Source organism: Ochrobactrum sp. BTU1 (assembly GCA_018798825.1).
Taxonomy (GTDB): Bacteria; Pseudomonadota; Alphaproteobacteria; order Rhizobiales; family Rhizobiaceae; genus Brucella.
In genome coordinates, this window is the sequence record CP076354.1 from 1,872,672 (window position 1) to 1,988,014 (window position 115,343).

The following is a 115,343-nucleotide window of genomic DNA, read 5'->3' on the forward strand; positions in this document are numbered from 1 at the left end:
GCTTCACGCCATTCATCGGGAATACGGCGGGGATGACCTTCCTTGGTGATCATCACCGCCTCGACCTTGGCTTCTGACAGCAATCGTCCATCACAGGTGATCTTCTGCGCCATAATGACCCGTGCCCCACGAATTTCGCTGACACGGGTTTCGATCAGGATGAGGTCGTCCATCTTTGCAGGCGATTTATAGTCGATCTCCATGCGGCGAACGACCCAGACCATTTCCTCACCAAGCGAACCTTCAGCAAGCTCGATATGGTGAACATCCTGAAGACGCAGGAAATCGGTGCGACCGCGCTCGTAAAATTCGAGATAGCGACCGTGATAAACGAAGCCCGAGAAATCCGTATCGGCATAATAGATGCGGGCATAGAGATGATGGGTCCCGTCTTTCAGTTCGCCCGCAACCTGCGCATGATCCATAACTATTCGTCTTCCATGAAAAGGCCGAACTGCGACTGTTGTGTCACCTCAGCAGGCGCGGCCAGTCCCATATGTTGCCAGGCAAGTGCCGTCAAAACACGTCCTCGTGGGGTACGCTGCAAAAAGCCTTGCTGGATCATATAGGGCTCGATGATGTCTTCGATTGCGTCTCGCGGTTCAGACAATCCCGCTGCAATTGTTTCGATACCGACCGGACCACCGCCAAAATTGCGTGCGATCATTTCGAGATAACGCCGGTCAAGCTGATCAAACCCGCGATTATCAACCTCAAGCCGCGAAAGCGCTTCATCGGCGATCTTGCGATCGATCACATCGGCACCTGCGACCAGCGCGAAATCGCGCACCCGGCGCAACAAACGGCCTGCAATACGTGGTGTGCCGCGAGAACGACGCGCGACTTCCAGCGCACCATCTGGCGAAATGCCCATCTGCATGATGCGCGCGCCACGGCGCACGATATATTCAAGCTCTTCGACCGTATAGAAATTGAGCCTGACCGGAATACCGAAGCGATCCCGCAATGGCGTGGTCAGCAGCCCAAGACGGGTGGTCGCTGCAACCAGCGTAAATTTCGCAAGATCAATCTTCACCGAACGCGCCGCCGGACCTTCACCAATGATGAGATCGAGCTGAAAATCTTCCATCGCCGGATAGAGAATTTCTTCGACAGCCGGGCTCAAACGGTGAATTTCATCGATGAACAGAACATCGCGATCTTCGAGATTGGTCAGAAGTGCTGCGAGATCACCAGCCTTGGCGATCACCGGACCAGAGGTCGAGCGGAAATTAACGCCAAGTTCTTTGGCCATGATCTGCGCAAGCGTGGTTTTTCCCAGTCCCGGAGGCCCGACAAACAGCACATGGTCCAGTGCTTCGCCACGTACTTTGGCGGCTTCAATAAAGACTTTTAGATTAGCGCGCGCAGCCGCCTGCCCCACAAAATCATTAAGCGTTTGCGGGCGTAGGGTGCTATCGGCGTCTTCAGCGCTGATATCAGCATCAATAAGAGGGTTGCGGTCGCTCATGCCAGTCCTCTCGCATGAACATTAACCTGAGACAAGTATCTCACCGCGACAGCTCCTTCAAACCAAGGCGAATGAGCTTGGCCGAATCTGCATCTTCTCCGGCTTCTCTAAGTGCTGCGGCCACCGCATTGGCCGCCTGATCGCGTGAATAGCCCAGATTGGATAGCGCTGAAACCGCATCGCTCACTGGTGCAGAAGCCGCACCCGCGCCGATTTCCTGCTTAAGCCCGATCGTGCCGCTGGCTTCTCCCGCAAAGGCCGGTGCCTTGTTCTTCAACTCGGTAACTATACGTTCGGCCACCTTCTTGCCAACGCCCGGTGCACGCGACACCATATTGATATCACGCAAAGCAATCGCATTGGCGAGTTCCGGCACCGTCAATGTACCCAGAACGGCAAGTGCCACCTTGGCACCAACGCCCTGCACATTCTGCAACAGGCGGAACCATTCGCGCTCAAGCTGCGATGCGAAACCATAAAGGCGGATCATGTCCTCGCGCACATAGGTCTCGATAAACAGAACAGCCGCTTCACCTGCCCCGCCCAGATTACCAAGTGTACGGGCCGAACAAAAAGCAACATAGCCAACGCCATGCACGTCGATGACAGCATGATCCTCAGCGATTTCATCGATCACGCCCTTGAGCTTGCCGATCATTTGATACCTATCCTGCTAAAAGCACATCCCGAAAAATATGTAACGGTTTTCGGAACAAGATGCGCGTTAACTTAGAAGCGCCTGCAATCTGCGTGCGCTGACAATGCTCTGACGGTGATGTGCATGGCAAATGGCAATGGCGAGCGCATCGGCAGCATCGCTCGTATCGAACGTTGCGCGCGGCATCAGAACCTTCACCATCATATGAATTTGCTGCTTTTCACCATGGCCGACACCAATGACCGCCTTCTTGACGGCGTTGGGCGCATATTCTGCAACAGGAAGCCCCGCCTGAGCAGGCGCCAGAAGTGCAATACCGCGCGCCTGACCGAGCTTGAGCGTAGCAGTTGCATCCTTGTTGACGAATGTATGTTCGACGGCGGCTTCATGCGGCATGAAGTCATGCAGAACTTTTGCGAGCCCCTCATGCAACTGGCAAAGCCGTGAAGCGAGATCCATCTCGGCATTCGACGTCACCGTGCCGGAGCCGATAAAATGCAGGGAATTTCCAAGCGATTCGACGATGCCCCAGCCGGTACGGCGGAGCCCCGGATCAATACCAATGATGCGAATCGTTTCTTTCATAAGTGAACCCTATCCTCAGACAGGTTCACTTGACAGCATAAATGTGAACAAAAGAGAAACATGCGCGCCGGGAAGCGCACATCAAAAAAATATCAGGAAGCGCCGAAAGCCGTCTTGAGCAGCACAATCTGATCCGACACCGGATTGCCGCGTGGTGTGGTCTGCAGCGAAACGACTTCGCCATAGACATTGCGATCCATGCGGCGCACGCGTGCCTGAAGTCGGATCGAACGCTCGATAAGTTCAACGAAGGCGAAAGGAAGTTCATTCCAGCCTGCCGCTACATCGCCTGCCGATGGCGTATCAAGACGAACCTTGGCCTTTTCGGATTCAACCTGCTGGCGGGACATTTCGCCATTGCGGGCAGCGCGCTGTAGCAGAAGCCATGAAGCAACCTGCATTAGGCGGGTGGTCAGGCGCATCGATTCGGCAGCATAAAGGGTTGCGGCAACTCGCGAGAGAGTGCGCGCTTCTTCACGGCCTTCTCCATCGAGGTAGCTGGCCGCTTCCTCAACCATATCCATGCCTTCACTGTAAATCGGCTTAAACGAATCCGAGAAAACCATGCGCTCAGCGAGGCTGATCATATTGCCCGGCATCTGTCCCTGTTCGCTAATCACTGCTCTGCCACCTTACATGAACGCATCAGCGTCCATTTTGTTGCTCGCACACCGTCAAATGCGTGCGAATGAATTTCTTGAACCGCTGTTCGATCATGGGGAGAGCGAAGACGGAACAGCCGCTTTTAATGAGTCCACGACAAACTGCACCTTCATGCACTGTCGCGCAAGAATATGTTTAATGAAGAGTTAATATTTTTGGGAGGATTTTCAATGATGGTAAACGACTAAAGCCAGTCGCGGAAAGACCGGAGCTGGCTTTCCGATAACGATATGCGCGAAAACAAAGAGATAAGCGTGCAGCGGGCGCAATCAAACGCGTGACGCTCTGAAAACTCTGCCCGCAAGAAGAGCATAAAAAAAGAGCCGCAAAGGCGGCTCTCAGGAGTTTAACAGGGAGGCGTCAAACAGAGTGGCTAAACCACTCGGTAAGAATCCAGCCGAACTGGATGTAAACCATTTAACGCCGTTAAGATTAATGAAGCGTTAATTTTGGGCTCAAGCTGTGGAAGTTTCCGCGCCCTGTCAGCAAGCCCAAATAAAAAAGCCGCCCGAAGGCGGCTTTTAAAAATCACTCGATCATACCCGTTGCAAAGCAGGTTTCGGGTTTGAAGTGGCCGGAACCTTGGTGCCTTCGGCCGTTGCAGGCTTTGCCGCTGGCTTCTTGCCCCAACCGATCGTTGGCAGCCACTCAAGATAATAAGCCAGTGCGAACTGCATCACCACACCCGTTGCAATCAACAGCGTATCATATGGCAGACCACCCGGATTAACGAGCTTCATCACCTGCGCGACCATTGCCAGCAACGTACCCGCAATGAAGACCGGGAGCGAATGCTTACCCAGAATGGCAAGCGGATTATCAGAAGACGTGCGCGCAATACTGTTCAACGACGGCACAACCGCGATCAGATAAGCCATCGCCAGCACATGCAGTAGACGCGGAGCCGAAAGGAAGGTTTTGTCAAAGCCAGTCAGGACCGCAGGCATTCCCATCGAGGCATCAATGCCCCAGAGCGGAATGCGAACCCAGGCCAGCGACAGAACCAGATAACCGACAGCAGCTGCAATCAGCGCAGGATGTGCCGGGATTTTATCACCGCGACGCACATACATGACACCGGCAATACCGATCGCAAACAGGAACTGCCAGGACAGTGGGTTCAAGAACCAGACGCCGCCAGTCGGGTAGTTGATCGGTGCAACACCATAAAGTCCCGACAGAAGCCAGACTGTACCCGACACAGCAACCATCAGCGAAAGGCTGATGCGTGCAAGCAGCAGCAGCAATGGCGTCATCAGAAGCATGACGGCATACATCGACAGAATATTGTTGTAGCCGAGCTGATGTCCAAGCGTGACGAGACCAAGCAGAGCTTCAACCGGCTGCTTGACCAGCGGGCCGATATTGATCTGCGTGAGCAGCTCACGATGCTTGAGGAAAATGGCGGCGGCGGCAAAAATACCAATCGTCGCAAGCGTCGTCATGATGTGCGCAGTATAAAGCACACAGGCGCGACGCCACATTTTCAAGGTCAGCACGAGACGATTACCCGGCGCAAACTTGCCGCCATAGGCCAAAGCCACCGCCATGCCTGAAATCAGAACAAAAGCTTCAGCGGAATCAGAGAAGCCGAGATTCTTGTGCGTGAAGTGCTCGAAAATCGTTCCGGGTACATGATTGATGAAAATCGTAAGCAGTGCCAGCGCGCGGAACACGTCGATACGTGTATCGCGAACCTTTGGCACTATTTTCGCCGTTTCACTCGTCATTTCACCTGCCTGCCGTTTGTTTTCCGTCTGCAATAGCGCAGCACTCATTGCCGCCTATATAGCTGGTAATTCGGGCGGAACCCGGTTGGTTCCAATCAACTTTCGTTCCAGTGGATAACATAATGCCAGAACACGACCGTCCGGCCCTTCAACAAAGGCGCGCTAATGCAAAAGGACTGTTCAACGAAGTCCTCTTACTTTATGCCCGAATTCCATCAACATCTTTCGCTAGGTTTGGTTTATGAACACGCCCAATACTTCACAGGAAAATGAACGCTGCCGCCTTTTGCTGGTCGCACCACCGCTTGCCGATGGTGATGCGCTGGCAAAGCTTTTGTCTGCAGCGCTCTCAGGTGGCGATGTAGCGAGCGTGATTCTCGACGGTGGCGATCTGGATGAAGCCGCTTTTCAGGCATCAGCCCAGAAAGCCGTTTCCGTCATTCAGGAAAATGGTGTGGCGGCTATCATTCTCAATGATACCCGCATTGCAGGTCGCGTCGGTGCCGACGGCATACATATCGAAGGCAAAGCCAGTGAACTTGCTGAAGCCATCGAAAAGCACACGCCAAAATTTATCGTTGGCACGGGCAATCTTCGTGATCGTCACGGCGCGATGGAGATCGGCGAACTGCAGCCCGATTATGTTTTCTTTGGCAAAATTGGTGCAGACAATAAGCCCGATGCTCATCCTCGCAATCTTGCGCTGGCTGAATGGTGGGCTGAAATGGTCGAAATTCCAAGTATTGCACAGGCCGGCAATACGATTGAAAGTGTTGTTGAAGCAGCACAAACCGGCGCTGATTTCGTGGCCCTCGGCCGTGCAGTCTTTGAGGCCGAAGATCCTGCAAAGGCTGTCGCTGAAGCCAACAGGCTTCTCGATGAAAATGCACCCCGCTTTGAAAATTAAATCCGCCAAGGTTTTGTACGCCCCCATGAAGAGCAGAATTCTTCTCGCTACGGCTTTGATCTTTGTTGCATCTGCCCCCGCTGCAATGGCTGCGGGTGAACCGACAGGCGCACAAACAAACCATGACAGCAGGGGCGACAAGCCTGCGGAAAAGCCCAAAATGCTGCCGCAACCGGCATCAACCAGAACGCTTCCGGCGATCGATCCAAGCCGGTTTGGCGACAAGCCTGCGGATGAGGCTTTCGGTGCGTATCAGCGTGGGCTTTACCTGACTGCATTCAACCTCGCAAAACCGCAGGCTGAAAAAGGCGACCCGGCATCACAAACGCTGATTGCAGAGATTTATGCGCGTGGTCTCGGTGTACCTGCCGATCAGAAGCAAGCCGCTGAATGGTATGCGAAAGCAGCTGCGCAAGGCGTTAATGAAGCGCAGTTCCGTTATGCGGCCTTGCTTCTTCAGGGCAAATACATTGCGAAGAATACAGCCAAGGCCACAGAGCTGATGCAGAAGGCTGCCGAAGGCGGCAATGCCATGGCGCAGTTCAATTATGGGCAAATGCTGCTCATGAAAACACCGGGTAAAGCTGGTCTTGATCAGGCATTCCCGTGGTTTGAAAAAGCGGCTGATGCCAAGCTTGCCGATGGCGAATATGCGATCAGCCAGATTTACGCCAATGGCACCGACAAGATTGCACGCGACGAACCAAAAGCGCGTGAATATCTGCTGCGCGCCGCGCGCAAAGGCTATGATACAGCGCAATTCGATCTTGGCCGCTGGCTGATCGAAGGGCGTGGTGGCGACCGCAATTACGAGCAGGGCTTTGGCTGGATGCAGATTGCTGCGCAACGTGGAATGGTGATGGCGCAGGCATGGCTTGCCCGCCTTTATCGCGATGGCATTGGAACAGATGGCGATCTTGTTAAGTCAGCCGCCTGGTACATCATTGCCCAGAGAGCGGGTTTCCGCTCGCCGGATTTGAATGACATGATGGATGGTCTTGCAGACGATCAGCTCAAACAAGCAATCCAGACAGCAAACGACCTGCGGGTTCGTTAATAACAGCCTTCAACAAAGCCTATTAATCCAAAAGCGCGCACCTATAGCATAAAGTGTTGAGCGGCCTTTGGGCGTCTAAGAGGGCGCACAGCGCTCTAAATGTGCCGCTGTTTATTTGCGGCTTTGGCCGGAGCCTTATACAAAAACTCCATGAGTATGGCTCATGGAGTTTTGGTTAAGCCCGAGGGCGATTGAACTTTTTTCAAGGCGTGATGCGTTAGAATCTTGAGCCGCCACGGTATTACTGGCTTTCGTAAGCCTTTTTGCTCGCATCATAAACATAGGTCGTCGCATCATCAGCGCCGAGCTCACGCGTCTCGCCCGGAGCAGAGATCGTCGTACCCGTAAAATTTACCACCAGCTTGGGCATATCCGACTTTTCATCCGGAGCAAAAGCCACCTCTCCCTGGCTCGAAACACAGGGCATGACTTCGCCGTCGGAGCAGGCAGCGCCATTATCTTCACCCGCCAACAGATAGCCGACATGGGTCCATGATTTGTTGAAGGCGAATATGTCAAAGCCATTGTAGGACGAACCGTTATCGAAACCGGCAATAGGAACGGCCAACACAATTTTCCCTGACGGCGTGCGATATTCTGCAACCTTGCGGTTCGTATCGACTTCGTCGGGTTTCTCGTAAGAGCCCATCGAACCGATATCACGCGCAGCATGGGCAAGCGTCCATGATCCATCCACCAGCACAAAGGTTGCTTCCGAGAGACTGACCTGAGCCTCCGGGCCGGCCTCTCCGCCCTCAGCCCCCTCTTTTTGCACGGGCGTTTCCCATGCAAAGCCGGTGAAATATTGCTTTCCTTCCAGCTCAAACTGATGACCCAGCCAATAGGTCGCCGTTACTCCTTTTCCAACATCGTAGGAATCAGAGCCGTTACCATCTACCTTGTAGATTGCTTGCAGAACTGCCCCCGCATCAGGTGCGGCGGCGGCGGCATCATGCTGGTGAGCATTAACAGCTGGAGATGCGGCTGAAGCGATGGTTGGAACACAAACAGCTGCGATAGTCGAGAGCAGCAGGCCTGCTGCGGCTAGGTGGAAAAACTTTTGACGGATGCCGGGGATTGCCTTCGCTGCGGTTTTCATAACTCTCTCCAGAAATTCTTGAGCATTATCGAACCGGAAGAAAACACGGAGCGATAAGATTGCGCCTCGGGTATAAAATCGTGAACATACTCGAATGAGAGGTCTCACACAGAAAATCCTAGAGCGTCCTGCGCCCTTTTCGGCGCACAAAGATCGCTCTAACACTCTATACGTTCAGCATAATTCTACCTTAAACGAATTCAAGCTTGAGGAATTGTGCTGTAGTCGGACATAGGGCAGATTTTTCTGTCAGACCACAAGAAATTGCGATTAAGCTGAGCTGGCTCTGCAAAGCAGTTTCCGATGTTCCGCATCTTCAGACAGAAAAATTTATGCCTGAGATGATGCCTTACACGCCAAATTTCGCATTCAATGATACCGAGAATGAGCTCTCAGGCTTGCACAAAGCGCCATTTTATGGTCTTGGAAACCCGATTATCGTGGTTCGAGTTAAAAGATGGACGCAATCCCCCAATTTAACGTGGGCGATTGCCTTTCTGTCGTGATGCGCCGGGCCGCAACAGTTTTCACTTTTTATTCCCGGATTAAGCTCATGAAGATCAATGGTAACGAAATCCGCCCAGGCAATGTCATCGAGCATGATGGCGGTCTGTGGGCTGCGGTTAAGACCAATGCGGTCAAGCCAGGTAAAGGCGGCGCCTACAATCAGGTCGAACTGAAGAACCTCATCACCGGCACCAAGCTCAACGAACGTTTCCGCGCTGCAGAAACCGTTGAACGCGTTCGTCTGGAGCAGAAGGACTTCTCGTTCCTCTATGAACAGGGTGAAGCTCTGGTATTCATGGATACAGAATCCTACGAACAGCTCGAACTGCTCAAGGATTTCGTTGGCGACCGCGCAGCCTTCCTTCAGGACGGCATGATGGTCACGGTCGAACTTTACGAAGAAAAGCCAATCGGCATCCGTCTTCCAGAACAGGTTACGCTTGCAATCGTTGAAGCTGACCCGGTCGTCAAGGGCCAGACCGCTGCTTCTTCCTACAAGCCAGCGATCCTCGAAAACGGCATCCGCATCCTCGTTCCACCATTCATTGAATCGGGTGAACGCGTGATCGTTGATACCAGCGAACTGACCTACATCAGCCGCGCATAATCCACTTATCCAAAATTCAGCGGCGCCTGCTTGTCTGGCGCCGCAGTCCGGCCTCTCCATGAGACCGTGACAGTTCTTTCTCAGATTGCTCAGTTTTGAGTGCCATTCGATCTGATCCGATCAGATCGGCGCTCTCAGGTTTATAAACGCGCATCTTTTCCGAAAACCGGCTCACAGGTTTCGGGATGCGCTTCTAAAAAGGATGATCAGATGGCGCGTTCAGCCCTTCTCAATGTAATGGTTCAGGCCGCTATGAAGGCCGGACGTGGCCTTGCGCGCGATTTCGGCGAAGTGCAGAACCTTCAGGTCTCTCTCAAAGGTCCAGGCGATTACGTCAGCCAGGCCGACCGCAAAGCGGAAAAAGTCATCTACACCGAACTGAGCCGCGCCCGCCCGGATTTTGGCTTCCTGATGGAAGAATCGGGTGAGGTTGAATCCAAGGATGGACAGCATCGCTGGCTGGTCGATCCACTGGATGGCACCACCAACTTCCTCCATGGTATTCCAGTTTTTGCAGTCTCCATCGCTCTTGAGCGTCAAGGACAGATCGTTGCTGGCGTTATCTACAACCCGGCAATGGACGAACTTTATACCGCTGAACGTGGCGGTGGCGCATTCCTCAATGATCGCCGTCTGCGCGTCGCAGCCCGTAACAAACTCGTCGATTGCGTTATCGGCACCGGCATCCCGCATCTGGGTCGCCCCGGCCACGGCCATTACCTCGTCGAACTGCGCAACGTCATGGGTGAAACCGCTGGTATTCGCCGTATGGGTGCGGTTGCTCTCGATCTCGCGTATGTTGCTGCTGGTCGTCTCGACGGCTTCTGGGAAGACGGTATGCACCCTTGGGATCTCGGCGCAGGCATGTTGATGATCCGCGAAGCCGGTGGCTTTGTATCCGACAAAAAGGGCGGCCAGGACATTTTCGGCACCAAGACCATCGTTGCTGGCAATGAAATCATTCAGAAGGCATTGCTCAAGACGGTCAACAAGCCGATTTAAGAAGCTTCGTAACGCTGTTGATCCGGTTTTATTTGCATCTGGGTCAACTTTTGAAGAATCGACGAGAAGGCCGATCCAGTGATGGACCGGCCTTCTTTATTTAATTTAAAGCTTTAGTATCAATAAAGCGATTACCACTGACCGAGAAATTTACCCACAGCCTCAAGTATATTTCCAAGAATATTCCACCAATGCATGGCAGTCCCCTCAAATAAAGTTGAATTTACAATTTAAAATTATCAAATTTCTGAAATATAAAAATAACAATATTTAAAATAATTCATATTAACAATTATAAACAATAAAATCAGCCGATCCTAAAATAGGATATGACAGCGAGAACAAATAATACCGCTCATTTACGAGTTTATGCTCTGTCGCAGTTCAGGCAATAATCTTCATAAAGCTGTGCAATTTTCTCGTTTCAGGTGATTCCGCTTCGCTAACGAATGAAGTAGGATTCTGTCCGAACACCCGACCATGGAGCAGGACGCATGAGCGATTTGAGACTTTCACGGGAACGCCTTGACGATGCACGGGACTATGATCCCTACCGCCTGAGCAGCCCGAGAATTGTCATTCTCTCCATGGTAATCTTTCTCATCATCGTCGCATTTCTGGCGGCAGTCCTGATGCGGCAGATCCATACATTCTTCGTCACCAATCCGGGTCTTAACGGCCTGATCTTCGGTGTGCTGCTCGTCGGCATCCTGCTTGCCTTCGGGCAGGTGCTGCGGCTGCTTCCGGAAATCCGCTGGGTCAATTCGTTCCGCGATGGCGAACGCGACGGCACCACCCGCCCGCCCGTGCTCCTTGCACCCATGCGAGCCTTGATCGGTCGCAGACAGTCGATGGCACTAACGACGACATCGACCCGATCCATTCTCGATTCGATTGCCACGCGCCTTGATGAAAGCCGCGATATTTCGCGCTATCTCATCGGCCTTCTGGTCTTTCTCGGCCTGCTTGGCACCTTCTGGGGCTTGCTTGAAACGGTTGGCTCCATCGGAGAGACAATCCAGTCGCTCGATCCAAGCTCGGGCAGCACAACAGATGTGCTCGATTCGCTCAAAGCAGGGCTTCAGGCACCGCTTTCGGGTATGGGCACGGCCTTCTCCTCCTCGCTGTTTGGTCTTTCCGGATCGCTGATTCTCGGCTTCCTCGATCTTCAGGCTGGCCGCGCGCAAAACCGCTTCTATACCGAGCTTGAAAACTGGCTTTCCTCGGTCACAGACCTCGGCTCCGATCTTAGCACCGACGAAAGTCTCAATGGTGTCCGCAACCTCGCCGAGCGCGTACAGAACCTGCAAGGCGGTGACGCATCGAGCCAGCGCACATCAGCTGCTCTCGCCAACCTCGCCGAAGGCATTCAGGGGCTGGTTAAGAGTATGCGCAGCGAACAGCAGATGATGCGCGACTGGGTCGAGAAACAGGCAGATGAGCAGAAAGCCATCCGCGAAACGCTCGACCGTCTGAACAAGGCGATTGGCGCAAAATCCTCTGGCGAACGTCCGAACGACCGCACACGGCCGGAGTAAGCACAATGGCTCTAGCCCGCAACCGCCGCCCGCAGCGTCATGTCGATTACTGGCCCGGCTTCGTCGATGCACTGACGACATTGCTGCTCGCCATCATGTTTCTGCTCACAGTCTTTGTGCTGGGGCAGTTTCTGCTGAGCCGCGATGTCGACACCAAAGACAGCGCTCTGGCACGTCTCAACAGCCAGATACAGGAACTCACACAGCTTCTATCGCTTGAGAAAAGCAATTCGCAGGACATGCAGGACACGATTGCCAATCTGCAAGCCTCGTTGTCAGGAGCGGAGAGCGAACGCTCGCGCTTGCAAGCCCTTCTCAATGAAGGCAGCGGCGCGGGTGCTGCCGCCGAAAAACGCGCAGGTGAACTGAGCCAGAGCCTTGATGCCGAAAAGCAGGTCAGTGCGCAGGCGCTCTCGCAGGTCGAATTGCTGAACCAGCAGATTTCAGCGCTGCGCCGCCAGATTGCAGCTCTTGAAGATGCGCTCAATGCCTCCGAATCGCGTGATCGCGAATCGAATGCCAAGATCGCTGACCTCGGTCGTCGTCTTAATGTGGCGCTCGCACAGCGGGTGCAGGAACTCAACCGCTACCGTTCCGACTTCTTTGGCCGCCTGCGTGCGATCCTGTCCGACAAGGAAAATATCCGCATTGTCGGCGACCGTTTCGTGTTCCAGTCGGAAGTTCTTTTCCCAACGGGCTCTTCCGATCTCAATCCTGCCGGTCAGGAAGAGATGAAGAAACTCGCTGATGCGGTCATCACGCTCAACCAGGAAATTCCGGATGACATCAACTGGGTTCTGCGGGTGGATGGACATACCGACAATGTGCCGCTGGCAGGCACGGGTCGCTTCCGCGACAACTGGGAGCTTTCTTCAGCACGCGCAACGGCAGTGGTCAAATATCTCATCGCCAATGGCGTACCAGCTAACCGTCTGGTTGCAGCAGGTTTTGGCGAGTATCAGCCGCTCGATAGTTCCGATGCACCCGATGCCCGCGCAAGAAACCGCCGCATCGAGCTGAAGCTGACGGAGAGATAAACTAAAATTATAGCATTTCCAGCAAAAGTGCGAAGCGGTTTTGCGTCGGATAATGCGTAAAAACAAGCAGTTACAGCGGTTCCAACGATTCTTTCTTAACTGGAGCCGCTGTAAGGGGGGCCATGAGCCCCCATTTTTATTTACCGAAAACGCCTGCGCCTGCTTCAAATTGCAGCTTGGCGAGGCGGGCATAAATGCCGCCCTTCTCAACCAGCGTCTGATGCGTACCCTCTTCAACAATCTGGCCTTTGTCGAGAACCAGAATGCGGTCGGCTTTCAGAACCGTTGCCAAGCGATGCGCCACAACGAGCGTCGTGCGATTATCCATGAGGCTATCAAGCGCCTTCTGCACCAGCATTTCACTTTCTGCATCAAGCGCCGAGGTGGCTTCATCCAGCAGCAGAACGGGTGCCGCACGCAGGATCGCACGCGCAATGGCAATGCGCTGGCGCTGACCGCCTGAAAGCGTAACGCCGCGTTCGCCGACTTCGGTGTTATAGCCCTTGTCCAGCGCCATAATGAAGTCATGCGCGAGTGCTGCCCTTGCTGCGGCCTCGATTTCAGCATCGCTTGCACCGGGTTTACCGAAGCCGATATTCTCGCGAATGCTGGTGGCAAAGATCGCGACATCCTGCGGCACCACTGCAATGCGTTCACGCACCTTGGCAGGATCGGCTTCAGGCAAGGCCACACCATCCATCAGCACACGGCCGGATTGCGGATCGTAATAGCGCATCACCAGCGAGAAGATCGTGCTTTTGCCGGCACCGGATGGGCCGACAATAGCCACCGTCTCACCGGGCTTTACAGTGAAGCTGACACCATTCAGCGACGGCGCGTCCGGACGCGTTGGATAGGAGAAATGCACCTGATCGAAGCTGATCTCGCCACGCGGCGGTTGTGGCAAGGCAATGGGATTTACAGGGGCGGAAATGCCCGGATTTTCATCGAGAATTTCTGCAAGCCGTTCAGTGGCACCCGCGGCCTGCGCAAGTTCACCGCCCACTTCAGAAAGCGCGCCAAAAGCACTGGCGGCAAAGACTGCATAAAGGACGAACTGGCCCAGCGTTCCTGCTGTCATTGTGCCAGAAAGCACATCACGCGAGCCGAACCAGAGGACAGCAACCACGCTGGAGAAGATCAGGAAAATCGCAAAGCCTGTCAGAATGGCGCGTGCTTTGATCGATGAGCGTGCCGCTTGGTAGGCCTTCTCGACAGCATTTGCAAAGCGCCCTACCACCATATTCTCGTTGGTGAAGGCCTGCAGCGTGCGCATCGCCCCGATCTGCTCACTGGCATAGGCATTGGCATGTGCCAGCATATCCTGCGTCATGCGTGAGCGACGACGCACAGAACGACCAAAAGCGATCAACGGAATCACGATCAGCGGAATAGCCGCAATCACAAGTGCGGAAAGCTTGGGGCTGGTGACAACCATCATGATGAGCGCGCCAATACCCAGAATCATATTGCGCAGCGCTACAGAGGCCGTAGCCCCTACAACCGACTTGATCTGCGTGGTATCGACCGAAAGACGCGAGACGATCTCGCCCGACTGCGACCGATCGAAGAATTCCGGCGACAGGCTGGTCACATGGGAGAAGACAGCATTGCGCAGATCTGCCACCACGCGCTCGCCCAGTGATATGACGAAGAAATAGCGCAGGCCCGATGCGAGCGCCAGAACCAGCGCCAGCGCCACCAGCATACCGAAATAATTATTGACGAAGACCGCATTGGCACCGGTGAAGCCATGATCGATCATACGGCGTACAGCAACCGGGACAGCAAGAGTCGTGACAGCAGCAAGAACCAGTGAGAAAAGCGCTCCAATAACCAGAGGCTTGTAGCGCGAGAGGAAAGGAAGCATCCGCCTCAGTGGCTTCAATGAACGGCGCTTACGCCCTTCCTTAGCACCCTCCCCAGCTCCCTCTTGGGCATTCAATTCTGGATTCATGCGAATTTGACTGTCTCTGCTGGCCATTCTTGAGATTGCGCCCTTGTTATTAGCGTGCGCCTGATGTATAGGCTCGCCAACCCTTTTGGAAGCCGTTGCCTTCGGTAACGGGTCTTCATATCTGCCATTGGGCGAAAGTGCCGCAGTTTTAAACAAGAAACTGGGATTTTCACCCCAGACTTTCAGGATTGAGAAGATGAAAGCCAGCATCCATCCCGACTACCACACCATCAAGGTCGTGATGACCGATGGCACTGAATACATGACCCGCTCGACCTGGGGCAAGGAAGGCGATACGATGAACCTCGATATCGATCCTACCACGCACCCAGCTTGGACCGGTGGTTCGCAGACCCTGCTCGATCGCGGCGGTCGCGTAACGAAGTTCAAGAACCGTTTCGGCAATCTCGGTATCTAATACTGACATTGATGAACTTACGAAAAACCTCGCTTCGGCGGGGTTTTTTGTTGCCTGCCTCTCTGCGCAAAAGGGCGCTATAATCGCGCTCTGCAGCTTGCCATCCAAAAAATGGAAACCAATTTTGGGCAACGACATGCGTAAAAAAACAGATAGAGCGGCTCCAACGATTCGGTCTTAACTGGAACCGCTCTAAATGCGAAATGCTCTAATACCAAAACTCCATGAGTATGACTCATGGAGTTTTGGTTAAGCCCGAGTGGCTATTGAACTTTTTCAAGGCGTGATGCGTCAGCATCTTCACGCCTTGGTATAACGGCTGGAGGTCGGCACAATGGAGCGAGCAATGTCTGGCATATTGATCGCCGGGAGTTCGCATGTCGGGAAATCCACATTCGCCGCGCGACTGACAAAAGCCCTCGGGTGGAGCCTGATTTCAACGGATAGTCTTGCCCGGCACCCCGGGCGCCCCTGGCCTACCGTCCGCCCCGCCGTCGCCGAGTTTTATTCAAGCCTTTCACCTGAAACCATTCATTGGTTTCTAAAGGTGCATCATGAAAACATATGGCCTCTCATTCGAGAGAAAATCGAGGGGCACATCCATGATGGGCGACAATTCATCTGCGAAGGATCAGCCTTGCGTCCAGAATATCTGACGACATTGAACACCGCTTCAACCGAATGCGTCTGCCTTTATGCCGACGATGATTTTTTGCTCAGCAGAATGCGCAACGAGGCAGGTTACGATCACGTTGATAGCAGCCTTCGGTACATCATCGATAAGTTTATCGAGCGCTCTCTCCGGGACAATTCAGAACTGAAGGCATCTGCGCTAAGCAATCACATAAGACTGGTGAATGCGGCAGATATGGTTGAAGTGAACCAGTCCTACGAGCAGTTATTGCAACAGGCATCCAATAACTCCGAGAAATAAAAAACTCCCGGACAAGCCGGGAGTTTTCGTATTCGGAACTGAAGCCTAAACTTAGGCGCTCAGCTTTTCCATCACTTCGTCGCTGACTTCGAAGTTCGAATAGACGTTCTGAACGTCATCATCGTCTTCAAGAACATTGAGAAGCTTGAGCACGGAGCGTGCCTTTTCTTCATCGAGTTCCGTGTTGGTCTGTGGCTTCCAGATCGTCTTGATCGATTCGGCTTCACCGAGCGCCGTTTCCAACGCCTTCGATACTTCACCAATGTCTTCAAAGGCGCAGAGGATCACATGCTCTTCTTCGCCCGACTGGACGTCGTCGGCACCAGCTTCAATAGCCGCTTCCATGACCTTGTCGGCATCGCCAACAGAAATCTTGTAAACGATTTCGCCAACGCGATCGAACATGAAGGCTGCAGAACCGGTTTCACCCAGAGCGCCACCCGACTTGGTGAAAGCTGCACGCACATTGGATGCTGTACGGTTGCGGTTATCGGTCAGCGCTTCAACGATGACCATCACGCCGCCCGGGCCGCGGCCCTCGTAGCGCACTTCATCATAGTTTTCACCGTCGTTGCCAGCAGCCTTCTTGATGGCGCGCTCGATGTTATCTTTCGGCATCGACTGCGCCTTGGCGTTCTGGATGGCCAGACGCAGGCGCGGGTTCATCAACGGGTCAGGCAGACCCTGCTTTGCAGCCACGGTGATTTCTCGACCAAGCTTGGAAAACATTTTCGACCGCACGGCATCCTGACGGCCTTTGCGGTGCATGATATTCTTAAACTGTGAATGGCCAGCCATGGCACCCCTGTTCTGTTCATATGATGCGCACGGAGAAAGCGTCACATAAGAATGGGTCTGGCCGCAGACAGGTCGGCCACCGCGCTTTCCGTGCTGAATGGCCGCGTTATAAGGAATTGAGCCGCATTCGTCCAGCAAAAGCGCGATCACGCAATCACTTGTCGATAAAGTTGACAGGCCTCGACGCGGACCACCAAACAATATTATCTATAAAACCATGAATCAGCGCTCAAATGACACTCCCGGCGAAACCATTGCCGCCCGCATCAGCCGTATTCTCGCCGACCGTATTATTGCGGGCGAGATCGAGCCGGGCATCAAACTCCGTCAGGATCATATCGCCGAAGAGTTCGAAACAAGCCATGTGCCCGTGCGCGAAGCCTTTCGCCGATTGGAAGCGCAAGGACTTGTGGTTTCCGAACCCCGTCGTGGCGTGCGCGTTGCGTCCTTCGATATCAGCGAAATCCGCGAAGTGGCGGAAATGCGCGCAGCACTTGAAGTGCTGGCCCTGCGTCATGCAGCGCCCCATATCAGCCGCGCCACGCTGGACGCTGCCGAACAGGCAACCCTCGAAGGCGACAAGTCACGCGATGTGCGAAGCTGGGAAGACGCCAATCGTCGCTTTCATCGATTGATTCTGGAGCCATGCAACATGCCGCGCCTGCTGGCGGCTATTGATGATCTTCATGCAGCAAGCGCGCGCTTTCTGTTTGCCACCTGGCGTTCGGAATGGGAAACCCGTACCGATCACGATCACCGCGCGATTCTGACCGCACTCCGTCAGGACGACATTGAGACGGCGACCACCATCCTTGCGCGCCATGTGCAGTGGATCGGCCATCGCCCCGTCAAAACCGCATCAGGCAAGACCCGCGATTCTTTCGCCATCGTCGGCTAAGCAGTAACCCAAACCTTCCAGTTCTTAAGATGACCATGCGAGCTGCCGCACATGCAGCTCGCGTGCTTGCGGCTGCTTTGATTTTAAAGCATTTCCAGCAAAAGTGGGAACCGCCTCCGCAGGGAAATCAGTTCGCCGGACTGATTTCTTTTCCTGCTGCGATGCGTCGGATAATGCGTAAAAACAAATAGTTTCAGCGGTTCCAACGATTCAGCCTTAACTGGAGCCACTGTAAGCCTCTCCCAATTTTTATATATTTTATCTATTTCTCACTTGCCAAACACCATCAATCCGATGATTTTAAATAGATCGAATCGTAATTTTATCTATAATTTGAGGAAGCCATGGCTTACATCACCCAGAAGCGTGTATCTTTCAGCCCACTTGATCTCGAATCCCGCTCACCAGCCCTACGCATTGCTGCGGTAGCCTTCGGTACTCTGGTATTGGCAATCTCATCGCAGATTGCAGTCCCTATGATACCGGTTCCGATCACACTTCAGACACTCGTTGTGCCGCTGATCGGCGCACTCTATGGCTGGCGACTTGGCTTCATCACCGTGCTTGCCTGGCTAGGCGAAGCCATAATTGGCCTGCCGGTTCTCGCTGGCGGCGCAGGTGGGATCCAGCATTTTGCCGGACCAACCGCTGGATATCTCGTCTCGTTTCCAATTATCGCAGCACTCACCGGCTATCTCGCGGAACGCGGCTGGAACGGCAAAAACCTGGTGCTTGCTTTTGTATCGTTCGGCGTAGCCAACCTGCTTTGCCTCGCCCTTGGTGCAATTTGGCTTTCAGCGCTGATCGGCGTTGAAAAAGCAGTAACCTTCGGTGTGACACCATTCCTCATCGGCGCTCTGATCAAGTCGGCACTCGGCGCTGCAATTCTCAAAGCAGCAGCGCGATAAACGATTGATGACAGTTCGCCTGCGCGGTCATCATCTTCTTTGTATGCTGACCTATATCGGCAAGGGCTACAGCCCGGCTTTCGTGGAAAATTACGACGCGATTGCCGGGCATTTGTCGAATGGTGAAGACATCGAGATCGTCGATGGTCCAGACGACATCTGCCAGCCGCTGCTCTGTGAAAGTGATTGCCACTGTTTTAATGCAACAAGCGTAGCTGTTCGGGACAGATTGGCTATGGAAGCCATATCGAGGCTGTTTGACCTGGTGATCTCGGCTGGATCACGATTGTCGCTCGATGCCATGCAGCTTGGCCGGATGCGGGCCGCTTTTGCCGATGGCAGCATCCGCAAAGCGTGCAAATCTTGCGAATGGTCAGAGCTTTGCACCCGCATCGCCGTCAAAGACGATTATGCGGGCGTTCAGATAAATTTATAAAGGCCTATCGCCAGAATGCAGGGATAGTTTCTTCCAGCCGTGCGCCAATGCGCAAAGGCGCAGCCTTTTCAGCAAGGCCGGTACGATCAGAAATCTCGATCCCCACGCCACAAATGGTTGCCGGACCACTGGCAGCCTCAAAGCGACCCTTTGGCACTTTCGACAGGAAGCGGTTCAAAGGCTCTTCCTTGTCCATGCCAAGCGAAGAATCATAGTCGCCGCACATGCCGGCATCCGACATATAGGCTGTGCCATTGCGCAAAATCTGGCAATCGGCGGTCGGCACATGCGTATGCGTTCCCACGACAGCACTGGCGCGACCATCGACAAAATGGCCAAAGCACTGCTTTTCGCTGGTAGCTTCCGCATGGAAATCGAAGAACACGGCATCTGCCTGCTCGCCAAGCGGGCAAGCTTCGAGAATTTTCTCGGCCGCAATGAACGGGTCATCCAGATCCGGGTGCATGAACACGCGGCCCATCACATTGGATACCAGCACGCGGGCACCATTCTTGGCGATGTAAAGCCCCTCGCCCTTGCCTGCCGTTCCTTTCGGAAAATTTGCAGGACGCAGGAAACGGTCTTCGCGCTTGGAGAAATCCAGCGCCTCGCGTTGATCCCATACGTGATTGCCGGTTGTCACCACATCCGCGCCCGCGCGGATTGTGTCGTGAAAAATCTCTTCGGTAATACCAAAGCCGCCAGCGGCGTTCTCGCCGTTGACGATCACGAAATCCAGCTTCAAATCAGAAATCAGCCCCGGCAGCTTTTCATAAACCGCCGTGCGCCCCGACCGGCCCACCATGTCACCAAGAAAAAGTAATCTCATAAATGCGTCTTTATCAGCCCTGATCGAATAAGTGCAAGCCGGTCTCGGTCAGTATCTGGTGAAGAGCAATGTCGTGCGGCTCATTGGGCACATGTGGCACTTCCTGACAATCAAATGCCATGCCGATCAACAGCGGCTCCAGACCGCGCCCGGCAAAGCGCGCCAGCGCCCGATCATAATGACCGGCACCATAACCCAGACGATGACCGCGCTTGTCGAAACCGGCAAGCGGCATAAACAGGATGGCAGGATCAACCAGCGGTGCGGTCTTGTCCGGCCCCATAGTGCCGAAACCCGTCTGAACCAGTTCCGCATCCGGCAGAAATTCACGAAATGCGATTGTTTCCTTATCGAGAACCACCGGCAGGCATAGACGCGCACCCTTGTCGCGCATGGCTGACAGAAGCGGACGTGGATCAATCTCCGAGCGGATCGGCCAATAGCCTGCGACCATCGTTTCCTTGGGAATCAATATCGCGGTTTCAGCCTTTTTTGCTGCAGCCAATGACGCCTCAAACCGAAAGCGCGGATCAAGTGCATCGCGACGCGAAAGCACCTCTCGCCTCAATGCCTGCTTGTCATCGCCTCGCGGCTGTCCATTGTCATTCATCAAACGCCTCCACCAATTGCTGCTAGTGGACCCGGAATGGCGGCATCCGTCAAGAAGCAGCTGCAATCCGTTGCGAACGATCACGAATGACTTTCAGCACAACGCCATGGAAATCATTCAGGAAAACCTTGCCCCACAGATCGCAGTAGAAATTGATCGGCGTTGCAATCCGGTAGCGTGTGGTGAGCGTGAGACGTGTATGACCATTTGGCAGCGCTTCGAGGTGATAATCACCATTCGTGAGCTTCAGGTAAGAGCTGTCCACATTGATATGGGCTTCGACGGCCGCGGGGATGGAATCGGTGCCAAACCGAAAATCCCAGGCCAGCAGCCGGTTTTCTTCCCAGCGTGTCACAATCTCCTGAAATTTGACGCCGCGTGTCCATTCAAGCTGGCGTACAGCGCCGACACCCTCGCCCTCAAGGCGTGCATCGACAGGCTGTGGCACACCGACAATCCCGTGACTGAATGTCCATGACAGTTCATCCGGAAGAACATGGCGGATTTCTGCGGTCTGCTGCCAGACGACTTCAGGCGAGGCTGCAATATCAATAACGGTCGTAACCGCTCCTTCATGCGGCTCATATTGCAGCAGCGGTTCAAACGGATAAAACATCAATGGCAGTGCGATCACCAGCATTGTGGAGCGTGGCGTGCGGAAGCGGCGGATCAGCGAAAGCGTCAGCCAGGAGCCCACTGCGGAGAAAACGCCGAAAAACGGCGCAGCCATGATCACGCAGATGCCGCCCTCCCGGAACAAAGCCATGCTCACAACAATGAGACCGCCGATAATCATCCAGCTCATTCTCACATGGCGCCAGAGCCCCTTTTCGGCGCGCGGGTCGCTTAGGCTCGAAGCAAGGCTCGATATCGCCATAGGCAAAAGCATAAGCCCCGCGATAAACGGCATCCATTCCCGCGCCGAGTTCACCCAGATAAGGACATAGAGCGTAAGCCCGTAAGCCACAGCCACTGGAACTGCGACACGTAAACGTTCGGAAAAGCCAGGAGAATTCGGGGGAGAGGATGTCATTTAAAACGCACATATCTTTGAAGGATAAGGCGTTTTAGAACATTTTTGTCTTAAATAACAAATAGCTTTGCTTAGTTTATAGCAAGAGCTTGAAAAGTGGCGACCACGACGACCGATGGTAGTGTTTGATCCCGGGAACCTACAACGTAGGTGGGCGCCATATGCGAAAGCCCACAGGCCTTCACAGGGACAGCTCCCTTAGAGATCAATAAGGCCCCGGGGATGCTGTTACACCTGTCGGGAAGCGCAGTACGCCGAGAACCTATATAGGCGCAGTCAGACCTTAGCGCCAGAGGCGTCAGCCCGAGATACAGAAATCTTTTCGTAGATCAGACAGCGCCCGGACGGGGAGCGATACGCTTTGCAATCTGCTCAATGCGTTCGGCCAAATCAGAAAGCACACCAGTAAGGGCAGCATCATTCTGATCGGCACTGGTCAGCGCTTCATCGCGAGAGCGGCGCAGGGTCTCGATCTCGTTTTCATGTCCCTTGATGCGCTTTTGCGTTTCCGCAAGCTCATCCATCACCATGATACCGGCCATCACTGTGAGGCGCAGATCGCCTATTTCGCCGAAAGATGATTTGAGATGGGTGACATATTGGTCAAAGCGATCGGCAAGCCCGGAAAGATGTTCTTCCTGCCCTTCGTCGCACGCCATGCGATATGCTTTGCCATCAATGGTAACGGTTACAGTCGCCATAGATCCCTTCTCCTATCGATCCAGCACGGCGCGAATGGTTTCCATCGCCGTCACCAGACGTCGCGAAACTTCGCGGTTTGCGGCTTCGAGCCGCTCGGCACGGGCTTCTGACTGGTCGAGTTCCTGGGCTAGACGGCTGCGGTCAGCATTCATGCGCTGTACCTCTTCCTCGGCTTCGGCGAAATCGCCTTCCTTGTCCAGCCGCAGGTCCACCGCTTGTTCAAGCGTACTGAGTGCCTTTTCCAGCCGTTCGAGGACCTGCCTGAGGGTCGTTTCGGGTGCCATCCATATCCTTTCCAATGCCAGATCACAGACATCGAATCGCGCCTGCCGGACGGGCATCTTTGAAAAGACTGTAATAATCGACCGCCCGATAAGCAACAAATGACGAGCCAGACTGGCCGTTCATGCACCGTTATCAGCGCAAAAAAGGCTTTTCAGTGATTGTCAGCCCATAAATTGCCCGCATTACCCAATCAATCGCAGACTGTTTATTGCCGATAAGCCATCGTTTTGTTGACTCCTCGGTAGCAGGTGCTATGTGTCCCAAAGCCTTCTGTCGCGCGAGCATCTACAGAATTTAATCGGTTTAAATTGATTAAATCGTTTAGTATAAGGAGCTCGTGCTTCAGTCCCGAGGCATCGCCGCAACCCCGTTAAAACCACTCTGGAAAGACGGCTGAGACAATGACGAATTCCGACAAGCAAAACCAGCTGGCCAACGCCATCCGCTTTCTCTCGATCGATGCGGTCGAGAAGGCTAATTCAGGCCACCCAGGCCTGCCTATGGGCGCAGCCGACATAGCAACGACTCTTTACACCCGTTTCCTGTCGCACGACCCGCAGAATCCGCATTGGCCGGATCGCGACCGTTTCGTGCTTTCTGCAGGTCACGGCTCGATGCTTCTTTATTCGCTGCTCTTCCTCTCGGGCTACGAAGACATCACCCTTGATGAAATCAAGAATTTCCGCCAGCTCGGCGCACGCACCGCAGGTCATCCTGAATACGGTCATGCCGCTGGTATCGAAACCACAACTGGTCCGCTTGGACAGGGCATTGCCAATGCTGTTGGCATGGCGCTTTCCGAGCGCGTACTGAATGCACAGTTCGGCGACAGCCTCGTTGACCACTACACCTATGCGATCGTTGGTGACGGCTGCCTCATGGAAGGCATCAGCCAGGAAGCCCTGTCGCTGGCAGGTCACCTGAAGCTCAATAAGCTGATCGTTCTTTGGGATGACAACAACATCTCCATCGACGGCCCGATCTCGCTGTCCGACAACACCGACCAGCCTGCACGTTTCGCCGCTTCCGGCTGGAACACGCTTGCTGTTGACGGTCATGATCAGGACGCGATTGCCAAGGCAATTGAACTTGCCAAGGTTTCAGACAAGCCGACCTTCATCGCCTGCAAGACCACCATTGGTTTTGGTTCGCCAAACCGCGCTGGCACCAACAAAGTCCACGGTTCGCCACTCGGTGCAGAAGAAATCGCTGCAACGCGCAAGGCACTCGGCTGGACTTCTGAACCTTTCGTCGTTCCTGCTGAAGTTCTCGACGCATGGCGCGTTGCTGGCCTCAATGCTGCGAAGAAGCGTCTGGAATGGGAAAAGCGTCTTGCTGCGGCTAACGCAGAAACCCGCGCTGAATTCGAACGTCGTATGCGTGGCGACCTGCCTGCAAACTTCGATGACGCGATCAACGAATACAAGAAGAAGCTTTCCGCAGAAAAGCCAAAGGTTGCGACCCGTAAGTCGTCCGAAATGGCTCTGGAAGTGATCAACGGCGTTGTGCCTGAAACCCTGGGCGGCTCTGCCGACCTGACCGGTTCCAACAACACCAAGACCAGCCAGACCAAGGCTGTTACGCCGGAAAACTACGGTGGTCGTTACATCCACTACGGTATCCGTGAACACGGCATGGCTGCTGCCATGAACGGCATCACGCTGCATGGCGGTCTGATCCCTTACTCGGGCACTTTCATGTGCTTCTCGGATTATTGCCGTCCGGCCATGCGTCTGTCGTCGCTGATGGGCATCCGCGTTGTTTACGTCATGACCCATGATTCGATTGGTCTTGGCGAAGACGGCCCAACCCACCAGCCGGTTGAACATCTTGCAGCTCTGCGCGCCATTCCAAACCACAATGTCTTCCGTCCGGCAGACGCTGTGGAAGTTGCAGAATGCTGGCAGATTGCACTGCATTCGAAGGGCACTCCTTCGACGCTCGCTCTGACCCGTCAGAACCTGCCAGTTGTGCGTACCGAACATCGCGAAGAAAACCTCTCCGCATTCGGCGCATACGAACTGGCCGCAGCAAGTGGCGATGCAAAGGTTTCGATCTTCGCAACCGGTTCGGAAGTGGAAATCGCGCTCAAGGCTCGTGACCTTCTCGAAGCCAAGGGCATTGCCACCCGCGTTGTTTCCGTTCCTTGCTTTGAACTCTTCGAAGAGCAGAGCGATGCTTACAAGCAGGCAACGCTCGGCGATGCACCGGTCAAGGTTGCAATCGAAGCAGCTCTTGCACTCGGCTGGGAACGCTTCATCGGCGAAAACGGCATCTTTATCGGCATGAAGGGCTTCGGCGCTTCGGGCGAGATCAACGATCTCTACAAGCATTTCGGCATTACTGCTGAACATGCTGCTGAAGCCGCGGAAAAGAAACTCAACGCCGCCGCATAATAATCAAACGCCGGCGTTAAACACGCCGGCGTTTACCTTTCCAGTTGTGGGCGTTCCCAAACGCGTTCAACTGTTTTATCAAGCCACTGCATATGCAGAACCCTTTCGGGAGATTTAGAGAAAATGGCAGTTCGCGTCGCAATTAACGGTTTTGGCCGCATCGGCCGTAATGTCCTCCGCGCTATCGTCGAGTCGGGCCGCACCGACATTCAGGTCGTTGCGATCAACGATCTCGGCCCAGTGGAAACAAACGCGCATCTTCTGCGCTATGACAGCGTTCATGGTCGTTTTCCAAAGGAAGTGAAAGTCGCTGGCGACACCATCGACGTCGGCTACGGACCGATCAAGGTTCACGCTGTTCGCAACCCGGCTGAACTGCCGTGGAAGGAAGAAGGCGTCGATATCGCTCTGGAATGCACCGGCATCTTCACCGCACGCGACAAGGCAGCTCTTCATCTTGAAGCTGGCGCAAAGCGCGTTATCGTTTCGGCTCCTGCCGATGGCGCTGACCTTACCGTTGTCTATGGCGTCAACCACGACAAGCTGACGAAGGACCATCAGGTCATTTCCAACGCTTCTTGCACCACCAACTGCCTTGCGCCAGTGGCTCAGGTTCTCAACGATGCAATCGGCATCGAAAAGGGCTTCATGACCACGATCCACTCCTACACGGGCGACCAGCCGACGCTGGACACCATGCACAAGGATCTCTACCGCGCACGCGCAGCAGCTCTTTCCATGATCCCGACTTCGACGGGTGCTGCAAAGGCTGTTGGTCTGGTTCTGCCAGAACTCAAGGGCAAGCTCGACGGCGTTGCAATCCGCGTTCCAACCCCGAACGTATCGGTTGTTGACCTGACCTTCGTTGCCAAGCGCTCGACCACTGTTGAAGAAATCAACAATGCGATCCGCGAAGCTGCCAATGGCCGCCTCAAGGGCATCCTCGGCTACACCGATGAGCCGCTCGTTTCGCACGACTTCAACCACGATTCGCATTCGTCGATCTTCCACACCGACCAGACCAAGGTCATGGACGGCACCATGGTGCGCATCCTGTCGTGGTACGACAATGAATGGGGCTTCTCGAGCCGCATGAGCGACACTGCAGTCGCTTTCGGCAAGCTGATCTAAGCAGCTTCAATGTTTCGCTCCCTTCTCCCCACCGTTGCGCGCTGGCGTTCGCTGGAAGGAGAAGGGCTCGAACATCTCAATATCACGCCCGCCGGTAACACTTTCAACGCCACTGGCGTTATCATCGGCGAGCGTGGCGATGTTCCCTACGGTGTACGTTATAGCATCGATTGCGCGAGCGACTGGCGCGTATTCCATTTCCTCATCGAAACGACATCCGGCTTAATGCTCGAACTCAAATCCGATGGAAATGGGCACTGGACGACCATGGCCGGAGACGCATTACCTGAGTTTGATGGTTGCATGGACATTGATCTGGCAGGGACACCCTTCACCAATAGCCTGCCGATCCGCCGTCTGGGTCTGACGCCCGAAAGCGGCACGGTACAGCTCGACATGCTTTATGTACCGTTCAATAGTTTCCGCCCGCTGCGAGACAGCCAACGATATACTTGTCTTAAGGAAGGCAAGCTTTACCGTTACACTGCCGCTGATCGCACGTTCACCGCTGAATTGCCTGTCGATGAAGACGGGCTTGTCACTGATTACCCAACCCTGTTCCAGCGCCTGCCTGTCTGAAAGACGAAAACCTGCAGGCCGCCGGAAAAAGCCCCGGGAGAAATATCATGAGTTTCCGTACCCTCGATGATGTCGACGTCAAATCCAAGCGCGTTCTGGTTCGTGTTGATCTCAACGTGCCGATGGCAAACGGCGAAGTAACCGACCTCACCCGTATCGAACGTATTGTTCCAACCATTGCGGAACTGTCGAAAAAGGGTGCCAAGGTCATCCTGCTCGCTCATTTCGGTCGTCCAAAAGGCGTTGCGTCCGATGAAAACTCGTTGAAGCATGTCGTAAAGCCGCTTTCGAAAGTGCTCAGCCATGGCGTACATTTCGCTGAAGACAGCATTGGCGACAAGGCGAAGGCGGCAGTTGATGCGCTGAAAGAAGGCGACGTTCTGCTTCTCGAAAACACGCGCTTCCACAAGGGCGAAGAAAAGAACGATCCGGAATTCGTGGCAGCACTCGCAGCCAATGGCGACATCTATGTCAATGACGCCTTCTCGGCGGCACACCGCGCGCACGCTTCGACTGAAGGTCTGGCGCATGTGCTGCCAGCCTATGCAGGCCGCGCCATGCAGGCAGAACTTGAAGCGCTTGAAAAGGGCCTCGGACAGCCAGCCCGTCCCGTTGTAGCAATCGTTGGCGGCGCCAAGGTTTCGACCAAGCTCGACCTTCTGTCGAACCTGATTGAAAAGGTCGATGCACTGGTGATCGGCGGCGGCATGGCCAACACTTTCCTCGCAGCCCAAGGTCACGATGTCGGCAAGTCGCTTTGCGAGCATGACCTTGCTCATACCGCACGCGAAATCATGGCCAAGGCTGAAAAGACCAAATGTGCCATCATCCTGCCGGTTGATGCGGTCGTGGGCTGGCACTTTGCTGCCGATACACCAAACCAGACCTATGGCGTGGAATCGGTGCCAAGCGACGGCATGATTCTGGACGCAGGTGCGCTTTCGACTGACCTGATTGCATCGGCCATCGATGATGCCGCAACGCTCGTCTGGAACGGCCCGCTCGGCGCATTTGAGCTGCGTCCGTTCGATACAGCAACAGTCAAGACCGCCAAGCATGTTGCCGCCCGCACCAAGGCTGGCAAACTTGTATCGGTCGGCGGCGGCGGCGACACCGTTGCAGCGCTTAACCATGCGGGCGTTGCAGACGACTTCACCTATATCTCGACCGCTGGCGGCGCTTTCCTTGAATGGATGGAAGGCAAACCACTTCCCGGCGTTGACGTGCTGAAGAAGTAAGAAAACAAAAAAGCCCGGGGTTTCCTCCGGGCTTTTGCTTTATGATTTCGGTGTCAGCTTTAGAAGACGCCCGGGATTGTCATCCTCGATCACCCAGATCGCACCATCTGGCCCGACGGCTACGTCACGCATACGATTTTCCATCGCAAAACGTTCGGCTTCATTCGGCTGACCATCGCTGTTGATCATCACACGGATCAGCGCCATTGACGAAAGGCCGGCGATCAGCGCAGAACCATTCCAGTCGGCAAACATCTTTCCCTTGTAGAATGCCAGACCGCCCGGCGAGATCACCGGCGTCCAGAACAGCATAGGCGCTTCAAACTCAGGCCGCGTGCTGTGGCGCGGGATCGGACGGCCACTATAATTGTCGCCATTGGAAACAACCGGCCAGCCGTAATTGAGACCCGGCTTGATGAGATTGAACTCATCGCCGCCGCGCGGTCCCATTTCATGCTCCCACAGCTTGCCGTCCGGCGCGAATGCCAGACCATAGGGATTGCGATGCCCCGTCGTCCAGGTCAACGCTTTGATGCCACCTTCCTCAGCCTTCGGATTGTCCTTTGGGGTTGAACCATCGAGGTTCATACGCAGGATCTTGCCCATCGGCGCATTGTCATCCTGTGCGGTTGCGGGCGACATGCGATCGCCAACCGACAGGAACAAATGCTTCTTATCAGGCGCAAACGCGATCTTGCCACCGGGTTGCCCGCCCTTGGCAGGTGTCGCCTGCTGCCAGATTGCCTTTAGATCCTTAAGCTCGGCCTTGCCCTTGCCTTCAGACAGCGTTGCACGCGCCAATATGAGCGCGCCGCCACCATCTTCCGGCATGACATAGGTGAAATAGATCGCCTTGCTCTTGGCAAAATCAGGCGCAGGAACAACATCCAATAGACCGTGCTGGCCGCTGAACAAAACCTCCGGCACGCCTGAAACTTCCGTCTTCTCACCCTTTTCTGTTACGACAAAAATCTTGCCGCCCTTCTCGGTGAGGATCAGTTTGCCGCCCGGCAGAAATGCAATCGCCCATGGTGTGTCAAATTCCGCCACTGCTGCCACATTGAAAGGCAATTCAGTGGTGGCTTCCCTGCTTCCTGCATTGATGCTCTCCGCAAAGGCGGTCTGAGCCGGAAGGGCGATCATCGATGCAGCCAGAATGAACGGCAGGCTTAGTAGGGCACTTCGCATCTCTCCTCCTTATAATTGATATCCTTTAGATGGGATTCTCAGGCGTCATGTCAAAACCAAATGGGGTTTAAATCGCATATTCGTCTGTCGAATCTGGAATATTAGTTCTGCACGCCAATTAGAGCAGAGTTCTGACAGCCGGTAAGAAAACTTTTCCCGGCTAAATCGTTTGAAAAAATTTCAATCGTTTCAACCACTTGTGCTGCCATTTTGTTGGCCTAACTCTTCTGCTATCGAAAATGAATATGTGTCTTGAGAGCGGCTGAGGCTCTTTGCCCAGCTTCCCAATATTGCCCCTTGCGGGGCCTTAAGGAGCTAACACATGACCGAACGTCTTGAAGATATTGCAATTGCACTCGTCGCAAACGGCAAAGGAATTCTGGCTGCGGACGAAAGCTCCGGCACCATTGCAAAGCGTTTTGAAAGCATCGGCCTCGCCTCGACCGAGGATTCACGCCGCGATTATCGCGAAATGCTGTTCCGCTCTGACGAAGCGATGAAGAACTACATTTCCGGCGTCATTCTTTACGATGAAACCATCCGCCAGAAAGCCAAGGACGGCACGCCGCTTGTCGATCTCATTCGCAAGGCAGGTGCGGTGCCGGGCATCAAGGTGGATGCCGGTGCCAAGCCACTTGCAGGCTTTGAGGGCGAAACCATCACCGAAGGTCTCGACGGTCTGCGTGAGCGCCTCAACGAATATTATGGTTTCGGTGCCCGCTTTGCGAAATGGCGTGCCGTAATCTCGATTTCTGATGGACTTCCGACATGGGGAGCGGTCAAGCAAAACGCGCAGGCCCTCGCCCGTTACGCAGCACTCTGCCAGGAAGCAGGCATTGTGCCGATCGTTGAGCCGGAAGTGCTGATGGATGGCAAGCCGGGCGATCATTCCATCGACCGTTGCTACGAAGTCACCGAATGGGTGCTCAAGACCGTCTTCACCGAGCTTTACGACGCACGCGTCAGGCTTGAAGGCATGATCCTGAAACCGAACATGGTTATCGACGGCAAGAAGGCGCGCAAAGCCTCTGTCGAAGAAGTGGCCGAAAAGACTGTTCGCTGCTTCCGCAACACTGTCCCTGCCGAGGTGCCGGGCATTGCCTTCCTTTCCGGAGGTCAGACCGGCGAAGAAGCAACCGCGCATTTGTCGGCAATGAATGCCAGCTTCGATATGCCGTGGAAAATGACCTTCTCCTATGGCCGTGCGCTGCAGGCAGCCTCTCTGGAAGCCTGGGGCGGCAAGGATGAGAATGTTGCCGCTGGCCAGCGTGCCTTTGCGCATCGCGCCAAGATGAACGGCCTTGCTGCAACTGGCGGCTGGAAGAAAGACCTCGAACAAGCAGCCTGAACGATACTGCATGATAAAAGGCCCGGTTTAGCGCATGAGCCGACCGGGCTTTTTAGTTTTCAGTAAAATGAAACCCGACCGCCATCGCCATGGCAAAGATCGCAAACGCCGCGATCTTCCAAAAATCGCCACGCTTCTTCAATCCCGGCCAGCCAAGTGGCTTGATGATGTGCAAGCCCATCAGGGCCATAAGCAGCACAGGCAGGACTTTGAACACAAAACACCTCTCACGCACCCTTTTGGCCCAGCAATCAGCATCCTGCAAGCCTCATCAATTTATGCTGTGGTTGTGATACACTTATTCATCTTAAGTTTCATGGACGAAGCTTTGATCTTGGGCGTAGACTTAACCCCGGAGGAGATGAAAAGCGCGTGGAGGAGACCAGGCTAATCAGCCCTGTCTTGCGCTTTCATCCAGCGTGTTCGAGCATTTCCAGCAAAAGTGGGAACCGGTTTTGCGTCTGGAAATGCTTAAAAACAAATAGATAGAGCGGTTTCAGTGACTCAGCATTGGCTAAAACCACTCTATCACGATGCTTAATCGGATCATCTGATCCGATTAAGCGCGTGCTTCTGGGAGGAACAGCATGACATCAAAATATGCCGAAACCTATGCCGCATGGCAGCAAGACCCTGAAGGCTTCTGGGCCGAAGCAGCCGGGGCCATAGACTGGTTCAAGCCATGGGATCAGGTTCTCGCAAGCGATGAAGGAGTTTATGGTCGCTGGTTTAAAGGTGCTGAATGCAACACCTGTTACAATGCACTCGACCGCCATGTTGCCAATGGGCGCGGCGATCAGGTTGCGCTCATTTACGAAAGCCCGGTAACAGGCTCTGTACGCAAATTCACCTATCGCGAATTGCTTGAAGAGGTGGAAGCCCTCTCGGCGGTCATGCTCGACAATGGTGTGAGCAAAGGCGACCGCGTTCTTATCTATATGCCCATGGTGCCGGAAGCTGCTGTCGCCATGCTGGCCTCAGCCCGCATTGGCGCGGTGCATTCGGTGGTCTTTGGCGGTTTTGCCGCCAACGAGCTTGCCACCCGCATTGATGATGCAAAGCCGGTGATGATTATTGCCGGTTCATGCGGCATCGAACCAACCCGCGTTGTGCCCTATCAGGCAATGCTCGACAAGGCGATTGCCACCGCCCGCCACACGGTCAGGCACTGCATTATCCTGCAACGCGAGCAGCATCCGCATAATCCGGTTGAAGGCCGCGATATCGACTATCGTACCGCTGTGGATGCCGCGCGCGGCCGTCATGTTCCTTGCACCTCCGTTGCTGCCACCGACCCGCTTTATGTGCTCTACACATCGGGTACTACCGGCGAACCCAAAGGTGTCGTGCGTGACAATGGCGGGCATATGGTGGCCCTTGTATGGTCGCTGAAGCATGTGTTCGGCATCGAGCCGGGACAGGTGTTCTGGGCGGCATCCGATGTCGGCTGGGTGGTCGGCCATTCCTATATTGTCTATGCTCCGCTCATTGCCGGTGCCACCAGCATCCTCTTTGAAGGCAAACCCGTCGGTACGCCCGATGCAGGCAGCTATTGGCGCATCATCGCCGAGCATGGTGTGGAGGTGATGTTCACAGCCCCCACTGCCCTGCGTGCGATCAAGAAAGAAGATGCCGACGGCAATTTCGTGCGCCGATACGATCTTTCAAAATTCCGCGCGCTTTATCTGGCGGGCGAACGTGCCGATCCCGACACGATCCACTGGGCGGAAAATCTACTCGGTTGTCCGGTGATCGATCATTGGTGGCAAACCGAAAGCGGCTGGCCGATGGTCGCCAATCCGCTTGGCCTTGGACTGCTTGAAACCAAATACGGCTCGCCTGCCGTCTGTCTGCCCGGCTATGACATCCGCGTGCTCGACGATGCCGGCCATGAAGTCGAACGTGGCCAACTTGGAAATATCCTTATCAAGCTGCCATTGCCGCCCGGTTGTCTGCCAACTCTGTGGAACGCCGATGAGCGATTTCGCAAAGCTTATCTCAACGAGTTTCCCGGCTATTATAAAACCGCCGATGCGGGCTACATGGATGAAGACGGCTATCTCTACATCATGAGCCGAACCGACGACATCATCAATGTCGCAGGACATCGTCTGTCGACAGGTGCCATGGAGGAGGTCCTTTCCAGCCATCCGGACGTTGCAGAATGTGCGGTCCTTGGCATTTCCGATTCCGTCAAAGGACAGGTACCTTGCGGCTTCCTTGTGCTGAAATCCAACATCGACCGTGATCTGCATGAGGTTGAAAAGGAGTGCGTGAGCATGATTCGCGACGCCATCGGACCGATTGCCGCGTTCCGGCTCGCCCTGACCGTGAAACGTCTGCCAAAAACCCGTTCCGGAAAGATACTGCGCTCAACAATCCAGAAAATCGCTGATGGTGAGGACTGGAAAATGCCCGCCACCATCGATGATCCGGTGATTCTCGATGAAATCAGCGCAGTTCTCCGCGAGCGTCATATCGGCCTGGCCTTTGCCTGACCTTTTATTATCGCGCATCTAGAGCGCTTGACCGGCGCAAGCCGCCGGTCCACTCTCCGGCAAAAATCGGAGAATGATCGATGCAGTTAGAAGGCAAGGTGGCAATCGTCACGGGGGCTGCCCGCGGTATTGGCTATGCCATTGCCAAGCGCTTCCTAATGGATGGCGCAAGTGTCGTTTTGTCGGATATCGACGGCACAGGCGCCACAAAAGCAGTCAGGGATCTGGAGCAATATGGCCGGGTTCTCGCCATTGCCTGCGATGTGGGCGACAAACTCGATATTCATAATCTGCTGACCTATGCCACGACCAATCTTGGTGAGATCGATATCCTCGTCAACAATGCAGGCATCGTGCATCAGGCAGAGTTTCTCGACCTGAAAGAAGATGACTTCGACCGCGTGATGCGCGTCAACCTCAAGGGCGCTTTTCTTTGCGGTCAAGCCGTCGCAAAACGCATGGTTGCGCGCGTGGAAGCGGGTGGCGAGGCTGGCAGCATCATCAATATGTCGTCGATCAACGCGATATTCGGTCTGCCCAATCAGCTTGCCTATTCCGTGTCAAAGGGTGGCATGAACCAACTGACACGCACGATGGCGGTAGCACTCGCCAAATGGGGCATTCGCGTCAATGCAATCGGCCCCGGCTCAATCGACACTGACATGCTGTCCGCCGTGAACAACGATGCTGAGGCACGCAAGAAGATACTCGCGCGCACGCCATTGGGTAGAATCGGACAAGCATCTGAAATTGCAGCAATAGCCTCATTCCTCGCATCGCGTGATTCAAGCTATGTGACAGGCCAGACGATCTATGCCGATGGTGGACGCTTACCGCTGAGCTATACCGCAGAACCGCCTTTCAAGGCCTGATGAAATAGTTGCCGTTTGCGTATATCAGGAAGATAATAATTAACATTGCTCCTGACAGACAGCTGTCAGGAGGCCTGTGTCATAGTGCATTCTTACAGATGAGGGATTCACCATGGCACTCGCAATCGCACCACTGCTCGCAATTCTGAAAGAATATAAGCGCAGACAGGACGAACGTCGGCGCTTCGTGCGCACGCAGCGCGCATTCGACAACCTCCCAAGCGACCTGCGCAAGGATATGGGCTGGCCGGACCGTTATCTCGAACAGCGCCGTAACGCTGCCGATGAGAGGAAATAACACCATGGCGGAAACCAAAATGGTCGGCTTCGTCTTCGTTGAAGGCTTTGCTGATTGGGAATATGGGTTTTTATCGGCATCGGCACGCGAATGGTTCGACGTAAACACCGTCTCACTTGCTCCTGCAGGTGCGGAAGTCCGTTCGCTCAGCGGCTTTCGGCTGACGCCGGATCGTAGCACGGACCCCGAAGAAAACACTGACCTTGATGCTATTGCCGTCATCGGCTCCGATCTCTGGGCGACGCCGCAGGCTCCCGATCTGACTACGCTCTTGCGCGCCATCGCACAAAAATGCGGTGTGGTTGGTGGCATTTGCGGCGCAACACTTGCACTGGCTCGCGCAGGCCTCTTCAATGGGGTCAATCACACCAGCAATGGCCGCGAATGGATCGCAGAACGCGTACCGCAATATGCGGGTGCCAGCCGCTATCAGGACGTGCCCGATGCTGTTGCGGATAAGCGCATCGTTTCGGCGCCGGGTACAGCGCCCGGCACCTTCGCTGCCGCTTTTTTGGAAACGCTGTTTCCAACCGAGCGGGAGCGTATTGGCGAAATGCGTGCGCTTTTCGCACGCGAATATACTTGAGATCACCATGCGTCGAGCAGACCGCCTTTTTCAAATCGTTCAGCATCTTCGCGGCGGCAGGCTTGTCACCGCACGGCAGCTTGCCGAGCGGCTGGAAGTTTCAGAACGCACGATCTATCGCGACATTGCAGATCTGCAATCGACAGGCGTTCCTATCGATGGTGAAGCCGGCGTCGGCTATATTCTGCGGCAGGGGTTTGAACTACCGCCACTGATGTTTACGCGTGATGAAATCGTGGCACTTGTTGCAGGCGCCCGCTTGATCCGTGCATGGGGTGGCGTTTCAATGGCGCGCGGTGCAGAAGAAGCCCTGGTCAAGATCGAAGCCGTTCTGCCCAAAGAAGAACGCGCGCGCATCACCGGCACGCAAATCCATGCACCGTCTGCATCAATCAGCGTAAGCGAACGCCGTATCATCGATGCCGTCGAGCGCGCAGTTGATGAAGGCACGGTTCTCAACATCCGTTATCGCGATCTGGAAGCCCGTGAGAGCGAGCGGGATATCCGTCCGCTTGGTCTGTGGTTCTGGGGCAAGGTCTGGACTGTGATCGGCTGGTGTGAATTGCGCAATGCTTTCCGCACGTTTCGTACCGACCGCATTATCGCTGCTGACAAATCAGGCCGCACGTTCCGCTCCGAGCGCGGCAAAACACTGGCGGATTTTTACCGGTTGATGGAGATGAGCGAGTACAACGCATTCAAGGACTAGAGCGCCGGGCGCCCTTTTGGGCGCACAAAGGTCGCTCTAACACTTTATGTTTACAGCATAATTTTACCTTAAACTGATTCAAGTTTAAGGAATTATGCTGTAGAGCGCCGGGCGTCGTGCCAGAAGCTCAAACGTCACGCTTACCTTCCCAAGCAACAAAAAACCCGCCAGAACGGCGGGTTTTTTGTTCAGTCGAAGAAATCTTATTCTTCGTCTTCGTCGGTGTTCGAGCCCTTCAGCGAGGAGAGCTTTGCGAAAACCTTGTCCGCATCCAGCTCTTCTTCTTCAGGCTTCTCATCACGGTAATCGAAGTTTTCAGTCGCCGATGCTGGCAGCAATGTGCTGTCAGATTCAACAACTGGACGGTTGCGCGCTGCGCGCTCGACTTCAAGGTCGAGATCGATCTGCGAGCAAAGGCCGAGCGTGACAGGGTCCATTGCAGTCAGGCTTGCCGAGTTCCAGTGAGTGCGATTGCGAATCTGCTCAATGGTCGACTTGGTCGTGCCGATCAGACGCGAAACCTGTGCATCCTTGAGTTCAGGATGATTGCGCACCAGCCAGAGAATCGCATTCGGACGATCCTGACGCTTGGACAGCGGCGTATAACGCGGGCCCTTGCGCTTGGCTTCTGGAACGCGAACCTTTGGCTCGGAAAGCTTCAGGCGATGATACTGGTCCTTTTCGCCCTTCGCGATTTCTTCGCGCGAAAGCTGGCCGGTGATAACCGGGTCAAGTCCCTTGATACCCTGCGAGGCCTCACCGTCCGCAATAGCCTTTACTTCGAGCGGATGCAGCTTGCAGAGAGCCGCGATCTGGTCAAAGGACAGAGCCGTATTATCAACGAGCCAGACTGCCGTTGCCTTCGGCATAAGAAGCTGGGTGGCCATTAGATATAATCCTCTTGTTCGTCCGCTCCGGTAGGGCGGGCCGTGGGAAAAACCACAAATTCCGGGAAATCACGGTCTATATATATTTTTTTTGTGCGCAGAGCAAGAAACTGCTGCCATGACATCCCAGGTTCTCTCGCAAATCTATTAGGTCAAGCGACATCAAGCACGATTTTGCCAATGTGCTGGCTGCCTTCCATACGATCATGCGCCCGCCACGCATCTTTAAGAGGGAAGATCATATCCATCACAGGGGCAACCTGACGCTGTGCCAGAAGCGGCCAGACTTTCGCTTCCAATTCGCGCGCGATGCCTGCCTTGAACTCAACCGAACGTGATCGCAATGTCGAGCCGGTATGGGTCAGGCGCTTGGTCATCAGGATTGCGAAGTTAGCCGTTGCCTTTGCCCCATTCAGGAAGGCGATCTGCACGATGCGACCATCTTCGGCTGCCGCCTTGTAATTGCGGTCGACGTAATCGCCACCAACCATATCGAGGATCACATCGGCTCCCTTGCCGCCGGTCATCTCTTTGACGACAGCGACAAAATCTTCATCGCGATAATTAATCGCGCGATCGGCGCCAAGCTTTAAACAGGCATCGCACTTCGCTTGGGAGCCAGCCGTTACGATAACGCTTGCGCCAAAGGCTTTGCCAAGCTGAATAGCCGTCGTGCCAATCCCTGACGAGCCGCCATGGATCAGCAGGGTTTCGCCTTCTTTAAGGCCACCGCGTTCAAATACATTATGCCAGACCGTGAAGAAGGTCTCGGGGATGGCTGCGGCCTCAATATATCCATAGCCCGACGGCAGAGGCAGCGCAGTAGTTTCATGCACAGTGGCATATTCTGCATAGCCGCCACCGGCAAGCAGCGCCACGACCTGATCGCCGATGCGATAGCGTTTCACACCCTCGCCGATCGCAACGATATCACCGGCAATTTCAAGCCCTGGTATGTCCGACGCGCCGGGTGGCGGCGCATAACTGCCCTGACGCTGCAACACATCTGGCCGGTTCACGCCTGCCGCCCTAACCCGCACCAGCACCTCGCCTACCTTCGGCTCGGGCACCGAGCGCTGTACGGAACGCAATACATTGGCGTCGCCCGGCTCGGAAATTTCGATTGCGGTCATCTGGGAAGGCAATTCAGCCATCATGATCAAAGCTCCTGTTCAAATCTCTCGTCGCAGAAATACCGCACACACAACTGCACAAATACATCCTGCTCATTTTCAGAGAATTCATCATCGATTTCTGGAAATATATATGCGAAGATTCAAGGTGTTATAGCATTTGAGCCAAAAGTGCGAAGCGGTTTTGCGTCGGATAATGCGTAAAAACAAACAGTTACAGCGGTTCCAACGATTCTTTCTTAACTGAAACCGCTGTAAATCTTTTCTGTCTTTATAAGCGCGCCATAGACTCCGGAGGAAGGCCATGAGCGGTTTTGATGAAGAGGTCAAAAAGCCACGCGAAAGCGTCGTTCTCAGCGAGGATGAGCTGTCTCTGCTGTCGGTGATCGAAATCGACCAGCGTATCGCTTTGCTACAATCCGAAATCGAACGTCTGAAAGCAGAAAGGCTCCGAAAGGGCGACAGCCGCGCGGCTGCAGAAGCACTTTTCCGCTGAGGCAGCACGTTTTCGCCTCAGTATCAGAGATAAATCAAAGCCACTTCAATACGGCTTCATGAAATTCCGGGAACGTAATATTGCGTATTTACATTCAGGTTCTGGCGCTGCTTTGCGGCACAGCCTTTCTCTTGATGGCCTCTGGCCTGCATGGCCTGTTGCTGCCCTTGCGCGGCGGACTTGAAGGCTTCTCCGTTGCTTCACTTGGTATGCTGGGCACGACATGGGCGGGCGGTTTTGTCGCTGGCTGCATTTTCGCCCCGCGCCTGGTGCGACGTGTCGGCCATGTCCGCGCTTTTGGCTGTTTTGCAGCTTCCGCCGCCATCATCGCTCTTTTGTCAGGCATCTATATCGATGCAATCTCATGGATCATTCTGCGAACCTTCACTGGCTTCTCGATGGCAGGCGCTTTCATGGTGATCGAAAGCTGGCTGAACGAGCGCGCCACCAATGAGTCCCGCGGCAAGATTTTCGGCCTCTATATGATGGTCAACTATGGTGCCACCATGAGCGGCCAGATGATGGTGGCAAATGGCGATATCAGGAGTGATCATCTGTTCATGATCACCGGCATTCTTTTCTGCCTGGCACTGATCCCCACCGCCATGTCGACAGCGGTAAGCCCAAAACCGCTGACCGAAGTACAGCTTGATCTCAAGGCGCTTTACCGCAATTCACCTGCCGCCTTCGTCGGCTGCATCCTGATCGGCATAGCGAATGGTGCCTGGGGTACGCTTGGCGCTGTTTTCGGCGCAAAATCGGGCATTTCAACCACCGAAATCGCGCTTATGGTCAGCGTAACCATCGCAGCTGGTGCCTTGATGCAAATCCCGGTCGGGCGAATTTCCGACCTGATAGACCGGCGTTATGTTCTGGCCGGTGTAGCTTCTCTCGCAGCCTTTGTCGGTCTTATGGCCTTCATCATCGGCCCGTCCAATGGCAAGGTCATCATCATTATGACCGGCTGCTATGGCGCGCTGGCCTATGCGCTTTACCCGGTTGCCGTCGCCCACGCAAACGACCATGCCTCGGCGGAAAGCTTTGTGAAAGTATCGAGCGGATTGCTGTTGCTTTATGGCTTCGGCACGATGCTGGGGCCGCTGCTTGCAGCCGCTGCCATGGATATCTTCTGGCCATCTGGGCTGTTTGCCATCACAGCGCTCTCGCATATTTCCATCACAGCCTATGCGCTGTTCCGCTCACGCAAGCGGGCATCCGTGCCAAAGGCTGAAAAGGAACAGTTCAAGAGTATGCCGTCTGTGAAAAGTGCAACACCTGAAGCCATGAACCTTGATCCAAGGGCTGAAGCGGAAAGCTGAGCACAACCTTCAGACAGACAACAAAAAAGCAGCGAATATTCGCTGCTTTCTTCGGTGTCTTTTAAAGCATTTTCGGCAAAATTGCGAAGCGGTTTTGCGTGGGATAATGCGATAAAAACAGGAAATGCTCTATGGTGAGCACCTTTGCAAAATCATTTGATTTTAAAAGCTGATGTGCGGCGGCTGTTGCACAGCCGCCAATATCAGTAACAGTACCATCCTGTTGATCATCACCAACGGCGATTGAAATACCGTTTAAAACTCCTGTGTTTAATGTCGTGTCACCTGAGTTTTAAGTTTCTCGATCTGCTCCTTGAGAACGAGTTTCTTGCGCTTGAGAGAAGTAACATGCAGGTCATCAATTGCCGGTGACGCTAAAGCCTCGGAGATTTCCTCTTCCAAAGCGCCGTGCTTCTGTTCAAGCGTGGCAAGATGGGACTCGATAGCCATCATCAATTCTCCTTTGAATGATTACCCAAAGGACAGAGCCATGTAGCAGTTTTGCCAACAGAATGGCTCCATCCGCTCTCACCTGCGCAAACGCCCGGTACACCTCCTGTTATCCGGGCCAATTACGCAGTCCCGGCTGCCATTCAACAGTTTGTCAGTCGAAACTTCCGGCAACCGTTGTTCATGACAGAACAATGACACTGTGGCATGAGTTTGGTGGAAAGTCGAATTTGTTTTGGTAGCATTTTCCAATCACGAAAAATGTGATAAAGGCTTCGCTCGAAACGGGTCTGCCCCAATCTGGTGCGGCCCGTAATATCATTCTGGAACAATACGGGGCAAACCGCATGTCCGATCAGGAACAGGCCGAAATCAGATTGGCCGTAGCACGTCTGAAACAGGAACACGCGGATTTCGATGCAGCCATAAATGCCATGATGCAGGTGGGCTGCGATCAACTGCGCATTCAGCGCATGAAAAAGAAAAAACTCGCCATCAAGGATAAGCTGCAGGAAATGGAAGATCAGGTCATCCCTGACATCATCGCCTGAGCATCTGACAAAAGACGTTTTACAGCCGGGGTTCGCCCGGCTTTGTTTTTCAATATACCAACCACCAAACGATTGAAGCGGAGCAGGAAGGATCAATGAGCGTGAGTGCAGACGTCGCCATCATCATGGGCAGCCAGTCCGATTGGGAAACCATGCGTCATGCAGCAGACACACTGGAGGCTCTCGGCATTTCCTTTGACGCCCGCATCGTCTCTGCGCATCGCACACCAGACCGCCTCGTCGCTTTCGCCAAAGGCGCAAAGGCTGAGGGCTTCAAGGTCGTGATCGCCGGCGCCGGTGGCGCAGCTCACCTTCCCGGCATGGCAGCAGCCATGACCCCTCTTCCAGTCTTTGGTGTGCCCGTGCAGTCAAAAGCACTTTCCGGACAGGACTCGCTCCTTTCGATTGTGCAGATGCCAGCAGGCATTCCGGTCGGCACGCTCGCTATCGGTCGCGCCGGTGCCGTCAATGCTGCTCTGCTTGCCGCAGCCGTTCTCGCACTTTACGACGATGCACTTGCTGCCCGTCTTGACGAATGGCGCACAGCGCAAACCGAAAGCGTCGCTGAACGCCCATCGGACGAGGTCTGATATGGCAAATTACGCACTGAAGGCTGGATCAACGATCGGCATTATCGGCGGCGGCCAGTTGGGTCGTATGCTGGCCATGGCAGCCGCACGCCTTGGCTATGAGACGATCATTCTGGAGCCACAGACAGATTGCCCGGCGGCTCAGGTGGCAAATCGCCAGATCATTGCAGCCTATGATGATCCCACTGCTCTTGCTGAGCTTGCGGCGGCCTCCGACGTTATCACCTATGAATTCGAGAACGTGCCGGTATCGGCAGCAGACAAGCTTGCAGAATCGGCGCTCGTTTTCCCACCACCGGCAGCGCTTGAAATCTCGCAGGATCGCTTCACCGAGAAGCAGTTCCTCAATGAAAGCGGTATTGAGACTGCGCCCTGGCGCCTTGTCGATGATGAGGAAACGCTCATTGCAGCGCTCGGTGCTTTGGGAGAACGCGGCATTCTGAAAACCCGCCGTCTCGGCTATGATGGCAAAGGGCAGGTTCGCCTGACGTCGCTTGATGAGAATGAAGCGCGTGCAGCACTTCAGACAATCAAGCACGCACCGGCAATTCTCGAAGGCTTTGTCGCATTCGAGCGCGAAGTCTCGGTCATTGCAGCCCGTGATCGCGACGGCAATGTAGCAATCTTCGATATTGCGGAAAACGTTCATAAGGACGGCATTCTCGCTACCTCAACGGTTCCAGCCGCCATCTCGGCTCAGACAGCAGAAGCTGCGAGCAAGGCCGCTGAGAAGCTCCTGCATGCGCTTGATTATGTCGGTGTGCTTGGTCTCGAATTCTTCGTTCTTGCGGATGGCACACTGCTTGCCAATGAATTTGCACCACGCGTTCACAATTCCGGCCACTGGACGGAAGCCGCTTGCGCGATCTCGCAGTTCGAGCAGCACATTCGCGCCGTTGCAAGCCTCCCGCTGGGTGACACCGTGCGCCATTCGGATTGTGTGATGGAGAATCTGATCGGCGATGACGTCGAAAAGGTGCCAGCGATTCTCGCAGAATCGAATGCTGTGCTGCATCTCTACGGTAAGAAAGAAGCGCGCCCAGGCCGCAAGATGGGTCACGTAACCCGTATAAAGCCCCGTGCAAACTAAACTTCACGGAGGAATCTGTCAGATTCTTCCGTGAACAGCCCCTGCGGCCAAGATTTTCCGAACCTGACTTCGTGAATCTGCGGCGCAGGAGTTGACATTTGGCTGGAATATTGTGTATTTCGGCCAACCCTTCGGGCAGGAATACTGCCTGTAACCAATTGGCGCCTTGGGCGCCTGTTTTTATGAAGCCCCGAGACATGTCTTGTCGATGGGCCAACCAAGACCGGTGATTGACATGAAGATCAAGAATTCGCTCAAGGCGCTCAAGGCCCGTCATCGTGACTGCCAGCTCGTTCGCCGCAAGGGCCGCGTTTACATCATCAATAAGACTGCTCCGCGCTTCAAGGCACGTCAGGGCTGATCTTATTTCTGATTTTGCATTTGACGTTCCGCTGCGTATAATGAAAATTATGCGCATGCGGAACGTTTTTGCTTATCTGAACAATTCTTCGCTTCTGATTACGCTTGGCCTTTCGGCCCTGATCAGTGCGTCTTCGGCCTATGCCGAAACAAAGCCTTCCCTGACAGCACCGATTACGCCGGTGCAGGTTGGCACTGACAGCGACCAGAAGCCCGCTCCCAAAGAACAAAATCAAGCCGAACAAACACCGGAAGAGCGCCTCGACAAGCTTTTTGCCGATCTCAAGCGCACCTCTGACGAAACCAAGGCACGTCGACTCACTGTCCAGATTAATCAGATCTGGTCGCAGTCGGGCAGCGCGACAATTGATCTTCTCATTCAGTGGGCAAGTGCTGCCATGCTGGAAAAGCGTTACACATCGGCGCTCGATTTCCTGAATGAAGCCATTGCGCTCAATCCGGACTATGCAGAAGCATGGAACCGTCGCGCCACCGTCTATTTCCTGCGTAACGACTATGCGCACGCCATGTACGACATCAATCGTACGCTGGAGCTTGAGCCACGCCACTACGGTGCCCTGACAGGCATGGCGGAGATCCTGCGCGCGCGTGGGCTGAAGGAACAGGCTTTGAAAGCCTATGAGCAGGCGCTGCAGATCAATCCGATGATGCGAGATGCTCAGAAGAGCTTGCTCGATCTCACGGAAGAGCTGAGCGACACCCGCACCTGATTCTCTCACAGAGATACAAACAAAAACGCGCCCCGAAAGGAGCGCGTTTTTTCTTTTATACGAAGCCCACACAAAACTGGATGGAATTCGGAATTATGGTGAGCCGAAAATGGTGGGATTTGAGAACCGGCGCGCAGCGTACTTAACGTACGTGCGCACCGGAAGCGAAAAATCACGCCATTTGCAGGCCGCTCCAGCATCGGCCCAAAAATCGGAAATGATTTTTGGAAAGCACGATGCGTTGTTTGAATAATTTAGAGCGTCCTTTGTGCGTCCAATAGGACGCACGGCGCTCTAAAAACCGAATACCGACAGTTTAGTCAGTGGAAGACTGACCGTCGGCGCCGATATAGGCGATGCGTAGGAGGTTGGTGGCACCTGGTGTTCCGAATGGTACACCTGCGGTGACGATCAGACGATCACCAGCCTTCCCGAACTCTTCCTTGAAGGCGACCTGACAAGCATGGTCGACCATGTCTTCCAGATCGTGTGCATCTTCAGTCACAACACAATGCAGACCCCAGACAACCGAAAGACGGCGTGCGGTTTCAACAATCGGCGACAGTGCGATGATTGACGTGCGTGGGCGTTCACGCGCAGCGCGCAGACCCGTCGCACCCGAAGCCGTATAGGTGACGATAGCCGACAGGTTAAGCGTTTCAGCGATCTGACGAGCAGCAAGGGCAATCGCGTCAGAACCGGTTGGTTCTGGGATTGCGCGCTGTGCATCGAGAATGCCCGGATAAGTCGGCTCACGTTCGACCTTTTCCGCGATGCGGTTCATGGTTGCGACAGCTTCAACCGGATACTGGCCGGAAGCAGATTCTGCCGAAAGCATGACAGCGTCAGCACCTTCAAACACTGCGGTTGCAACGTCTGATACTTCAGCGCGTGTTGGAACCGGTGCTGTGATCATCGATTCAAGCATCTGCGTGGCAACCACAACTGGCTTACCAGCGCGGCGTGCCTTGCGGATCATCTGCTTCTGAATGCCGGGAACGCTTTCCAGCGGCATTTCAACGCCGAGATCGCCACGCGCAACCATGATCGCGTCAGAGAGCTCAATGATCTCATCAAGACGGGTCACAGCCTGCGGCTTTTCGATCTTCGACATCAGGCCGACCTTGCCGCCCGAAATCTTGCGTGCTTCGATCAGATCTTCAGGGCGCTGAATGAACGACAGGGCAACCCAGTCAATTTCTTCCTGCAAAACAGCATGAAAATCTTTGAAGTCTTTTTCTGTCAGTGCGCCGACACCCAGCGTGGTATCCGGCAGGCTGACGCCCTTACGATCCGAAATGCTGGTGCCTGCAACAACCTTGCAGCGGATCGACTTGCCGTCGCTTGCTTCAGCAATCAGTTCCAGCTTGCCATCGTCGATGAGAAGGCGGTGGCCCGGCTCAACAGCTTCCAGAATTTCCGGATGCGGAAGATAGACGCGGGTTTCGTCGCCAAGCTCTTCATTGTTGTCGAGCGTGAAGGTCTGGCCTGCAACGAGTGCGACCTTTGTATTCTTGAACTTGCCAACGCGCAGCTTTGGGCCCTGAAGGTCGGCCAGAATACCGATCGGGCGACCCAGTTCCTTTTCCACATTACGGATACGCTTGACGAGCGTGCGCATCAGATCATGATCCGCATGGCTCATATTGATACGGAAGACGTCTGCGCCAGCTTCAAAAAGCTTGCGGATAACGGATTCCTCGCCTGACGCCGGGCCGAGTGTGGCGAGAATCTTGACCTTGCGGTTGCGTTTCATTGGTTATTCGTTCCTGTAACTGTGGAGTTTTCTAACGGCGTTTCATCGGTGAGCTGTACCATCCAGCTCGATTGTTCCCCGGTATCGTATTCCTGGAAGCCATTGCGTTGAAACCCGCGTGCAAAACAGTCCTGAACACCAGTGATGCGGAATTCCTTTTCCGCCACACACATGTTCACTTTGCCTTCCCAGCGACCACCACTCTGAGAATCCTCAGCATAAAGATAATAATAGCGCGAGGTCAGAGGCCCTTCGATCAGGGTTTTGCAGGTGGAACCATCAATGTGCCACCAGCCCTCCGTCACCCAACCAGCTTTGGCTCTGTAGCCAATGGCAACGCCAACGAGATTCTGGGTTGAGTTGCATACTCGAAAATCGGCCCGCGCTTCCATGGATGTCATCCCCAGAGCACCAATCAGCACACTGGAAAACAAACCCAAAAACATTGGAAGTCGCATTCGCCGAACTCCTTCAGCCCGCAATCGCTTTTGTCTCACGCAAGGAAATCCTCTTTCGGTCGCTCTCTTTTCGGCAGTTTCGCCTTTGATGTCAACGCAATCCCGGAGAGAACAAATCAGTTACAGCATTTCCATTCGAACTGCATAGCGATTTCAGCGCGATTTAAACGATTAGATTCGTTCCTTTGCCGCATTCCGGAAACACCTTCCCCATTCTTTTGAGAATGATCGTTGCAATCCCGGCTTTCTCATGACAGAGCTGAAACTACTTGTGATTTATGACAGAAATCCTACCCAAGAAGCAGCTCTCATGTCATTTGATCCGTCCTTTTCCCCCGTCTATCAGGTCGACGGCAATCTCAGCCTCGGCCTGCTGTTGACCGCCGACCATGCCCGCCGTGATTTGCCGGCTGAATATGGCAGCCTTGGCCTGGTGCAAAGCGAGTTCGAGCGGCATATCGCCTATGATATCGGCGTTGAGGAACTGACACGTCAATTGGCTGTGCAGCTTGATGCACCAGCCGTCATGGGTGGTTTTTCACGCCTGCTGATCGATCCCAATCGCGGCGAAGACGATCCGACGCTTATCATGCAATTGTCTGATGGTGCGGTGATCTCCGGCAACTATCCAGTGTCGCCCGAACAGCGCGAAATCCGCCTCGACCGCTTCTATCGCCCCTATCATGATGCAGTTGCATCCATGAGCACGCGGGTTGCAGCCGAAAGCGGGAAAGCCCCATTCATCGTCTCGATCCATTCGTTCACGCCAAACTGGCGCGGCAAGGATCGTCCGTGGCAAATCGGATTGCTTTGGGATTCTGATCCGCGCGCCGTTACACCACTGCTTTCCATGCTGCGCGAAGAGCCGGGCCTCATTGTCGGTGATAATGAGCCTTATGATGGCGCACTTAAAAACGATGCCATGTATCGTCATGCAACGGCGCGTGGCTATGCGCATGTTCTGATTGAGGTGCGTCAGGATCTGATTGCTGACAAGGCGGGTGCGCGTGAATGGGCCGATCGGCTTGCCCCCATGCTTAATGCCATCAACGCAATGCCGGAAATCCACGAAATCCGCCATTATGGTTCGCGTTCAGGCCCGGTTCCACATCTGACAGACTGACGCTTTGCCCGCTATCCACAGCCATAACGCGATAAAACGCGTTTTTCTTACCCCAGCGGCTCTTAATTTTGCCTGCGACTCGCAGGAAAACCATGTCCGACTTTCGGCAACGGTCCTGTTCCTGTAACGAGTGACCTTTGACCTTTATTGATAATCGAGCTGAATTGGAGAAACCCGTGAGCGACGACATTACCAGCGAAGCCCAGACCATCGCCGTAGGCCAGTTGCGTGCTTTCATCGAGCGCATCGAGCGTCTTGAAGAAGAAAAAAAGACCATCGGCGACGATATCAAGGAAGTTTACGCGGAATTGAAGGGTTCGGGGTTTGACAGCAAGGTCGTAAGGACCATTATTCGTCTGCGTAAAAAAGAAGACCATGAACGTCAGGAAGAAGAAGCCATGCTCCAGCTTTATATGGATGCACTTGGTATGGGCTGACATTTAGGGCGCGGTGCGTCCGGCCTGTTGCTTCTTCCTGAAATCGAAGCCCTGCGAATTCGCCGGAATTCGTACACACAGGAAGGGGATAGGGTCCATGGAGTTTAGAAAACTCGGACGTACTGAACTCGAGGTTTCGCCGCTTTGTTTTGGCGGCAATGTGTTTGGCTGGACGGTAGATGAAGCAACATCATTTTCGCTTCTCGACCGTTTTGTCGATGCCGGTCTCAATTTCATCGATACTGCGGACGTGTATTCCGCATGGGCACCAGGCAATATCGGCGGTGAATCCGAAACTATTATTGGCAACTGGCTGAAATCCCGCGGCCTGCGCCACAAGGTTGTGATTGCCACCAAGGTCGGTTCTGAAATGGGCCCCGACGAAAAAGGCCTTTCACCAAGCTATATCCGCAAAGCCGTCGATGCCTCCCTCAAACGGCTGCAAACCGACTATATCGATCTCTACCAGTCGCACTGGGATGATCCCGAAACGCCGTTTGAAGATGTTCTCGGCACCTATCAGGAGCTGATCAAGGCCGGTAAAGTCCGTGCAATCGGCGCATCCAATCTGACACCGGAACGTCTGACAGAATCGCTTGATGTTGCGAAGAAGCATGGCCTACCGCGCTATGAAACCTTGCAGCCGCTTTATAATCTCTATGACAGACCGGCTTTTGAGGATGGACTCGAAGCGATCTGCCGCGACAATGAGTTGGGCGTTATCAATTATTATTCGCTGGCTTCCGGCTTCCTGACCGGCAAATACCGCTCAAAAGACGATCTCGGCCAGAGTGCGCGCGGTCAAACGGTTGAGAAATACCTGACGGATCGCGGGTCGCGGATTATTGCGGCACTTGATCAGGTTGCTCGCGCCAATGACGCTAAACCGGCGCAAATCGCAATTGCCTGGCTAATTGCGAGACCATCCATCACGGCACCAATCGCCAGCGCCACGCGTCTCACCCAGCTCAATGAGCTGCTCGATGCCGCACAGATCAAGCTGGATGCTGAAGCGATTGCCCTGCTCGACAAGGCAAGCGCTTAACCAGAAACGAAACGGAAGGGTAAACTACCCTTCCAGTTCTTCGCGCAACATCTCCAGCTCCAGCCATTCTTCTTCCATGGCAGAGTGTTCAGAGCGCTTCTTTTCAAGAAGATCGGCAGTCTTTGCAAAAAGCGTCGGGTCTTTAGCATAAAGCTGCGGGTCGGCGAGCTTGCCTTCCAGCACAGTCATTTCCTTTGCCAAAGCATCCATTTTGCCGGGTAAGGTTTCGAGCGCGAATTTCTGCTTATAGGAAAGCTTGCGCTTTTCATCGCGTTTGGGCTGCGGTGCATCCCCACCCTTTTCGTCAGTGCGAGCAGTCGTCGTCTTGACGTTGCGTTTTGCCAACGCCTGCTCTTTACGCTGTGCCATCATATCGGCATAGCCACCGGCATATTCGAGCCAGTTACCATCACCTTCCGGCGCGATTACTGACGTTACCGTGCGATCAAGGAAATCGCGGTCGTGGCTCACAAGAATGACCGTTCCCGGAAAGCCGGAAACCAGTTCCTGCAACAGATCGAGCGTTTCCATGTCGAGATCGTTGGTAGGCTCGTCAAGGATCAGCAGATTGGCAGGCCGTGCCAGAACGCGCGCCAACATCAGACGTGCCCGCTCACCACCGGAAAGTTCGCGGATTGGTGTCCGCGCTTGTTCCGGCTGAAACAGGAAGTCTTTCATGTAGGAGACGACATGGCGCTGCTCGCCATTGACCACGAGGCTTTCACCGCGCCCGTCTGTGAGATAATGCGCGAGCGTGTCATCAAGGTTCAGGCTTTCACGCTTCTGATCGAGCTCGGCCATTTCCAGATTGACACCAAGGCGCAATGTACCGGAATCAGGCTCAAGCTTGCCGGTCAGCATCGACAAAAGCGTCGTCTTGCCTGCGCCGTTTGGACCAACAAGACCGATACGGTCGCCACGTTGAACACGCGTCGAAAAATCCTGAACGAGAACGCGCTCGCCATAAGCCTTGTTCAGCTTCTTCGCTTCAATCACTAGCTTGCCGGATTCCTTGGAATCACTGGCCGCCAGAACAGCTGTACCCTGTGCCTTGCGGTGATTGCGGAAATCAGCGCGCATGGAATGCAACTCACCAAGACGGCGCATATTGCGCTTGCGGCGAGCGGTTACGCCATAGCGCAACCAATGTTCCTCGCGCGCAATCTGGCGCCCAAGCTTGTGATGGTCGCGTTCTTCTTCTTCGAGAACCTTGTCACGCCATTCCTCGAAATGACCAAAGCCCTGATCGATGCGGCGGGTAAGGCCGCGATCAAGCCAGACTGTCGAACGGCTGACATTCTCCAGAAAGCGGCGGTCGTGCGAGATTAGAACGATGGCTGAACGGATCTGACGCAGCTCACCTTCAAGCCATTCAATCGTTGTCAGATCGAGATGGTTGGTCGGCTCATCGAGCAACAATACATCAGGCTGTGGAGCAATCACGCGGGCAAGCGCTGCACGACGTGCTTCACCACCTGACAGATGATCGGGCTTTTCCTCGCCGGTAAGCCCCAGATGTTCCAGCAGATAGGTCACACGATGCGGATCGTCTGTTGGTCCAAGACCGGCTTCCACATACGCACGGACATTGGCAAAGCCATCAAGATCAGGCACCTGCGGCAGATAACGGATAGTGGCACCCGGATGCTTGTAGATTTCGCCAGAGGTCGCTTCGACCATACCGGCGGCAATTTTAAGCAGAGTGGATTTGCCGGAACCATTGCGTCCGACCAGCGCGATGCGGTCGCCCTCACTAACCGAAAGGGCTGCATCCGCAAGCAGCGGCGTGCCACCAAAGGTAAGCTTGATCTGATCGAGGCGAAGAAGCGGAGGTGCCATGGTTCTCTTTGAAAAATGCTGTTGAAATTTCTGCCCTGCTTGTCGAGGACAAAACGCATTCTGTCAAATGGGTATGGCCAAAAAAGAAACAGGCCGGGTTCCCCGGCCTGTTTGTTGAATTCAAAACCGCTCAGCGGCTTAGGCACCTTAGTTACAAGGTGCTTCGTATGTGCGGCCGTAATTGTCGCGGTAACGGCAGTACTGAACGCCATTACGGGTCTGCGCTGCACCGAGAAGCGTACCAGCGACGCCACCGATAGCTGCACCAGCCAGAGCACCGCGACCGCTGCCGCCAATTGCACCGCCAGCGAGCGCACCAAGAGCTGCACCACCAACGCCATAGCCGGCAGTACGCTGTTCAGCCGTCGTGCATGCTGCTGTTGAGAACGCAAGCGCGCCGACGATTGCAATCATGGAAAGACGTGATTTCATGAAACAATCTCCTACTTAAAGTTACACCAACACCGACTTTGCGTCCCCAATTTCGGCGTAAAGCAGATCTTACCCGCTTGGGAACATTTACAATACGTTTCGACCGTCAGCGTCAAGCAGTTTCAATTGATAAGGTTAGCAGCCGTCCTAAAGCGGGGTCTCTTCACCAAAGTTAGCTACGAGTATCGCAAGACCAGAACGCACGGAAACACAAAGAGTTCCACGCACAATGTTGGATACGGTCCAGGAAGAGCCGAAAGGCAGTGTCACATTATCTAACGGCCACTCGGCATTTTTGATCGACAAACCTTCAACTGTGCAGAAGTTTATGACGCTGAACGATGTGCCGTCTGCAAAATCATAGAGATAATCACCGGGCACCAGCGGCCATGCTTCTTCCTCTCCACTTGAGAGAAGAATGTTGCGACCGTCCGCTGCCTGAGCCGTCGCCATGGTGAGGTGCAACAGCGTATGATCGGTGCGGGTGCCGCCAAAAGCGCCGCACAAAATGACCTTGTCGGCGCCACGCTCATAGGCTTCCGACAGCGCAAGCTCACCATCGGTCATGTCTTTGGCGCGCGGAAAACTCTTCTGCGGCACATGGGCATACTGCTTTTGCAAAGCATCGGAAGCGGAATCGAAATCCCCCAGCCACAGTTCCGGCTCCACGTCCAGCGCGGCCGCATGACGTATGCCACTGTCTGCCGCAAGAACACGCGCTCCTGCAATCTGGCTTTTCAGGCGATCCGTGACGACGAGATCGCCGCCGAGTAGAATGACAAATGTGCTCATAAACCGCTCATAACATGCAGAAATTATAGCTGAAAGCCCGCATTGCGATCCCTTGCCCTTCCTGATGCAAACATCTATTGTCAGCCCTGCTCTAACGGGGTGCCATTCAATCTCTGAATGGCTGAGAAGCCGCACTCCGGCTAACCCGCTGAACCTGATCCGGTTTGTACCGGCGGAGGGATTAGATGCTGACCGATTTCCCAAGCGGCGCTCAATCTTTTCGAATAAAAGAAAGGAATGCCGTTATGCGGCTTTTATCTCTGCTTACCCTGTCGCTGACCGCAGCTTTTGCCTTTGCGCCTGTTGCACAGGCCAAAGACAAGCTGACCATCTACACCTATGACAGCTTCGTTTCCGAGTGGGGCCCAGGTCCAAAGGTCAAGGAAAACTTCGAGAAAGAATGCGATTGCGAGCTGGAATGGGTTGCATCGGCTGATGGCGTAGCACTGCTCAATCGCCTGAAGCTTGAAGGCGGCAATACCAAAGCGGACATCGTCCTTGGCCTCGACACGAACCTGACCACGGAAGCACGCGCCACGGGCTACTTCGCGCCAAGCGGCATTGATCTTTCCAATGTCAAAGTGCCGGGCGACTTCAAGGACGATATTTTCGTACCTTATGATTACGGCTATTTCGCCATCGTCTATGATTCCGAGAAGCTGCCAAATCCGCCCAAAAGCCTGAAAGAGCTGGTCGAAGGCGACCCTTCGCAAAAGATCGTCATTCAGGATCCGCGTACATCGACACCGGGCCTCGGCATTCTGCTCTGGATCAAATCGGTCTATGGCGATCAGGCAGGCGAAGCATGGGAAAAGTTACAGAAGCGCATTCTCACGGTTACTCCAGGCTGGTCGGAAGCATATGGCCTGTTCACCAAAGGTGAAGCGCCAATGGTGCTGTCCTACACCACCTCCCCTGCCTATCATATGATTGCCGAGAATACGGAACGCTATAAGGCGCTGGCTTATCCTGAAGGCAATTACCTTCAGATCGAGCTTGCCGCCCAGACAACAACGGGTGCCAAGAACCCGCTGGCGCAGAAGTTCCTCGCTTTCATGACCGGCCCAGGCTTTCAGGATGTAATCCCTGAAACCAACTGGATGTTCCCGGCAGGCAAAACATCCGCGCCTCTTGCGGCCGCCTTCGACAAACTGCCGAAGCCGGAAAAGACACTTCTCATCCCGGCAGACGAGGTTGCAAAGAACCGCAAGGCCTGGGTCGATGAATGGCTGGCAGCTTCCAGCAAATGAGTGAAACGCTGACCAGCAACCGGCCAGTCCAGACAACGCCCGCAATCAAATCTCTTGCGGGCGTACTGGCGCTTGGCTTTCTGGCAAGTCTGGTCGGCGGCTCACTAATCGCCCTGGGACTTGAGGCCAGCGGCTTCAGCTTCAGCATATTTCTTGATCCCTATCTTCAGCGTATTGCACGTTTCACGATCTGGCAGGCGGTTCTGTCGAGCCTGCTTTCGGTACTGTTTGCCATTCCTGTCGCGCGCGCTCTTTATTCGGAAGCCCGCTTTCCCGGCCGTGGGCTGATCCTGCGCCTTTTCGCGCTGCCGCTCGCCCTGCCCGCCCTTGTCACTGTGCTCGGCATTACCAGCATTTACGGGCGCAACGGCTTTGTCGCGCAGCTATCGCAGACGCTGGGATATCCAGTACAACCCGATATTTACGGCTTGACCGGCATTCTGATCGCGCATGTATTCTTCAATATGCCCTTGGCGGTGCGGCTCATTCTGGCAGCCTATGAATCGATTCCCGCTGACTACTGGAAACTCGCAGCACAACTCGGCATGAAGGGCACAGCTCGCTTTCGCCTGATTGAATGGCCGACCATAAGGCGCAATCTGCCCGGCATGATCGGCCTTATCTTCATGCTCTGTGTAACGAGCTTCACAACGGTTCTCACACTCGGCGGCGGACCACGCGCCACGACACTGGAAGTTGCAATCTATCAAAGCCTGCACTTCGACTTTGATCCAGCACGCGCCGTGGCACTCACACTGGCACAGCTGACACTCACCATATTGATTCTCGCAGCCTTACGCCTCACGGGTCGACCTTCGGAGGAGGGTTTCACTCTCACCACTGCCCCACGCCGCTATGGCAGGCCAGACGGTCTTGAACGCCTCTTCAACATCGTGGCGATTGGCATCGGCTTTCTCTATGTGGCTTTGCCCGTTACAGGCATTGTGGTGTCCGGTCTTGCTGCTGATCTCATGCGCCTGATGAGCGAAAGAGCCGTATTAAATGCCATTGGCACCAGCATTGTTCTGGGATTTGGCGCAGCGCTTCTTGCCGTCATCCTGTCGCTTTCCCTTGTGATAGCGCGCGAAGCAACCAAAAGCAGGCGCTTGGCTAATCTTTTCGATACGGGTGCAAGCCTCATCCTTGTGATGCCGCCTATCGTCATTGGTGCTGGCTGGTTTATTTTGCTGCGTCACTTCACCGACCCATTCACGATGGCCCCTTTCATGGTCGTGACAGTCAATGCGGCAATGGCAATGCCTTTTGCCGTGCGCCTGCTGCGTCCGGCATGGGATACATCAGCTGTTCGTCATAATCGACTTTGCGCGCAGCTCGGCATATCCGGCTTCAACCGGTTGCGGCTCATCGACTGGCCAGCCATTCGCAGGCCTTTCGGTATGGCATTCGCATTTGCGATGGCGCTTTCGCTTGGTGATCTCGGAACCATTGCGCTTTTTGGCAGCGACGCGCTGCAAACCCTACCCTATCTGCTGTTGCAGCGTATGGGCAGCTACCGCACATTCGATGCAGCCGGCCTTGCCCTGATCCTCGGAATCTTATGTCTTTGTCTGATGATGATTGCCGACCGCGCAGCCGCGTCCCGAAAGGAAATACCGCTCCCATGAATGCGCTCAGCAAGAGTAGCCTCAGCGAAATCAAGCTCCATGTTGTGCGTTTCAGCTATGGCGAAACAGTGATGGAATTCAGAGCGACCATTCCGGGCGGTGCGATTGCAGCCATTGTCGGACCCAGCGGCTCTGGCAAATCCACTCTGCTGAACCTGATCGCCGGTTTTGAAACCCCGCAGTCAGGGCAAATCAAAATCGGCAATGAAGATGTAACAAGCCTGCCGCCAGCATCTCGGCCCGTATCGATGGTGTTTCAGGAAAACAATCTGTTTGCTCATCTGAGCGTTGAACAGAATGTCGGGCTTGGCCGCTCTCCGAACCTGAAGCTCAACCAGCAGGACCGCGCCGCTATCGCGACGGCACTGGAGCGTGTGGGGCTGAAAGGCAAAGAGAACCGCAAACCCGAAGCGCTTTCGGGCGGCGAACGCCAGCGCGTCGCAATTGCACGCGCGCTGGTACGGGCAAGACCCGTTTTATTGCTGGACGAAGCCTTCGCATCGCTTGGCCCTGCTCTGCGGCACCAGATGCTCGATCTTGTGAGGGAGCTGCACAAGGAAAACGGCATGACCGTTCTGATGGTCACGCATACGCCGGAAGACGCGCTCTATCTCGACGCACTGTTGCTATTTCTCGACAATGGCCGAATTTCCGCACAAGGCCCTGCCCATGAGTTGCTGTCGCCATCTGGACCGGAAGCTTTGAAACACTATATCGGTGGTGAAACCTCAAAGCTCAAATAGAGTTAACGCTGTGGACATATTTTGTTCGCATTCGCCTTGAAGAACGGCTTTGAGGACTGATCTACTTCTTGTAGGTACTTCAGTCTATGGCTAGATTTGCGCCAATGCTATCGGTGCTGATTCAATTGCGAGGGTAAAATACTGTTCCGTCACACGACCCGTCTCCGGGCCTCCCTGTGTCTCCCCCTTTCTCTGCCAGAACGGGCACAGCGCAATTGGCGGAAACCAGCCATTGGTTTTGGCTTGCTTGCTGTCAGCCTGATTTCAGGCTGTCAGTCGATCAATTCAAGCAAAGATCTTGGGCTGCAGCCTTCCTCAAATCCTGTCACCGTTGAAAACGTCACTCGTAACGACCGACTGGCACAGATCGGCGCGCAACAGCATCCGCGCATCCTCGCCACCTATGGCGGCGAGTATAAAGATCCGAAGCTTGAGCGCATGGTCGCCAAGATCGTCGGCAATCTGACAACGGTTTCCGACAAGCCGGATCAGACCTATCGCATCACAATCCTCGACAGCCCCAACATCAATGCCTTCGCTTTGCCGGGCGGTTTTCTTTACGTAACGCGCGGCCTGCTGGCGCTTGCTAACGACTCGTCCGAAGTCGCAGCCGTCATCGCGCATGAAATGGGTCACGTCGTCGCCAATCACGGCATTCTTCGTCAGGAGAAGGAAGTCGAAACGGCTATTGCGGGTCGTGTCGCAACCGAAGTGCTGCATAATGAGAGTGCAAGCCGCGAAGCAACCATCCGCGGCAAGCTTCGCCTTGCACAGTTCTCGCGCAATCAGGAACTGCAGGCCGATGCTATCGGCATCAAGATGATTGGCGAAGCAGGCTACGATCCTTTTGCCTCCGCCCGCTTCCTGCAGTCTATGGAAGCCTATACCGATTTCCGCTCCGTATCGGGTGCAACCGATGCAAGCCTCGACTTCCTTGCAAGCCACCCGGCAACGCCACAGCGCATTCAGCTTGCGCTCGGCCACGCGCGCCGCATCGGTGCGCCGGGTGTCGGCACCACGGATCGCGATTCCTTCCTCAATGGTATCGACGGGCTGCTTTACGGCGACTCGCCAAATGAAGGCTATGTGCGTGAGCAGACCTTCATCCATCCAAAGCTCGGCGTAACCTTTACGGCTCCTGCTGGCTTCACCATCGACAATTCTGCCAATGCCGTCATGGCCAGCGGTCCGGGCGAAGTGGCAATCCGCTTTGACGGCGCATCGCTGCCTTCCGGCTCAAACCTCACCGATTATATCAAGTCGGGCTGGGTGACAGGGCTTGATGAAAGCTCGATCCGTCCGATCACGATCAACGGCATGCCTGCTGCAACTGCGAGCGCAAGCGCTGATCGCTGGCAGTTCGACATTGTGGTGATCGGCACCAACAATAAGGTCTATCGCTTCCTGACGGCTGCTCCAAAAGGCAGCACTGCTCTGCAGCCTGCATCGCAGACCGTAACACAGTCCTTCCGTCTACTGACGCCGACCGAACAGGAAGCGCTCAAGCCATTGCGTATCCGTGTCGTGACAGTGAAGCCCGGCGATACAATGGGCAGCCTGTCCGCACGTATGCAGGGCACAACGCGTAAACTTGAACTCTTCCGCCTGCTCAATGCCATGTCGGCGGGCGCGACAGTTTCTGTAGGTGATCGCGTCAAGATCATCAGTGAATGAAGCATGTCGCATGAATAGTTTAAATCACGAGACGTTTTAAGCCCATGGAAGTCATCGTCGAGTCATTGCTTGCAGGCCAGATCGCTCCACTGGGACCGCGTGGCGCACCGAGCGGCATTGATAAGAAGCCGGTATCTGGCCCCGTTCGTTTGCTGCGTGAGGGGCTCGAATGCGACGCACAGGGCGACAGGAAAGTGCATGGCGGCCCCGAAAAGGCCGTCCATCATTACCCGCACGATCATTATGCAACCTGGGTTGACGATGTTGGTGAAAATCCGCGCCTCGAAATGCCCGGTGCCTTTGGCGAAAACATTTCCACCACCGGGCTGACCGAGCATAATGTGGCGGTTGGCGATCGTTTCCGCCTTGGCAGTGCGCTCGTTGAAGTCTCGCAGGGCCGCCAGCCTTGCTGGAAGCTCAATGCCCGCTTCGACATCACAGATATGGCAATCCGCGTACAGAAGAGCGGCCGCAGTGGCTGGTATTACCGGGTTCTTGAAGAGGGTATAGTCAGCGAAGGCGACACGATGCGCCTCGTCGAGCGCCTGTCACCGGAATGGACGCTGCATCGCGTATGGCATCTGCTCTATGTGGACATGCTCAATTATGAGGAGCTGGCGCTGATGGCGCAGATTCCACACCTTGCGGACGGCTGGAAGCGCTATGCTGTCCGCCGTCTTGAAAATCGCAAGGTCGAAGACTGGTCAGCCCGACTTCAGGGAAATCAGGCCTGATAAGCCGCCATCTCATGCTGGTCGAGCAGGGCCAGTTTAAGCTTTTCCATTGCCCGACTTTCAATCTGGCGAACACGTTCCTTGGAAATACCGAGCTTTTCGCCCAGTGCTTCTAACGTCACGCCGTCATCGTCGAGCCGACGCTCGCGAATGATGTGCAGCTCTCGTTCGTTCAGCGCGTGAAGCGCCGTATGAAGCCAGCTGACGCGACGCTCCATATCGATCGTGCTTTCCACGACTTCGTCTTGCAAAGGATGATCATCGACGAGAAAATCCATCCGTGTGGAAGTGCCTGATTCATCATTATTCATTGATGCCGACAATGAACTATCGGAACCAGACAGCCTGCTATCCATGAATTCGACATCTGTTGCCGAAACCCCGAGCTGGGTCGAAATTTCGCGATAGATATCGGCTTTGCTCATCGTCTCGTCTTCCTGCGCGAGCTTGGAGCGCAGACGACGGAGATTGAAGAAAAGAGACTTTTGCGCCGAGCTGGTACCACCGCGCACAATCGACCAGTTGCGCAGGATATAGTCCTGCATCGATGCGCGGATCCACCATGATGCATAGGTGGAGAACCGCACTTCGCGATCAGGATCGAAACGGGCAGCTGCTTCCAGAAGACCAACATAGCCTTCCTGAACGAGATCGCTCATCGGAAGCTTGAATTTTCTGAAACGACCGGCCATCGAAATTACCAGCCGCATGTGCGAGGCGGTAATCCGATGCAACGCATCCTGATCCTTGTTTTCTTTCCAGCGAATGGCGAGGTCGCGTTCTTCTTCGCGTTCAAGGTAAGGCGCAGACATCGCATTGCGGATCATCGATTGGGAGGATGCAGCTGGCGCTTGAATGCTGCGCGCAGATATCGGCAAGCGTGTCGGCGGAACGGTGGAGGAACTGCTCATTGATGACTGCTTCATCTGGCTCTCCTGTTCTGGCTGCGGTGCTCTCAGGGAAATCTGAGGCCCGAAACTGAAACTATTCCAGCTCTGCAAAGAACAATTGAATGAACATCTTGTATTCGTTCAAACTGCCTTTCACAGACCTGTCCTGAGGCCAGACTGGTACGCCGCAAAACAAACCCGCTACGAACTGGTTTGAGAAGAACGCAGAAAGTACCCTCCGGTTCCATCCGGAGCGCGATAAATCTTTGAGATACCAAGAAAATAGGACACATAGCCCGTTGGGCAAGAGCCGCTACTCTTCGCCCCATAAATAAAAAGCCCGCCAATGGCGGGCTTTTTTATAGCATTTCCAGCAAAAGTGCGAAGCGGCTTTGCGTCGGATAATGCGTAAGACAAACAGTTACAGCGGTTCTAACGATTCATTCTTAACTGGAACCGCTGTAAAGAAGTGCGGGCGTAATTGATTACGCTGCTTCGACTTCATCACCGTCGACATCGCCTTCAGCGTCGGCATCAGCCTTGGTACGCTTAGGGCTCTTGGCGAGATTGGTCTCGATAAGACGGACAGCTTCTGTATCTGAAAGCTTGTTCACAGCTGCGATTTCGCGCGCCATGCGATCCAGCGCTGCTTCATACAGCTGGCGTTCCGAGTAGGACTGCTCTGGCTGATTTTCAGCACGATGCAGATCGCGGACAACTTCAGAAATCATAATCAGATCGCCGGAATTGATCTTTGCATCATATTCCTGAGCGCGGCGCGACCACATGGTGCGCTTCACGCGTGCACGGCCCTGAACGACCTTGAGAGCACGCTCAACATAGTCGGTTTCCGACAGCTTGCGCATACCGATGCTGACAGCCTTGGCGACTGGCACCTTTAGGCGCATCTTGTCTTTTTCAAAGTCGATAACAAAAAGCTCAAGCTTATGGCCGGCTACTTCCTGCTCTTCGATCGCTACGATCTGGCCAACGCCGTGAGCTGGATACACAATGGACTCACCGGTCTTGAAACCCTGACGAGCCGGTGTCTTCTTCTGCTGGGATGTCATACGCTCTAATACTCCCTGTTGTGCCCGGCGCAACTCGCCGGTTTACACATGATATCGACCGCGCCACTTGGGAGAGGCACGGAAGTCGTTGCGGTTTGAACTGAAAGCGCGTCTCGGACACAGATTTATCTACCGGGAAGGTTGGTTAGGGACGGACGCGAAATCGCAAAAATCCGTTCCGGTGCCATACAGCCCAGTAAAAAAAGCTAGCCCTTTCAGAGATTAATGCGTTTGCGCCACGAGTTGACGTCCAGTCACCGAAATTATCTGTGCAACTTAACACAATTTTGCGCAAGAATCAACAAATTGCCAAATATCTTACTTTCGGCAACTTTAGACGCCCTTAAAATAGGCTGTATTCGCGCATTCGTGCAGACAAAACGCGCCCGCAATGCGATTTTTAGTCGCCCGAACCCGGTTCTGCCGAGAAGAACTGCTCAAGCTTGCCAGTTACGCCGTCCATTTCCTTGGCTTCAGGAAGTTCATCCTTCTTAGCCGTCAGATTAGGCCACTTGGCAGCATATTCAGCATTCAGCTCAAGCCACTTGTCGAGACCCGGCTCGGTATCCGGGCTGATGGCTTCCGCTGGGCATTCCGGTTCACAAACGCCGCAGTCGATGCATTCATCGGGATTGATGACGAGCATGTTCTCGCCTTCATAGAAACAGTCGACAGGACAAACCTCGACGCAGTCCGTATATTTGCAACGAATGCAATTATCGGTCACGACATAAGTCATTGTCCAACTCCTGTTGCCAACCTTCTATTTGAAGGAACGGCTTATCTATCTTGAACTGGCTGTTTGAACACTCAGATCGGACATCTGAATGATTTCGCTCCGGTCACGACATATGTGTCACGCATATGGTGGCTACGGCGTGTGGCTTGCTTGCCAGCTCATGCCCTTGCAATCGCCAACGGTGAGGTAACGACTTTATCTGCCCATGACAAGAGCCCAATCGCCGCAATATCACTATGTCACGAACATCTGAAACGACATTTCGTTTATGAACCTAAACGCGGAAAAGACTTTTATTTTAAGGCTTTGATACGCAATTTCTATCGCACAGAGGCGCTATCCTGCGTCATCGCGTCCGCCATAGAGCGTTTCCTGCTTCAATTGAAATGCTCTATCCGGCCAATTTTACGCGCATCTACGCCCGAAAACCGATGCCCACTTATTGGGATTCACTCTAATTGCCGCGCAAACGATCAGTTTCGCGATGTTCTTTCTTGGTTGGACGGCCTGCACCGCTTTCGCGTCGTGGCTGTATTGGCTCAGCGACCTGATCTCCCGGTACGGGTTTGGGTGTCATATCTTCATAAAGAAGCTGCGCTTCGGGCGCTGGACCGCGCCGCTCGCCAGGGGCAAGTATCTTGTAAACCAGAATGCGCCGATCAAGCGTGATCGTCAGAACATCGCCGACTTTAACCTGATAGGCTGCCTGCTCAATCTTATCGCGATTGACGCGGACTTTGCCGCCGACGGCGAGTTTCGCCGCCAGCGATCTTGATTTGACCACGCGCGCAAAGAACAGCCACTTGTCGATCCGCTGTCTTGCGCCGTGTTCGCCGGTCATCTTACTTCTTCAACTGCTCCTTGAGCGCCAGAAGTTTGGCAAAAGGCGAATCGGGATCAATCCGTACCGGACGTTCCTGCTCGACGCGCTTGTTGCCCTGATGATTATTGCCATGGTCACGCTTAGGCTGACGATCGCGATTGCCATCGCGTGGCTTGCCTTTGAAGCCTTCGCGCTTGTTCTGGCCTTCGCCATCATGGTTGCGGCGATTCTTGTCGAAACGCTTGCCACCACGATTGTCACGCGCGTTCTGGCCTTCGCCGCCTTCCGAACCGCCTTCAGACTTGCGGGCCTCATTGCCCTGGCCACCCTGTGGGCGGTTATGGCGCTGACGGTTCTGGTCCTGATTACGGTTATTACGGCCTTCAAAACGGCCCTGACGCCACAGAAGAACAGGCTTTGGTTCTTCAACAGGCGCTTCAGTAAGCTGAACGGCAGGCTTTTCTTCACCCGACACTTCCGCTGCAGCAGCAGCTTCAACCTGTGCAGGCACAGGTTCAGCTGCAGGAACAGCAGGCTTTGCTTCGCTCGCAGGTGCGGCAGCAGGAACAGCTGGTTTGAAGACGGTATCTTCAACAACAGCCTCCGCTTGCGCGGCGGCAGCCGCAAATGCATCGAGTTCAGCGAGCTTTGCTGTGACAGCGGCAGCTTCTGCAGCTTCGTGACGATAGCCAAGGCTCTTCAGGATTTCTTCCATATCTTCGGTGGTTGCACCGAGAATGGACATCATCGCCGGCGTGACGATGAAGCGTCCGCCATCATAAGCGCCTTCCGGACGAGTGCCCGAACCCGGACGCCAGGCAAGAGCCGGACGGATCAGGTCAGCAAGACGTTCCAGAATGTCGATACGAACAGCACGACGACCCAGCACGCGATAGCCTGCAAGGCGGTAGAACTGATGATCGAAAGCCGGATCGACGACAACCGATGTACGGCCAGCGGCCAGAACATTGACCACGTCACCATAACCGGCACGTTCGCGACCATCGTTCTTCAATGCCCAGAGCAGCGTGATGAGACCAGCAGGTGCAGGCTTCAGCAGCATTGGCATGAAAACATGATAGGCACCGAAGCGCACGCCAAGACGGCGAAGAGCGGCACGGGAATCCTGATCAAGGCCACGGACTTCTTCGGTCACATCGCGACGCTGAAGAATGCCAAGGCTCTCAACAATCTGGAAAGCCAGACCACGCGTCATGCCGGTCAGCGCATCGGCGGCGCTGAGATCGGTCAGAGGCTTCAAAATGGTTTCGATATGATGCGCCACAAAACGTTCGATGCGGGCTGCAACCTTGTCGCGTGCCGGACCAGTCAGCTGCTCATCAGCTAAAATGACCGCGCGTGGCTTCAGAACATCGTCGCCTGCAACCAGCGTTGCGACAGTTGCGCCGACCCAGCGCAGAACGCCATCCGAACCGAGTGCGAAGTCGCCGTTGGGAGCAGCAGCGAAACGCTCCGCACGACGATCAAACTCGGCGGCCAGCGCCTTTTGTGCAGCCGTCTTTACTGCCTTCGCATCCGGTCCATCGGACTGAACGTCGGCTGTAAAACGGAATCCTTCCAGTTGCCCGACATTATGGCCTTCGACAATTACGTCTCCGGTCGAGCTGATATCTGCTTCTAGCATGGCATTCTCTCTCAGGCGCCTCATAAGCACGCTTGTCCTGCGGTCTACAAAGCGTTTCGTCAACCTTTCATGCAGCGCATCGGACAATCTGTCCTCAATTTCGCGCGTCTTTTCCTGCCAGTGTGTCGGATCGGCAAGCCATCCCGGCCTGTGCGACACAAAAGTCCAGGTACGGATTTGCGCCACGCGGTGAGACAGAGTGTCGATTTCCCCCTCTGTACTGTCGGCGCGGCGCACCTGTTCGCTCATATAATCTTCATCAACGCTCCCTCGGCGGACCAGATCCTGATAGATGGTTGCTATGATATCGGCATGTTGTGCCGGCGCAATCTTACGATAGTCGGGGAGCGCACAGGTATCCCACAAAAGTTCGATCCGCGCAGGCGAATTTGCAAGCCGCACAATGTCTTCGTCTTTTGACAAATTTTCAAGCGCCTGTTGATCAACAGCAGGCAGCGCCTTGGTCAGTCCTTCGATCGGCGTCGGCGTTTCAAGAGAATAGCGCAACGCACTCAACGATGAAAAATCGAAACGCCCTGTACGCCATTGCATAACTTTCACAGGGTCAAAGTCATGGGCTTCAACTCGCTCGACCATTTCATCGTCCAGCGGACGCACCTGCCCGGTCACACCAAATGTACCATCGCGCAGATGACGCCCGGCGCGGCCCGCAATCTGCCCAAGCTCAGCCGGCGTCAGGTCACGATACTGATAGCCATCGAATTTGCGATTCTGTGCAAAGGCGACATGATCAACATCGAGATTGAGCCCCATACCAATCGCGTCGGTCGCAACCAGAAAATCGACATCGCCCGACTGGTAAAGCTCGACCTGTGCATTCCGCGTGCGTGGACTAAGAGCGCCCATAACCACCGCAGCACCGCCGCGTTGGCGGCGGATCAGCTCGGCAATGGCGTAAACCTCTTCCGCAGAGAAGGCCACAATCGCCGAGCGATTTGGCAGGCGGATGATCTTCTTTGAACCCGCATAAGTGAGATGCGACAGGCGAGGACGCGTCACCACCGTAATCCCGCGCAACAGCTTTTCAAGAATGCCGCGCATGGTGCCAGCACCCAAAAGCAGCGTTTCCTGACGTCCGCGCAGATGCAGAATGCGATCAGTAAAAATATGGCCGCGTTCGAGATCGCCTGCCAGCTGCACTTCGTCGATAGCCACGAAAGGCATATCCGTGCGGCGTGGCATGGCCTCGACTGTGCAGACGGAATAACGCGAGGTCGGCGGCGTGATCTTTTCTTCGCCAGTAATCAGCGAAACATTGGCAGCCCCTACCCGTTCAACCACACGATTATAGACCTCGCGCGCCAAAAGGCGCAGCGGAAGACCTATCATGCCACTGCCGTGCGACAGCATCCGCTCGATAGCGAGATGCGTCTTGCCGGTATTGGTTGGCCCCAGAACCGCAGTAACACCGCGGCCGCTCAAGGTCAGCGGCAGATCATGGGCAGGGAGTTGGTTCATGCCAATAATAGAATTCCCGGAACAAATGCCATACGTAAAGCCATGCGTTAGCACTATATGACTTGAGCCGAAAGCGCTCCTGTTAAGTTTCAATCCATGTTTCGGGACGTTTCCGGCACGATCCAGTCTTTACTGTTCTATCCGGAACTTATCTCGCGTGCACCCTGAAAAGAACAAAACGGCTTTCAAATGACCATCCGTTTTAAAACACAGGATTGAAGGTTGGTCTTCCATCAGCCAGCATCTTAACAAACGTGCCTTTTAATAAATAGAACGACTCTGGAACGAATCGGCGACGAATCGCTCACAGAACTTCCTTCGCCTTTTGTTCACGGCAACATATAGTGGCTGAACGCTCAATTCCCACCATATAATGAATCACCTCAGTTAGTAATCAGCCCTAAACCAGAACAAACCTGCGGCCGCGTTAACTTTTATCTCGGAAGCCATTCTGCGAGCTGAGGCGACAGATGGTCTATTCATAAAATATCAATATTTCCTGACAGTTAGTTAAAGCTCTCGTCACATGAGAACCGATTTTCATTAACCTTCAGGCCAAAGCCGGAACGAATCGGCGACGAATCGCTGATCCGCATATTTTCCGGCTTTGTTCTCACCAGATATAGTGGCTGATCCTATCCAAACACCCTAGAGCGGCAAGAATTCGCCGCTCCATGACAGTGATACTGACGCCCGCTGTTAACTTTTGAGCCTCTTATGCCCAAGCGGCTCAAGATGCTGATGCATCGCGCCTTGAAAAAGTTCGATCACCACTGGAGCATAATCAGAACGCCATGAGCCATACTCATGGCGTTCTTGTCTCATGGCGTTCTGGAATTACGACCGCTCAACGCACATAGCGACACCCATGCCGCCACCGATGCAAAGGGTTGCAAGTCCGCGTTTTGCGCCACGACGCTTCATTTCGTATAGCAGGGTGGTCAGCACACGCGCACCCGACGCACCGATCGGATGGCCAATCGCAATTGCACCACCATTGACGTTCACGATCTCTGGATTAATACCAAGATCGCGAACGACAGCACAGGATTGAGCTGCAAAGGCTTCATTCGCTTCAACCAGTTCCAGATCGGCGACCGTCCACCCAGCTTTTTCAAGCGCTTTGCGGGTAGCAGGAATTGGTCCAGTCCCCATGATCGATGGATCAACACCCGCCGTTGCCCACGAAACAATGCGCGCGAGCGGCTCGACACCGCGTTTTGCGGCTTCATCCGCATCCATCAGGACAACAGCCGCCGCACCGTCATTAATGCCGGATGCATTGCCAGCCGTAACCGTGCCCTCCTTGTCAAAGGCAGGCTTGAGCTTTGTCAGCGCCTCGATTGTTGCACCAACGCGGATATATTCATCCGCAGATACAATCGTCTCGCCTTTGCGGCTCTTTACGGCAAACGGAACAATCTCATCCTCGAAACGACCTGCGGTCTGTGCAGCTTCGGCCTTGTTTTGCGATGCCAATGCGAATTGATCCTGATCATCGCGGCTGAGCTGCCACTGCTTGGCGATGTTTTCTGCGGTGATCCCCATATGGTAGCCATTGAAGGCATCCGTCAGGCCATCCTTGATCATCGTATCGATCATCTTGAAGTCGCCCATCTTCACGCCGGAACGCAAATGCGCGCAATGGGGTGCCATGGACATCGATTCCTGACCGCCTGCCACAATGATCTTCGCATCGCCCGACAGAATCTGCTGCATACCGAGTGCGACAGCACGCAGGCCTGACCCACAAAGCTGGTTGATTGAGAATGCAGTCGTTTCCTTGGGGCATCCTGCGGCCATCGCAGCCTGCCGTGCCGGGTTCTGCCCCTCGCCTGCCGTCAGCACCTGACCGAGAATGACTTCATCCACATCAGCAGCGTCCACGCCTGCGCGCTCAAGAGCTGCCTTGATTGCAGTAGCGCCCAGTTCATGCGCAGCCACATTTGCGAAAGCGCCATTAAACGCGCCCACCGCTGTTCGGGCTGCGCTGGCAATAATTATGGCTTTCTGGCTTTGCGATGCAGTCATTCTTTCCTCCTTGAAAAATCACCGACAGAGAAAGACCAAAACAGACACCTTGGCAAGCTCTGGCGTGTCCGCGGGTTTGGCACCTTCGCTCAAAACGATAATCAGTTTCTTCTCCACACATATAGTTTTCACCATACGTGTCCTTCAACAGTCGTTAGATTAGCTTCATGCAATCAAAGGAGATTTCTATGCCAAGCCTGACATTAGATAATGCCAATGCGATCATTACCGGTTCCTTTGCCAAGGCAGCCGAGTTGCAGTTGAAGCCGATAGTCGTTTCTGTTTTCGACGCAGGCGGCCATCTGAAAGCCTTTCAGCGACAGGACGGAACTTCGATTCTCCGCTTTGAAATCGCATCCGGAAAAGCTTTCGGCGCACTGGCTGTAGGAACTGGCTCACGCTGGCTCCACAATCAGGCCAAAGACCGTCCGCATTTTCTTGAGGGGCTGTCAGGCGTCTCAGGCGGGAGAATCGTGCCCGTGCCCGGCGGCGTGCTGATTAAAGACAGCACAAACGAAATTATCGGCGCTGTCGGCATCTCCGGCGATACATCTGACAATGATGAAGCAGCAGCCGTAGCCGGCATCGAAGGCACGGGCTTTACAGCCGACATCGGATAAGATCAAAACGCCGCGTATCCCATCAATATACGCGGCGTTTCATAGAATTGTATTGAAGACACCCGAATTATCATTTCAGATTTTTATTCGCAAAATGCGCTATTGCACCCGGCAAGGCATGTTCCACGCTGCCAACAAAAGAAGGTGTATCCGATATAACTTGAATATACCCTTCATTATATAATGTACAATTTACAACATTAAAAAATGAAACACCGGAATTTACAGATAAACCGCCGTTACCGATAATAATTTTGATAACATCATCCATTTTTACAACCCATAGAAAGTTGAATAACTAACAAGGGTGATGTTTCTTAATTTATAAGGCAAAATTGTGATTTTTTACCTTTTGATAAAACCTTGAATAAACATAGAATGCATAGTTGCTATTGCATTAGAACAAAGAAAACGCCGCTTCCGGAGACCGGAAACGGCGTTTTTGAAATTCATCTTTCAGCTGCGATGCAGCCTAAGACTATTCCTTAGCTTCGAGGACCTGACGGCCGCGATACATACCGCTCTTAAGATCGATATGATGCGGACGACGAAGTTCGCCCGAGTTCTTGTCCTCGACGTAAGTCGGGGCCTTGAGAGCGTCTGCCGAACGGCGCATGCCGCGCTTCGACGGAGACGTTTTGCGTTTTGGTACTGCCATGGATCCAGCTCCACTGATCGATAAACAAACGTCCGGCACGGCCCCGAGGAGCCTGTCACATCGGACATAATTCCGGAAAGTCACGTGCCTATACACGCTCTCACTGCATTTGACCAGTCAGAGTCTTATCTTTTTTCCTGTCCAGCCGTTTATCGAACGCATGTCACATAGGGCCCGGCCCTGGAAGCGCGCCCGGCAACGATGCGCGAGATACGCTGCATGTTGCGCGTTGGCTTTGCCGGATTGCGCAAAGCGGGATTGGGAAGCGTTACGGCAAGCAAAGCGGCTTGCTGGGCAGTCAGACGTGATGCAGGCCGATTGAAGTAATGTTGGGCGGCCGCCTCGATTCCATAGATGCCCGGTCCCCATTCAGCAATATTGAGATAGATCTCCATAATACGCTGTTTTGACAGCACGGCATCGGCGACCAGCGCCAAAGGAAATTCGAGCCCCTTGCGGACATAAGACCGGCCGTTCCACAGGAACAGGTTTTTCACAGTCTGCATGGTGATGGTCGATGCGCCGCGGCTTGGACCGCCCTCACCCGCATCATCAAGCACGAGACTGAGCTGGTGCCAGTCCACGCCGCCATGGCTGCAGAACTGTCCATCCTCAGCCATCATCACCGAATTCACAAGAACAGGTGCAACATCCTCAATGCTGACCCACTGCCGATCTACATCGCGCAGAAGAACATAGTCCTTCACCATCAATGTCGAGATCGGACGAACAAAAGGAACCGAATAGACCAGGATCAGAAAAAGCGGCAGAACCGCAAGCACCACCAAAATCTTGAGCATGAGGGCAATTCTGCCACCCCAAACGGGATCAGCCAAGTAACCGCGACCATCTTTACTCTTGAGAATGATTTTTGCCACGTCCACAGCCTGTTAGAGCATTTCCAGCAAAAGTGAGAATCGATTTTGCGTTCGAAAATGCGTAAGACAAATAGATAAAGCAGCTCGAGTGTTAGCTTGAACTGCTTTAGCCCCATTCAAGCGACATAAACTATTCCTTAACAATAATGAACCTGATTCCATAATCAGCCGCAGGAATTCAGCGACCAAATTGAGCGCTTTATGGCTCAAAATCCGCTGTTTGATGACCGCTTGATGAAAAAGCCTGTGCTGATCGATGTGGCCAGTTGACCAAATCAGCGCTTTCGTCCATCCCCTTTAGACATGGAAAACGTGTCTGTCGATTTTGCTCAATCCCTGAACCTAAGCGCCCTCGAAGTCGAGACAATGCTGGTTGGGCTTCTGGATCTTCGTTTGCGCACCGGCGAAGTGGCTCGCCCCGAGCGACTGCTCGCTGCCATGCGCCACGGCGTGCTGAACGGCGGCAAAAGACTGCGTCCCTTCCTCGTCATCGAAAGTGCAGCCCTTTTTGGTCAGCATGGCGATGCGGTTCTGCGCGTGGCATCCGCGCTTGAGTGCATCCATTGTTATTCGCTCGTCCATGACGATCTGCCAGCGATGGACAATGATGATATGCGGCGTGGTCAACCGACCGTACACAAGGCTTTTGATGAGGCCGCAGCGATTCTCGCGGGCGACAGCCTGCTGACCTATGCTTTTGACATCGTGGCCTCAGACGAAACCGATCTTCCGGCCAGCATTCGCATCGAACTGGTCTCAGCTTTGGCGCGGGCTTCCGGCATTGGCGGCATGGCCGGTGGTCAGGCGCTTGATCTGATGGCGGAAGATAACAAACCCGATGAAGCAGGCATTATCACGCTGCAAGCCATGAAAACTGGTGCGCTGATTCGTTTTGCCTGTGAAGCCGGAGCGATCATTGCAGGCGCATCGCGCGAAGACCGCGAACGCATGGCGGAATTCGGTTCGGCCATCGGTCTCGCCTTCCAACTTGCCGACGATCTTCTTGATGTAACTGCCGATGCGGCGATCATGGGCAAGGCAACAGGCAAGGATGCAGCGGCAGGCAAAGCCACGCTCGTTGCGTTGCATGGCATCGACTGGACGCGCAAGCAGCTCTCCGGTCTGGTGGCTCAGGCGGAAAGCCTGCTGGAACCATTTGGCGAAGATGCAGTGATTCTCAAACAGGCCGCTCGCTTCATCGCAGAGCGACAGAGCTAAAGCGCATCCCGAAAAATGTGAAACGGTTTTCTGACCGATGCGCGTCAAAGCCAGCTCTTAGAGATCTTCTTCACGCACTTTGATGATGGCAACGTCATCGACCGAGAGCTGGCGGCCATCAAGTGCGCGCACCTCAAGCTTCGCCACGCCTTCACCATTGATGGTATCAACCAGTTTTGAATGCGGCTCATCAGGCGCAAACAGATAGTTCTCGCCCCATTGCCGCAGAGCAACGACAACCGGCAACAGATCACGACCCTTGGCGGTCAGTCGATATTCCTGATGTGCGCCGCCTTTGGGATCGGACACCATCTCCATAATGCCTTCGCCCGTCAGCTTGCGCAGCCGTTCAGCCAGAATGTTACGCGCGATGCCCAGATTCTTCTGAAATGCGCTGAACCGCGTTACCCCATCAAAAGCTTCGCGCACGATCAATAGCGACCACCAGTCGCCGATCACATCCAGCGCACGCGCGCTTGGGCAATAGTCACCTTTTAGGCTCTTCTTGCGAACCATGTTTACTCCATGCATTTCAACTTGGTTGCAATATAAAACCAATCGCGCTAAAAGCAAAATGGTTTCATTTTAAAACCATTTTGCAGGAGCCAATCATGCAGTCCTATCCCAGCGCGGCAGCACCGTCTGCCGCGAACGACCTTGTGCGCCCTTCGCTTTCCCGAGCGACACTGCTGCTGTTTGCCATTGCCAGTGGCCTCGCTGTGGCCAATGTCTATTTCGCACATCCGCTTCTTGATGTGATGTCAGATGATATGGGGCTTAAACGTTCAACCGCCGGCCTTATCATTGCGTCTAGCCAGGTCGGCTATGCAATCGGCCTCATTTTTCTGGTGCCCCTTGGCGACCTTTTCGACCGGCGAAAACTGATTCTCACGCATTTCCTGCTGTCGGTCTTATCGCTTCTAGCCATTGGCTTTGCAGGAACTGCTACCATGTTGTTGTTGGCAATGGCCACGACGGGGCTTCTGGCTGTCGTCACACAAGCACTCGTTGCCTATGCGGCGAGCCTTGCCGATCCGATGCGGCGCGGTCATGTGGTGGGGATTGTCACAAGCGGCATCGTACTTGGCATATTGCTGGCACGCGCCATAGCTGGCGCGCTCACTGATATTGGCGGATGGCGCAGCGTTTACTTCAGTTCCGCAGCACTCACATTGCTGATTTCGCTACTTCTATGGCGCAGCCTGCCACAACAGAATCGTCAAACGACCAGCGTCTCCTACCCCGCGCTTATTCTGTCACTTGTAACGCTGTTCCGCTCCGAACCCGTGCTCCGTGTCCGCGCAATCATTGCCATGCTGATCTTTGCTGATATCACCACGCTGCTTGCGCCGCTCGTCATGCCCCTCAGCGCACCGCCTTTTGAATTGAACCATGCGCAAATTGGACTGTTCGGCCTGGCCGGAGCCGCAGGTGCGCTTGCCGCTTCTCGTGCGGGCGCGGCTGCGGACCGGGGGCAGGCTCAGCGCATGACCGGCATCGCGCTCACGCTGATGCTGTTATCGTGGATACCAATTGCCCTGCTCAATTATTCACTGCTCTGGCTGATTGCAGGTGTGCTCGTCATCGATTTCGGACTTCAGGCTGTGCATGTCACCAATCAGGCAATGATCTATCGCGTGCGGCCCGAGGCACAGAACAGACTCACCGCTGCCTATATGGTTTTCTATTCCATCGGCAGCGCAAGCGGCTCGTCTCTTTCAACATGGATCTATGCTTATGCGGGCTGGAACGGTGTCTGCCTGCTGGGTGCTGGCATCAGCCTCTTCACACTCACATTCTGGGCTGCGACCCGTAAATCAATGCCGGAGGTCGCAACGCGCCCAGTATCAAACTGAAATCAGTTCTGACCAGCAGCGATCTTTCGATCAAGCCCGAAACGGTTTTCGATATATTCGGCAACCATCTTCTGGAAATCGGCGGCAATCTCAGGTCCGCGCAGCGTCGTAACCTTCTTGCCATCGACAAAGACCGGTGCGGACGGCGTTTCGCCCGTGCCGGGAAGCGAGATGCCAATATCAGCATGTTTCGATTCGCCCGGACCGTTGACGATGCAGCCCATGACTGCGACCGAAAGCGATTCCACACCCGGATATTTCTCGCGCCAGACAGGCATACTGCGACGAATATCGTCCTGAATATTCTGCGCCAGTTCCTGAAACACGGTTGAGGTCGTGCGTCCGCAACCCGGACACGCGGCAACAATCGGAATGAACTGACGGAAACCCATGGTCTGCAGCAGTTCCTGTGCCACCTGCACTTCGCGCGTGCGGTCGCCGCCGGGCTCCGGCGTCAGCGAGATACGGATCGTATCGCCAATGCCCTGCTGAAGCAGGATACCCATGGCAGCCGACGAAGCGACAACGCCCTTGGTGCCCATACCCGCTTCGGTGAGGCCGAGATGCAGCGCGTGATCGGAGCGCTGTGCAAGCATTGTGTAAACGGCAATCAGATCCTGCACCTGACTGACCTTGGCCGACAGGATGATCTTGTCGCGGCTAAGGCCGATTTCTTCTGCAAGATTTGCCGAAATCAGCGCCGACTGAACAATGGCTTCACGCATGACTTCCTGCGCGCTCAAAGGCGCACCCTCAGCCTGATTGCGATCCATCAGCGTGGTCAGCAACTCCTGATCGAGCGATCCCCAGTTAACGCCGATACGGACAGGCTTGTCATAACGGATCGCCATTTCAACGATATCGGCGAACTGCTTGTCTTTCTTGTCCTTGAAGCCGACATTGCCCGGATTGATGCGATATTTTGCGAGCGCTTCCGCACAAGCCGGATGATCGGCGAGTAGTTTGTGGCCGATATAATGGAAGTCTCCGACCAGCGGCACATTCATGCCCAGGCGTTCAAGACGCTCACGAATTTTTGGAACGGCAGCAGCGGATTCATCACGATCCACCGTGATGCGCACAATCTCGGAACCCGCGCGATGCAAAGCTGCAACCTGCGCTACAGTGCCATCGATATCAGCCGTATCGGTATTGGTCATCGACTGGACAACAACAGGTTCGCTGCCGCCAACGATAACTCCGCCAACGCTCACGCCAACGGATTGGCGACGGGGAAATGGATGCGAAAAATAGCTGACGGTCTCGGAAGACATTGTGCTCTGTTCTTTTGTCCTGCCGCAATTGCCGATGGAAACCATATTTCACGCATCGGGAACTGCTCTTGGTACGGGCCTGCTTTCAGGTGGCGTAGCAAGGCGCAATTGTCAACGCCTGACCGCCTCGCTTTGTTGTTATATAATCACTTGCCGACGCCTTGTCGCCTCCTCATTATGGGATGATTCCAGAGGAGGAGATAAAAAATGCCAAATGCGAATGCCCGCAAAACCGCAATTATCACCGGTTCCAATTCAGGCATCGGACTTGGCATTGCCCACGCGCTTGCGGGTTCTGGGCACAATGTTGTGATCAACTCCTTCACGGACCGTAGCGAAGACCACGATTTGGCAAAAACAATCGCCGCAGAACATGGCGTAAGCGTGATCTATGTCAGCGCCGATATGTCCAAAGCTGATGACTGCCGCGCGCTGATTGAAAAGAGCGTGGAAGCCTTTGGCAGTGCCGATATCCTCGTCAACAATGCCGGTATCCAGCATGTGGCACCGGTCGAAGACTTTCCGACCGAGCAATGGGACCGGATCATCGCGATCAACCTGACCTCAGCATTCCACACGTCAGCGGCTGCAATACCACATATGAAAAAAGCTGGTTGGGGCCGGATCATTAACATCGCATCAGCGCATGGACTTGTTGCCTCGCCATTCAAGTCGGCCTATGTGGCAGCAAAGCATGGCATTGTCGGCTTCACAAAAACGCTGGCACTTGAACTTGCCCTTGCCAGGATCACGGCCAATTCCATCTGCCCCGGCTATGTGCTGACCCCGCTTGTCGAAGCGCAGATACCCGATCAGATGAAAGCTCATAACATGGATCGCGAAACAGTAATCCGCGAAGTCATGCTCGATAAACAGCCGACGAAGGAATTCGTGACCACTGCTCAGATCGGTGCGCTTGCGGCCTTCCTTGCAACGGATGCCGCAGCGCAGATCAATGGTGCCGCCCTCCCGGTCGAGGGCGGCTGGACCGCTGAATGAACATCGAGCGATATTCGCTCGATGTATTTTTTCCACGCATTATCCTACGCAAAACCGCTACGCACTTTTGCTGGAAATGCTTTAATGCGAACTGTCCGCATATTTTGCCAGTCCTGAGAAAGCGAGCACCACAAGCAACAGCACAGGCAATGACAGGAACACGACGCTGAAGCCGCTATGCTTGGCGACAAAGCCGATCAGCGAAGGCGCAACCAGCATACCGGAATAGCCCATGGTGGTGGCAATCGACAGGCCAACACTTGGATTGATGCCCGGCAGGTTGCCGCCAATCGAGAAGGCTATCGGCACCATGTTGGAAATGCCGATACCGCAAATGGCAAAGCCAAAGATCACCGCGTAAGGGTGGCTCGACAGGCCGACAATCACCATGCCGATAATGGCAATCGACGTGCAGAAGCGCAGCGTGTTGATCGCGCCGAAACGGTCGCGGACAATATCGCCTGCAAAGCGCATGATCGCCATGGTCATGGAGAAAGCTGCGAAGCCAAAACCAGCGACCGTCACTGACGCACCCATTTCATCGCGCAGATAATATGCACCCCAATCAAGTATTGCGCCCTCCGGGATCATCGAGAACAATGCGATAATGCCGACCAGCCATGGCAGCGCATTGCGCGGCAGCACCAGCTTCTGCTTCTCGCCGCTTGGATGATGAAATTTGTCCGCAACAATCGAAGGCCATGCAAAAATCAGCAATCCTGCTGCCACAACGGTCGCAATCAGCGCATGAATAGTCGAGCCGACATGAGCGATGAGAAAGCCACCGGTCGCGGCACCAATCAGTCCGCCAAGGCTCCAGAAGGCATGACAGGACGACATTATGGCCCGACGCATGTTCTTCTCAACAGCGACCGCATTGGCGTTCATTGCGACATCCATCGCACCGATCATGCCGCCAAAATAGAACATGACAATCACAGCTGTGACGATATTCGGCACAAGCGCAATAATCAGCAAAGCAGGGATAAGTCCGATTGCAAACAGCTTCACAACGGCACCAGAACCGCGATGTGCGGACAATGCACCGGCCACCGGCATCATCGACAGAGAGCCGACACCGAAGACGAGGATCATCAATCCCATGCCACTGGTATCGAGCCCGAGACGCCCTGCAAATTCGGGAATTTTCGGCGCCCAGCCGCCAAAGATATAACCATTCATCAGAAAGAGCAGCGCCACAGCGATACGCTCCCTGGTTACAATTGGCGCACGGTCATTCAGCGCATCGTTTCGTCCGGCCGTCTGTTCCATCATGTCCTCAGTCACGCCCTTCTACGGCGTGTATAATCGTCATGCCCGATGCCCGATAGGGCGCAAGCACATCTTCATTCGCATCCTGTTCGACAGCCATAACATTGACCGCCTCAATGGGTATGACATCGTGCGCAGCAACTGTGCCGAGCTTGTCACTGGTGATTGCCAGAACCACCTTGCGGCTGCGCCCGGCAATAACCCGCTTGAATTCCGCATCTTCCAGATGAAGCGCTGTGATGCCCGTTTCCGCTGAAAAGCCGCAGACACCAAGCATACAAAGATCAGGCCGCACCAGTTCCGCATCGCGCAAAGCGCGCGCACCAACCGCCGCACTCACGCGACGATCAATAGGGCCGCCGATCATCACGACGTCGATCTTATCTGACTGCAGAACAATAGCAGCAATGGAGGGCGTGTTGGTGACAACGGTGATCACATCACCCCGATCAGCCAAAAGACGCGCAAGCGCCAGATTGGTTGATGAAGAATCCAGAAACACCGTCATGTTCGGCTCGATCAGACCAGCCAGCGCAGCGGCAAGGGTCGTCTTGGCCTCCGGTCTTTCTGTATCGCGCTCTGCGAGCGGCGCGTAAGAAGGCGCGGCCTTCAAAGCACCGCCGTAGACGCGCTTGCAAAGCCCCGCCGCCGCCATCTCGCGGAGGTCACGGCGGATCGTGTCTTCCGAAACCCCGAATGACTCCGCAAGCTCGCTCGCCAATACGCGTCCGGACTGCTCAAGCAGTGCTCGAATGCGCGCCTGTCTTTCGTCCAGTAATAGCTCTGTCATCGCTCGTTCCTGCTAACATGCACAAACATGCATGAATCGGTAAAAACGTGCATAGCAGATTTTTATGACCATGCAAGCAAAAGAAAACGCCGCACCCTTTATAGGGCACGGCGTCAATCATTCTACGATGTGAAAGCTGGATCAGTCGGCGTAAACGACAAGCAAATCCTTCGCGTCGATCTGTTCGCCGGGGCGCACAAGCACTTCGGCAATCGAACCATCGCGTTCAGCACGCAGAGCCGTTTCCATCTTCATGGCTTCGATTGAAAGCAGCACATCGCCTGCCTTCACGTTCTGGCCCTGCGATACAGCAACCGTGGACACAACACCCGGCATCGGCGCGCCGACATGCTTGTCATTGCCCAGTTCCGCTTTACGCTTAACACCACCCGACGCACCCTTGGCGCGGTTTGGCACCTTGACGCGGCGCGGCTGACCATTGAGCTCGAAGAACACGGTGACCATGCCCTTCTCATCAGTCTCAGACATCGCCTGATTGACGATAACGAGTGTCTTGCCGCGTTCAAGATCAACGAAGACTTCTTCTTCCGGCTTCAAGCCATAGAAATAAACCGGCGTTGGCAGGACACTGGTCGGGCCGTAGTTTTCCTGTGCCGCCGCATAGTCGGTGAAGACCTTTGGATACATCAGATAAGAAGCAAATTCCTGATCCGTGATCTCGCGACCAAGCGTGTCCTCAATCGACTTGCGCTCGGCATCAAGATCAGCGGCTGGAAGCAGCGAACCGGGACGAACCGTAAAAGGCTTTTCGTCTTTCAGCACCTTCTTCTGCAACGATGCAGGCCAGCCCGATGGCGGCTGACCGAGATCGCCACGCATCATCGATACAACCGAATCCGGGAAGGCAATATCCTTGTCCGGGTTTTCGACATCGGCAACAGTCAGGTCCTGAGAGACCATCATTAGCGCCATGTCACCCACCACCTTGGAGGACGGCGTGACCTTGACGATATCGCCAAACATGCGGTTCACATCGGCGTAAGCCTGCGCCACTTCATGCCAACGGGTTTCAAGACCCAGCGAACGCGCCTGTTCCTTGAGGTTCGTAAACTGACCGCCCGGCATTTCATGCAAGTACACTTCCGAAGCCGGTCCCTTAAGATCGCTTTCAAAGGCAGCATATTGATTGCGCACCGCTTCCCAATAGAAGGAAATGCGGCGGATCGTTTCCGTATCAAGACCCGGATCGCGTTCCGAACCATGCAGCGCCTCGACAATCGAGCCGAGGCATGGCTGCGATGTGTTGCCGGAGAAGGCATCCATTGCCGCATCGACCGCATCGACACCGGCATCGACCGCAGCAAGCACAGTCGCCGCCGAAATGCCCGACGTATCATGGGTGTGGAAGTGGATCGGCAGATCGGTTTCCTCACGCAGTGCCTTAAATAGCACGCGTGCCGCCGCAGGCTTCAACAGACCCGCCATATCCTTGAGAGCGATAATATGCGCGCCAGCCTTTTCAACCTGCTTGGCCAGATCGACATAATACTTAAGGTCGTATTTGGCGCGATCCGGATTGAGAATATCGCCGGTATAGCAGATAGCCGCTTCACAAAGCTTGTTCTCTTCCAGCACCGCATCCATCGATACGCGCATGTTCTCAACCCAGTTGAGGCTGTCGAACACGCGGAACAGGTCCATGCCGCCCCGCGCTGCTTCACGCACGAAATACTTCACCACATTGTCCGGATAGGACTTGTAGCCAACGCCGTTCGCACCACGCAGCAGCATTTGCAGCAGGATGTTTGGCGCGCCTTCGCGCACCATTGCCAGACGTTCCCACGGATCTTCCGTCAAAAAGCGCATCGACACATCAAAGGTCGCACCGCCCCAGCATTCAAGCGAGAAGAGGTTCGGCAGCGCCTGCGCATAGGCATTGGCCACACGCGCAATATCATAGGTACGCACGCGGGTTGCCAGCAATGACTGGTGGCCATCACGCATGGTCGTATCGGTCAACAGAACGCGCTTCTCATTGCGCATCCACTCGGCAAACTTCTGCGGTCCAAGCTTGTCCAGCAACTGTTTGGTGCCATCGACCACCGGACGATCACCAAACCACGGCACAATTGGCTTCGCCGCATCTTGCGATGGCTCAGCACGGCCCTTGGTTTCCGGATGACCATTGACGGTAACATCAGCCACATAGGTCAGAAGCTTGGTCGCACGATCCTGACGCTTCATATGCGTGAAAAGCTCAGGCGTCGTATCGATGAAGCGCGTCGTGTAATCATTCGACTGGAATCGCGGATGATTGATGATCGCTTCAACGAAGGTGAGGTTTGTCGCGACACCGCGAATACGGAATTCGCGCAGAGCACGGTCCATACGGCGGATGGCTTCAATCGGCGTCGAGCCCGACGCCGTAACTTTCACCAGCAGTGGATCATAATAGCGCGTGATGACCGCGCCCGAATAGGCAGTGCCACCATCGAGACGAATGCCAAAACCCGAAGCCGAGCGATAGGCCTGAATGCGTCCATAATCCGGAACGAAATTCTGCTCAGGGTCTTCGGTGGTGATACGGCACTGCAACGCATGACCGTTGAGGCGAATATTCTTTTGTTCCGGCACACCGGATTCAGGCGTACCAATGGCATAGCCTTCCAGAATATGAATCTGCGCCTTGACGATATCGATACCCGTCACTTCTTCCGTGACAGTATGCTCGACCTGAATGCGCGGGTTCACTTCGATAAAGTAAAACGCGCCGGTATCAGCATCCATCAGGAATTCGACCGTACCCGCACCGATATAATCGGTGGCATGGGCGATCTTCAGGCCATAACTTGCCAGTTCCTGACGCTGTGCATCATTGAGGTAAGGCGCAGGCGCGCGTTCAACGACTTTCTGGTTACGGCGCTGGATCGAGCAATCGCGCTCATAAAGATGAACCGCATTGCCATGCGTATCACCCAGAATCTGCACTTCAACGTGACGCGCACGCTCGACAAGCTTTTCGAGATAGACTTCATCCTTGCCGAAAGCTGCCTTGGCCTCGCGCTTGGCTTCCGTCACTTCTCGGTCAAGGTCTTCCTCAGCGCGAATGGCACGCATACCGCGACCGCCGCCACCCCAAGATGCTTTCAGCATCAACGGATAGCCGATTTTGGCTGCGAGCTTCTTCACTTCCGCTATATCGTCAGGCAGCGGATCGGTTGCAGGCACAACCGGAACGCCAATCTCAATTGCGAGATTACGCGCGGCAACCTTGTTACCGAGGCGGCGCATGGTTTCTGGCTTTGGGCCGATGAAGATGATGCCGTTCTCAGCACAGGCATCGGCAAATTCGGGGCTTTCCGACAAAAGGCCATAACCCGGATGGATCGCATCGGCACCCGAAAGCTTGGCAACGCGGATGACTTCATCAATCGAAAGATAGCTTTCGATCGGACCGAGATCACGTCCGAGATGCGGTCCGCGACCGACCTGATAGCTTTCGTCTGCTTTAAAGCGATGCAGTGAGAGTTTATCTTCCTCTGCCCATATGGCCACCGTTTTTATGCCAAGCTCATTGGCTGCGCGGAACACGCGGATAGCGATTTCGGAACGGTTGGCGACCAGAATTTTACGGATGGACAAGGCAGAACTCCCACACTGCAATGATCGGTATGGCTTTGATTAGCCTGCAATCTAAGCAAGCGCAAACAAACTGTGCAACTGCGATACAAAAACAAAATGCCCGACCAAAAGTCGGGCATCCTGCCAAAATTTGAAGCAAATTTTGCTAATATATGAGGCAATCTGCACAGCATTACTGGCTAAATAGCACATTCAGCCAATTGAACATTGTTCAGAGCTCACTTTGAAAAGTGAGTCTGCCTCTTTCAGTCTTATTTCTTCTGGAAGTAGTTATATTTTCCATCGTCGCCCTTGCGCCATTCGAACATGACATAAGGTGAAAGGCTTGGATCACCTTTTGCATCATAAGAGACGTCACCGAGCACCGTCTTGAACGGACCCTTGGCCTTCATGGCTTCAGCAACCGACTGCGGATCGTTGTTTCCGGCAGCATTGGCTGCATCAACCAGCGACTGCACACCTGCATAAGCGTAGAAGGTATAGGCTTCCGGCTCAAAACCCTTGTCGCGGAACGCCTTGATCAGATCAGCATTGGCTGCATCATCGCGCGGGTCCGGGCCAAACGTATTCAGAACACCCGCAACCGCATCGCCAGCAATCGAAGCCAGCTCGTTGGAAACAATGCCGTCACCGGAGATGAACTGTGCCTTCAGACCCTGATCGGCCATCTGACGAATGATAAGGCCTGCTTCCGGATGCATCCCGCCCCAATAGACGGCAGTAATGCCTGCAGCCTTCATCTTGGAAATCAGCGCTGAGAAATCCTTATCGCCCTGATTAACGCCTTCATACAGCGTCTCTTCCTTGCCATTGGCATTGAGCGACTTCTTGGTTTCATCTGCAAGACCCTGACCGTAAGGGGTCTTGTCGTGCAAGATCGCGACTTTGCCGTCCTTGTAGGTATCGGCAATGTATTTGCCCGCAACGATGCCCTGCTGATCATCACGACGGCAGGTACGGAAGGTGTTCCACAATTCGCGTTCAGTGAAGGTTGGGTTAGTCGTGCCCGGCGCAATCATCAGCACGCCATTTTCAGCGTAAATATCGGAGGTTGGAATGCTGACGCCCGAATTGAAATGGCCGATCACGAATTGAACGCCGTCACCAACGAACTTGTTGGCAACCGAAATCCCCTGACGTGGATCGGCAGCATCATCGCCATAAACGATCGTGATCTGCTCGCCGTTCATGCCGCCCTTGGCATTGGCTTCTGCAACAGCCGCTTCAACGCCGCGCTTGATCTGGTCGCCATAAGCCGCCTGACCACCGGTCAATGGTGCGCCAACGCCCAGCAGCACATCAGCAAACGACGCTCCGCCCATCGCAACCAAAGCGGAAAGGCACACACCACAGAATAAGGATTTTTTCATTTCAATTACTCCCATTGAACCACAATCTCCGGACTGAATTCCGGAGCCGCCAATTCCACTGGAAGAGAGTTTTTCATACCCCGTGCGAGAGACAGGCCTGATGCTATGAATTGACAATCCACGCACCCAACGCTTCCCGACACCCTCGCCCCTCCTCCAGGGAACGAATTGCCAACCGTGCTTTACGCCAAACAATGTCGTTGCATTAGGTAAAATGGCTTTAATCAGTATTGTCCATCCTCATTAATATCTAAATTTGATGCTTTTTCCGCATGATGTCATGAATTTAAAGTTTTCGTAAAATAAAAATGCCCGGCATATAGCCGGGCACTTTTCTTAGAGACGTAATAATACAGACAGAGACTTACTGCTGAATGTAATTATATTTCCCGTCTGCACCCTTTTCCCACTTATACATTACGTAACCTGGGAGTTTCGGGTCGCCCTTGGCATCATAGGAAAGATCACCAAGCACAGTTGGGAACGGACCTTTTTCCTTCAACGCCTTAGCAATTTCCTGTGGGTCGTTGCTGCCAGCTGCCTTTGCAGCACCTGCCAGAGACTGAACAGCCGCATAGGAGTAGAGCGTGTAGGCTTCTGGTTCAAAGCCTGCATCGCGGAACTTCTTGACGAGATCAGCATTGGCTGGGTTGTTGCGTGGATCTGGGCCGAATGTGTTCAGCGTGCCTTCAACAGCCGGACCTGCAATCGAAGCCAGCTCGTTGGAAACGATACCGTCACCCGAAATGAACTGCGCCTTCAGACCCTGATCAGCCATCTGACGGATGATGAGACCGGCTTCCGGATGCAGACCACCCCAATAAACGACGGTGACGCCTGCCTGCTTCATCTTGGCGATGAGCGCAGAGAAGTCCTTCTCACCGACGTTCACGCCTTCATAAAGAGCTTCCTTGGCGCCGAGCTCGTTGAGCTTCTTCTTGGTTTCATCGGCAAGACCCTGACCATAAGGGGTCTTATCGTGGATCACAGCAATCTTCGCGTCCTTGAAGTTGTCGAAGATATACTGACCGGCAACGATGCCCTGCTGATCGTCACGGCCGCAGGTACGGAACGTGTTCCACAGTTCGCGCTCGGTATAGACCGGGTTGGTCGCTGCTGGCGAAATTTCGAGAATACCGTTTTCGGCATAGACTTCAGACGCCGGGATCGAAACACCGGAGTTGAAGTGGCCGATCACGTATTTCACGCCATCAGCGGCAAACTTATTTGCAACCGAAATACCCTGCTTTGGATCCGACACGTCGTCACCGAGCGTAATCGAGATCTTTTCGCCGTTGATGCCACCAGCATCATTGATTTCCTTGATGGCTGCTTCCGCACCCTTCTGGATCTGCGCGCCATACACAGCGTTTGGACCAGTCAGCGGTGCGCCGATGCCCAAAAGTACATCTGCCCAAGCCGAGCCACTGAAAGCCATCACTGCTGCAAGAGCAACGCCTGAGAAAAGCGATTTCTTCATTACTTGAACTCCCGATTATAGTTACCCCGAACGATGTTTTTGCATCGCTTTATTATCTTGCTGATTTGCCAGCAATATCTACGCTGAACCTGTTTTTCAGCGTGATCTTTTTAAAGAAGCTCCGCCGCCAGAGCGTTTTGAGTTTTCTATTTTATCAGAGCAAATGCTCTGAATTATTGTTTTTAAGCCGTCCCCCAAAACCGGTTCCCACTTCTGGGGGACATGCTCTCACGGCGAAGCTTCGAATTATTTTGCCTTCCAGCTAAGTGGTGAAGCTTTTTCATAGAGCCAGTTATACTGGCGCACCATTTGTTTGGTGCGCGTATAGCGATAGCCGATCGTACCGATGACCATCAGCACGATCACATCAACCAGATAGTAGTGCAGCGAAAGCAGCGTGCCCTCAAACAGCGCATAGTGGATAAACCGCACGGCTGCGCCCAAAGGGATAAGATAGAGCAAAAGCTGCGGATAGGTCCGCCATGTCTGTGCGCAGGCACGGCCTGTCATCCAGGCAGCCCAGCCACCCAGAAGGCAGGTGATGAGAAAAAACAGCCAGAATGACGGTTCTTCGTAGAGAATTCCCTGCATGATTTTTCTCCTTAATGCCTTCCGCCTTCGAGATAGGCGGCACGCACTTCCGGGTCAGCCAGCAGTTCGCGGCCAGCGCCGCTCATTGTGATTGATCCATTGACCATAACATAGCCGCGATCAGCAAGCTTCAGCGCACCGAAAGCATTCTGCTCGACGAGAAACACTGTGAGACCCTGCGTGCGGTTGAGTTCCTTGATCGCTTCGAAGATCTGCTTGACGATCAGAGGAGCAAGACCCAATGACGGCTCGTCAAGAAGCAGAAGCTTCGGACGGGCCATCAGCGCGCGCGCAATCGCCAGCATCTGCTGTTCACCACCCGAAAGTGTGCCGCCGCGCTGATTGATACGCTCCTTCAGACGCGGGAAGAGTTCGAACATCAGCGCAACATCTTCCTCGAAATATTGCTGATGATCGAGGCTCGCACCCATCTGCAGGTTTTCGAGCACTGTCATGCGCGGGAAAATGCGGCGACCTTCCGGCGATTGTGCAATTCGCAGCTTCGCAATCTCATGCGGCGGCATTGACGTAATGTCCTTGCCGCCGAAAAGAATGCGGCCTGTACGAGCGCGCGGCGAACCGAAGATGGTCATCATGAGTGTGGACTTGCCAGCACCGTTGGCGCCAATCAACGCTACGATTTCACCCTCGTTGACTGTCAAGTCGATGCCCTTGAGTGCGCGGATGTTGCCGTAATAGGTCTCGACCTTTTCGACGGCCAGAAGCGGTTGCTTTGTTTGCATAGTGTCAGCCGTCATTATTCAGCTCCCTTCTTGGGCTTTGCCGGAGCTTTGGCGCTCTTCGTGCCTTTAGGGGCTCTGGCTGCCTTTGCGGGAGCAGTCTTATGGCTCGTAGGGACATCACCGGCTTCAACACGGGTTGAAAACTCGGTTGCCTGACCCGAAGCAAGTTGTGCTGCCTGCCCCACCCAGTCTTCGCGGGCAATGCGACCGTCGAATTCCAGATAGGTTTCAGCCTGAACGATGTCAGCTTCAGTCCAGGCGGCAATCTGATCAAAATGATAGATGCCGTGCTCGTTGAGCTTCTTCTCGTTGACTTCACCGATGCCCTTGATGAGCGTCAGATTATCAGGCTTGCCATCACGCGCTGCAGCCAATCCGCCTGCAAAACGAACGGCCTCTTCAGCCTTTTCTTCCTCGATTGCCTCTACAGCAAGCTGAGTTGCGATAAAGTCTGCAGGATCACCAGTGCCTGGCTTGTCCGCTTCTTCGATCAACTCTGCGATCTCATCGTCATCAACGCCGAGATAGGCGGCGATAACGCGCGGATCGTTGCGCACTGCTTCCGGTGAGCCGTCAGAGATCTTTGTGCCATATTCAAGCACGATCACATGGTCGGAAATTTCCATAACCACTGACATATCGTGTTCGATCAACAGGATCGACGTGCCGGTTTCCTTGCGAATATCGAGCAGCAGCTTGTTGAGCTCTGCCGATTCACGAGGGTTAAGACCCGCGGCCGGCTCATCGAGGCAGAGAATTTCTGGCTCAGTGCACATGGCGCGCGCAATTTCCAGACGGCGTTGATCGCCATAAGGCAGATCGCCAGCCGGGTCGTCCGCACGATCAATGAGATTGATCTTCTCAAGCCAGTAGCGCGCTTTTTCGACCGCTGCCTTAGCGGCTTTCTTATAGCCCGGCAGACCCAGAAGACCGAGGATCGTGTAACCTGACGAACGCATCAGCACGTTGTGCTGTGCGACAAGCAGGTTTTCCAGCACGGTCAGACCCGAGAACAGACGAATGTTCTGGAACGTACGTGCAACGCGGGCATCCTGCGTAATCTTGAAATCGGGCAGGCGTTCCAAAAGGAACTTTTCGCCCGTATTCCGGTTCATGGTCAGCATACCGCCGGTTGGCTTGTAGAAGCCGGTGATGCAGTTGAAGACCGTCGTCTTGCCCGCACCGTTAGGTCCGATGATGGCTGTGATGTCGCCGCGCTTCACATCGAAGCTCAGATCATTGATCGCAACGAGACCACCAAAGCGCATCGACAGATGCTCAACTGTAAGAATGGTATCTTTCGAACCATTGCCAGCCATAATTTTTGTCTCCGCCATCAGCCGTGCCCTTCCTTGGTAAAGGCACCCGACACCAACTTCTTCTGATTGAGGAACGCGCTCGGTTCTCGGCTTCCGACAAATCCGCGCGGTTTCCAGACCATGACGACCACCATGGCAAGACCGAAGATCAGCATACGGTAGAGTTCAGGTGTGAAGTTGGCACCGAAAATAGCTTTCAGGAAGCCCATTTCACGCAGGATTTCCGTGCCACCGATCATAGCGATTGCAGCAATCGCAATACCGACGAGCGACCCCATACCGCCAAGAACGACGATGGCGAGAATGACTGCGGATTCAAGGAACACGAAGGATTCCGGGCTGACGAAACCTTGACGGGCAGCGAAGAAGGAACCCGCAAAACCACCGAACATCGCACCCGTCGCAAAGGCGGTGAGCTTGGTTGTGGTAGTATTGATGCCGAGTGAACGGCAGGCGATTTCATCTTCGCGCAGCGCTTCCCATGCGCGACCCACAGGCATACGGCGCAAACGGATCGTAACGAGAGCCGTAATCAGCGCGAGTATGAGGATCACATAATAGAGGAAGAACTTGTAGTGAGCAGCCGAGAATGTCAGGCCGAAATAGGCGGCAAAACCGTCTTTGCTGGCATTGAACGGCAGACCGAAGAAGGTTGCCTTCGCGATACCGGAGATACCGAACGTACCCTTGGTAAGATCCGTCCAGTTTATAAGGACAAGTCGGATGATTTCACCAAAAGCCAGCGTCACGATGGCGAGATAGTCACCACGCAGACGCAAGACCGGGAAGCCGAGGATAACACCCCAGGTCGCAGCGAGAATGCCTGCAATCGGCAGCAGCATCCAGAAAGACAGACCGAAATAAGCCGAAAGAAGCGCGTAGGAATATGCACCCACAGCATAGAAAGCGACATAGCCGAGATCGAGAAGGCCAGCGAGGCCAACCACGATATTAAGGCCCCAGGCCAGCATCACATAGATGAGGATCTGGACGCCGAAATTGTCGACCCACTTCAACGATCCCTGCCAGCCAAGCATGGTAACGATCAGGACCGGGTAGACGAAAAGAAACACCACACCAATTTTTGAGAAATGAGCGCGGAAGAAAGACGGCGCTTCAGCAGTCACCACAGGGCGGCTTGCTTTTGCGAATTTGCGGGCCTCAAGCGTGGGCTGCAGGAACGCGATAAAGGCAAAGCGACCAAAAGCCGCCAAAGCCACCAGGATTGCCAGCGCCCCCCAGCGCTGCTGCAACACCAGCTCGTTATTGATGTTCTGATCGGTCTTGAAACCAACGATCAGAATGAAAAGTCCCAAAGCCACAAGACCGGCAATGAACCCTTCACGAATGGCCCGGGCAAAAAGGGAATCCGGGCGTGAACCTGTTTGTACGGCCATGATTACACCTTTTCGACTTCAGGACGGCCAAGAATGCCGGACGGCATGAAGATGAGCACGATGGCAAGGATCGAGAACGCGGCAACATCCTTGTAATCGATCGAGAAATAAGCCGACCACAATGCTTCAATGAGACCGATGAGCAAGCCACCGACCACTGCACCCGGCAGCGAGCCAATCCCACCCAGAACAGCCGCGGTAAACGCCTTGACGCCAGGAATGAACCCGTCAGCAAAGGAAATAACGCCGTAGAAGGAGAGGTAAAGCGTACCGGCAACGGCCGCCAACATGGCACCCATCACGAAGGTCAGCGAAATAACGCGGTCGACATTGATGCCAAGAAGCGCGGCCATCTTGCGGTCCTGCTCACAGGCACGCTGCGCACGACCAAGCGATGTTCGATTGACGATATACCAGAATATCGTCAGCAGCACCGCCGTCACCACGATGACCACGATCTGCTTGAGCGAGATCGTCACGTTGGTTCCGAAGATATTGTAGGAGCCAGTCAGGAGCTGAGGCACCGGCTTGTTGCGCGGACCCTGCGTAACCTGAACGAAGTTCGACAATGCAATCGACATACCGATCGCTGTGATCAGCGGCGCGAGACGGAACGATCCACGCAGCGGCCGATAAGCAGCCCGCTCAATCGTCCAGCTCCAGAGCCCCGTCAGAAGCATTGCAACAACCATCATCAGCAGAAGCATGAGCGCAATTGGCAGCGCTCCGATGAATGTTGTGATGATTAGAAAAACAATCAGCGCCATAAAGGCGCCGAGCATAAAGACATCGCCATGTGCAAAGTTGATCATGCCGATAATGCCGTAGACCATCGTATAGCCGATGGCGATCAGGCCATAGATCGATCCGAGCGCGAGCCCGTTGATCACCTGCTGGAAGAAATATTCCATCGAGAAGCCACCCATTTAACTCTACCCGGTATTATTGCCGCATCATTATTTCGTGCGACTTCTGTTTATTCCCGGATAATTACACCTAACGGCTGTATAAAGGAATGCAAGCCCCTTTTGTCTCAGACAAAAGACTAATGACTTCATTCCTCCACAAACTAGTTATGTCCCCTAAAAAGGGCCCTGTATATATACTTTTCTCCTAATTCGGGCCCGTTATTCCATAATTTCCCCAACGCGTCACAGACAAAAAATAGGGAGCGTCTCCCTATTTTTGCCTACCGTACCCGTTTTACGCAACAGTGAATCCGTGTGCAAACGGATCACGGTCATCAATGAAGATCGTATTGTAGCCCGTCATACGTGCCCAACCGGCAATTGAAGGGATAATTCCGGTGCCGCCAGCGACCTCCACGGCGCGTTCAACACGGCCATGAAACAGCGAACCAATGATGGATTCATGTACGAAATCATCACCCGGTTTCAGCTTTCCTTTGGCCGCAAGCTGCGCCATACGGGCAGAAGTGCCGGTTCCACAAGGCGAACGGTCGATTGCCTTGTCGCCATAGAAAACGGCATTGCGCGCATGAGCTTCAGGATGTGTTGGCTCGCCGGTCCAGAGAATATGCGTCAGACGATTAATGTCTGGAAGGTCTGGATGCTGGAATTTATATTTCTCATTCAGGCGCTGACGAAGCACCGGACTCCAGGCAATTAGCTGCAGCGCGGAATAATCTTTCATGTCGCTGTAATTTTCTTGCGGCTCTACGATTGCGTAGAAGTTTCCGCCATATGCAACATCGACTTTAATTGGCCCGAGATCAGGGCATTCCACTTCCAATCCTTCGGCATAAAGGAAGGCTGGAACGTTGGTCAGCCGCACGCGGTCGACATATTGACCATTCTGCTCATATTCGATTGCCACCAGACCGGCAGGCGTATCGAGGTTGAGCTTTCCGGGTGTCTTTGGCGTTACAAGCCCTTGCTCGATAGCCATTGTCACAGTGCCGATTGTGCCATGACCGCACATTGGCAGACAGCCGGATGTTTCAATAAACAAAACAGCTACATCGCAATCCGGACGTGTCGGTGGATAAAGAATGGAGCCGGACATCATGTCATGACCACGCGGTTCGAACATAAGACCCGTGCGGATCCAGTCATACTCGCGCAAGAAATGTGCGCGCTTTTCCATCATGTTCGAACCTTCAAGGTTCGGGCCACCGCCAGCAACCAGACGCACTGGATTGCCGCAGGTATGTCCGTCGACGCAGAAAAATGAATGTCTTGCCATGATGGTCAGTTCCGAAAACGTTGTGGCTTGAAAGGTTCGATATCGACAGCCGGCGCAGAACCCATGATCAGGTCACAGATAATCCTGCCTGTCGCCGCTGATTGTGTGAGGCCAAGATGACCATGGCCGAAGCCGTAATAAATATTTCCGCCTGCAGAGGCACGACCGATAACTGGCATAGAGTCTGGCATAGACGGTCGATACCCCATCCATTGCCGCCCACCCTCAGTCTTCAATCCCGGCAGGAACATGGAGGCCTTTTTCAGCATTGCAGCTGAACGGGCATAATTGGGCGGCAACTGAAGGCCACCAAACTCCACCGCACCACCTACACGCAAGCCAGTCGCCATCGGCGTGATTACAAAACCATGGCCTGGGAAAGTCAGCTGGCGCTTAACATCAAAACTGCCAACCGGAAGCGTCGTGTTATAGCCACGCTCCGTATCGAGCGGCACTGCATCGCCAAATCCTTGCGCGAGATTCTTGGACCAGGCTCCGGCCATCAGCACCAGATGCGCAGCCCTTATCTCGGTGCCTTCCTCCAGATGAACCGTCGCACCGCCATGTTGGCTGGCGGCATGTTTCACTTTCGCATGAAGGAAACGTGCGCCTTTGCTTTCAGCATATGCCCAGATAGCCTGACCGAAGAGCTTCGGATCACTGACATTCTTCCAGCCCGGAACAAACGTGCCAGCCACAAAACGAGGATCAAGCCCCGGCTGCAGTTCCTTCAAGCGGGTTCCACGCACATGCTCATAAGCGATACCGGCCTTTGCCTTTGCATCCCAGCCGGGTTGCGACGCAGCAAGTTCGGCTTCACTTTCATAAAGCTCCAGATTGCCATCTTCCTGCAAACGGTCGAGTAAACCCGCTCTATCGATCAGCCCCAGCATCTCGCGTTGCGCAAGCTGCATCATATTGCCCTGGGCAACCGTGGTCTTCTCGAGAGCTTCCGCGCTGCTTGCACGCCAGAAGCGATAAAGCCAGGGGATCATCTTTGGAAAGTAAGAGGGGCGGATCGTGAAAGGCCCGAGCGGGTCCATAAGCCAGCCCGGAACCTTGCCCATAACACCTTTGGAGGCCATCGGCAGTATGTCGGAGAAGGCGAGTGCCGCCGCATTCCCTGAACTCGTTTCTTCGCAAATCCCGCTTCGATCAATCACAAGAACTTCGCGCCCTGATTCGGCAAGAAGTGCTGCCGTAGCCACGCCGACAATGCCGCCACCAATAATGACGATGTCGCGCTGCCTACTGGGATCAAATTTCATTTATGCGCGGCTCCCGACCGGTCTTGTATATTCGCCTTAGCTTATAAGGCTGACGTAAGTTCACGCCAGCTGCACCGGTTTTGTCCATCCATTTTTTGGAATGACACCATGCAAAAAGCCCGTTATCGATGATATTCGCACAACGCCTGCATTGTTATTATTTTTTAACGGCGCACCGCCCATCATTGATATATCAGAGATATATCTGTAGGGTCAAAAGATGTCAATCGCATACTATGAGGCTTCAATCTGCATGGAACATGCAAGGGTCGACGAGAAAGTTGCAAAAGGCAGCGCAGCGCTGACAGATAGCTGGGGCAGTGAAAGCCTTGCCGAGCAAGCTTATCGTTTGCTGGAGCGCTCGATCGTAACGCTTGAACTGGAACCTGGCTCCATCGTCAATGAGCGAACATTGATTGAACTGACAGGAATGGGCCGCACGCCAATCCGCGAAGCCATACAACGGCTCGCCTGGGAAGGGCTTGTCGAAGTCCGCCCGCGTTCCGGCATCGCCATCACGCAGATCGATCCCAAGGATTTCTCAAAAGTGCTCGATGCCCGGGAAGGTGTCGAGCGTGTTTTGGCGCGTGATGCCGCACGCTTCGGCACTCCGCGCGACTACGAACGCTTACAAGCGGCAGCCGACGCAATGCGCGAGGCTATTCCGTCGGAAGATGTTTCGCTGTTTTTAGATGCGGATAAGGCCTTCGACATCGTGCTCGGCTCAGCTGCCAGTAATCCCTATGCCACACGTCTTGCGGCACCGCTGCAGACCCACAGCCGTCGATTCTGGTTCAGACTACGCCCATCAACCGGCATCACCGGTTCTGCCAATGCCCATGCTACGCTGATCGAAGCAATCATTTCCCGCGAACCAGACCGGGCGAGCGACACAGCTAGCGAGCTGATGTCCTATCTGCGAACGCTGGCACCATAAGCCTATAGTTCTCAGGCAGCGCCCAAGGCGTTTCGCGCATGGGCCACTGCGTCCATGTCCACTGTTGTGGTTGATCTTGTATCGAAAATAAGACCATCATCCGTACCGATATCATTTACGGCTCTCGCATAAAAATGCCGGGAGCCGTGACTCATATCGAGTGTCTGAACTGAAGCGATAGAAAGAATGGCCAAAAGGCCCAAAACTGCCTGCGACGAATAACGCATCTCCAACGCTCCGCCTTGAAATTTGACGGATGAAATTAAGCGCTAGCTGATGTTCGAAAGATGGCAAAGTTCAGCTGTAGAGGTGGCAGTGATTCACAAAACTGAGAGCGACAACTGCGTTAATGCGCTTTGTTCATCGAGTCGGACATTTTGCGCATAACTTTTAGAGCCACAGTTAGCTCTTCGTCGCTAACACCTTCAAGCAGATCAGCACGCACATCGCCAGCAAGCTTCACCACCTGCTCTGCCAGAGACTTGCCTTCTTCAGTCATCACAATACGTTTGGCACGACGATCGCCTTCGACCGCCTGACGTTCGACAAAAGACTGACGTTCCAGACCGTCGATCAGGCGAACCATGGTCGCGTTCTCGATCTCGAGCACTTCCGCTAGTTCTTTCTGATAAAGGCCTTCCTGCTCAATCAATGTGAGAAGGGTGCGCGCACGCGCCAGCGTCAGGCCGCGTTCTTTAACCCGAGCATCAAATAGTGTCCGCAGTCTACGATTGACCTTCGCCATGGCATCGATCATTTCCGCGCTGAGATCTGCTCTGCTCATAATGAAAGCCTTATATTAGTGACCTAACAATTAACTAATGAGATAAATGGCCAGCACACGGTTTTCAAGCGATCATACCAAACTCACGCAAGCGTGATGGTATAAGCACGGTCAGTCGCCCAGTTGACCGATAATTTCCCGCTCACAGTAGAGTTCAAAAAAGAAAAGCGGGCCGAAGCCCGCTTTCTTATACATTCGCTTGGGGTAGCCGAAGCCTAACCTTTTCAGGCCGGAAGGACCGTACCCTGCAGCGTCATCAGCTGATGCAGGAAAATCTCTGCCTTCGTGCGATGTTCGTTCGTCGAAGCATCTTCGAGATGCTTGCGAGCAATTTCGATGCGCTTCTGAATATCAGCGGGATCGACGTCATCAACATGCGTGGCGGATTCCGCGAGAATGGTGCAGCCCTGCGGGGTAATGTCGGCAAAGCCGCCAAAAACCACATAGGCGTCAGACTTGCCGTCGCCCAGCTTCACCGAAACGACACCCGGCATGATCGTCGTCATCAGCGGCGAATGACCTGCGAGAGCCGTCAGGTAGCCTTCACTGCCCGGAATGACGACTTCCGTCACCTGTGCGGAAAGCAGGAGGCGTTCTGGCGACACGAGTTCGAATTGGAAAGCTTGAGCCATGGTTCTCACTTAAATTTCTAGAGCTTGATCCCGAATGCAAACCGGCTTTCGGAAAAGATCATACTCAAACAAATGAACAGGCATTTTCGGCGGGCTTGAGAGCCCGCCGAAAACTCAATTCATTAAGCGGCTTCAGCAGCCAGCTTCTTCGCCTTTTCGATCGCTTCTTCAATCGAGCCAACCATGTAGAAGGCTGGTTCTGGAAGATGATCGTATTCACCTGCGCAAAGACCCTTGAAGCCCTTGATGGTGTCGGCGAGGTCAACCAGCTTGCCTGGCGAACCGGTGAACACTTCAGCAACGAAGAACGGCTGCGACAGGAAGCGTTCGATCTTACGAGCGCGCGCAACGGTCAGCTTATCTTCTTCCGACAGTTCGTCCATGCCGAGGATGGCGATGATGTCCTGAAGCGACTTATAGCGCTGCAGGATCGACTGAACCTGACGGGCAACATTGTAGTGTTCTTCACCCACGATCATTGGATCGAGCATACGCGAAGTGGATTCCAGAGGATCCACAGCAGGGTAAATACCCTTTTCAGCGATCGAACGGTTCAGCGTGGTGGTCGCGTCCAAGTGAGCGAACGACGTTGCCGGTGCAGGGTCGGTCAAATCGTCGGCAGGAACGTAAATTGCCTGAACCGAAGTAATCGAACCCTTGGTCGTCGTGGTGATGCGTTCCTGCATCGCGCCCATGTCGGTTGCCAGCGTTGGCTGATAACCCACAGCGGAAGGAATACGGCCCAGAAGTGCCGAAAGTTCCGAACCAGCCTGCGTGAAGCGGAAGATGTTGTCCACGAAGAACAGAACGTCCTGGCCCTTGTCACGGAAGTTTTCAGCAACCGTCAGACCCGACAGAGCAACGCGAGCGCGCGCACCCGGAGGCTCGTTCATCTGACCGTAAACAAGTGCGGCCTTCGAGCCTTCACCGCCACCGAGCTTGTTAACGCCCGATTCGATCATTTCGTGGTAAAGGTCGTTACCTTCACGGGTACGTTCACCAACGCCTGCGAATACGGAGTAACCACCGTGCGCCTTAGCAACGTTGTTGATCAGTTCCATGATGAGAACGGTCTTGCCAACGCCTGCACCGCCGAACAGACCAATCTTACCACCCTTTGCGTAAGGAGCGAGAAGGTCAACAACCTTGATGCCCGTTACGAGGATTTCAGCTTCGGTCGACTGTTCGATGTACTCAGGAGCTTCCTGGTGAATCGCGCGACGTGCAGTGGTCTTGATCGGACCTGCTTCGTCAACTGGCTCACCAATAACGTTCATGATACGGCCAAGCGTTTCTTCGCCAACCGGAACCATGATCGGGTTGCCCGTGTCGCGTACTTCGTGACCACGGACGAGACCTTCGGTCGAGTCCATAGCAATCGTGCGAACGGTGTTTTCGCCCAGGTGCTGTGCAACTTCAAGAACCAGACGGTTGCCGAGGTTGTCGGTTTCCAGAGCGTTGAGGATCAGCGGGAGCTGACCGTCTTCGAACTGTACGTCGACAACAGCGCCGATGACCTGAGTGATCTTGCCTACTGCACCGGTCGTTGCTGCCTTAGGAGCTGCGTCAGCCTTAGCGGCGGCCGCCTTAGCTGGAGCAGTCTTGGCTGGAGCCTTCTTGGCTGGAGCCTTGGCCGCAGCTGGCTTCGCTTCGGCCGCGGCGGTAGTTTTCGGGGTCGCTGCTTTTGCCATCGATCCTTTTACCTTCCGATTAGAGCGCTTCCGCGCCCGAAATGATTTCGATCAGTTCCTTGGTGATCTGAGCCTGACGCTGACGGTTATACGTGATCGACAACTTGTTGATCATGTCACCGGCGTTACGCGTCGCATTGTCCATTGCGCTCATCTTCGCGCCCATTTCGCCCGCCACATTTTCCAGCAGAGCGCGGAAAATCTGGACCGAAATATTGCGCGGGATCAGCGTGCTCAGGATCGCCGCAGGATCAGGTTCGTACTCATAAATCGCATCGCCTGCAGTATCCGCCTGCTCAGCATTTCCAGCCGAAGCCGGAATGATCTGCTGTGCGGTCGGAATCTGCGCGATCACCGACTTGAACTCGGAATAGAACAGTGTGCAGACATCAAAAGCGCCCTGTTCAAACAGCTCAATGATCTTGTGGCCGATCTGGTCGGCATGCACAAAAGCAAGCTGTTTGACTTCACGCAGATTGACATGGTCAATGATCAACGAAGCAAATTCACGACGCAGAATGTCTGCACCTTTTTTACCGATCGTCAGAATCTTGACTGTCTTGCCTTCAGCGAGGAGCTTGCGGGCATGATCACGCGCATAACGCGCAATCTGCGAGTTGAAACCGCCGCAAAGGCCACGTTCTGCAGTAGCGACGACGAGCAGATGCACGTCGTCCTTACCTGTACCAGCCATCAAAGCCGGTGCATCTTCACCGCTCACGTTCTGCGCGATGTTAGCGAGAACGGCGCCCATGCGCTGCGAATAAGGCCGTGCAGCCTCCGCAGCTTCCTGGGCACGGCGCAGCTTCGCCGCGGCGACCATCTGCATCGCCTTGGTGATTTTCTGCGTCGCCTTGACCGAGGCGATACGGTTTCTCAGATCCTTTAGTGAAGGCATCCGTTCATCCCGTCACAAAGTTCAAGCAAAAGACTTGGCGAACGCGTCGACCGCTGCCTTGAGCTTTGCTTTGATGTTGTCGGTGAGTGCCTTTTCGTCGCGGATCGCGTCGAGAACATCCTTGTGCTCGGTGCGCAGCGAAGAAAGAAGACCTGCTTCGAACTTGCCAACCTGGTTGACGGCGATCTTATCGAGATAGCCATTCACGCCAGCGTAAATCACGGCAACCTGTTCTTCCGTCTTAAGCGGCGAGAACTGTGGCTGCTTGAGAAGTTCGGTCAGACGTGCACCGCGGTTAAGCAGACGCTGAGTCGAAGCATCAAGATCCGAACCGAACTGAGCAAATGCTGCCATTTCACGATACTGGGCGAGTTCACCCTTAATCGAACCGGCAACCTGCTTCATGGCCTTGATCTGAGCGGACGAACCAACGCGGGAAACCGACAGGCCGACGTTAACAGCCGGACGGATACCCTGATAGAACAGGTTGGTTTCGAGGAAGATCTGGCCGTCGGTGATCGAGATCACGTTGGTCGGAATAAACGCGGAAACGTCGTTGCCCTGCGTTTCGATGACTGGCAGAGCCGTCAGCGAACCAGCGCCGTTTTCGTCGTTAAGCTTTGCAGCGCGCTCAAGAAGACGTGAGTGCAGATAGAATACGTCGCCTGGGTAAGCTTCACGGCCCGGAGGACGACGAAGCAGAAGCGACATCTGACGATAAGCAACAGCCTGCTTGGAAAGATCGTCATAGCCGATCAGAGCGTGCTGGCCATTGTCACGGAAATATTCGCCGATAGCGCAGCCTGCAAATGGTGCAAGATACTGCATCGGAGCCGGATCGGAAGCGGTAGCCGCGATCACGACGGAATATTCGAGAGCGCCGCGTTCTTCGAGAACCTTAACGAACTGAGCAACAGTCGAGCGCTTCTGGCCGATAGCAACGTAAACGCAATAAAGCTTTTCGCTGTCTGGGCCGTTGTCGTGGATTGGCTTCTGGTTAAGGAAAGTATCGAGAATGATAGCGGTCTTGCCGGTCTGACGGTCACCGATGACCAGCTCGCGCTGACCACGACCAACAGGGATCAGAGCGTCAACAGCCTTGAGGCCGGTCGACATTGGCTCATGAACCGACTTACGCGGAATGATGCCCGGTGCCTTGACGTCGACGCGGCGACGCTCAGTAGCAACGATTGGGCCCTTGCCGTCGATTGGATTGCCGAGAGCATCGACAACGCGGCCGAGCAGGCCTGGACCGACTGGAACGTCAACGATCGCGCCGGTACGCTTGACGACGTCGCCTTCCTTGATGTCACGGTCGGCACCGAAAATAACCACACCGACATTGTCGGTTTCAAGGTTAAGCGCCATGCCGCGAATACCACCAGGGAATTCGACCATTTCGCCAGCCTGAACATTGTCCAGACCGTAAACGCGGGCGATACCGTCGCCGACGGACAGAACCTGACCGACTTCGGAGACCTCAGCCTCCTTGCCGAAGTTCTTGATTTGCTCTTTCAGGATAGCGGAAATTTCCGCGGCGCGGATGTCCATCAGCCGACCTCTTTCAGTGCAAGCTTGAGAGAAGAAAGTTTAGTGCGAAGGGACGTGTCGATCTGACGCGAACCCATTTTGACGACAAGCCCGCCGAGGATCGAAGGATCTACGGTGACATTGATCGTCACGTCCTTGCCGGCCACGCTTTTCAGCGTTGCCTTCAATTCGTTCTGCTGAGCGCTCGTCAGCTCATGCGCAGAAATAACATCTGCGGAAACTTCGCCGCGATGTTCAGCTGCAATCTCACGGAAAGCGGCGATGATGCCCGGCAGCGCAAACAGGCGACGATTAGACGCCACGACGCGCAGGAAATTGCCGACCAGACCTTTGATGCCAGCCTTGTCAGCAATCGCGCCAATGGCGTGAAGCTGGTCTTCAGCATTGAAGACCGGGCTGGAAATCAGACGCTTCAGGTCTTCGCTTCCGCTCAGAAGCGCCTCGAAACGGCCAAGATCTTTTTCCACAGCAGCAACGGATTTTGCATCGAGCGCGAGCTCAAACAACGATCCGGCGTAACGCTGTGCGACACCTGAAATGAGCGAAGACGTTTCTGCCACGAACAACCTGCTCTCTACGTTGAAACCATCTTTTTGGGAGTTCAGCAGGACCAAAAGGCCCAAGCAGATGATTTTATTGAATGTTTCCGGGGAACCCCTGACGCGCGAGCGCGACAACACCGAAATGTGATTGCCGTCTAGCATAGACGAACCGGACTCGCAACACGCGAATCCCGCACTTTTGTGTAAGTTTTGCCGCAATTTTAGGTTAGAAAACTACTAACCAAGCCCACTAATGAAGCAGGATGCTTTTTAGCACGGCAACTTGGCCTCGACTCTCGCCTCCGCCCTGCCCTTACCTGGCTTCTCAGCTGACGAAACCAAAAGCGTAAAGCAAAGGTCCGGCGGCAAGCAAAAATTCGATGACCGCAGCAACAATGTTGTAAAAAGTTGCGCTTTTATCCGACATCATTGAAATGAAGCGGCCGAAGAGCGCAAATCCCCATAGGGCACCCAGCACAACCCAGAGAAAAGGTTGTGCGAAGATGAGACAACCGAGCCCGACCCCAAGATAAGGACCGGCCAGAACAGCGCGGATGGAGCTATAAGCTTCCGGACGCGCGTTGATTGGTTGAAGACGCAGCAGCTTCATGGTGATGCCCGGCGCAAAAAGCATGATCAGTCCCGCTAGTGCCGTTACGACCGCAGCACTCCAGGCAAGCCACTCGCCGCTGGTCATGGGGAGATAAAATTCCATTGCGTTTCACCTCTTGGTTTCAAGCGCTATAGCGAAAAACCCGACGCGTTTCCATAGCTTTGGACGCTACAGGAAGCTCTGCGGATCAATATCCACCTGCACCCGGATAGAGCCGCGCTCTTTGGGTGCAGCTGCAAGAAGCGCACGGATAAACCCTTGAATATCCGCTCTTTTCGTTCCGTGAACCAGGATGCGGAACCGATGTCTGCCACGCACCAGTGCAAGCGGCGCTTCAGCTGGACCAAGCACCGAAACCTCGGAAGAATGAGGTGCTGCACGCCTTAACGCGCGCGCATGATTTTCAGCATCAGGCCGGTTGTCAGCGGATATAATCAGCGCGGCAAGTCGTCCGAATGGCGGCAGGGCACTTCGTTCGCGCTCTTCGATTTCCCGCGCATAAAACGCTTCCGAATCACCGCTGACGATAGCTCGCATCACCGGATGGTCAGGCTGATAGGTCTGAAGCAGACCAAGGCTCTTGCGGCCTGTTCGGCCTGCGCGGCCTGTCACCTGATTGAGCAGCTGGAAAGTGCGTTCGGCTGCACGCGGATCGCCATTGGCAAGCCCGAGATCGGCATCCACAACGCCCACCAGCGTCATGTTTGGGAAGTTATGCCCCTTGGCCACGAGCTGCGTGCCTATGACAATATCCGCCTCGCCCTTGGCAATGGCATCCAGTTCAAGCCGAAGGCGCTTAACGCCGCCCGCCATATCCGACGAAAGAACAATGATTCGCGCGTCCGGGAAGGTTGCAGCCACTTCCTCGGCAATGCGTTCAACACCCGGTCCACAAGCAACCAGATGGTCAAGCGTACCGCATTCCGGGCAAGCTTCCGGCACTGGTTCATGATAGCCGCACTGATGGCACATCAACTGCCCACGAAAACGGTGCTCAACCAGCCAGCTTGAACATTGCGGACACTGAAAACGATGACCACAAACACGGCAAAGCGTGAGCGGCGCGTAGCCCCGCCTGTTGAGAAACAGCAGCGCCTGTTCGCCGCGCTCGACAGTCTTACCCACAGCCTCGGTCAGGGCTGGCGACAAAAACCGTCCCGGCGGAGGCGGAGAGCGCCGCATATCAATAGTCTTCAGTGTCGGAAGTGCCGCTTCTGCATAGCGACCATAAAGCTTGATTCGCTTGTAGCGCCCCTGATCGGCATTCACCTGACTTTCGATAGAAGGCGTTGCCGATGCCAATATCACTGGAAAACCGCCAATATGGCCACGCACGACCGCCATATCGCGCGCATTATAGAAGACGCGGTCTTCCTGTTTGTAAGCCGGATCATGTTCTTCATCGACCACGATCAGGCCAAGCTCCTTGAACGGCAAAAACAATGCCGAACGAGCACCGGCGACCACACGCACGGTGCCCTCCGCAATCTGCCGCCAGACGCGCTCGCGTGTGCGCGGCGCAAGATCGGAGTGCCATTCGGCAGGCTTTGCCCCGAAGCGATCATGGAAGCGGTCGAGAAACTGTTGTGTCAGCGCGATTTCCGGCAAAAGAATCAGCACCTGCTTGCCCATCTCGAGCGCCTTGGCGACGGCCTCAAAATAGACTTCTGTCTTGCCTGAGCCGGTCACGCCATCAAGCAGCGAAACTGAGAAAGCGTCTTCCTCAACCGATTCGGCCAGCATTTCGGCAGCAGCTTGCTGATCCTCTGACAGAGTGGCCCGCGAATAATCCGTATCCGGCGTGGCAACAACAGCAGGCGGCGGAAGCATCACTTCCTCAAACACGCCCTGCGTTTTCAGACCATCCACAACTGTCAGCGAAACACCAGCGGCATGGGCCAGCCCTGAGCGGGTCCATGCCAAACCGTCGCGTGCCAGTTCCATCACCCGGGCGCGGGCATCCGTCATGCGCTCCGGCTCGTGACCATTGTAACGAAGCCCCGGTACTTTCGGCTCAGGATCGAAGGCTGCGGGCGCGCGAAGCACCATGCGCGCCACCATTCCAGGCGGTGAAAGCGTATAATCGGCGGCCCAGCGCATGAAACGCAGCATCTGAGCATCCACAGGCGGGCAATCGAAAACTTCAGAAATTGCACGCAGCTTCTTGGCGTCAACAGCATCGGTCGCGCCATCACAAACGATTCCCGCAACCTCGCGCGGTCCCAACGGCACGCGCACGATTGAACCGGGCTGGACATGCATTCCCTCCGGCACCATATAAGAATAAGGCCGCTCCGCGGGCATGGGTACAAGCACCGGCACCACACTCGGAGTGGGTTCCGCGAAAAGGCTCAAAATATCGTGCGAATCTTTCGACATGATTGCGTGACCTTGGCGTGGCTTTGCGCTAAAGAAAAGCCACCTTCCGGGAATTAAATGGATTTAGTTTCCCACAACACCCCGCGCTCATTATGGAGGAACGCTGTTATGAAGTTTTTCGTCGACACTGCGGACGTCAAGGAAATCCGCGAACTCAACGACCTCGGACTGGTCGATGGCGTGACCACCAACCCGTCGCTGATCCTCAAGTCTGGCCGCGATATTCTCGAAGTAACAAAAGAAATCTGCTCCTTCGTCAAGGGCCCGGTTTCGGCTGAAGTTGCTGGAACAGAATACGAGCAGATCATGAAGGAAGCTGCCGTCATTGCCAAGATCGCAGATAATATCTGCATCAAGCTGCCACTGACGCTCGATGGCCTCAAGGCTTGTAAGGCACTGACCTCCGATGGTCACAAGACCAACGTGACGCTCTGCTTCTCGGCCAATCAGGCTCTGCTCGCAGCAAAAGCAGGCGCGACCTTCGTATCGCCGTTCATCGGCCGCATCGATGACATGGGCGTCAACGGCATGGAACTGATTGCTGAAATCCGTACCATTTTCGACAACTACGATTTCCGCACTGAAATCCTCGCCGCTTCGGTTCGTACCGTAAACCACGTCAAGGAAGCAGCTCTCATCGGCGCCGACGTCGTTACCGCACCTCCGGCAACACTCAAGGCACTCGTCAAGCATCCGCTGACCGACAAGGGCCTCGAAACCTTCCTCGCCGACTGGGCGAAGACCGGCCAGAAAATTGCTTAATCAGTCTGCTGATTAGAATGTAAAACGGCGGATCATTGATCCGCCGTTTTTGTTTATTCAAGCTCAGTTTCGCCGTCATGCTTGGCAACATGGATCGGCCTGCTGCCGCAATATTCCGTAATGGCTTCCGCGAGCCGGGCCGAATGCGTGACCACCCATATCTGACTGCGCTCGGAAGCTCGCGCGATCATCTTCGCAAGCGATGGAATCATGTCAGGATGCAGGCTGGCCTCCGGCTCGTTCAGAGCAATCAAAGGCGGCAGCCGATAGGACAGAAGTGCGCCTGCAAGCGCGAGCAGACGTATCTGCCCGTCAGATAGCTCGCCCGGCCGAAATACGCGTGGCGGAAAGGCCGGAAAATTAAGGCCAAATGTTGCGGTTTCTTCCGGATACGGAATGACCAGCTTTGCACCTTCCAGCGCATCGGCAATCAGATGATCAAGATCGACCGTATCCTGACGGATATGGGCAAGCGTTGCAAAGACCGAAGCCAGATTGCTGCCGTCCTCATCGAGCATCGCAGCGGTTGCGGCAATTGATGGCTGACGCACCGGTGCATCGCGGTCGCTTCTGAAGCCATGATAGAAGCGCCAGCCGCGCATTTGCGCTGCGAGATCACCGATCTCCGGATAATGCCCTGACTGTCCCAAGACGGAGAGACCGCTCTCCGATGTTAAAAGGCGGCTCGGGTGCTCGGTTCGCCGCCCCTCCCCGTCACGCGCAAAAACTGCTGGCCCCTTTCGGTCCATCAGGTCGACCGGACGTCGCCCGGTGTCAAGATTGAGCTGCTCTTCCTTGATCTGCGGCTCAAACGGAAAAGCACCCGATACCGGCGGCGGAAGGCCTGCCTCAACCCGGTAAGACAGGCGCGAAGCGAGGCGTTCATCTTCAAACTCAGCCTCAAGGATGATTCGCGCCGGTTCATGTTTGCGTCGGGTGCCGCTCCACATGGCCGATTGCATACCGCCTTCGCGCACGATCTCGGTTGAGAATGTGCCTTCTGTAGCAGCTTTCACGAGCTGCAGGGCGCGATAGAGATTGGATTTTCCAGCGCCGTTTTCACCGACAAAGACCGTGACCTGCCCCAGATCAAACCGGACAGACCGAAGCGAGCGATAGCCTTTTGCCGAAAATGAAACGAGCCGCATGATTTCCTCAGCCTAGAGTGCATCCCGAAAAGTGCGAAGCGGTTTTCGGAACAAGATGCGCGCAAAAACGAAGAGATAGAGCATTTCCAATGATTCAATAAAAACCGGAAATGCTCTAGATAAACGAAAGGCGGCACAAGATGCGCCGCCTTTTCAAACTCAATCAAGCTGACGCGCTCAGAGCTTCGACATCTGCATTGCAAGTGCGAGATAGATCTGCTCGGCCAGTTCTTCGGCTGCACGCTTGGTCGCATCACGCTGCGCACGCAGGTTGGCGAATTCCTGACGCGGACGGTCGAAAGATGCGCCAGCGGTACGTGTGCCGGACACAAGAGGCTTGCCATCCTTGTCACGCAATACGTAGCTCGACGTAGCCTTCACGATACCAGCGGATGGACGGCCGGTACGGTCGGTCTGATCGCCGATATCGACACTCACGGCATTCAGCGTATTTGCGCTGAGACCAAGGCTGAGACGATAGCTCGGAGTCGCAGGTTCGCCAGCACCACCTCCCAAAAGGAAGATCAGGCGATTACGAACCTGTTGCTGGAACACATTGCCTGCCGGGTCGATGGCAATCGACGCAAGCTTGCTGCGCATATCGGGTGCAACACTGCCACCGATCGTGCCACCGGCACCACCTGACGAATAAAGCGGATGCACTGTACAGCCTGCAATCAGAACCGCTGCTCCAAGAGCAGCGATTGCGACACGAAAGGCCTTAAATGCTGAAATAAAGCGATCAGGCAACGACATTGACGATCCTTTGCGGAACCACGATGATCTTCTTCGGCGAGCCCCCTTCGAGCGCGGCCTTGACGAAGTCAAGTTCGAGCACCGCCTGCTGGATTGTAGCTTGATCAGCGTCGCGCGCGATTGTCAAATCCCCACGCTTCTTACCGTTGATCTGAACCGGCAGAACGATCTCGTTTTCCACGATCAGAGCCGCATCGAACTTCGGCCATGCTGCGCGGGCGACCAGTGTTTCCCGACCGGCAATCTTGCCACCCAGTTCAATTGCACATTGTTCAGCCAGATGGGGCATCATTGGTGCAAGCATCATAACCAGCATTTCGGTCGCTTCACGCAATGCAGCTTTCAGCTCGTCGTCAGCCTTATCGGCTGCAACCTGCTGCAGTGGCGCTGCAAGCGTGTTGACCAGCTCGTAAAGGCGGGCAACAGCTCGGTTGAAGGCGAGCTTTTCGATGTCGTCACCAACAGCCTGAACAGTCTTATGCGCAGCCTTTGATACGGTGAGCGCATCGCCCTGCGTGCCAGCCTTTGGCGCTATATCCTTCAAGCCAGCAGCGGCTTCCGAAACCAGACGCCAGACGCGCTGTACGAAACGATGCGCGCCTTCGGCACCGGCTTCCGTCCAGATGACGTCGCGTTCCGGCGGGCTGTCTGACAGCATGAACCAGCGCGCAGTATCGGCGCCGTAAGACGAGATAATGTCGTCAGGATCGACCACATTCTTCTTCGACTTCGACATTTTTTCAATCGAACCGATTTCGACCGGCGCTCCGCCTTCGATGAGCGTTGCGACGCGCTTGCCGTCAACGTCTTCGATGCGGATATCGGCAGGCGCAACCCACTGACCATCGGCCTTATAGGTTTCATGCACCACCATGCCCTGCGTAAACAGGCCCTTGAATGGCTCATCGATACCGACATGACCTGCCACTTTCATGGCGCGGGTAAAGAAGCGCGAATAGAGCAGATGCAGGATCGCGTGCTCAACACCACCGATATACTGATCGACAGGCAACCAGCGATCGGCAATCGCACGATCTGTCGGCTCGTTTTCCCACGGCGCGGTGAAGCGCGTGTAATACCAGGACGAATCGACGAACGTATCCATCGTGTCCGTTTCGCGACGAGCTTCGCCACCGCATTTCGGGCACTTCACATGACGCCAAGTCGCATGACGGTCGAGCGGATTGCCCGGGCGGTCAAACTCGACATCATCTGGCAGCTTGACTGGAAGATCGGCACGCGGCACCGGATTGACGCCACAGCTTTCGCAATGGATCATCGGGATCGGGCAGCCCCAGTAACGCTGACGCGAAATACCCCAGTCGCGCAGACGAAACTGAACTTTGCGTTCAGCCTGCGGGCGGCCATAGAGCTCGGTCTTTTCCAGACGCTCCGCCACTTCGGCAAAAGCTGCTTCAGGCGTCATGCCGTCGAGGAAGCGCGAATTGATCATCACCCCATCGTCGGTATAGGCCGTTTCGCCAACGGTGAAGCTCGCAGCGTCCTCGCCCTTTGGCAGAACAACCGGCGTCACTTTCAGCAAATATTTATTGGCAAAATCCAGATCGCGCTGATCATGTGCAGGGCAGCCGAAGACAGCGCCCGTGCCATATTCCATCAACACGAAATTGGCGACATAGAGCGGCAGTTCCCAATTCTCATCGAACGGGTGCTTGACCTTGATACCGGTGTCAAAGCCCTTCTTTTCAGCCTTTTCTAGCGCTTCAAGTGACGTACCGTGCTGATGGCATTCATCAATGAAACCAGTCAGCTCAGGATTGTTTTCTGCAAGAGTCTTCGCCACTGGATGATCCGGAGAGATCGCGACAAAAGACGCGCCGAACAGTGTGTCCGGACGGGTCGTATAAACCTTTATATCAGGAATGTCTCTCAGCTTTAATTCAATCTGCTTAAACAAAGTAGAGAATGCAAAACGAATTTCTAGGCCTTCCGACTTGCCGATCCAGTTCTTCTGCATGACGCGGACTTTTTCCGGCCACTGGTCAAGCGTGTCGAGACCAGCCAGCAGATCTTCGCTGAAATCGGTGATTTTGAAGAACCACTGTGTCAGCTCGCGCTGTTCGACCAGCGCACCAGAGCGCCAGCCGCGACCATCCACCACCTGCTCATTGGCAAGCACCGTGTTGTCGACCGGGTCCCAGTTGACCTTGGACGTCTTGCGCGTCACCAGACCTTTTTCAAACAGATCGATGAACAGCATCTGCTGACGATGGTAATATTCGACATCGCAGGTCGCAAACTCGCGCGACCAGTCAAGCGACAGGCCCATGGATTTCAGCTGACGCTTCATCGTGTCGATGTTCTGGTAGGTCCATTCCTTCGGATGCACCTTGTTCTGCATCGCCGCGTTTTCCGCAGGCATACCGAACGCATCCCAGCCCATCGGATGAAGCACGTTGAAACCCTTGGCGCGCTTGTAACGGGCAACAACGTCACCCATCGCATAGTTGCGCACATGGCCCATGTGAATGCGCCCTGATGGATAAGGGAACATTTCTAGGACGTAGTACTTCTCGCGGGGATCGCTGTTGTCGGTTTCGAAAGTCTGGTTTTCTTCCCAGATTTTCTGCCAATGAGCTTCCGCCACACGCGGATTATAACGTTCGGATGCCATGAGCGTATTTACTCGTACGAAGGTGATGCAATAAGGAGAGTCGATATTTAATGGCGACCTTCACCACGTATTGGCGAGAGCGTCAACCTTTTGCGGACTTAAAAGCCTGAAAGCGAGAATTCCATGTCAGATATTGGGTCAGATATTGGTGCGAACCTGAACACGGTCAAGACCGCGATTGCCAATGCAGAAAAAGAAGCGCTGCGCAAAAAGGGCTCCGTAACACTGGTGGCGGTTTCAAAAACCTTCGAAGCCGATGAAATTCGCCCGGCACTTGATCTCAGCCAGCGGGTCTTTGGTGAAAACCGTGTTCAGGAAGCTCAAGCCAAGTGGCCCGGCTTACGTGAAGCCTATTCGGGCATCGAGCTGCATCTGATCGGACCGCTGCAATCCAACAAGGCAGCAGACGCCGTGGCCCTCTTCGACGTCATCGAAACCGTCGACCGCGAAAAGATCGCCGCCGCCTTAGCCGCCGAGATCAAAAAGCAGGGCAAAAGCCCGAAGCTCTATGTGCAGGTCAATACAGGCCTTGAAGAACAAAAGGCTGGCATCCCGCCAAAAGAAGCAGTCAGCTTTGTCGAACGCTGCCGCACCGAACATGGCCTCTCAATCGAAGGCCTGATGTGCATCCCGCCTGCAGATGAAAATCCGGGGCCGCATTTTGCACTGCTTGAAAAGCTTGCCCGCGCCGCAGGCGTTGAAAAGCTCTCCATGGGCATGTCGGGTGATTATGAAACCGCTATCGGTTTCGGCGCAACTTCAGTGCGCGTGGGATCGGCTATTTTCGGCAGCAGAAGCTATTCGCCTTCTGCTTGACGCCGTGGAGGCTGCCGGTGCGCACGCACCTTCTCAATAAGTTTGGTGTAAATCCAGGCCAGAATGATTGCGACCACGCATCCGAGCGCTATCTCGATGAGCCGCGATAGTGCGAGCAGAAGCTCTTCATTGCGCGTTTGAGCAAAGCGTCCCGCATCCATCACAATCACCACGGTTGCGGGCGCCAGACGCCAATTGACCGGATAACGGTCGATCATCAGGATCACAAAGACGGTTAATGCTGCTCCAAACAGACTGGCAACCGGCGAATATCCCACGAGCCAGATCGTGATCATACCGATCATGCATCCCACTGCCGTATTGATGGCGCGTGCTTGCGAAAGCGCAAGCGTGGTGCGGACATCGGGATCGGAAATGACGAGAACGGTAATCACCGCCCATATCGGATGCTCAATCCCCGCCCATTGCAATCCAAACCAGCAGATCAGACAGCCAAGCAATGTCTTGGAGGCGTAGAGCAGCGCTTTTTCCGGGTGAGAAAGATGCACAAACGCCATTTGATGAGCCTTAATCCTCGCTGAAATCAGACCATGATGCCGATCATAGAGGAGCTTCGGTCAATGCAAAAGCATCTCTCCCTGCAAATGTTTCCAGTCAGACGGACCAAGCAGCTTGCAGTGAACATAGACCACTGAATGCAGCGGACCGTCGATCTTCTCCTTCCAGAACTCGATGAAGTGGTGCAGCACGGGGAAATCTGGCGCGATATCATAATCCTGCCAGACAAAGAGCTGCAGCAGATGCGGATGATCAGGCATGTGGTAGAAAAGCTTTGCCGTTGTCAGACCGTAACCGGCAAGCTGGAGCTCAAAAGCCGACTTCGCACCGAGGGCTGGCTTTGAATTAAAAGCGGATGTCGTCATAGCGATTTCCCCTTTTTATAGCGAGCCTATTGTGAACACTGAGAGGCTCCGACAATAATTATACTCGTCAAAAATAGTTTTTAAATAGTAAAAACAATATGTTAGCACCATATCGAGATGAGTGCTGCCACGTTGATCATATTTTTGTGCTGCGTCACTCTGGACCATAGTCGATCCCAATGTCTAATTTACGTTTAGCCAGACGGAATGTAGATGAGTCTGGCGATAGCTTCGCCCCGATGCGAGCTATCGATTACGGCGGGAGGATCGCCGTACAGCAAGGAGGATGACATGTCGGAAAAGCTTTACCCTGTTCTGCCGGGGGCAAAGAAGAACACGCTCATAGACAACGAGAAGTATCTCGAATGGTACAATGAGAGCGTGACCGACCCGGATGGATTCTGGGCCAAGCATGGCCGTCGCATCGACTGGTTCAAGCCGTTCACCAAGGTCAAGAACACTGATTTCAACGGCGATGTTTCGATCAAATGGTATGAAGACGGCGTCACCAACGTTTCCTACAACTGTATCGACCGTCATCTGAAAAGCCGTGGCGATAAGGTTGCGATCATCTGGGAAGGTGACAATCCTTATATCGACAAGAAGATCACCTATCGCGAGCTGCATGAAAATGTCTGCCGCCTTGCCAATGTGCTGAAGAAGCATGGCGTAAAGAAGGGTGATCGCGTCACCATCTATCTGCCGATGATCCCGGAAGCAGCTTACGCAATGCTCGCCTGCGCCCGTATTGGTGCGGTGCATTCCGTCGTCTTTGCTGGCTTCTCGCCGGAAGCGCTGGCTGGTCGTATCGTTGATTGTGAATCCACTTTTGTCATCACTGCGGATGAAGGCGTGCGCGGCGGCAGGCCGGTTCCACTGAAAGAAAACACCGATACCGCTATCGACATCGCTGCCAAGCAATATGTGATGGTCAACAAGGTCCTGACTGTGCGCCGTACCGGCGGCAAGGTCAGCTGGGGACCTGGCCGCGATCTCTGGTATCATCAGGAAGTCGCAAGCGTCGAACCGACCTGCGAACCGGAACCAATGAACGCGGAAGATCCGCTGTTCATCCTCTACACTTCCGGCTCCACCGGCAAGCCAAAGGGTGTGCTGCACACCACCGGCGGCTATCTTGTCTACGCTTCGATGACCCATCAATATGTCTTCGACTATCATGATGGCGACATCTACTGGTGTACCGCGGATGTGGGCTGGGTCACAGGCCATTCCTATATCGTCTATGGACCGCTGGCCAACGGCGCCACCACACTGATGTTTGAAGGTGTGCCGAACTTCCCCGATCAGGGTCGTTTCTGGGAAGTGGTGGACAAGCACCACGTCAACATCTTCTACACCGCACCAACGGCGATCCGCGCACTGATGGGCGCTGGCGACGAATTCGTCACCCGCTCATCGCGTTCAACGCTGCGCCTTCTCGGCTCGGTCGGCGAGCCGATCAACCCGGAAGCTTGGGAATGGTATTACAACGTGGTCGGCGATCAGCATTCGCCAATCGTTGATACATGGTGGCAGACGGAAACCGGCGGTATTCTGATCACGCCATTACCGGGCGCAACTGACCTCAAGCCAGGCTCTGCGACGCGCCCATTCTTTGGCGTGAAGCCGCAGCTGGTGGACAATGAAGGCGCGATTGTCGAAGGTGCCACCGACGGCAATCTCTGCATCATCGATAGCTGGCCGGGCCAGATGCGTACCCTTTACGGCGATCACAAACGCTTCATCGAAGCTTACTTCTCCACCTATAAGGGCAAGTATTTCACCGGCGACGGCTGCCGCCGTGATGAAGACGGTTACTACTGGATCACAGGCCGCGTCGATGACGTGCTCAATATTTCCGGCCATCGTCTTGGCACAGCGGAAATCGAGTCGGCACTCGTCTCGCATCACTCGGTTTCGGAAGCCGCGGTTGTCGGCTACCCGCACCCGATCAAGGGACAGGGCATCTATTGCTATGTCACACTGATGACCGGCGAAGCCGTGCAGGACGAAGACGCTCTGCGCAAAGAGCTGGTGAGCCATGTGCGTAAGGAAATCGGCCCGATTGCAACGCCGGACAAGATCCAGTTCTCGCCGGGCCTGCCAAAGACCCGCTCCGGCAAGATCATGCGCCGTATCCTGCGCAAGATCGCTGAAGACGAGTTCGGCTCACTGGGCGATACGTCGACACTCGCTGATCCGGGCGTCGTGGACGATCTGATCGAAAACCGCCAGAATAAGAAATAAAAACAGGCCGGGATTTCCCGGCCTTTTTCTTTATTAACGGAGCCTGTAAATGCGCCCTAGTTTGATGAGATTTTCGTTCCTGCATGCCGAAAATCGTGGTCTTCGAGAACCGGAGCGGAGTGTACTTTTGGGTACATGAGCACCGGAAGCGCAGAAGAACGCGATTTGCAGGCCGCAGAAACGGAAATATCCCAAACTTAGAAGTCGATGGTCCGCCCTTTAATCTCCCAGTCGCCAAAGCGCGCTGGATCTTTGCCGCCGCGACCGCCAATTTCACGCGGTAGCTTTTCGGCATTTTCACTCGCGCGGCGCTCTTCAGCTTCTTTCAGCGCGCGCTGGGCTGCCGGTGGCAAATCTTCAAACTTGCGCGGTTCGGCATTATCATCGTTGGCGGGTTCGTTGAACTTATCGGTCATCTGTTTGCGATCCGTTATTAGAGCCCATTATTGAAGATCAGGCATTTCATACCCATCATATAGTTAAACCTGACGGGGAAGCAAAACCCCGATTAAGTAAACTGTTGCTGAACCGGAGACCTATACGCATGAATATGACGAAAACTGCCATGCTGATTGCTCTCATGACAGTCATGTTCATGAGCATCGGCTATTTGCTGGGCGGCGGCGGCGGCATGATGATCGCGCTGGTGATCACTATTGCGATGAACCTGTTTGGCTACTGGAATTCCGACAAGATGGTGCTGCGCATGTACAATGCGCAGGAAGTCGATGAGCGTTCCGGCTCCGATTATTATCGCATGGTCAGGGGGCTTGCTGCCAATGCGGGCCTACCGATGCCAAAGGTTTATATTATCCACGAAGACCAGCCCAATGCCTTTGCAACGGGCCGAAACCCGGAAAATGCTGCTGTCGCAGCCACGACCGGCCTTCTCAATCGCCTGACACCGGAAGAAGTTGCGGGCGTGATGGCACATGAGCTGGCGCACGTTCAGAACCGCGATACGTTGACCATGACAATCGTGGCCACGCTTGCCGGTGCCATTTCCATGCTCGGCAATTTCGCATTTTTCCTCGGCGGAAACCGTGAAAACGGCAATGGGATTATCGGCGTCATCGGTACAATTCTTGCAATGATCGTGGCTCCTTTTGCGGCGATGATCGTGCAGATGGCGGTAAGCCGTACCCGTGAATATGCCGCCGACCGTCGCGGTGCTGAAATCTGCGGCAACCCGCTCTGGCTCTCATCCGCCCTTGGCAAGATCGCCCGCGGCGCTAAGTCTGTTGTCAATGAAGAAGCCGAGCACAACCCGGCAACCGCACATATGTTTATCATCAACCCGCTGAGCGGACGTGGTGCAGACAACCTGTTTTCGACACATCCGGACACCGACAATCGTATTCAGGCGCTGGAGCAGATGGCAGCTGAAATGGGCATTCGTTCGGCTGGAATGACGCAGCGCAACACAGCCCCTGCACAAAACAGTGGTCCTTGGGGACAAACTAGTGGTAATGCAGACAAAAATAACAGTGGTGGCTCCGGTTCCAATTCTGGCTACCGAGGCCCGTGGTCGTAGAAACGCATCCCAAGCGTTAGATAAAGTAGAACAGCGTGAACGATAAGAAACCTGCGCCAAAGCGTGGAAATAACAAGCCGCAGACACATGACTACGTCGCAGACCGTGCCGAACAGCAACGGCCCGGTCTTGCCGCACGTCTCACTGCGGCCCGCCTGCTTGGCGCAGTGATTGAAAAGAATACTTCGCTCGACGGTCTGACCGATAACAGCCATGGCCATCCACAGTATCTGGCACTTGAGCCACGCGACCGTTCGCTCGTTCGTGCTATTTTGGGCTCCGCACTGCGCAATCGCGGTAGCATTGATCGAGCAATCAACAAGCGTCTCGACCGCCCATTGCCAGAAAACGCGCATGCGCTCAAACACCTGTTGCATGTAGCCGTCGCGCAGATTTTCTATCTCAACCTGCCTGATCATTCAGCGGTTGATTTGGCCGTTGAAGCAGCGAATTATGACCCGCGTAATCGTAAATATGCAGGTCTGGTGAACGCTCTTCTGCGCCGTCTGTCGCGCAACAAAGAGCGTGCACTCGAGCACACATTGCAGCCCGAAAAAAATGTGCCGGAATGGTTTTCAAGAAGCCTTACCGATTCCTATGGCCCGAAAAAAACCGAAGCTATTTTGACCATGCATGGTTACGAGCCACCAATCGATTTCACCGTTAAGGGTGATCCGAAGGAATGGGCAGAGAAACTCGGCGGTGTAGCCTTGCCTAACGGTTCTGTCCGTCTTGAGACGGTTGCGGGCAACCTCACCGACCTGCCCGGTTTTGCCGAGGGTGATTGGTGGGTACAGGATGCCGCCGCAAGCCTGCCAGCGCGCCTGATGGGCGACATCAAGGGTAAACGCGTGGCTGATCTTTGTGCAGCCCCCGGCGGCAAGACAGCACAGCTTGTGCTTCAAGGCGCTGATGTGACAGCGCTTGATATGTCCGAAAACCGCCTCAAGCGCCTTGACGGCAATCTGGAACGTTTGGGCCTTAAAGCCCGCACGGTTGCTAGCAATATGATGGATTTTAAGCCGGATACATTGTTTGATGCCGTGCTACTGGACGCGCCCTGCTCATCCACCGGCACCGTGCGCCGTCACCCGGATGTACCATGGACCAAGACACCACAGGATATTAAGAAGCTTGCGACCCTTCAGGCCAAAATGCTTGATAAGGCCATCACGCTTGTGAAACCCGGCGGCACAGTATTGTTCTCCAATTGCTCTCTGCATCCGCAGGAGGGAGAGGACATGGCCCGTAATGCGCTCAAAAATCCGGCCATTGAAGCCTATCCGATTACGCTTGAAGAATGCCCCGGCCTTGAAGGTTTGATCACCAAAGAAGGCTTCCTGCGGTCGACCCCTGCCGATCTGCCCGCTGAAAATTTTGATGGCAATCCGAATATGGCAGGCATGGACGGCTTTTTCGCCGCTCGTTTCAGACGTAAGGCCTAAAGCATGTCGCGGAAAAGTGGGAACCGCCTTCGCGGGGAAATTAGTCCACTGGACTAATTTCTGATCCCGCTTCGATCCGATAACGACATGCGTACAAACAATGACTTAAAGCGCATCTCTTGAATACGAAAAATTGCGACGCGCTTTAATCAGTTAGCAACTGCTGATTAAAATCGATGAATTTGGCATAATGGGTGCCCTGCGCCCATTATGGTTAACACTCGATTCACCATTATCGACGATTCTAAGAATGCATGATTCCGAAATCTGGAAACCAGCATTTCGATACATCATGCCATGAAAGGACGGACCTGCCTTTATCGGGTCCATTGCGAATGAATTTTAATACGGAGAACGAGAGGGTGGCAGTCGCGTTGAGCGAAACCCCGCATCTTTGGGGACTGGCCGTTGCACAGGCTTGGCGCAGGTTCAGCCGCCGTCTGCGCATGGGTCCGCTTTTTCGCTGGCGTTTCACCGGCTTCACACCCGAGCGCATCCTCATCGCACCTCCTGATCTTCGCGTTGCCGACCCGCAGCTGGCGCAGGAGTTCTATCACGGCCGTTTCGCACTGGCCGGTCGCCTCGTCGAAACCGGCGGCATGTCGCCCTTTGCAGTAGAGCCGCCTAGTCCTGAATGGGAAGCAGCCCTTCAGGGCTTTGGCTGGCTGCGTCACTTGAAAAGCGCCAATAGCGAGCTTGCCACCGCCAATGCGCGTGCGCTCGTTGATGACTGGATGCGCCTTTATGGCAAACGCATCGGTGGCCTTGCCTGGTCGCCGGAAGTAACGGCGCAGCGCATCATCGCCTGGCTGCAGCATTCCAACCTCATTCTCTCTGGCGCAGAGCTGCCTGCCTACCGCAAATTCATGCGTTCGCTTGCCATGCAGGTGCGTTACCTCCGCACGGTCGCCTCCGCCATGGATGACGGCGAAGAACGTCTGCGTGCGCGCATTGCGCTTGCCTTTGCAGCACTCGCCTTGCCGGTTTCGCCGCCGACCGCGCGCGCCGCCCGTCGCAATCTCGAATATGAGCTGAAGCGCCAGATCCTGCCTGATGGCGGACATATCTCGCGCAACCCGGTTACGATCCTTGAACTGCTGGCCGATCTTCTGCCGCTGCGTCAGACCTATGCCAATGGCACGGAATCCCCGCCCAAGGCATTGATCGAAGCTGTCGAGCGCATGTTGCCGGCACTGCGTTTCTTCCGGCATCAGGATGGCAGCCTAGCGCTTTTCAATGGTGTTGGACCAACACTGTCCGAGCGCATCATTTCTGTTTTGCGTCACGATGAAACCGCAGGTTCACCGCTGACCCACGCGCCTTATTCGGGCTATGAACGCCTGTCGATGGGTGCGACGACCATTATCGCCGATACCGGCCTTCCGCCGCCTGTAACGGCATCGCGTGATGCCCATGCGGGCTGTCTCGCCTTTGAAATGTCTTCGGGCCGTCAGCGCTATATCGTCAATTCCGGTGTCGACCGTTACGGCCCACCGGAATTTCGCCCGTTGGGTCGCTCGACGGCTGCGCACTCGACTGCCACCATCAATGACACATCATCCTGCCGTTTCAGCCTGAATGCAGGCCTCTCCAACATGATCGGCACGCCGATTATTGCAGGCCCGACAAAAGTTCAGCGCGACCGCGTGGAAGACCTTGGACGTCAAGGCTTTGTCGCAAGCCATGATGGCTACGCCCGCCTTTTCGGTATTTACCATGAGCGCCGCGTTGTACTCTCGCATAATGGTAGCGTCATTCAGGGTGCCGACCGTTTCTATCGTGGCGATGCCAAGGCTTTGAAAGCCAATGGTCGCGACAATGTCGCGGTGCGGTTTCATATCCACCCATCGGTGGATATCTCGTTTGATGAAAACGGCCTGATTATTCTCAGTGCCCCGCATGACGACACATGGGCCTTTTCCTGTTTTGAAGTTGCTCCGCAATTGGAAGACAGCATCTTCTTTGCCGGCTTCCGCGGACCTGTGACATCAAAGCAGATCGTCCTCTCGTTCCCGGCTTCTGAACTGCCGGAAGTGAACTGGCAATTCAGCCGCGTTGCGATTGGAAGTTACGCCTAATCAACAAAGCCCCGATTGCTGGCTTTTAGGGTATGATTCGTGTCTCAGCTGTGCTAACTCGCCATCGTCCCACCCTTCCTGAACGCAAAACGCTTCAGCAACGAAGAGACCGTTTCCTATGGCTGTCAGCTCCAAGCATATTCCCGCTCCCGATCTTCATCGGGTGCGCCGCGCCCTCCTTTCCGTGTCCGACAAGACCGGCCTCATCGATTTCGCCAAGGCACTTCATGCCCATGGCGTTGAAATCCTCTCGACCGGCGGTACCGCCAAGTCGATTGCCGCAGAAGGCATTCCTGTAAAGGACGTTTCGGAAGTCACCGGCTTCCCGGAAATCATGGACGGACGCGTAAAGACGCTGCACCCATCGGTTCACGGCGGCTTGCTTGCAGTGCGCAACGACCCTGAACATGTTGCTGCAATGGAAGCCCACGGCATTGGCGGCATCGATTTGGCCGTCATCAATCTCTACCCATTTGAAGAAGTCCGCTTCAAGGGCGGCGACTACGACACCACTGTTGAAAATATTGATATTGGTGGCCCGGCCATGATCCGCGCTTCGGCAAAGAACCATGCCTATGTCGCAACCGTTGTCGATCCAGCCGACTATGCAGACGTTGTAGCCGAGTTCGAAAAGAACGAAGGCTCGCTGCCGATTTCTTTCCGCAAGAAGCTCGCAGCCAAGGCGTTCTCACGTACTGCCGCTTATGATGCAGCCATTTCAAACTGGTTTGCCGAAGCAATCAGTGAGGAAACCCCGACCTATCGCTCGGTTGCGGGCAAGCTGCATTCTGTCATGCGCTATGGTGAAAACCCGCATCAGACTGCAGGCTTTTATCTGACCGGCGAACAGCGTCCTGGTGTGGCCACAGCAACCCAGCTTCAGGGCAAGCAGCTTTCCTATAACAATATCAACGACACCGATGCAGCTTTTGAGCTCGTAGCCGAGTTTGACCCAGCCCGCACCGCAGCCGTTGCCATCATCAAGCACGCCAATCCTTGCGGCGTCGCCGAAGCTGCAACCATCACCGAAGCCTATCTCAAGGCGCTCGCCTGCGATCCTGTTTCGGCTTTTGGCGGTATTGTCGCGCTCAACAAGACACTTGATGAAGCCGCAGCTGAAGAAATTGTCAAAATCTTCACCGAAGTCATCATCGCGCCAGACGCCACTGAAGGCGCACAGGCCATCGTTGCAGCCAAGAAAAACCTGCGTCTGCTGGTAACGGGCGGTCTGCCTGATCCGCGCGCCAAGGGCATTGCAGCGAAAACCGTTGCAGGCGGCCTGCTGGTTCAGTCGCGCGACAACGGTGTTGTCGATGATCTTGACCTTAAAGTTGTCACCAAGCGGAGCCCAAGCGAAGCCGAACTCAACGATATGAAGTTCGCTTTCCGCGTTGGTAAGCATGTGAAGTCGAACGCAATCGTCTACGTCAAGGATGGCGCAACGGTTGGCATCGGTGCAGGCCAGATGAGCCGCGTGGACTCGGCCCGTATCGCAGCGCGTAAGGCAGAAGATGCAGCAGAAGCTGCCGGTATTGCCGAGCCGCTGACCAAGGGCTGTGTTGTAGCGTCCGACGCGTTCTTCCCGTTTGCTGACGGCCTGCTGTCCGCTGTTCAGGCAGGCGCCACGGCGGTTATCCAGCCGGGCGGCTCGATGCGTGACGATGAAGTCATTGCTGCAGCTGACGAGCATGGCATTGCCATGGTGATGACCGGAATGCGTCACTTCCGTCACTAGAGCGCCGTGCGCCCTTCCGGGCGCACAAAGG

110 protein-coding genes, 1 other RNA gene and 1 riboswitch (1 of these 112 only partly in view) are annotated in these 115,343 nt (G+C 54.6%); of the genes, 48 read left to right on the forward strand and 63 right to left on the reverse strand.

Annotated features, from left to right (window positions below):
• The 6 genes from KMS41_09070 to KMS41_09095 all read right to left on the reverse strand — a co-directional run.
• On the reverse strand, window positions 1-425 hold the 5' portion of the coding sequence (locus KMS41_09070) for a YbgC/FadM family acyl-CoA thioesterase (GenBank protein QWK77243.1). 34 nt of this gene lie to the left of the window's left edge; the window shows 425 of its 459 coding nt (coding positions 1-425); it begins with the start codon at window positions 423-425; its stop codon lies beyond the left edge, outside the window.
• A gap of 2 nt (window positions 426-427) precedes the next feature.
• Window positions 428-1,471: a Holliday junction branch migration DNA helicase RuvB gene (gene ruvB / locus KMS41_09075; protein QWK77244.1), complete on the reverse strand. Its 1,044-nt coding sequence runs from the start codon at window positions 1,469-1,471 to the stop codon at window positions 428-430.
• Window positions 1,472-1,511: 40 nt separating this feature from the next.
• Window positions 1,512-2,129: a Holliday junction branch migration protein RuvA gene (ruvA, locus tag KMS41_09080; GenBank protein QWK77245.1), complete on the reverse strand. Its 618-nt coding sequence runs from the start codon at window positions 2,127-2,129 to the stop codon at window positions 1,512-1,514.
• 66 nt (window positions 2,130-2,195) lie between these two features.
• A complete protein-coding gene (gene ruvC / locus KMS41_09085) occupies window positions 2,196-2,714 on the reverse strand; it encodes a crossover junction endodeoxyribonuclease RuvC (protein QWK77246.1) in 519 nt (172 codons plus the stop codon).
• A 92-nt stretch (window positions 2,715-2,806) separates the two neighbouring features.
• On the reverse strand, window positions 2,807-3,313 hold the full coding sequence (locus KMS41_09090; GenBank protein QWK78826.1) for a DUF1465 family protein: 507 nt from the start codon (window positions 3,311-3,313) through the stop codon (window positions 2,807-2,809).
• A gap of 600 nt (window positions 3,314-3,913) precedes the next feature.
• On the reverse strand, window positions 3,914-5,107 hold the full coding sequence (locus KMS41_09095) for an OpgC family protein (GenBank protein ID QWK77247.1): 1,194 nt from the start codon (window positions 5,105-5,107) through the stop codon (window positions 3,914-3,916).
• Window positions 5,108-5,348: 241 nt separating this feature from the next.
• On the opposite strand from KMS41_09095, the gene KMS41_09100 reads away from it, so the two are divergent.
• Both KMS41_09100 and KMS41_09105 read left to right on the forward strand, forming a co-directional pair.
• The gene (locus KMS41_09100) at window positions 5,349-6,014 is read left to right on the forward strand and encodes a thiamine phosphate synthase (GenBank protein QWK77248.1); all 666 of its coding nucleotides are present in this window, start codon (window positions 5,349-5,351) and stop codon (window positions 6,012-6,014) included.
• A complete protein-coding gene (locus KMS41_09105; protein QWK78827.1) occupies window positions 5,992-7,071 on the forward strand; it encodes a sel1 repeat family protein in 1,080 nt (359 codons plus the stop codon). The genes KMS41_09100 and KMS41_09105 overlap by 23 nt, the downstream gene beginning before the upstream one ends.
• Window positions 7,072-7,312: 241 nt before the next feature.
• Here the strand turns inward: KMS41_09105 and KMS41_09110 are convergent, their stop codons facing one another.
• Window positions 7,313-8,170, reverse strand: coding sequence for a hypothetical protein (locus KMS41_09110; GenBank protein ID QWK77249.1), 858 nt, complete (start codon window positions 8,168-8,170; stop codon window positions 7,313-7,315).
• Between the two features lie 553 nt (window positions 8,171-8,723).
• Between KMS41_09110 and efp the strand changes: the two genes are divergently transcribed.
• The 4 genes from efp to KMS41_09130 all read left to right on the forward strand — a co-directional run bounded on the left by efp (window position 8,724) and on the right by KMS41_09130 (window position 12,861).
• Window positions 8,724-9,284 carry an elongation factor P gene (gene efp, locus KMS41_09115; GenBank protein QWK77250.1) on the forward strand — a complete coding sequence of 187 codons (561 nt, stop codon included), beginning with the start codon at window positions 8,724-8,726 and terminating at the stop codon, window positions 9,282-9,284.
• Window positions 9,285-9,494: 210 nt separating this feature from the next.
• A complete protein-coding gene (locus KMS41_09120) occupies window positions 9,495-10,286 on the forward strand; it encodes an inositol monophosphatase (protein QWK77251.1) in 792 nt (263 codons plus the stop codon).
• A gap of 494 nt (window positions 10,287-10,780) precedes the next feature.
• Window positions 10,781-11,824 carry a flagellar motor protein MotA gene (locus KMS41_09125; GenBank protein ID QWK77252.1) on the forward strand — a complete coding sequence of 348 codons (1,044 nt, stop codon included), beginning with the start codon at window positions 10,781-10,783 and terminating at the stop codon, window positions 11,822-11,824.
• A gap of 5 nt (window positions 11,825-11,829) precedes the next feature.
• Window positions 11,830-12,861, forward strand: a complete 1,032-nt coding sequence (locus KMS41_09130; GenBank protein ID QWK77253.1) for a peptidoglycan -binding protein — start codon at window positions 11,830-11,832, stop codon at window positions 12,859-12,861.
• A 136-nt stretch (window positions 12,862-12,997) separates the two neighbouring features.
• Here KMS41_09130 and KMS41_09135 read toward each other — a convergent pair whose 3' ends face one another.
• A complete protein-coding gene (locus KMS41_09135; GenBank protein ID QWK77254.1) occupies window positions 12,998-14,845 on the reverse strand; it encodes an ATP-binding cassette domain-containing protein in 1,848 nt (615 codons plus the stop codon).
• A 169-nt stretch (window positions 14,846-15,014) separates the two neighbouring features.
• Here KMS41_09135 and rpmE point away from each other — a divergent pair, with 169 nt between their 5' ends.
• Together rpmE and KMS41_09145 are read left to right on the forward strand one after the other, a co-directional pair.
• The gene (rpmE, locus tag KMS41_09140; protein ID QWK77255.1) at window positions 15,015-15,236 is read left to right on the forward strand and encodes a 50S ribosomal protein L31; all 222 of its coding nucleotides are present in this window, start codon (window positions 15,015-15,017) and stop codon (window positions 15,234-15,236) included.
• A 334-nt stretch (window positions 15,237-15,570) separates the two neighbouring features.
• Window positions 15,571-16,170, forward strand: coding sequence for an ATP-binding protein (locus KMS41_09145; protein ID QWK77256.1), 600 nt, complete (start codon window positions 15,571-15,573; stop codon window positions 16,168-16,170).
• A 51-nt stretch (window positions 16,171-16,221) separates the two neighbouring features.
• On the opposite strand, the gene KMS41_09150 is transcribed toward KMS41_09145, so the two are convergent.
• Window positions 16,222-16,968 carry a YebC/PmpR family DNA-binding transcriptional regulator gene (locus tag KMS41_09150; GenBank protein QWK77257.1) on the reverse strand — a complete coding sequence of 249 codons (747 nt, stop codon included), beginning with the start codon at window positions 16,966-16,968 and terminating at the stop codon, window positions 16,222-16,224.
• 217 nt (window positions 16,969-17,185) lie between these two features.
• On the opposite strand from KMS41_09150, the gene KMS41_09155 reads away from it, so the two are divergent.
• The 3 genes from KMS41_09155 to KMS41_09165 all read left to right on the forward strand — a co-directional run bounded on the left by KMS41_09155 (window position 17,186) and on the right by KMS41_09165 (window position 19,210).
• Complete coding sequence (locus tag KMS41_09155; protein ID QWK77258.1) at window positions 17,186-17,866, forward strand: GntR family transcriptional regulator; 681 nt, start codon at window positions 17,186-17,188, stop codon at window positions 17,864-17,866.
• Between the two features lie 344 nt (window positions 17,867-18,210).
• A complete protein-coding gene (locus KMS41_09160) occupies window positions 18,211-18,774 on the forward strand; it encodes a biotin transporter BioY (GenBank protein ID QWK77259.1) in 564 nt (187 codons plus the stop codon).
• 7 nt (window positions 18,775-18,781) lie between these two features.
• Window positions 18,782-19,210, forward strand: coding sequence for a DUF1284 domain-containing protein (locus tag KMS41_09165; GenBank protein ID QWK77260.1), 429 nt, complete (start codon window positions 18,782-18,784; stop codon window positions 19,208-19,210).
• A gap of 4 nt (window positions 19,211-19,214) precedes the next feature.
• Here KMS41_09165 and KMS41_09170 read toward each other — a convergent pair whose 3' ends face one another.
• From KMS41_09170 to KMS41_09195, 6 genes are all read right to left on the reverse strand, one after another.
• Window positions 19,215-20,039, reverse strand: a complete 825-nt coding sequence (locus KMS41_09170; GenBank protein ID QWK77261.1) for a TIGR00282 family metallophosphoesterase — start codon at window positions 20,037-20,039, stop codon at window positions 19,215-19,217.
• A gap of 13 nt (window positions 20,040-20,052) precedes the next feature.
• Entirely contained in the window at window positions 20,053-20,649 is a 597-nt protein-coding gene (locus KMS41_09175) for a 5-formyltetrahydrofolate cyclo-ligase (GenBank protein ID QWK77262.1), read from the reverse strand.
• Window positions 20,650-20,698: 49 nt separating this feature from the next.
• Complete coding sequence (locus KMS41_09180) at window positions 20,699-21,682, reverse strand: SRPBCC family protein (GenBank protein QWK77263.1); 984 nt, start codon at window positions 21,680-21,682, stop codon at window positions 20,699-20,701.
• 97 nt (window positions 21,683-21,779) lie between these two features.
• Window positions 21,780-21,938: non-coding RNA, 6S RNA (gene ssrS, locus KMS41_09185), on the reverse strand.
• Between the two features lie 73 nt (window positions 21,939-22,011).
• Window positions 22,012-22,383, reverse strand: coding sequence for a cell division protein ZapA (locus KMS41_09190; GenBank protein ID QWK77264.1), 372 nt, complete (start codon window positions 22,381-22,383; stop codon window positions 22,012-22,014).
• Window positions 22,384-22,395: 12 nt separating this feature from the next.
• Window positions 22,396-22,668, reverse strand: coding sequence for a DUF4164 domain-containing protein (locus KMS41_09195; GenBank protein QWK77265.1), 273 nt, complete (start codon window positions 22,666-22,668; stop codon window positions 22,396-22,398).
• Window positions 22,669-23,070: 402 nt separating this feature from the next.
• On the opposite strand from KMS41_09195, the gene tkt reads away from it, so the two are divergent.
• From tkt to KMS41_09215, 4 genes are all read left to right on the forward strand, one after another.
• Window positions 23,071-25,065 (forward strand): transketolase, encoded by a 1,995-nt coding sequence (gene tkt, locus KMS41_09200; GenBank protein ID QWK77266.1) that lies wholly within the window; start codon window positions 23,071-23,073, stop codon window positions 25,063-25,065.
• Between the two features lie 123 nt (window positions 25,066-25,188).
• Window positions 25,189-26,196 (forward strand): type I glyceraldehyde-3-phosphate dehydrogenase, encoded by a 1,008-nt coding sequence (gap, locus tag KMS41_09205; protein QWK77267.1) that lies wholly within the window; start codon window positions 25,189-25,191, stop codon window positions 26,194-26,196.
• A gap of 9 nt (window positions 26,197-26,205) precedes the next feature.
• Entirely contained in the window at window positions 26,206-26,775 is a 570-nt protein-coding gene (locus tag KMS41_09210) for a putative glycolipid-binding domain-containing protein (protein ID QWK77268.1), read from the forward strand.
• A gap of 47 nt (window positions 26,776-26,822) precedes the next feature.
• Window positions 26,823-28,013: a phosphoglycerate kinase gene (locus tag KMS41_09215; GenBank protein ID QWK77269.1), complete on the forward strand. Its 1,191-nt coding sequence runs from the start codon at window positions 26,823-26,825 to the stop codon at window positions 28,011-28,013.
• A 39-nt stretch (window positions 28,014-28,052) separates the two neighbouring features.
• Here KMS41_09215 and KMS41_09220 read toward each other — a convergent pair whose 3' ends face one another.
• Window positions 28,053-29,201, reverse strand: a complete 1,149-nt coding sequence (locus tag KMS41_09220; protein QWK77270.1) for a PQQ-dependent sugar dehydrogenase — start codon at window positions 29,199-29,201, stop codon at window positions 28,053-28,055.
• 322 nt (window positions 29,202-29,523) lie between these two features.
• Between KMS41_09220 and KMS41_09225 the strand changes: the two genes are divergently transcribed.
• Complete coding sequence (locus tag KMS41_09225; protein ID QWK77271.1) at window positions 29,524-30,549, forward strand: fructose-bisphosphate aldolase class I; 1,026 nt, start codon at window positions 29,524-29,526, stop codon at window positions 30,547-30,549.
• Between the two features lie 52 nt (window positions 30,550-30,601).
• Here the strand turns inward: KMS41_09225 and KMS41_09230 are convergent, their stop codons facing one another.
• Complete coding sequence (locus KMS41_09230; GenBank protein QWK77272.1) at window positions 30,602-30,766, reverse strand: hypothetical protein; 165 nt, start codon at window positions 30,764-30,766, stop codon at window positions 30,602-30,604.
• A gap of 370 nt (window positions 30,767-31,136) precedes the next feature.
• On the opposite strand from KMS41_09230, the gene KMS41_09235 reads away from it, so the two are divergent.
• The 5 genes from KMS41_09235 (at window position 31,137) to KMS41_09255 (ending at window position 35,512) form a co-directional block, all read left to right on the forward strand.
• Entirely contained in the window at window positions 31,137-33,047 is a 1,911-nt protein-coding gene (locus KMS41_09235; GenBank protein QWK77273.1) for a propionyl-CoA synthetase, read from the forward strand.
• Between the two features lie 80 nt (window positions 33,048-33,127).
• The gene (locus KMS41_09240) at window positions 33,128-33,919 is read left to right on the forward strand and encodes an SDR family oxidoreductase (GenBank protein ID QWK77274.1); all 792 of its coding nucleotides are present in this window, start codon (window positions 33,128-33,130) and stop codon (window positions 33,917-33,919) included.
• A gap of 112 nt (window positions 33,920-34,031) precedes the next feature.
• Entirely contained in the window at window positions 34,032-34,217 is a 186-nt protein-coding gene (locus KMS41_09245) for a hypothetical protein (GenBank protein ID QWK77275.1), read from the forward strand.
• Between the two features lie 4 nt (window positions 34,218-34,221).
• Window positions 34,222-34,803: a DJ-1/PfpI family protein gene (locus KMS41_09250; GenBank protein QWK77276.1), complete on the forward strand. Its 582-nt coding sequence runs from the start codon at window positions 34,222-34,224 to the stop codon at window positions 34,801-34,803.
• A gap of 7 nt (window positions 34,804-34,810) precedes the next feature.
• A complete protein-coding gene (locus KMS41_09255; protein QWK77277.1) occupies window positions 34,811-35,512 on the forward strand; it encodes a YafY family transcriptional regulator in 702 nt (233 codons plus the stop codon).
• A gap of 203 nt (window positions 35,513-35,715) precedes the next feature.
• Here the strand turns inward: KMS41_09255 and KMS41_09260 are convergent, their stop codons facing one another.
• Window positions 35,716-36,399 (reverse strand): DUF1013 domain-containing protein, encoded by a 684-nt coding sequence (locus KMS41_09260; protein ID QWK77278.1) that lies wholly within the window; start codon window positions 36,397-36,399, stop codon window positions 35,716-35,718.
• Window positions 36,400-36,551: 152 nt separating this feature from the next.
• Window positions 36,552-37,556 carry an NAD(P)H-quinone oxidoreductase gene (locus KMS41_09265; protein QWK77279.1) on the reverse strand — a complete coding sequence of 335 codons (1,005 nt, stop codon included), beginning with the start codon at window positions 37,554-37,556 and terminating at the stop codon, window positions 36,552-36,554.
• A gap of 280 nt (window positions 37,557-37,836) precedes the next feature.
• On the opposite strand from KMS41_09265, the gene KMS41_09270 reads away from it, so the two are divergent.
• The gene (locus tag KMS41_09270; protein QWK77280.1) at window positions 37,837-38,028 is read left to right on the forward strand and encodes a DUF1192 domain-containing protein; all 192 of its coding nucleotides are present in this window, start codon (window positions 37,837-37,839) and stop codon (window positions 38,026-38,028) included.
• Between the two features lie 80 nt (window positions 38,029-38,108).
• Complete coding sequence (locus KMS41_09275) at window positions 38,109-39,347, forward strand: MFS transporter (protein QWK77281.1); 1,239 nt, start codon at window positions 38,109-38,111, stop codon at window positions 39,345-39,347.
• Window positions 39,348-39,617: 270 nt separating this feature from the next.
• Here the strand turns inward: KMS41_09275 and KMS41_09280 are convergent, their stop codons facing one another.
• Window positions 39,618-39,800, reverse strand: a complete 183-nt coding sequence (locus tag KMS41_09280; protein ID QWK77282.1) for a YdcH family protein — start codon at window positions 39,798-39,800, stop codon at window positions 39,618-39,620.
• 344 nt (window positions 39,801-40,144) lie between these two features.
• Between KMS41_09280 and KMS41_09285 the strand changes: the two genes are divergently transcribed.
• The 5 genes from KMS41_09285 (at window position 40,145) to KMS41_09305 (ending at window position 43,119) form a co-directional block, all read left to right on the forward strand.
• A complete protein-coding gene (locus tag KMS41_09285; protein QWK78828.1) occupies window positions 40,145-40,348 on the forward strand; it encodes a DUF465 domain-containing protein in 204 nt (67 codons plus the stop codon).
• Window positions 40,349-40,449: 101 nt separating this feature from the next.
• On the forward strand, window positions 40,450-40,938 hold the full coding sequence (gene purE / locus KMS41_09290; GenBank protein ID QWK78829.1) for a 5-(carboxyamino)imidazole ribonucleotide mutase: 489 nt from the start codon (window positions 40,450-40,452) through the stop codon (window positions 40,936-40,938).
• A gap of 1 nt (window position 40,939) precedes the next feature.
• Window positions 40,940-42,028 carry a 5-(carboxyamino)imidazole ribonucleotide synthase gene (locus KMS41_09295; GenBank protein ID QWK77283.1) on the forward strand — a complete coding sequence of 363 codons (1,089 nt, stop codon included), beginning with the start codon at window positions 40,940-40,942 and terminating at the stop codon, window positions 42,026-42,028.
• A gap of 235 nt (window positions 42,029-42,263) precedes the next feature.
• Window positions 42,264-42,389: a type B 50S ribosomal protein L36 gene (gene ykgO, locus KMS41_09300; protein ID QWK77284.1), complete on the forward strand. Its 126-nt coding sequence runs from the start codon at window positions 42,264-42,266 to the stop codon at window positions 42,387-42,389.
• A 37-nt stretch (window positions 42,390-42,426) separates the two neighbouring features.
• A complete protein-coding gene (locus tag KMS41_09305) occupies window positions 42,427-43,119 on the forward strand; it encodes a tetratricopeptide repeat protein (protein QWK78830.1) in 693 nt (230 codons plus the stop codon).
• 316 nt (window positions 43,120-43,435) lie between these two features.
• Here the strand turns inward: KMS41_09305 and pyk are convergent, their stop codons facing one another.
• A complete protein-coding gene (pyk, locus tag KMS41_09310) occupies window positions 43,436-44,875 on the reverse strand; it encodes a pyruvate kinase (protein QWK77285.1) in 1,440 nt (479 codons plus the stop codon).
• Window positions 44,872-45,333 carry a DUF1036 domain-containing protein gene (locus KMS41_09315; GenBank protein QWK77286.1) on the reverse strand — a complete coding sequence of 154 codons (462 nt, stop codon included), beginning with the start codon at window positions 45,331-45,333 and terminating at the stop codon, window positions 44,872-44,874. The genes pyk and KMS41_09315 overlap by 4 nt, the downstream gene beginning before the upstream one ends.
• Window positions 45,334-45,643: 310 nt before the next feature.
• On the opposite strand from KMS41_09315, the gene KMS41_09320 reads away from it, so the two are divergent.
• From KMS41_09320 to KMS41_09330, 3 genes are all read left to right on the forward strand, one after another.
• Entirely contained in the window at window positions 45,644-46,456 is an 813-nt protein-coding gene (locus KMS41_09320) for an N-formylglutamate amidohydrolase (protein ID QWK78831.1), read from the forward strand.
• A 176-nt stretch (window positions 46,457-46,632) separates the two neighbouring features.
• A complete protein-coding gene (locus tag KMS41_09325) occupies window positions 46,633-46,893 on the forward strand; it encodes a DUF2312 domain-containing protein (protein ID QWK77287.1) in 261 nt (86 codons plus the stop codon).
• Between the two features lie 97 nt (window positions 46,894-46,990).
• Window positions 46,991-47,938 carry an aldo/keto reductase gene (locus KMS41_09330; protein QWK77288.1) on the forward strand — a complete coding sequence of 316 codons (948 nt, stop codon included), beginning with the start codon at window positions 46,991-46,993 and terminating at the stop codon, window positions 47,936-47,938.
• A 24-nt stretch (window positions 47,939-47,962) separates the two neighbouring features.
• On the opposite strand, the gene KMS41_09335 is transcribed toward KMS41_09330, so the two are convergent.
• The 3 genes from KMS41_09335 to KMS41_09345 form a co-directional block, all read right to left on the reverse strand.
• The gene (locus KMS41_09335; protein ID QWK77289.1) at window positions 47,963-49,777 is read right to left on the reverse strand and encodes an ABC-F family ATP-binding cassette domain-containing protein; all 1,815 of its coding nucleotides are present in this window, start codon (window positions 49,775-49,777) and stop codon (window positions 47,963-47,965) included.
• 147 nt (window positions 49,778-49,924) lie between these two features.
• Window positions 49,925-50,209: a hypothetical protein gene (locus tag KMS41_09340; GenBank protein QWK77290.1), complete on the reverse strand. Its 285-nt coding sequence runs from the start codon at window positions 50,207-50,209 to the stop codon at window positions 49,925-49,927.
• 147 nt (window positions 50,210-50,356) lie between these two features.
• Window positions 50,357-51,001, reverse strand: coding sequence for a thiamine diphosphokinase (locus KMS41_09345; GenBank protein QWK77291.1), 645 nt, complete (start codon window positions 50,999-51,001; stop codon window positions 50,357-50,359).
• An 85-nt stretch (window positions 51,002-51,086) separates the two neighbouring features.
• A riboswitch (TPP riboswitch) is annotated at window positions 51,087-51,199 on the forward strand.
• Window positions 51,200-51,246: 47 nt separating this feature from the next.
• Here KMS41_09345 and thiB point away from each other — a divergent pair.
• From thiB to KMS41_09370, 5 genes are all read left to right on the forward strand, one after another.
• Window positions 51,247-52,251 (forward strand): thiamine ABC transporter substrate binding subunit, encoded by a 1,005-nt coding sequence (gene thiB / locus KMS41_09350; protein ID QWK77292.1) that lies wholly within the window; start codon window positions 51,247-51,249, stop codon window positions 52,249-52,251.
• The gene (gene thiP, locus KMS41_09355; GenBank protein QWK77293.1) at window positions 52,227-53,876 is read left to right on the forward strand and encodes a thiamine/thiamine pyrophosphate ABC transporter permease ThiP; all 1,650 of its coding nucleotides are present in this window, start codon (window positions 52,227-52,229) and stop codon (window positions 53,874-53,876) included. The genes thiB and thiP overlap by 25 nt, the downstream gene beginning before the upstream one ends.
• On the forward strand, window positions 53,873-54,619 hold the full coding sequence (thiQ, locus tag KMS41_09360; GenBank protein ID QWK77294.1) for a thiamine ABC transporter ATP-binding protein: 747 nt from the start codon (window positions 53,873-53,875) through the stop codon (window positions 54,617-54,619). The genes thiP and thiQ overlap by 4 nt, the downstream gene beginning before the upstream one ends.
• A gap of 192 nt (window positions 54,620-54,811) precedes the next feature.
• Window positions 54,812-56,293: a M48 family metalloprotease gene (locus KMS41_09365; protein ID QWK78832.1), complete on the forward strand. Its 1,482-nt coding sequence runs from the start codon at window positions 54,812-54,814 to the stop codon at window positions 56,291-56,293.
• Between the two features lie 44 nt (window positions 56,294-56,337).
• Window positions 56,338-57,027, forward strand: coding sequence for an MOSC domain-containing protein (locus tag KMS41_09370; GenBank protein ID QWK77295.1), 690 nt, complete (start codon window positions 56,338-56,340; stop codon window positions 57,025-57,027).
• Here the strand turns inward: KMS41_09370 and KMS41_09375 are convergent.
• The 6 genes from KMS41_09375 to KMS41_09400 all read right to left on the reverse strand — a co-directional run bounded on the left by KMS41_09375 (window position 57,018) and on the right by KMS41_09400 (window position 65,704).
• On the reverse strand, window positions 57,018-57,953 hold the full coding sequence (locus KMS41_09375) for an RNA polymerase factor sigma-32 (protein ID QWK77296.1): 936 nt from the start codon (window positions 57,951-57,953) through the stop codon (window positions 57,018-57,020). The genes KMS41_09370 and KMS41_09375 overlap by 10 nt on opposite strands.
• Before the next feature lie 449 nt (window positions 57,954-58,402).
• Window positions 58,403-58,987, reverse strand: coding sequence for a CarD family transcriptional regulator (locus KMS41_09380; GenBank protein ID QWK77297.1), 585 nt, complete (start codon window positions 58,985-58,987; stop codon window positions 58,403-58,405).
• Window positions 58,988-59,387: 400 nt separating this feature from the next.
• Window positions 59,388-59,726, reverse strand: a complete 339-nt coding sequence (locus KMS41_09385; protein QWK77298.1) for a ferredoxin family protein — start codon at window positions 59,724-59,726, stop codon at window positions 59,388-59,390.
• A gap of 454 nt (window positions 59,727-60,180) precedes the next feature.
• Complete coding sequence (locus KMS41_09390; protein ID QWK77299.1) at window positions 60,181-60,567, reverse strand: RNA-binding S4 domain-containing protein; 387 nt, start codon at window positions 60,565-60,567, stop codon at window positions 60,181-60,183.
• Between the two features lies 1 nt (window position 60,568).
• Complete coding sequence (locus tag KMS41_09395; GenBank protein QWK77300.1) at window positions 60,569-63,673, reverse strand: helicase; 3,105 nt, start codon at window positions 63,671-63,673, stop codon at window positions 60,569-60,571.
• A gap of 837 nt (window positions 63,674-64,510) precedes the next feature.
• Window positions 64,511-65,704 carry an acetyl-CoA C-acetyltransferase gene (locus KMS41_09400; GenBank protein QWK77301.1) on the reverse strand — a complete coding sequence of 398 codons (1,194 nt, stop codon included), beginning with the start codon at window positions 65,702-65,704 and terminating at the stop codon, window positions 64,511-64,513.
• A 188-nt stretch (window positions 65,705-65,892) separates the two neighbouring features.
• Between KMS41_09400 and KMS41_09405 the strand changes: the two genes are divergently transcribed.
• Window positions 65,893-66,324 (forward strand): heme-binding protein, encoded by a 432-nt coding sequence (locus KMS41_09405; GenBank protein QWK77302.1) that lies wholly within the window; start codon window positions 65,893-65,895, stop codon window positions 66,322-66,324.
• 70 nt (window positions 66,325-66,394) lie between these two features.
• Here the strand turns inward: KMS41_09405 and KMS41_09410 are convergent, their stop codons facing one another.
• The 3 genes from KMS41_09410 to mtgA form a co-directional block, all read right to left on the reverse strand.
• Window positions 66,395-66,595, reverse strand: coding sequence for a hypothetical protein (locus KMS41_09410; GenBank protein QWK77303.1), 201 nt, complete (start codon window positions 66,593-66,595; stop codon window positions 66,395-66,397).
• Between the two features lie 207 nt (window positions 66,596-66,802).
• A complete protein-coding gene (gene rpmF, locus KMS41_09415) occupies window positions 66,803-66,982 on the reverse strand; it encodes a 50S ribosomal protein L32 (GenBank protein QWK77304.1) in 180 nt (59 codons plus the stop codon).
• A 149-nt stretch (window positions 66,983-67,131) separates the two neighbouring features.
• Window positions 67,132-67,860: a monofunctional biosynthetic peptidoglycan transglycosylase gene (gene mtgA, locus KMS41_09420; GenBank protein ID QWK77305.1), complete on the reverse strand. Its 729-nt coding sequence runs from the start codon at window positions 67,858-67,860 to the stop codon at window positions 67,132-67,134.
• Between the two features lie 303 nt (window positions 67,861-68,163).
• On the opposite strand from mtgA, the gene KMS41_09425 reads away from it, so the two are divergent.
• Window positions 68,164-69,078 (forward strand): polyprenyl synthetase family protein, encoded by a 915-nt coding sequence (locus tag KMS41_09425; GenBank protein ID QWK77306.1) that lies wholly within the window; start codon window positions 68,164-68,166, stop codon window positions 69,076-69,078.
• Between the two features lie 57 nt (window positions 69,079-69,135).
• On the opposite strand, the gene KMS41_09430 is transcribed toward KMS41_09425, so the two are convergent.
• Window positions 69,136-69,594 carry a helix-turn-helix transcriptional regulator gene (locus KMS41_09430; GenBank protein ID QWK77307.1) on the reverse strand — a complete coding sequence of 153 codons (459 nt, stop codon included), beginning with the start codon at window positions 69,592-69,594 and terminating at the stop codon, window positions 69,136-69,138.
• A gap of 95 nt (window positions 69,595-69,689) precedes the next feature.
• On the opposite strand from KMS41_09430, the gene KMS41_09435 reads away from it, so the two are divergent.
• Complete coding sequence (locus KMS41_09435; protein QWK77308.1) at window positions 69,690-70,934, forward strand: MFS transporter; 1,245 nt, start codon at window positions 69,690-69,692, stop codon at window positions 70,932-70,934.
• Between the two features lie 2 nt (window positions 70,935-70,936).
• On the opposite strand, the gene ispG is transcribed toward KMS41_09435, so the two are convergent.
• A complete protein-coding gene (gene ispG / locus KMS41_09440; protein ID QWK77309.1) occupies window positions 70,937-72,208 on the reverse strand; it encodes a flavodoxin-dependent (E)-4-hydroxy-3-methylbut-2-enyl-diphosphate synthase in 1,272 nt (423 codons plus the stop codon).
• Between the two features lie 207 nt (window positions 72,209-72,415).
• On the opposite strand from ispG, the gene KMS41_09445 reads away from it, so the two are divergent.
• Entirely contained in the window at window positions 72,416-73,207 is a 792-nt protein-coding gene (locus KMS41_09445) for a 3-hydroxybutyrate dehydrogenase (GenBank protein ID QWK77310.1), read from the forward strand.
• Window positions 73,208-73,288: 81 nt separating this feature from the next.
• On the opposite strand, the gene KMS41_09450 is transcribed toward KMS41_09445, so the two are convergent.
• The 12 genes from KMS41_09450 to KMS41_09505 all read right to left on the reverse strand — a co-directional run bounded on the left by KMS41_09450 (window position 73,289) and on the right by KMS41_09505 (window position 89,245).
• On the reverse strand, window positions 73,289-74,479 hold the full coding sequence (locus KMS41_09450) for an MFS transporter (protein ID QWK78833.1): 1,191 nt from the start codon (window positions 74,477-74,479) through the stop codon (window positions 73,289-73,291).
• A gap of 7 nt (window positions 74,480-74,486) precedes the next feature.
• Window positions 74,487-75,269 carry a DeoR/GlpR family DNA-binding transcription regulator gene (locus KMS41_09455; GenBank protein ID QWK77311.1) on the reverse strand — a complete coding sequence of 261 codons (783 nt, stop codon included), beginning with the start codon at window positions 75,267-75,269 and terminating at the stop codon, window positions 74,487-74,489.
• A 141-nt stretch (window positions 75,270-75,410) separates the two neighbouring features.
• Window positions 75,411-78,872, reverse strand: coding sequence for a pyruvate carboxylase (gene pyc, locus KMS41_09460; GenBank protein ID QWK77312.1), 3,462 nt, complete (start codon window positions 78,870-78,872; stop codon window positions 75,411-75,413).
• A gap of 251 nt (window positions 78,873-79,123) precedes the next feature.
• Complete coding sequence (locus tag KMS41_09465; protein ID QWK77313.1) at window positions 79,124-80,242, reverse strand: branched-chain amino acid ABC transporter substrate-binding protein; 1,119 nt, start codon at window positions 80,240-80,242, stop codon at window positions 79,124-79,126.
• Window positions 80,243-80,606: 364 nt separating this feature from the next.
• On the reverse strand, window positions 80,607-81,722 hold the full coding sequence (locus tag KMS41_09470; protein QWK77314.1) for a branched-chain amino acid ABC transporter substrate-binding protein: 1,116 nt from the start codon (window positions 81,720-81,722) through the stop codon (window positions 80,607-80,609).
• Window positions 81,723-81,968: 246 nt separating this feature from the next.
• Window positions 81,969-82,313, reverse strand: a complete 345-nt coding sequence (locus KMS41_09475; GenBank protein ID QWK77315.1) for a hypothetical protein — start codon at window positions 82,311-82,313, stop codon at window positions 81,969-81,971.
• Window positions 82,314-82,324: 11 nt separating this feature from the next.
• Window positions 82,325-83,071, reverse strand: a complete 747-nt coding sequence (locus KMS41_09480) for an ABC transporter ATP-binding protein (GenBank protein QWK77316.1) — start codon at window positions 83,069-83,071, stop codon at window positions 82,325-82,327.
• Window positions 83,071-84,375 (reverse strand): ATP-binding cassette domain-containing protein, encoded by a 1,305-nt coding sequence (locus tag KMS41_09485; protein ID QWK78834.1) that lies wholly within the window; start codon window positions 84,373-84,375, stop codon window positions 83,071-83,073. Before KMS41_09485 ends, KMS41_09480 begins: the two co-directional genes overlap by 1 nt.
• A 17-nt stretch (window positions 84,376-84,392) precedes the next feature.
• Window positions 84,393-85,772 carry a high-affinity branched-chain amino acid ABC transporter permease LivM gene (gene livM, locus KMS41_09490; GenBank protein QWK77317.1) on the reverse strand — a complete coding sequence of 460 codons (1,380 nt, stop codon included), beginning with the start codon at window positions 85,770-85,772 and terminating at the stop codon, window positions 84,393-84,395.
• Between the two features lie 2 nt (window positions 85,773-85,774).
• Window positions 85,775-86,683, reverse strand: a complete 909-nt coding sequence (locus KMS41_09495) for a branched-chain amino acid ABC transporter permease (protein ID QWK78835.1) — start codon at window positions 86,681-86,683, stop codon at window positions 85,775-85,777.
• Window positions 86,684-86,975: 292 nt separating this feature from the next.
• Entirely contained in the window at window positions 86,976-87,977 is a 1,002-nt protein-coding gene (locus tag KMS41_09500) for a 4-hydroxyproline epimerase (protein ID QWK77318.1), read from the reverse strand.
• A 5-nt stretch (window positions 87,978-87,982) separates the two neighbouring features.
• Entirely contained in the window at window positions 87,983-89,245 is a 1,263-nt protein-coding gene (locus KMS41_09505) for an FAD-binding oxidoreductase (protein QWK77319.1), read from the reverse strand.
• 253 nt (window positions 89,246-89,498) lie between these two features.
• On the opposite strand from KMS41_09505, the gene KMS41_09510 reads away from it, so the two are divergent.
• The gene (locus KMS41_09510; GenBank protein ID QWK78836.1) at window positions 89,499-90,182 is read left to right on the forward strand and encodes a GntR family transcriptional regulator; all 684 of its coding nucleotides are present in this window, start codon (window positions 89,499-89,501) and stop codon (window positions 90,180-90,182) included.
• 11 nt (window positions 90,183-90,193) lie between these two features.
• On the opposite strand, the gene KMS41_09515 is transcribed toward KMS41_09510, so the two are convergent.
• From KMS41_09515 to KMS41_09555, 9 genes are all read right to left on the reverse strand, one after another.
• Window positions 90,194-90,409: a hypothetical protein gene (locus KMS41_09515; GenBank protein ID QWK77320.1), complete on the reverse strand. Its 216-nt coding sequence runs from the start codon at window positions 90,407-90,409 to the stop codon at window positions 90,194-90,196.
• Window positions 90,410-90,528: 119 nt separating this feature from the next.
• Window positions 90,529-90,966 (reverse strand): MarR family transcriptional regulator, encoded by a 438-nt coding sequence (locus tag KMS41_09520; GenBank protein QWK77321.1) that lies wholly within the window; start codon window positions 90,964-90,966, stop codon window positions 90,529-90,531.
• A gap of 224 nt (window positions 90,967-91,190) precedes the next feature.
• Window positions 91,191-91,598, reverse strand: coding sequence for a F0F1 ATP synthase subunit epsilon (locus tag KMS41_09525; protein QWK77322.1), 408 nt, complete (start codon window positions 91,596-91,598; stop codon window positions 91,191-91,193).
• A gap of 122 nt (window positions 91,599-91,720) precedes the next feature.
• Window positions 91,721-93,289 (reverse strand): F0F1 ATP synthase subunit beta, encoded by a 1,569-nt coding sequence (atpD, locus tag KMS41_09530; GenBank protein QWK77323.1) that lies wholly within the window; start codon window positions 93,287-93,289, stop codon window positions 91,721-91,723.
• Between the two features lie 19 nt (window positions 93,290-93,308).
• Complete coding sequence (locus KMS41_09535) at window positions 93,309-94,187, reverse strand: F0F1 ATP synthase subunit gamma (protein ID QWK77324.1); 879 nt, start codon at window positions 94,185-94,187, stop codon at window positions 93,309-93,311.
• 21 nt (window positions 94,188-94,208) lie between these two features.
• Window positions 94,209-95,738, reverse strand: coding sequence for a F0F1 ATP synthase subunit alpha (gene atpA / locus KMS41_09540; protein QWK77325.1), 1,530 nt, complete (start codon window positions 95,736-95,738; stop codon window positions 94,209-94,211).
• The gene (locus KMS41_09545; GenBank protein QWK77326.1) at window positions 95,738-96,298 is read right to left on the reverse strand and encodes a F0F1 ATP synthase subunit delta; all 561 of its coding nucleotides are present in this window, start codon (window positions 96,296-96,298) and stop codon (window positions 95,738-95,740) included. Before KMS41_09545 ends, atpA begins: the two co-directional genes overlap by 1 nt.
• 307 nt (window positions 96,299-96,605) lie before the next feature.
• Window positions 96,606-96,995: a DUF4345 family protein gene (locus KMS41_09550; GenBank protein QWK77327.1), complete on the reverse strand. Its 390-nt coding sequence runs from the start codon at window positions 96,993-96,995 to the stop codon at window positions 96,606-96,608.
• A 66-nt stretch (window positions 96,996-97,061) separates the two neighbouring features.
• On the reverse strand, window positions 97,062-99,272 hold the full coding sequence (locus tag KMS41_09555; protein QWK77328.1) for a primosomal protein N': 2,211 nt from the start codon (window positions 99,270-99,272) through the stop codon (window positions 97,062-97,064).
• A gap of 108 nt (window positions 99,273-99,380) precedes the next feature.
• Between KMS41_09555 and fsa the strand changes: the two genes are divergently transcribed.
• Window positions 99,381-100,034 carry a fructose-6-phosphate aldolase gene (fsa, locus tag KMS41_09560; protein ID QWK77329.1) on the forward strand — a complete coding sequence of 218 codons (654 nt, stop codon included), beginning with the start codon at window positions 99,381-99,383 and terminating at the stop codon, window positions 100,032-100,034.
• A 53-nt stretch (window positions 100,035-100,087) separates the two neighbouring features.
• Here fsa and KMS41_09565 read toward each other — a convergent pair whose 3' ends face one another.
• From KMS41_09565 to leuS, 3 genes are all read right to left on the reverse strand, one after another.
• The gene (locus tag KMS41_09565; GenBank protein QWK77330.1) at window positions 100,088-101,182 is read right to left on the reverse strand and encodes an AAA family ATPase; all 1,095 of its coding nucleotides are present in this window, start codon (window positions 101,180-101,182) and stop codon (window positions 100,088-100,090) included.
• 177 nt (window positions 101,183-101,359) lie between these two features.
• On the reverse strand, window positions 101,360-101,938 hold the full coding sequence (locus tag KMS41_09570) for a hypothetical protein (protein ID QWK77331.1): 579 nt from the start codon (window positions 101,936-101,938) through the stop codon (window positions 101,360-101,362).
• Window positions 101,925-104,573 (reverse strand): leucine--tRNA ligase, encoded by a 2,649-nt coding sequence (leuS, locus tag KMS41_09575; GenBank protein QWK77332.1) that lies wholly within the window; start codon window positions 104,571-104,573, stop codon window positions 101,925-101,927. The genes KMS41_09570 and leuS overlap by 14 nt, the downstream gene beginning before the upstream one ends.
• 123 nt (window positions 104,574-104,696) lie before the next feature.
• Between leuS and KMS41_09580 the strand changes: the two genes are divergently transcribed.
• Window positions 104,697-105,389 carry a YggS family pyridoxal phosphate-dependent enzyme gene (locus KMS41_09580; GenBank protein ID QWK77333.1) on the forward strand — a complete coding sequence of 231 codons (693 nt, stop codon included), beginning with the start codon at window positions 104,697-104,699 and terminating at the stop codon, window positions 105,387-105,389.
• Here the strand turns inward: KMS41_09580 and KMS41_09585 are convergent.
• Window positions 105,371-105,907 (reverse strand): FUSC family protein, encoded by a 537-nt coding sequence (locus KMS41_09585; protein QWK77334.1) that lies wholly within the window; start codon window positions 105,905-105,907, stop codon window positions 105,371-105,373. The genes KMS41_09580 and KMS41_09585 overlap by 19 nt on opposite strands.
• A gap of 60 nt (window positions 105,908-105,967) precedes the next feature.
• Entirely contained in the window at window positions 105,968-106,273 is a 306-nt protein-coding gene (locus KMS41_09590; GenBank protein ID QWK77335.1) for a Usg family protein, read from the reverse strand.
• Window positions 106,274-106,564: 291 nt separating this feature from the next.
• On the opposite strand from KMS41_09590, the gene acs reads away from it, so the two are divergent.
• Window positions 106,565-108,520 carry an acetate--CoA ligase gene (gene acs, locus KMS41_09595; protein QWK77336.1) on the forward strand — a complete coding sequence of 652 codons (1,956 nt, stop codon included), beginning with the start codon at window positions 106,565-106,567 and terminating at the stop codon, window positions 108,518-108,520.
• 197 nt (window positions 108,521-108,717) lie between these two features.
• On the opposite strand, the gene KMS41_09600 is transcribed toward acs, so the two are convergent.
• A complete protein-coding gene (locus tag KMS41_09600; GenBank protein QWK77337.1) occupies window positions 108,718-108,936 on the reverse strand; it encodes a DUF1674 domain-containing protein in 219 nt (72 codons plus the stop codon).
• Window positions 108,937-109,064: 128 nt separating this feature from the next.
• Between KMS41_09600 and htpX the strand changes: the two genes are divergently transcribed.
• From htpX to purH, 4 genes are all read left to right on the forward strand, one after another.
• The gene (gene htpX / locus KMS41_09605; protein ID QWK77338.1) at window positions 109,065-110,054 is read left to right on the forward strand and encodes a zinc metalloprotease HtpX; all 990 of its coding nucleotides are present in this window, start codon (window positions 109,065-109,067) and stop codon (window positions 110,052-110,054) included.
• Window positions 110,055-110,089: 35 nt separating this feature from the next.
• Complete coding sequence (locus KMS41_09610) at window positions 110,090-111,499, forward strand: methyltransferase domain-containing protein (protein QWK77339.1); 1,410 nt, start codon at window positions 110,090-110,092, stop codon at window positions 111,497-111,499.
• Window positions 111,500-111,834: 335 nt separating this feature from the next.
• Complete coding sequence (locus KMS41_09615; GenBank protein ID QWK77340.1) at window positions 111,835-113,577, forward strand: heparinase II/III family protein; 1,743 nt, start codon at window positions 111,835-111,837, stop codon at window positions 113,575-113,577.
• A 118-nt stretch (window positions 113,578-113,695) separates the two neighbouring features.
• The gene (gene purH / locus KMS41_09620) at window positions 113,696-115,312 is read left to right on the forward strand and encodes a bifunctional phosphoribosylaminoimidazolecarboxamide formyltransferase/IMP cyclohydrolase (GenBank protein ID QWK77341.1); all 1,617 of its coding nucleotides are present in this window, start codon (window positions 113,696-113,698) and stop codon (window positions 115,310-115,312) included.
• Window positions 115,313-115,343: the final 31 nt, after the last annotated feature.

Coding starts and splice junctions, on each gene's coding strand:
- ruvB (QWK77244.1), bottom strand. CDS start 1,471: ATGAGCGACCGCAACCCTCTTATTGATGCTGATATCAGCGCTGAAGAC.
- ruvA (QWK77245.1), bottom strand. CDS start 2,129: ATGATCGGCAAGCTCAAGGGCGTGATCGATGAAATCGCTGAGGATCAT.
- ruvC (QWK77246.1), bottom strand. CDS start 2,714: ATGAAAGAAACGATTCGCATCATTGGTATTGATCCGGGGCTCCGCCGT.
- KMS41_09090 (QWK78826.1), bottom strand. CDS start 3,313: ATGCCGGGCAATATGATCAGCCTCGCTGAGCGCATGGTTTTCTCGGAT.
- KMS41_09095 (QWK77247.1), bottom strand. CDS start 5,107: ATGACGAGTGAAACGGCGAAAATAGTGCCAAAGGTTCGCGATACACGT.
- KMS41_09100 (QWK77248.1), top strand. CDS start 5,349: ATGAACACGCCCAATACTTCACAGGAAAATGAACGCTGCCGCCTTTTG.
- KMS41_09105 (QWK78827.1), top strand. CDS start 5,992: ATGCACCCCGCTTTGAAAATTAAATCCGCCAAGGTTTTGTACGCCCCC.
- KMS41_09110 (QWK77249.1), bottom strand. CDS start 8,170: ATGAAAACCGCAGCGAAGGCAATCCCCGGCATCCGTCAAAAGTTTTTC.
- efp (QWK77250.1), top strand. CDS start 8,724: ATGAAGATCAATGGTAACGAAATCCGCCCAGGCAATGTCATCGAGCAT.
- KMS41_09120 (QWK77251.1), top strand. CDS start 9,495: ATGGCGCGTTCAGCCCTTCTCAATGTAATGGTTCAGGCCGCTATGAAG.
- KMS41_09125 (QWK77252.1), top strand. CDS start 10,781: ATGAGCGATTTGAGACTTTCACGGGAACGCCTTGACGATGCACGGGAC.
- KMS41_09130 (QWK77253.1), top strand. CDS start 11,830: ATGGCTCTAGCCCGCAACCGCCGCCCGCAGCGTCATGTCGATTACTGG.
- KMS41_09135 (QWK77254.1), bottom strand. CDS start 14,845: ATGGCCAGCAGAGACAGTCAAATTCGCATGAATCCAGAATTGAATGCC.
- rpmE (QWK77255.1), top strand. CDS start 15,015: ATGAAAGCCAGCATCCATCCCGACTACCACACCATCAAGGTCGTGATG.
- KMS41_09145 (QWK77256.1), top strand. CDS start 15,571: ATGGAGCGAGCAATGTCTGGCATATTGATCGCCGGGAGTTCGCATGTC.
- KMS41_09150 (QWK77257.1), bottom strand. CDS start 16,968: ATGGCTGGCCATTCACAGTTTAAGAATATCATGCACCGCAAAGGCCGT.
- KMS41_09155 (QWK77258.1), top strand. CDS start 17,186: ATGAATCAGCGCTCAAATGACACTCCCGGCGAAACCATTGCCGCCCGC.
- KMS41_09160 (QWK77259.1), top strand. CDS start 18,211: ATGGCTTACATCACCCAGAAGCGTGTATCTTTCAGCCCACTTGATCTC.
- KMS41_09165 (QWK77260.1), top strand. CDS start 18,782: ATGACAGTTCGCCTGCGCGGTCATCATCTTCTTTGTATGCTGACCTAT.
- KMS41_09170 (QWK77261.1), bottom strand. CDS start 20,039: ATGAGATTACTTTTTCTTGGTGACATGGTGGGCCGGTCGGGGCGCACG.
- KMS41_09175 (QWK77262.1), bottom strand. CDS start 20,649: ATGAATGACAATGGACAGCCGCGAGGCGATGACAAGCAGGCATTGAGG.
- KMS41_09180 (QWK77263.1), bottom strand. CDS start 21,682: ATGACATCCTCTCCCCCGAATTCTCCTGGCTTTTCCGAACGTTTACGT.
- KMS41_09190 (QWK77264.1), bottom strand. CDS start 22,383: ATGGCGACTGTAACCGTTACCATTGATGGCAAAGCATATCGCATGGCG.
- KMS41_09195 (QWK77265.1), bottom strand. CDS start 22,668: ATGGCACCCGAAACGACCCTCAGGCAGGTCCTCGAACGGCTGGAAAAG.
- tkt (QWK77266.1), top strand. CDS start 23,071: ATGACGAATTCCGACAAGCAAAACCAGCTGGCCAACGCCATCCGCTTT.
- gap (QWK77267.1), top strand. CDS start 25,189: ATGGCAGTTCGCGTCGCAATTAACGGTTTTGGCCGCATCGGCCGTAAT.
- KMS41_09210 (QWK77268.1), top strand. CDS start 26,206: ATGTTTCGCTCCCTTCTCCCCACCGTTGCGCGCTGGCGTTCGCTGGAA.
- KMS41_09215 (QWK77269.1), top strand. CDS start 26,823: ATGAGTTTCCGTACCCTCGATGATGTCGACGTCAAATCCAAGCGCGTT.
- KMS41_09220 (QWK77270.1), bottom strand. CDS start 29,201: ATGCGAAGTGCCCTACTAAGCCTGCCGTTCATTCTGGCTGCATCGATG.
- KMS41_09225 (QWK77271.1), top strand. CDS start 29,524: ATGACCGAACGTCTTGAAGATATTGCAATTGCACTCGTCGCAAACGGC.
- KMS41_09235 (QWK77273.1), top strand. CDS start 31,137: ATGACATCAAAATATGCCGAAACCTATGCCGCATGGCAGCAAGACCCT.
- KMS41_09240 (QWK77274.1), top strand. CDS start 33,128: ATGCAGTTAGAAGGCAAGGTGGCAATCGTCACGGGGGCTGCCCGCGGT.
- KMS41_09245 (QWK77275.1), top strand. CDS start 34,032: ATGGCACTCGCAATCGCACCACTGCTCGCAATTCTGAAAGAATATAAG.
- KMS41_09250 (QWK77276.1), top strand. CDS start 34,222: ATGGCGGAAACCAAAATGGTCGGCTTCGTCTTCGTTGAAGGCTTTGCT.
- KMS41_09255 (QWK77277.1), top strand. CDS start 34,811: ATGCGTCGAGCAGACCGCCTTTTTCAAATCGTTCAGCATCTTCGCGGC.
- KMS41_09260 (QWK77278.1), bottom strand. CDS start 36,399: ATGGCCACCCAGCTTCTTATGCCGAAGGCAACGGCAGTCTGGCTCGTT.
- KMS41_09265 (QWK77279.1), bottom strand. CDS start 37,556: ATGATGGCTGAATTGCCTTCCCAGATGACCGCAATCGAAATTTCCGAG.
- KMS41_09270 (QWK77280.1), top strand. CDS start 37,837: ATGAGCGGTTTTGATGAAGAGGTCAAAAAGCCACGCGAAAGCGTCGTT.
- KMS41_09280 (QWK77282.1), bottom strand. CDS start 39,800: ATGATGGCTATCGAGTCCCATCTTGCCACGCTTGAACAGAAGCACGGC.
- KMS41_09285 (QWK78828.1), top strand. CDS start 40,145: ATGTCCGATCAGGAACAGGCCGAAATCAGATTGGCCGTAGCACGTCTG.
- KMS41_09295 (QWK77283.1), top strand. CDS start 40,940: ATGGCAAATTACGCACTGAAGGCTGGATCAACGATCGGCATTATCGGC.
- ykgO (QWK77284.1), top strand. CDS start 42,264: ATGAAGATCAAGAATTCGCTCAAGGCGCTCAAGGCCCGTCATCGTGAC.
- pyk (QWK77285.1), bottom strand. CDS start 44,875: ATGAAACGCAACCGCAAGGTCAAGATTCTCGCCACACTCGGCCCGGCG.
- KMS41_09315 (QWK77286.1), bottom strand. CDS start 45,333: ATGCGACTTCCAATGTTTTTGGGTTTGTTTTCCAGTGTGCTGATTGGT.
- KMS41_09320 (QWK78831.1), top strand. CDS start 45,644: ATGTCATTTGATCCGTCCTTTTCCCCCGTCTATCAGGTCGACGGCAAT.
- KMS41_09330 (QWK77288.1), top strand. CDS start 46,991: ATGGAGTTTAGAAAACTCGGACGTACTGAACTCGAGGTTTCGCCGCTT.
- KMS41_09335 (QWK77289.1), bottom strand. CDS start 49,777: ATGGCACCTCCGCTTCTTCGCCTCGATCAGATCAAGCTTACCTTTGGT.
- KMS41_09340 (QWK77290.1), bottom strand. CDS start 50,209: ATGAAATCACGTCTTTCCATGATTGCAATCGTCGGCGCGCTTGCGTTC.
- KMS41_09345 (QWK77291.1), bottom strand. CDS start 51,001: ATGAGCACATTTGTCATTCTACTCGGCGGCGATCTCGTCGTCACGGAT.
- thiB (QWK77292.1), top strand. CDS start 51,247: ATGCGGCTTTTATCTCTGCTTACCCTGTCGCTGACCGCAGCTTTTGCC.
- thiP (QWK77293.1), top strand. CDS start 52,227: ATGGCTGGCAGCTTCCAGCAAATGAGTGAAACGCTGACCAGCAACCGG.
- thiQ (QWK77294.1), top strand. CDS start 53,873: ATGAATGCGCTCAGCAAGAGTAGCCTCAGCGAAATCAAGCTCCATGTT.
- KMS41_09370 (QWK77295.1), top strand. CDS start 56,338: ATGGAAGTCATCGTCGAGTCATTGCTTGCAGGCCAGATCGCTCCACTG.
- KMS41_09375 (QWK77296.1), bottom strand. CDS start 57,953: ATGAAGCAGTCATCAATGAGCAGTTCCTCCACCGTTCCGCCGACACGC.
- KMS41_09380 (QWK77297.1), bottom strand. CDS start 58,987: ATGACATCCCAGCAGAAGAAGACACCGGCTCGTCAGGGTTTCAAGACC.
- KMS41_09385 (QWK77298.1), bottom strand. CDS start 59,726: ATGACTTATGTCGTGACCGATAATTGCATTCGTTGCAAATATACGGAC.
- KMS41_09390 (QWK77299.1), bottom strand. CDS start 60,567: ATGACCGGCGAACACGGCGCAAGACAGCGGATCGACAAGTGGCTGTTC.
- KMS41_09395 (QWK77300.1), bottom strand. CDS start 63,673: ATGAACCAACTCCCTGCCCATGATCTGCCGCTGACCTTGAGCGGCCGC.
- KMS41_09400 (QWK77301.1), bottom strand. CDS start 65,704: ATGACTGCATCGCAAAGCCAGAAAGCCATAATTATTGCCAGCGCAGCC.
- KMS41_09405 (QWK77302.1), top strand. CDS start 65,893: ATGCCAAGCCTGACATTAGATAATGCCAATGCGATCATTACCGGTTCC.
- KMS41_09410 (QWK77303.1), bottom strand. CDS start 66,595: ATGGATGATGTTATCAAAATTATTATCGGTAACGGCGGTTTATCTGTA.
- rpmF (QWK77304.1), bottom strand. CDS start 66,982: ATGGCAGTACCAAAACGCAAAACGTCTCCGTCGAAGCGCGGCATGCGC.
- KMS41_09425 (QWK77306.1), top strand. CDS start 68,164: ATGGAAAACGTGTCTGTCGATTTTGCTCAATCCCTGAACCTAAGCGCC.
- KMS41_09430 (QWK77307.1), bottom strand. CDS start 69,594: ATGGTTCGCAAGAAGAGCCTAAAAGGTGACTATTGCCCAAGCGCGCGT.
- KMS41_09435 (QWK77308.1), top strand. CDS start 69,690: ATGCAGTCCTATCCCAGCGCGGCAGCACCGTCTGCCGCGAACGACCTT.
- ispG (QWK77309.1), bottom strand. CDS start 72,208: ATGTCTTCCGAGACCGTCAGCTATTTTTCGCATCCATTTCCCCGTCGC.
- KMS41_09445 (QWK77310.1), top strand. CDS start 72,416: ATGCCAAATGCGAATGCCCGCAAAACCGCAATTATCACCGGTTCCAAT.
- KMS41_09450 (QWK78833.1), bottom strand. CDS start 74,479: ATGGAACAGACGGCCGGACGAAACGATGCGCTGAATGACCGTGCGCCA.
- KMS41_09455 (QWK77311.1), bottom strand. CDS start 75,269: ATGACAGAGCTATTACTGGACGAAAGACAGGCGCGCATTCGAGCACTG.
- KMS41_09465 (QWK77313.1), bottom strand. CDS start 80,242: ATGAAAAAATCCTTATTCTGTGGTGTGTGCCTTTCCGCTTTGGTTGCG.
- KMS41_09470 (QWK77314.1), bottom strand. CDS start 81,722: ATGAAGAAATCGCTTTTCTCAGGCGTTGCTCTTGCAGCAGTGATGGCT.
- KMS41_09475 (QWK77315.1), bottom strand. CDS start 82,313: ATGCAGGGAATTCTCTACGAAGAACCGTCATTCTGGCTGTTTTTTCTC.
- KMS41_09480 (QWK77316.1), bottom strand. CDS start 83,071: ATGACGGCTGACACTATGCAAACAAAGCAACCGCTTCTGGCCGTCGAA.
- KMS41_09485 (QWK78834.1), bottom strand. CDS start 84,375: ATGGCTGGCAATGGTTCGAAAGATACCATTCTTACAGTTGAGCATCTG.
- livM (QWK77317.1), bottom strand. CDS start 85,772: ATGGCCGTACAAACAGGTTCACGCCCGGATTCCCTTTTTGCCCGGGCC.
- KMS41_09495 (QWK78835.1), bottom strand. CDS start 86,683: ATGGAATATTTCTTCCAGCAGGTGATCAACGGGCTCGCGCTCGGATCG.
- KMS41_09500 (QWK77318.1), bottom strand. CDS start 87,977: ATGGCAAGACATTCATTTTTCTGCGTCGACGGACATACCTGCGGCAAT.
- KMS41_09505 (QWK77319.1), bottom strand. CDS start 89,245: ATGAAATTTGATCCCAGTAGGCAGCGCGACATCGTCATTATTGGTGGC.
- KMS41_09510 (QWK78836.1), top strand. CDS start 89,499: ATGGAACATGCAAGGGTCGACGAGAAAGTTGCAAAAGGCAGCGCAGCG.
- KMS41_09515 (QWK77320.1), bottom strand. CDS start 90,409: ATGCGTTATTCGTCGCAGGCAGTTTTGGGCCTTTTGGCCATTCTTTCT.
- KMS41_09520 (QWK77321.1), bottom strand. CDS start 90,966: ATGAGCAGAGCAGATCTCAGCGCGGAAATGATCGATGCCATGGCGAAG.
- KMS41_09525 (QWK77322.1), bottom strand. CDS start 91,598: ATGGCTCAAGCTTTCCAATTCGAACTCGTGTCGCCAGAACGCCTCCTG.
- atpD (QWK77323.1), bottom strand. CDS start 93,289: ATGGCAAAAGCAGCGACCCCGAAAACTACCGCCGCGGCCGAAGCGAAG.
- KMS41_09535 (QWK77324.1), bottom strand. CDS start 94,187: ATGCCTTCACTAAAGGATCTGAGAAACCGTATCGCCTCGGTCAAGGCG.
- atpA (QWK77325.1), bottom strand. CDS start 95,738: ATGGACATCCGCGCCGCGGAAATTTCCGCTATCCTGAAAGAGCAAATC.
- KMS41_09550 (QWK77327.1), bottom strand. CDS start 96,995: ATGGAATTTTATCTCCCCATGACCAGCGGCGAGTGGCTTGCCTGGAGT.
- KMS41_09555 (QWK77328.1), bottom strand. CDS start 99,272: ATGTCGAAAGATTCGCACGATATTTTGAGCCTTTTCGCGGAACCCACT.
- fsa (QWK77329.1), top strand. CDS start 99,381: ATGAAGTTTTTCGTCGACACTGCGGACGTCAAGGAAATCCGCGAACTC.
- KMS41_09565 (QWK77330.1), bottom strand. CDS start 101,182: ATGCGGCTCGTTTCATTTTCGGCAAAAGGCTATCGCTCGCTTCGGTCT.
- KMS41_09570 (QWK77331.1), bottom strand. CDS start 101,938: ATGTCGTTGCCTGATCGCTTTATTTCAGCATTTAAGGCCTTTCGTGTC.
- leuS (QWK77332.1), bottom strand. CDS start 104,573: ATGGCATCCGAACGTTATAATCCGCGTGTGGCGGAAGCTCATTGGCAG.
- KMS41_09580 (QWK77333.1), top strand. CDS start 104,697: ATGTCAGATATTGGGTCAGATATTGGTGCGAACCTGAACACGGTCAAG.
- KMS41_09585 (QWK77334.1), bottom strand. CDS start 105,907: ATGGCGTTTGTGCATCTTTCTCACCCGGAAAAAGCGCTGCTCTACGCC.
- KMS41_09590 (QWK77335.1), bottom strand. CDS start 106,273: ATGACGACATCCGCTTTTAATTCAAAGCCAGCCCTCGGTGCGAAGTCG.
- acs (QWK77336.1), top strand. CDS start 106,565: ATGTCGGAAAAGCTTTACCCTGTTCTGCCGGGGGCAAAGAAGAACACG.
- KMS41_09600 (QWK77337.1), bottom strand. CDS start 108,936: ATGACCGATAAGTTCAACGAACCCGCCAACGATGATAATGCCGAACCG.
- htpX (QWK77338.1), top strand. CDS start 109,065: ATGAATATGACGAAAACTGCCATGCTGATTGCTCTCATGACAGTCATG.
- KMS41_09615 (QWK77340.1), top strand. CDS start 111,835: ATGAATTTTAATACGGAGAACGAGAGGGTGGCAGTCGCGTTGAGCGAA.
- purH (QWK77341.1), top strand. CDS start 113,696: ATGGCTGTCAGCTCCAAGCATATTCCCGCTCCCGATCTTCATCGGGTG.